Here is a 115343-nt window from a genome sequence, read left to right on the forward strand (position 1 = left end):
CTACCCGATCATTCCCCGGTGCGCGCCATCCTGCCGCTCTGTCTGGCCCTGTTGTTCATGGCGGTGGCCAGCAGTCCTGCTTCCCAGATTTTTCGTTACCGGGAACAGACCGGGGGCGACAGCTTCACTTTTACCTGGCGCGCGGACCGGGAGCAGGACAACGCGACGGTGACCGTGACCCAGAATCAAGGGAGCGAGATCTTCAGCAGTGACAACACCGCCGAGGGAACGACCCTGTCCTGGCATTACGTGAAACAGCCGGACACCGATATCCGGGCTGAACGGGTCGGCGACCACATCCGCTTCAGCGGCCGGTTCGATGGCAAACCCATCGACAAGAAGGAGGCCATCGATTCCCGGCCCTGGTGCCAGCCTTTGTCGTTTTCGCTGCAGCGGATGGTGGCCCGCGATCAGCAGGTGGCCAGCTTCTGGACCATTCGCCCCGATACCCTGGAGGTGTTGGCCATGCAGGCCGAAAAGACGGGCAGTGAGCAAATCTCCGCAGACAACGGTGGCGTTCAGGCGGCAGACAAGGTGGTTATTCGCCTCGACGGGTTGATGTCGGCTCTCTGGAGGGCCGAGTACTGGTTCCGGCAGGGTGACCATCTTTTTCTCCAGTACCGGGGTACGCATGGACCTCCTGGTACGGCCGAGACCCTGATCTGCCTGATCACCTCCTGACCGGCATCAGATGCGGTTCTGCCGGACCTCAAAGGAAAGGGTGGCCCCGGTGACCATGCTGTGGCCGAAGTGGAGAAACAGAGCAAACCAGATGGCCTTCAGGCCGAGCAGCAGGAAAGGGTCGAGCAGCAGGACCAGCCCTGAGGCGATGTCGGGAAGTGGCAGGGTGGGTTGGGGAAATAGCAGGCAGAGTACGCCACCGTAGACAATGGCAGCCAGGCCCATTTTCTGATAGGCGGAGATGGCGGTGAAACCCCGGAAATCGGCACGGAGCATCTCAGAGATCACCCGCCAGACCTGTGATACCAGCAGACTGAGGAGAAAAGCGCTGCGGTAGCGGCCCTGAAAAAACAGGTGGCAGGCAACCAGGGCGGTGGCGGTGTAGAGCAGGCAGGTCAGTCCTTGAATTGGCACCAATTTGACCCCGGCTAGGCCCCCTTCGTAGACCGCCTTCTTGGTGGCTCCGGTAAAGACAAAGGCCACCCGATCAAAGAGGAAGGTGGCGAAACGGCCGCACTGGTGCAGGGGTTTGCCGTAGCAGCAGCCGAAACTGAGGCAGGCCAGCCTGCCCAGCCCCTCGCCGAGGATATAACCGATGCCGAGCGCCGCCATCACCACCTGGGTGTGCAGGAGGGGGACGTCCAGCAGCAGGCAACCGCCGTTGATCAGGAGGATGATCGGCGGCGTGGCGGCCAGACCGCAGAAAAAGGCGCCGCCGATGGTGAAGGTGTGGTGCTTTTTTTCCACCAGCCGGGCCACCCAGTGGGCTGCCGGCACACAGAGGCCGACAATCAGGAGCAGCAGGGTGAGCATCGGAGTCAGCGCCTGACCAGCAGCCCTGGTGAGGATGAGCACAAAAATAATGCCGATGACGGCGGCGGTGGCCAGTAACAGGCCGTACCAGGTGAAATTGACCCCGTGCCAATGGGTGTCGTCACGCCGCCGGACCGGGACCGTGGCCAGCATCTGAAAACGGTCGCCGGGGAGAAAGCGCCAGCCGAGAACGATCAAGAGGCTGAACAGGAGGGCGGCGGAGAGGAGGAAAAGCCATTCGTTCATAGGGATTCCGCAGAGGATGGCAGGGTGCAAAGGGGTGGAAAAGCAAAGGTGCCGATACCCTCCTGATGCCGTTTGACGGCAACGGTGGAACGCACCCCGACATCGGTTTCAACCAGGGGTTGACCCAGGCTGGCGGAAAACCGGCTGCGCACGTCGGTGCGCACCAGATTGCGCCGCAGGTCGCCGGAGAAGGTGACCGCCTCCTTTTGGAACAGGAGGATATCAGTGGAACTGCCGGGCCGGTAGAGGCTTTTGGGACAGCCCTTGACCAGGCGCATCCCTTTGGTCACTGGACGCGGGTTGTCATAGGCGATCTCGGAGTAACACTGGACGATGTCGCCGATCATCAAGGCCACCACCTCGATCATGGCCACCAGACCAACGCCGCTGCCGCCCGGTACATCGGTGTCGATAATGGTAACCACCCGCCGGTTTTTGGCGTGGAGTGAGGCCAGGGCAATTTGTGCCCGTGGATTGCAGGAATGGTAGCTGCCGTCGATCTCGTAAAAATCGATCACCTCGCCGCTGACCGGCACATGGTTGAAGTGGTACTTGTCCGGGGTCAGGCGGAAGACGGCGAAATCACCCCCGGCAAAGAATGGGTGCCAGCACAGGTCTTCGCCCAGGAGTTCCGAAACGGAGAAGAACTTTTCCTTGATAAATAACTCCGGGGTGTCTGTAAGGGTGCCGATCAGGACCTTGGCATCGGCCGGCGAGGCCACGGCCTCAGGGTTCGGGTCCATGGGCCGAAAATCCCAGTACCGGATCTTGCGTTCAAAGACATGCCGGGGGGTGGTGAAACTGTGATGCGAGGCGACGCATTCGCGCCAATCCACCCCCATCCGCTCCAGCAGCCGCAGGCCCCGCTGATTCTCCATCGGCAGGTTGCAATCAAAATGGAGGAACCCGAGAACACTCGACATGCGTTCCGAGGTCAGGGCCCGGAACAGGCTCGGGGCATGCTCGCGGACCCGGTTGTAGAGGAGGCCGATGGTCCGGTCGGCGATGAGGTACTCGCTGATGATTTCGCCGGTTTCACGAACAATATATTGATGTTCCATAGCGCGTCTCGATTCAGTTGCCGCTGGGATCGCCAAGTTCCCGGTGGATGATCAGCAGGGTGAGGAGGATGAGGACATGGATTTCCCGGTCCGTGGCTTCGCCGGCCAACAGCCGGCTGCCGGCTTCGCGGATGAACAGGGCTGCCGGAGCGCTGCCGGTCAACTGTTCCTTGAGGGCGCCGATGCCGGCATCGGTGCAGGCATCAAGTTTCCTGCCGTCGTCGATCAGGGTATCCAGACCGTTGGTCAGATGGAGGCGGCAGAGATCGGTGCGGTAATAGGTTTCCGCCGCCCGGTTGAAGTCGCCGGCCTTGATCCGCATCGGATCCGAACCCCGGCCGTGCTTGTCGAGAATGGCGCCGGTCAGTTGCGCTGCTGCCGTGGGCTTCGTCCCTCTGAGCATGGCCTCAAGGCTGGCAAAGATCTCCCTTGCCCCCTCGTTGCCGCAGGTCGCCGTCCAGCATTCCCCCTGCAGCACCTCCAGGCAGGCCAGTTGATAGGCCGCCACTTCGACCCGCAAAAAGCCCCTGTAGCGGCGGCTGGGCCGCTGCCGTTCGACCTGCGCGATGATCCGGCGCAGGAGCTTGTTTTTGGTGTCTGCCCGGAGAAAGACGGTGGGGACGCCGATGGCCGAGGCGAAAAAGATTTGCCGCCGCTCGCTTTCCGTACAGGGGTCGTCGGGGATATCGGCATGGGTGACCGTGCCCTCGATCACCCAGCGGTAGGCCATCTGCGTGATCAGGGTCTGCAGGTCCACGGACCGGGCAAAGGTTTCGCTGAGATCGGGGAAGAGCGAGTAATGGCGGCCCTCGAAGCCGGAAAACCCATACGCCGCAAGGGCCCGCATCCGGTAGGGCAGGTAGATGGCCATGCGGCTGTCGAAGACCCCCATCTCGGTCAGATCCTGCTTGAGCTGCTCCTGGTTCCCCAGCATGCCGTTCAAGGCCGGACTCTGCTCGACGCTCTGCAGGGCCACAAGATAGTCGATCAGACGGACATCGGGCAGATAGTCGCCTCGCAGCCGCAAGAGGCCGCTGGTCAGGCGGTCGAGCCAGAGCGGCCCCAGCGGGGTGAAGCTGTGGCCGCAGAATCGCAGATCCGCCTTTTTCTTCCACCGCCGCCAGAGCATGCGCAGATGGGTGTAGTCGAGTTCGTGCGGCAGGTAGCCCAGCACCTTTTCCGGGTGGAAATCGCTAAAGCTGAGGCGATGCGGCGCCGCCGAGCAGGTGGTGACAAAAAGCGGCAGGAAGTGCTCGACGATCTTGATCGCCAGGTCGCCGAAGTATTTTTCAAAACGGGCCCCTTGGGGTTCCCGGTAGCAACGGCTGAGCATCCTGCTCCCCAGGGTGATGTGGGTGCCGTTGTTGGCCAGGGAGGTGGAACTGGTGTTGGGCAGCACCACCAGGTTGTTGACAATGATGCCCGCCTCCTTCAGTTTGCCGATGGTGTTCAGCTGGCTCCGCGACAGGGTGCGATGGCAGAGCCCCATGTACTCCTTTTTGGACTCGCCCTGTTGCCAGCCCGAAAGGCAGGGGTTGAGAAATAATTCGCGGTAGAATTGATCGGAGATCAGATCATTGAGCTGTTTTTGCCGGGCCGGCGGATTGGGGGCCAGATACATCCGGCAGGTCTGACCGTATTTTTCCAGACGGAATTCGCGGTTGGCATACTGGATGAGCAGTTGCAGGAGGAAAAAGCGGCGGCTGGTCTCGTTGGCGGTGCTGCGTCCGGGCAACTCGTTGTTCCCGCCGCTGCACAGGGTGAAGCTGGTGATTTCCGGTGAGCAGTTGTCGCTGATCAGATGCTCCATCAACTGCTCGCCGGTCCTGAGGAGAATCGGATCGGCAAGGCCTGTTTGACCATTTTGACTGAGAGCATCGGCCAGGGAGAGTTTGAGCAGATAGCTGACCGGTACCCGCAGCCAAGGCTCACCCTCGCGGGCGAAGAGAAAACCGGCGCTGTCCCGCCGTGCCGGCCCGGCCGGGTTGCTCTTGTCGGCCAGGAGGTCGCGGTTCAGAACCGAGGTGGCGTATTCGCCCAGGAGGCGACGGGGAAAGCGGACCCAGGAATTCTCCCAGATCTGGCCTTTCTGGTCACCCAGAAAAGCATCCAGATCGGTGAGCAGATGGGGGCTGAGATCGCCGCGCCGGGCCCGCAGGGTCAGGTTTTTGTAATAGTTCGATTCGACAATGGCAATCGCCAGGTCCACCGCCGACCGGTTGCCCTCCACCGCTACCTGGAATTCGTTCTCCACGCCGACGGTGGTGTCGGCCCCGGAAAACGGGTGTTTGCCGCCGGCGTCGAGAATCTGCTGCCGGAAATGTTCTGCCTGCCGGGCGAGTTCGCTCCTGTCGAGGGGAGCAAGAAGGGAGGGAAGGGGCACGGTCATCGTTTGCTGTCCGTTGAAGGAATCCAAAATGATGCTTCTGGATTCCCACGATACAGAACGATTATTAGATTCCGGCTATGAACCGGTCAATATTACGTCAATAGGTCGTTTCATCCTTTCCTTCGGGGCCGGACATTCTGACCGCCCTCTCTTGTCCGCGTTTGCTGCAACAAAGGCTGCCCCACCCTCGGCCATCTTATTCATTTTGTGGCGTCTAAGCGATTGGCTCGACGGAGAGGAACATTTTCAACCCCTTTTGCTTATACGCCGCGATGAAGGCCTCAATCTGCAGTTTGATCCGTTTTATGGGCGGATGGGGATTTTCCGGCAAGGGCAAAGTGCGGTTCGCTGGCCAATTCATGAATGTATAGCGTGCTGCCCGGCATGGCCTTGGCATGATGTTTGGCTATCGACGCCTCTTCCGAGAGATCGATGTGGCAATGCCACTCCGTCGGTCTGACCACGACCGCGCCAACGGACAGGGTCATTTGCCGGTATTGCCGTTCCACACCTTCCCGGTCGGTGGTTTTGATCACACAACCAATGTGACCGTTGTACAGACCGCCAATACTGTCATCGAACTGCTGCAGGATTCGTTCGACAGTTGCCTGCCAATGAATGCTGTGAAAAATCGCCACAAAATCATCACCGCCGATATGACCGATAAAATCCTCTTGATCGTCGATGTTGGCAACCAGCAGTTCGGAAACAAAGCGCAGGACCTTGTCGCCTCGGCTAAATCCGAAAAAATCATTGAACGGTTTGAAGTTGTCGAGATCGAAATAGCAGACGGTAAAAGCGATATTCTGGCGAAACAGCTTTTGCAACTGTTGTTGAATCGGCACATTGCCCGGGAGCAGGGTCAGGGGGTTGGCATGGCGGGCCCGGTTGACCTGCAGCTTGGTGATTTCGTGCAGCAGGTCGATGAGGCGGCCCTTGCCGGTCTCCACTCCTTCGGTGATCACCCTGCAGCCCAGGGCGGTGGCCGTCTTGAGAATGGCACTGACAAACTGCTGTTTGGTGCGATCCTGATCGACCCCTTGGATGAAATGGCGATCGATCTTGACAATATCCGGGCGGATCTCGGACCATAGTTTCAGGCCGGAATAGCTGGCACCGAGGTCGTCCAGGGCCACCCGGAATCCCATCTGCCGGTAATGAACCATGGCCTGCTGCATCAGCTGGACATCCTCCACCGGGTGGGTTTCGGTCAGCTCGATGATAACCTGACTGGGGTTGACTCCCGCCTGTTCAATAAATTCGAGGGTTTGGCCCTCGCGGGAGTGCTCGTGGACCAAGCTGAACGGGTCGACATTGATGAACAGCCGGCCGGGCAATCTCAGTTGAGCGAACCGTTTGATCACCAATTGCCGGCAGAGGAGGTCGAGTTCCGCCAGTCGCCCCGCTCGCGTCGCAGCTTCAAAAAGCCGGGTGGGTGAATGAAGCACGGTGTTGACCGGGCCCCGAATCAGTCCTTCGTAGCCGTAGATCTGCCGGGTCTGGATGTGGACGATCGGCTGAAAATGCACCTTGAGATTCTGTCCTTGAATGACCGCATGCAGCAAAGACTCTATATTTTGGTCCATGACACCGATTTTGCTCTTTCTGAGGGTGCTTGCCTGGAAAGCCTTGCAGTGCAACGATTTCTTTATCGAGCACCGGTTCCTGAAAGAGTGTTGTATCGGTCTTCTGTTACAGTTTGATCAGTCTTTCATTTTTTTAAGGTTTGAAGCAGGGCTGCGGCTGAGCGCACCGGCAACACCATGTCCGAAACATGGTTGCTGGATAAAAAAGAAGGGGAGAGAGGGGCATGATCGATCAGCCAATACGGTCGGGCGAATGAACTCTGTCGAGTTTTTTCCAGGAGGCAGCTAATACCATGCCGACCACCAGGGGTGCCAGCCAGACCAGTCGGCTCTGGTAGCGGTCGTGGGGATTGGACAGGGCGCCGCAGATAAAGGCGTTGCCAAGGAGAGCAAAGAAGACGAACAGGGCCAGCGCGGCGAGATCGCGGCGATCGTTTCGCCAACTCCAGAGAACAATTGGCAGCAGGCCCAGCACCGAGATCAGGGCAACGGGGATATGAATCAGGTTGAGCCGGTCGAACAGCTCCTGGGTAACCTGGCCGTGCTGTTGCCGGGCTTCGAAGAAGGGCGGGGCGATACCGGGCAGGAATTTATGAATAATGCCACGGGTGTCGCTGTGGCTTTCATAGAGGGCGTCACCGGTCGCCACCTTCACCATTTGCTGGGCGGTGGAGCGCAGCGTGGTCCAGAGGGTCATGCCTGGATAAGCGGTCACGGCAGCCCTGGTCAGGTGTTTGAGTTCCGGTTCGGAACTGCCTCTCCAGCCGCCGAGATCCTGAAAGGGCGACCCCCCGTTCCAGAGAAAGTCATCGGCCGTTGCGGGCAGCCGGTGGCGCAGTTCGCAGAGTTTGATATCGGGTGCGGGACAGTGTTCGGCCAGCCACCGCTGGGCAATGCCGTCCTGGACCAGTCGCCCAAAAAGAAAGGTCGGGCCGCCAGGGGTATAGCCCCCCTGACCGGTCAAGGCGAGATGGAGCAGGGGCATGAGCAGCAGGCTGGCCAGGACCACAGCCAGCGGCGGCATGATACACACCGCCGGTGTCCAGCGACGGCCCAGTATCCTTGCTGCCAGGATGACCGCGATCAATCCCAGGGCCAAGGCCAGGCAGGACATATGCGAGAGCAGGCCCAGCAAGGCGATCGCCGCCAACCCTGTGCGCTCCATCCAGCCAATCCTGGGCCAATGCATTGCCAGGAGCCAGAGGGACAGGACCATCAGGGGAACCAGGATATCGGGCATCAATTGGCTGGTGTACCAGGAAACACCTGTCAGGCAAGCTAGGCCGGCGGAAAAGCAAGCCAGCGCTTGGGCGCCGGAGGGCAGGCCATGGCAGCGGAGCAGAAGGCGGATCAGCCAGAGGGTGCAGAGCGACTGCACGAGCACCGGCCCCCAGAAGGACTGCCAGCCCAGCGAGCCCAGCCAGAGAAAAAGGCCGTAAAACAGAGAACGCCCAGGAACAAGCTCCATTCTCAGGACGGCATCGACATAGCCGCCGGTATCGTAAAAGGTAAGGGCATAGCCGTTCCACAGAGCCGGGGTCAGCAAGGCGGCGAGGCTGAAGGTCAGATAAACAGGCCAGCTCAAAGTGGCTCGTCCTTTTGCGATGCGATTGGTTACCAGGGCGAGAGAGGAAAGACTGGGCACGGTTTTCGGCTGGAACATGGTGTCGCTTCCATTCAATGCAGCAGTTTTTGATGACAGAATAAAAGCATCTTGTAGCAGCTAAGAATGAGAAACCGGTTAGGGGACGATCAGGAAACGGTAAGGGGATGAATCAGTGATGATCAGTGGCACTTCTTCTTTCCCGCTTTATGCCGGTTCATGCTTGGAAGATTAAACATGATGTAACGCAAATTTAATCCAATCCAAACCTGAGTTTTATATCTTCATATTGACTAAAAGAAAATGTTGCCCCGGCAATTCCGCCGGGTTCGGCAACCGGTTGAAGGCAGTGCCCCGCAGGCGTCAAAGCAACATCAAGCGCCCCTTGAGCCAAACTATATGATCCCGAGAAGTTGATCAAAACTCCCATGAACGCACGACTCAACACCGCTGTACTCATTCCCTGCTACAACGAAGAGGCCGCCGTGGGCGAGGTGATCCGCGATTTTCGCGGTGTCCTGCCCCATGCCCGGATTTACGTCTATGACAACAATTCGCGGGACAACACCATCGAGGTAGCGCGAGCCGCCGGCGCCACTGTCCGGACGGAGTCGCTGCAAGGCAAGGGCAATGTCGTGCGGCGGATGTTTGCCGACATTGAGGCCGATGTCTATGTGCTGGTGGACGGCGATGCCACCTATGATGCGGCCACAGCGCCGGAGATGATCCGGTGTTTGCTCGACAATCAACTGGATATGGTCAACGGAGCGCGGGTGACCGCCATCAGTGAAGCCTACCGTCCGGGACACCGCTTCGGCAACTGGCTGCTCACCGGTATTGTCCGCTGGATTTTTGGCGATCGTTTTAGGGATATGTTGTCGGGGTACCGGGTCTTTTCCCGGCGATACGTCAAGAGCTTTCCTTCGCTGGCCAACGGTTTTGAGATTGAAACCGAGTTGACGGTGCACGCCCTGCATCTGCGCATGCCGACCGCGGAGATTGCAACGCCGTACAAAGACCGGCCGGAGGGTTCAACCAGTAAACTCTCCACCTTCAAGGACGGATTTCGCATTCTGTGGATGATTCTGAAGCTGATCAAGAATGAAAAACCGATCTCGTTTTTTTTGGTGATTGCCGGCTTCTTTGCCGTTTCCTCGGTCATCCTGATGGTGCCCATTCTCTCCGAATTTTTCGCCACCGGCCTCGTGCCACGCCTGCCGACGGCGGTGCTCTCCATGAGCATGATGATCCTTGGTTTTTTGAGTCTGGCCTGCGGTCTCATTCTCGACACGGTGACCCGGGGCCGCTGCGAAATCAAACGGATGCGTTATCTCAACATTCCGGTGATTGAAGGGTGAAAGGAAAGGGAATGGGGAGCTTTTGTGAGCGTTCCGGCATGGCCTTGCGATGCAGGCACACCCAGTGAAAAACACAAGCAAAGAGACCGCGTTGATGATTCTGAGGAGAGAGAGGGCGCTGCTGCCTCAATTCTGGCGTTTTTGCCTGGTGGGTGTGGCCGCTTTTGTGGTCAATGCCGGGCTCGTGGAGATGCTGGTGCACTTTCTCGGGCCGGTGCGTTCGCAAATGATTGCCTTTCCAGTAGCCGCGACCGCCGCCTGGTGGCTGAACCGGCAGTACACTTTTGGGGCCAGCGGGTTGGCGGCGCACCGTGAGTGGCTGCAGTATGTCCTCGCCAATGCAGCCGGCTGGTTGATCAACAATGGCATCTACCTGGTGCTGGTTGTCCATTGCTCCCTTGCCTACGCCCACCCTTTTATTGCTGTGGCGGTCGGTTCGATATCCGGTCTGGCGGCAAATTTTTTTCTGTCCCGCCGGATGGTGTTCAAGAGGAAGGTTCCTCACATGAAACGGTGCATGAGCGGTATGGCCGGTAAGTTGCCCATACAGTGGTAGAGGTTGCAGATAAAGAGGTCAGCTGTTCTGAACCCATAGGCCTTGTGGCTGACGACTTTGGCTTTATTGTTGAGCCCTTCGACAGTGCCGTTGCTGATGGGCATGTGGAACCAGGTCAGGATGTTTTCTTCATGGCGTCGGACCATCCAGGCAAACTCGCGTAAGGGTTCCAGGCGAGAATGCGTTGCCCACCAAAACCACTGCTTCAAGTGCTTCCTGGCCCAGGTTTTTGTCTTATAGGACCATAAATCTCGAAAGCGCTCTTTGAGGAGATAGGCCCTGTTGATCTTCAGATTCATATGCTCAAGGCTGCTGAGTCTGATCCTTTGCTTCGGCGTAAGGTTCCAAGGATTCTTAAGCCAGATATACCGGCTGTCCTTCATGAGCTCCTTGTGTTCCTTTCCTTTTTCTCGGATCTCATCTCGCCGGACTTGATCAACCGCTTCCATCAGGTGGCGAACGATATGAAATTTATCAAAAACAAGAGTTGCCTGCGGAGCACATTCCTTGATCACCTCGACATAGGGCTTCCACATATCGCAACAGATGCCCTGGAGTTTGTTTGTCCGCTCTGGCCCGAGGTAGTTGAAAAAGCTGCGCAAGGTATCTTTGGTTCTTTCAACCCCGCTCCAGATCAAGGTTTTTGAGCGGAGATCGTACACATTGGTGAGGTAGACATGACCTTTTTTCCGCGAAATCTCATCAATACCAATATGCGTAATGCCGCTGAGATCGCGATGCTCCATGCCATATTTCACTACGCTTTTGACTGCTGTGGCAACCGTACCCCAGGCACAACTGAACAGTTTGGCGACAGAGTACCAGGGCAGCATCTCGGCCCATTTGGCCAGGTAGCAACTGTAGGCAAGAGTAAAGCGTTGCTTGCCCGTCACCCAGGGAAGTTTCTCCGTGCGGACGCCTCCACATCGAGAACAAGACACCCGACGAGGTACATATTTGACCCAGACAGGTATATTCCACAGAGGCACGTGGCGAAAGAATCGCACCTCTCGCCGATCCCGGTAGACGGCAGGATGTCCGCATGACCCGCATCGCACCCTGTGGCGGGCATCAGGACGAATTTCAGCGATTATTCCATCGGAGTCTTTGGTGACCGTATGTACTCGAAAACCTTGCAAATCAACCGTCTGTTTGATTATCTGTTCAACAAGCATGAGTTCCTCTGTAGATAGATTATTGGCTGGCCGGCCTTTATCTACCTAAAAGAACTCATGCTTTTAAATTTGTTAAGCTGTTTTACGCACCGTTTCGTGCGGGGAACCAAGAGGAAAAGCGCCTGAAGCGGGGCGAAGAATGAACAGCCGGGCTCTCCATCAGAACGACGGTGGCCGGCCGTCGAGGAATTCGGCCCCGGCGCGGTTGTTGCTGATGCTCTTAATGCGGATTTTTCGCAGCACCGAGGAGCCGGTCATGGAGCGGTACTTGATACGGAGCTCCTGGCCGTTGGCAATGGTGCGGCTGTATTGGGTGGGGACGTTGAAACCGACACCGCCGAGCGAGATGTCGCAGAGATAAATGGGGCATTCCCGGCCATTGAGGAGGATGACAAAGGCCTTGCCGCTGGTTGATTCCCTTACCGAGGCCCGGTGGTTAAGGGTGCAGAGGGCAGACTGGCCGCAGGTGCAGCGCACTGTCTTTTTTCGCACTCCTTGCGGAATGGCCACATAACGCTTTTTGGCGCATCGGGAGCAAAGAACCCGAATTCTGCCGTCCTTGACTGTATAGGTCTGTGATCTTCCGTGCATGGGCAATGTCCGCTCATCATCTGGCCGGGAAAGTATATATTCGAGTACATACCACCCGCTTGAATTTGTCAATGGCGGGGTTGTCTCGCCCCCCTTTTTTGGGGCAGGGAAAAGATTTTCTGTCGGTCGCTCGTCTCCCCTCCCTCGCACAATCCCACGTCTTTTTTCAGATTCCTGTTGTTCTTCCAGCGAAATTCCTTATTCTTTTGTTTCTGATCAAACAGGCAACAACCGAACAAGGATCGAGCAAGTCAGGCGGCTTGAGTACCGCCTCCGGAGACGAACATGGAAACCATCAACACCATCCTCGGCCAGCTGACCTATGACGATCTTGACCAATGGGCGGGGGAGAAGATCCTCGCCAGGGGGAAGTCGTACATCAAACAGGTGGATGGACTCCACCGAACCCCGGAGGATGATCTGGTCGCCTGGGTCTCGGGGACCGAGGAATACGCCACTCTGGTTCGCCTCGACCAAGCCGGCCAGCACGGATGGTTCTGCACCTGCCCCTATGACGACGGCCCCTGCAAGCATGCGGTGGCGGTGATTTTGGCGGCGGCGCAGCAGGTTAAGCAAAAACAGGCAATTCCTGTGCTTGCCGAGGATGACGACCTCCATCTGATGCTCTTCGGTGAGCAGGACGATGAGGACGGTGCGGTGGATTGGGAGGACGAAGAAACGGAAATCGAGCCTGACCCCGGTCCGGAAAAGACAAAAAAAGCCGGCACTTCGAAGATCCGCAAACTCCTGGCGGGGAAAAGCCGGGAAGAATTGCTCGACCTGATGGTTGCCCTGGCCAAGGAGCATCCCGAGATCGAACGCCGTTTGCTGGAGGCCGAGCAACTGCGGAGTGGCCAGATCGACCCTCTGGTTCGTTCACTGCGTAAGGAAATTAAAAAATTGACCGACGAGCAGGCTTGGTACAGTCATTGGAACAATGAGGGCAGTGTCCCCGATTATTCGCATGTGCTGCAGCAGTTCAAGGCCCTGCTCGACAAGGGGCACGTCGACGAGTTGCTCGAATTGGGCGATGAACTGTGGCGGCTGGGGACCGGACAGGTCGAGCAGTCCGATGACGAGGGCCTCACCCAGGGCGCCCTCAGCGAATGCCTGGAGATTGTATTGCAGGCGGTGCCGAAATCGTCGCTGACCCGGTCGGGCCAATTGCTCTGGGTGATCGAACGGTTGCTGGCGGATGAATTTTCCCTGCTCGAATTTGGGGGGGAGATCCTCCGCGCTCCGATGTATGTGGCGGCCGATTGGCGGGAAGTAGCGTCTGCGCTCGATCTTCGGTTGGGTTTGATGGAGAAGCCGCGCGGGGCCAATTTTTCCGACACCTACAAACGCACAGAGTTGATCAACCGGCTGGTTGAGGCTTACCGGTTGGGCGGCGAACCGGAGAAGATTCTACCGCTCCTGGAAAAGGAGGCCGATGTGTGCCGGAATTACGAGCACCTGGTGGCACAGCTGCTTGCGGCAGGCAGCAAGGAGCAGGCCCGGCAGTGGTGCATCCGGGGGTTTGGCTGCACCCAGAAAGAGTCACCTGGCATCGCCTCTAAGCTGCAAAAGCAGCTGCGGGAAATGGCGGCGGCAGACAAACGCGACGACTTGGTCGCCGCTTACCGGGCCCAGGATTATTTTTGCCACGCCTCACTTGAAACCTATCGGGAATTGCGCAAAGCGGCAGAAAAAATAGGGGTTTGGCCAAAATTGAGGGAGTCGGCGCTCAACTATCTGGAAACTGGCCAGCGTCCCGATCTGCCCAATAAAAAGGGTACGGCTGCAGCCTGGCCCCTTCCCGAACCGGAGGTTGTCTTTCCGCAGGAAAAGGAGTCCGGCTTGAAGCGGTACCCGGATCGTCAGACTCTGATCGACATCGCGATCAGTGAAAAACGGTTCGACGATGTGGTGAGTTTGTATCAGGCGGTGAAGAAGAGCGCTCGCACCAGTTGGCATGGCAGTGAGAAAGTGGCCAAGGCCGTGGCCAAAACGCATCCCGAGGTGGCGCTCGAGATCTGGCGGGGAATAGTCGACCGGTTGATTGCCGAGGTCAAGCCGAAGTCCTATCTCGAGGCCGGCGGGTTTCTCCGCCTGATGCGCAAGGTCTATGAAGCCGGCGATCGCCCGGGTGAATGGCAGGCTCTGCTGGCTGAGTTGAGGCAGACTCACAAAGCCAAGCGGCGGCTGCTGGAGGTGCTGGATTCTCTGAGCGGCGCCAGTAAAAAAATCGTGGGATAAAGTGACCAGGGCGCTCTCAATCGCTCTTGAGCCGGCACCACAGCGAGGGGAGAACGTTTTCTTTGGGCGTGAAAAATTGATTTGACGGACCGGTTTCGGTTCTTGTAATAATTAACACGTAATTTCTGAAGGTTGTGCTTTTGGGCCCCGCCGATGATCCGGTCGTTGCTGTAGTCGCTGCGGCGGTAAGTGCTCAACGGCTTTTGGCGTACTCACACTGACAAACAACCGGAAGATCCGTCGGCCGCAGAAAGACCGGCAGGGAGATCCGGCCACCCCCACAGGAGGGACAGATGGTTCCAGCACCCAATATTCAAACCATTCTCTATGCCACCGATCTGGGCGAAAACACCCGGCCTGTTTTTCGTCTGGCCGTCAGCCAGGCCCGCCGCTACAACGCCCGTCTGTTGATGCTGCATGTGGTTGAACCGCTCGGCAGCACCGGCACGGCGATCATCGCCAACTATCTTTCCGGCGAAGCAGCAGACAAGATCAACAAGGACGGCGCTCGCGACATCCTTGAGGTCATGAGAAAGAGACTCGACACCTTTTGCAAGGAAGAGCTGACAGCCTTCGGTCTCGACCGCAATCCCGTGACCGAGATCATGGTCGCCACCGGCAAGCCCTGTGAAGAGATTCTCAAGGTGGCGAAGAAGTATCAGGCCGACATGATCGTCATGGGCACCTCCACCACCTCCTTTTTTGGTAGCGCCCTCATGGGCACCACCGCCCGCCGGGTTGCCCGGCACAGCGAAATACCGGTGCTGCTGGTGCCTAACACCCCCAAATAAACAGCGCCTCGCTTCTCCTTTTTCTTCCCGATTCCGTTGACTCCGGTCAGGCCGGAATCGGGTTTTTTTGTTCAACTCTCACTGCTCTGTTCCTGCAGGACAGTGGCCCAGAATGCCCCAATCACCGGGTGCGTCAAATATTTTTCCAGGGTGCAGGCTCCGATGGTGAATGGGGTCAGGTCCGGCTCGACCACGAAGACGCGCACCCTGTCCTTGAGCGGACTTTTTTCCAGCACCAGTTGCGGCACCACGCCGACGCCTAAGCCCAAACTGACCATGGCCAGCAGGGCCTCGTTGCCCGCCACCTCGGCGTAGATATTGGGCTGGATCTCCTTTTCCTTGAACCAGCGATCGATACGCACCCTGCTCAATCCCCGCTCAGCGAGGATCACCGGGATGCGGCGCCAGTCGATTCCGGATTCACCACCAGGCATGGATTTGATGCTATCAGCCGGTTCGATGAACACCAGGGGCGTTTGCGCCAACTCGACGAACACCACCGAGGGGGGTAACTGCTCCGGCAGGGCGGCAATGGTCACCTCTGCCTCCCGGTTTTTGAGCTTGTCGAGGGCCTCGGCGGCATCGCCGGTCTGCAGCTTGATCTGGACGCTGGGATGGGCCTGGCGGAAGGCTCCGAGAATGCGGGGGAGGATGGAGGTGGCGGCGGTGACCGAGCAGTAGAGGGAGATCTCACCGCGCAGCGTCTCGTCGTCGGCCAGTTCTCGCTGCAGGGTCTGCCAGCGCTGCTCGGTCTCTTCAGCATACTGTTTGAAGATTTCGCCGGCTGGAGTCAGGGTAACGGAGCGGTTGCCGCGGCGGAAAAGCGGCGTGCCCAGTTCCTCCTCGATCCGTTGGATAGTGCGGGTCAGGGCCGAGGGCGTGAGATTGCAGGCCCGGCTGGAGCGGCCGAAATGGAGCGAATGGGCTAGGTGATTAAAGATTTTAATGGCGCGGATATCCATAAAAAAGCGGAAAAAAGAGAGGGTTCTATGGTATGAAGCGGTTCAGCGGCTATTGTGCGCCTGCGTTGCATTTTATGCAACAGTGAATTGCAAACAAATCACTTTTCGCAACAAAAATATCGGGTATGGTGGACCATCTCCCCGTTACCAACCAACACTCAGAGAGGAAAATGACTATGGGACAGAACTATTTCAATACCTTGCCGCTGCGCTTGCAACTGGAAGAACTGGGCAAATGCCGCTTCATGGATGGAACCGAATTCGCCGATGGCGTTGCCAAACTCAAAGGCAAGAAGATCGTTATCGTCGGCTGCGGCGCCCAGGGGTTGCACCAAGGGTTGAATCTTCGCGACTCCGGCCTTGATGTCTCCTATGCCCTGCGCGATTCCGCCATCGCCGAGAAACGTCAATCCTGGAAGAACGCCACCACCAACGGTTTCACCGTCGGCAACTACGACCAACTGATCGCGACCGCCGACCTGGTGATCAACCTCACCCCGGACAAGCAGCATTCCAAGGTGGTGACTGCGGTCATGCCGCTGATGAAGGAAGGCGCCTGCCTCTCCTACTCGCACGGTTTCAACATCGTGGAAGAAGGGATGCAGATCCGCAAGGACCTGACCGTCATTATGGTGGCGCCTAAATCTCCTGGAACCGAGGTGCGCGAGGAGTACAAGCGCGGTTTCGGTGTGCCGACCCTGATCGCCGTCCATCGGGAGAACGATCCCAAGGGCGAGGGCTGGGATATTGCCAAGGCCTATGCCTGCGGCACCGGCGCTCATCGGGCCGGCGTGCTGCAGTCGTCCTTTGTCGCCGAGGTCAAGAGCGATCTGATGGGCGAGCAGACCATCCTCTGCGGCATGCTCCAGGCCGGCTCACTGCTCTGCTTCGACAAGATGATTGCCGAGGGCATCGATGCCAGCTATGCCTCCAAGCTGATCCAGTACGGCTGGGAGACGGTCACCGAGGCCCTCAAGCACGGCGGCATTACCAACATGATGGACCGGTTGTCCAACCCGGCCAAGGTCCGCGCCTACTATCTGGCCGAGGAGATCAAAGAGACCCTGACGCCGCTGTTCGAGAAGCACATGGACGACATCATGTCCGGCGAATTCTCCCGCACCATGATGGTCGACTGGGCCAACGACGACAAAAACCTGCTGACCTGGCGGGCGCAGACCGCCCAGACCGGTTTTGAGAAAGCCGTGTCCACCGCGGCTGAGATCAGCGAGCAGGAGTATTTCGACCACGGCATCCTGATGATCGCCATGGTTAAGGCAGGGGTTGAGCTGGCCTTTGACACCATGGTCTCCGCCGGCATCAAGGAGGAATCGGCCTACTACGAGAGCCTGCACGAGGTGCCGCTGATTGCCAACACCATCGCCCGCAAGAAGCTCTACGAAATGAACGTGGTCATCTCCGATACCGCCGAGTACGGCTGCTATCTCTTCGCCCACCAGGCGGTGCCGCTGTTAGCCGATTTCATGAAGGACGTCAGCAGCGACGTCATTGGTAAGGGGCTGAAACTGAAAGACAACTCGGTGGACAACATCGAGCTGATCGGTATCAATGCCGCCATCCGCTACACCGTGGTCGAGCAGGTCGGCGAGGAACTCCGTTCGCACATGAGCGCCATGAAGCCGATCATCTGATCAGTCCCGGCTGCTTTAGCGGCCTTTGTACCGATCTCAGAAATCTCCCTGTGCCCACCTCGCGGCACAGGGGGATTTTTTTTGCACCGCTTACCTAGCGGCCGGTCTTTGGTAAGGTGTCGAGGTTTTCGGTGATGCGCAGGCCCTCCTGCTTGAAGGCGGTGCTATAGCGCGCTATCCGCTCCTTGGCGACGCTCAGATCGTGGTTGTTCAGATTGATATTCAGTAGATCGATATACCAGGGCAATTTGTCCGGATCGAGCACATAGGCTTCGACAATGGCTCGCGCAATCGGCAGGGTCGTTTTCTTCGAGCCCTCGTAGACATCGCGATTGTCGGCCGATAAAAGCTTGGCGTATTCCTCTTCGAGCAGCCGGTTGAAGACTGCGGCGCTGAACACATCACCGGTCTTGAGCCCGCTTTCGGGATCGTCTTCGGTCAGAACCGCCCCTTTGTGCAGCCATTCCCACAGAATGGAGAGGCGAATTTCGCCGGTGGCCATATCCTCCATCAGATAGAGAATGTCATCGTTGCCGAAGAAGTCCGCCGGTTTCAGGGCGGCAGCCTGCAGCCCCTGGCCAAAGGCGTTGCCGTACTGCAAGGCCACGCTCAGGAGGTTGCGGGCGCCGCGCACGGTCCGGGGGGCCGGTTCCAGCAGGGTCAGTCCCGCCGCATCCTCCGCAGTATAGCCCAGCAGCGGGAACGGCCGGCCCAGCTGGTTGTCGTCACCAACCTCCTCCCAGACCGGGCGAATGATGTGCACCATCTTCCAGTGGGCAACCCATTTGCCGCTCGCCCCTGCCTGTTGTTCGCGGACAGCACCCTCCCGGGCTTTTTCCATGCTGCTGGCCACACCCTCTGGCGAGCCGACTGGAATGTTCGGCTCCATCCCCCCTTGCCAGAGAGAACAATGGCCCAGGGCATCCGGCGTGTTCACGGCCCGGCGTACCCGGTCTTCATACTTGCGCATGTAGCCGTAGGTCATGGTGATTGATTCGATGTTGGGATTGATAAAGCCGGTCTCGCCGCAGCAGGCATCGGACACGCTGTTGATATAGTCCCAGCGGCCGGTGTTGAACCCGACGAAGTGCAGGCCCAGCGCCGCCCGGATTTCCATCAGCTGGAAGGTTGCCTCCAGTTGCTCAACCAGCACGTAGGCCTTTATGGTCCCTGCCGCCAGGCCGAGGTGGCCTTCCAGCGCCCCGAGCAGGATCTTCCAGAAACCGGCCTCTTCGGCGGTCTGAATTTTGGGCAGGTAGAGCACGATGGAGGCCCCGGCGTCCCGTAGCGGCTGGTAATTATTGACCACATAGAGGGTGAGGTCGACGATCGAGGCCGACAGCGACCGGCCATCAACGCGGATATGGCGGTCGTCGAGATGGAGGCCCCGGGCGCGGAAGATGGTGGTGGTGAAGTCGAGCTGGCCGCGCCAGTCGGCGATGATCTCCCGGCCCAAAAAATTGCGGGCCCAGGTGTTCATCTCTCCGGCCACCTGCCGGGCCACTTCAAGAAAGAGCGGATCGCGGGCGATGGCCAGCTTGAGGCTACGCTGGTTGTCCAGGGACATGGTGGTGATCTGACCGAGGGCGTCCTCGCCGTCAAACATCCAGCCGTCGGCACCCGAGAGCAAGGCATAGGCGGCATTGCGCAGGTTTGCGGCCACCGGGGCATTGGGTCTGGCGGCGGGTCCGGTGCCCTGGATCCATTGGCGCTGCAGATCATGGGGAATCGCGGGCCCTACAAAGTTGCCCTCACGGGCATCCTGTACCCGAATGGAGGTTCCCTTGATGGTGGAGGCGGGATCAAGAAAGGCAACAGGCTGACGATCCCTGATCCGCGCTGCCCGGCGCTGCAAACGTTCGGCCATGAGGTGTTTCTGGGCCTCGTTGAACTGCGCCATGAAGGTCAGGGCTGCCAGCGCTTCCGCGGTGTAAATATCCGAATATTCTTCCGCTAACGTCTCTCTGATCTGCAACTGCATGTTTTCGTTGGTCGTTGCTGGTCTTGGCATCTTCTTTCCTCCCCTTCTGTGTTTTTTACCCCTCGCTCTGTCTGTAATCGCCGGCAGAGAGACGCGGGGCGAGAGCGGTTGTTAGTGTTGGTCGACAAAAATCAAGGCGCTGGTATCAAAACCCAGGGACGCTGCTTGGGCCATCAGATGATTTTTCACCTCAGCCGATATGGCCGGGGTTCTGGCTAACAGCCACAGATACGATGTATCCGGTCCACACACCAGGGCATATTGATACTGTGCATGGTCAAGTTCGATGATGATGTACGAGCCATAAAAGGGACCGAAGAAGGAGACTTTTAAGTGCCCTTGATCTGTTCTGCCGACAAAGGAGGCCTTGCCTTCAGCCTCCTGCCATTTTTTCTTTTGTTCAGAGTAACCGCGATTGAGCACCCTGACGCTACCGTCCTCGCGCAGACTGTACGTTGCCGAGACGTGGGTGAGACCTCGTTCAAAGGAATGATCCAGACGGGCGATCTCGAACCATTTCCCTAAATATTTTTCCAGGTTGAAATGCTCAACCGGCCTGACATTTTCCGGAATGGCAGTACATCCCGTCAGTAACAGCAATAAGGCAGCGAATATTTTTTTCATTTGTGCGGTGACGGATTGAGGTTGATAGGGTCGGTACCCTTGGCCTGAAATTCCTGAAAAATGATCGAGCCGATGATGAGCGCGAGGCCAAGGAAGGTGGCCGGGTGGATCTGCTCGCCAATCACCAGGCGGAGAAAAAGAAGGGAGAGGAAAGGGGTGACGTAGATCAGATTGCCGATGCGGGCCGCAGTGGTGGAGAGTTGCAGAGCGGTCAGCCAGAGAACGAAGGTGATGCCCATCTCAAAGAGGCCGATGTAGATCAGCGCCGGCCAGGCTGCGGCCGGGGGCCAGCCGATGCCGCCCAACAAGGGGCTGAACAGCAGGGAGCACACCAGCCCTGAGCAGAAGCCGAGAAAGAGTTTGAGCACCGGATCGACGCCGTCCCGGGCATTCATCAGCCAGAACGAGGCCCAGATCAGGGTGGAACCGGCGGCCAGCAACAGGCCCAGGTGGCTGACATCGCCGAAGTGGGTGAACTGCCCCTTGGTGGCGATCGTGATTGCCCCGAAAAAGCTGATCCCCACCGCCGCCACCTGACTCCGGCTGAGCGATTGCCCCAGAATCGGTGCTGACATCAGGGTGAGCACCAGGGGCCAGCCGTAATTGAGCGGCATGGCGATCTGGCCGGGGAGCAGCGCGTAGGCCTTAAACAGGATCACATAGTAGAGAAAGGGATTGAGGATGCCGAGCAGTAAGGCCTTGGAAAGTACCGGTGTCGGGGTGTTCTTGAGGGTGCCGAGCTTGCCTTGCAGGGCAAGAATGATCAACAGGGCCAGGGTCGAAATCGCCACCGAGTAAAACAGCAGGGTAAAGGGGCCGACATACCGCAGGCCGATTTTGAAGGCTGAAGCAGCGCCACCCCAGAAAAGGATGGTCAGCAGGGTCAACAGGGTGGCCTTGGTTTGTCGGTGCATGGAAAGCCAAGAATACCCCTCCGCGACAAGGGGGCAAAGTCTCTATTTTCGGGGGCAGCCAGTGGAGCGGATCAGTCCAGGGACCGATCGCCCAAGTTGCCGTAGCAGTGGTCATTGTGGCAGATCGACTGCTGCCGGAGGTACTGCAGCAGCTCGATTCGTCCCTCCATGTATACCGGAGTCCGGGCGATATAGGCACCGGTTTTTTGCGGCAGCAGTGAAGATTTCGGCCGGCACCCGGCCTGGAGAAGATGGAGGGTCAGTGATCTCTTCAAGCCGGGTGGCGAATTGCTTTCTTGCCGTGAAAGGGCCCGTCTAGAGATAATTCCTGCCGAAAATCGGCGATTTCACAGCTATATTGATGCAGAAGAGAACCAGTAGGCTGCCCCCACGGAGTCGGGTCTTTTCAATGCCGCTGAGAAAAACCGGACACCCATCCCAGGTTACGTCCGAGATGGATGTCTTTCCATAGTCACTCCGATTCCACTAAGTCCACCAATTATAGGGGTGGGTGGGTGTGATATGGGTGGCTTTGCTCGCCTGGAGATGGTTGGATTCAAGGCCCGATGTCAGAAAGATCCACAAGGAGGTAACGCATGAATCTGTTTCAAGTATTCAGCAGTTCAGGTGAATTGGCCGGCAATAATAAGCGTCTGAATTATTGCCCCAAGTGTGGAGCAGATTTCCCTGGAAAGGAGCTTGGGAAATTTGAACGACAGAGCTGTGATAAATGTGGTTTTGTCCATTATCTGAATCCAAGCCCTGGAATCACTATTATAATGAGATCGCCCGACGGTAAAGTATTAATAGGAAAAAGATCAGAAAATGCACGGTATGGAAATAAATGGTGCTTGCCGGGTGGTTATATCGAGTATGAGGAATCCTTTATTGAAACCGCACATCGTGAGGTTTTAGAAGAGACGGGACTTAAAATACGCATCGAAGGAATTGTTAATGTAGTTTCGAATCATCTTGATGATTTGCATCACACGATAGTCATAGTTTTAATAGGGGATGTGTTGGGAGGTCACCAGGAGCCAAGGGATGACTTAACAGAGCTCAAGTGGATAGATAGTAATTTGCACTTTGGGACAATCTATGCTTTCGAAGCTGACAAAAAAATAATTGATTGCTATTTTGCAGGAAATATGAAAATATTGCCCATAGACGATAGAATCGAAAAGATATGATTCGCATGATATACGCTTCAACCGCCCACGAAGGTTAAGCGTATGTTGCTTTAATGGCCAAGGTATTTCCTGTATTCAAAAAGGAAGAATATGAAAAATTCAGTCAGTGAGTAAACAGATGAGCAAAACACTCGTACAAATGACAGCTGAAATTATCCAATCCCAGATAACCAGCAAACAGATGAGCACCGAAGAAATCAAAGCTGCTCTGAACGAAACCTTCCAGGCTCTTAAATCCCTTCAAGATGCCGAAGCAGGGGGGATGCTTGAGACAGAAACAGAAGCAACAGCCACAGTGATGGACCCTAAGAAATCCATCCAGAAAAACAAGATTGTCTGCCTTGAATGCGGCCAGGAATTCAAGATGCTGTCTCCGAAGCACCTGAAGTCTCATGGCCTCACTGCAAAAGAATATCGCAAGAAGCATGGACTGTCAGCTCGCCAGCCACTGTGCGCCAAAGCGCTCTCAGAAAGACGCTCTCAGTCTGGTAAAGAGAGAGGCCTCCCGGACAACCTCCGCAAGGCTATCGTTGCCCGCACGAAGAAAAAAGTCTCCCCTGAATGAAATGAGAGGTACGCCCTCTTCTGGATTCATTTCCGGGAGAGGGCGTACCGTTTTGTCAGTATCCCTGCCCTACCAGCCAGTCAATTCCACCAAGCCCACCCAATTATAGCGGAAGTAGGCCTTTGTGAATCAGAGTCTGTACTCTTTTCCTGCTTCCTGCTTCCTGCTTCCTGTTTGTGTTGAGTTTCTGTTTATCCTTCTCTTTGGAAACAATTCTGGTTATCTATTATCTGTTTGATTTAATATAATTAAATAATTCAAAGTTATCACAATCTCCGAGGCGCCTTATGAACAAATCAGAATTGATAGAAGCACTCGCTCAAGATCAGGACCTGACAACCAAAACAGCCGCATCCATTGTCAATACGATTCTGGATACAATGATCGAGACGCTGGTGAGAGGCGACAATATCGAGCTGCGCGGTTTCGGAAGCTTCACAGTGAGGGAATATGAGACGTATACCGGAAGAAATCCCAAGACTGGAGCTCAGATATCGGTAAAGCCTAAAAAATTGCCTTTTTTTAAAGTCGGCAAGGAACTTCGAGAATCGATAGATGAAAATCGAGGGAAATGACTCTTTACTGACTGACGAACAACAATCTGTCGGAGTAGATTGGCTATTGGAATGTGTCGGTGTCGGCCAGTAGCCGAGTGCGACCTCAGGTATTCAAAGAAAACCCTCGACCCCTCAAATCTATGAGAAAAATAGCTTTCGGATACTCAACCCGCTGCAATATGAGATGCGCCCATTGCGTGGCCGCCGGGGCTGTGCCTGATTATAAAAAAATGGAGCTTTCCCAGGCGAAAGAAATCATCCGAGACATGGCCGCTGTCGACGTTACCGGCATCAGTTTTACTGCAGGTGAACCTTTTCTCTATTTTTCTGATCTCCTCGAATTGATCGCTCTCTGCCGGGAACTCAATATTTACACCCGGATCGTTACCAACAGTTATTGGGCAGATACACCCGAAACGGCGCAACACATGCTCAGCATACTCAAGCAAAGCGGGCTTTCCCAACTCCGTATTAGCTCAAGCAGATGGCACCAAGAGCATGTCCCACCCCGCAATGTGTTGAATGCGGCTCAGGGCTGCATGCAAACAGGAATTGATTACTTCATTTCTTTTGTGACTGATTTTGCAAAAGAAGATGATGCGCATGAGCAATTCTTACGAGACCATGGGCTCAAATTTTTCCCAGAGCCGATCATCTATGCCGGGCGGGCCGATTCCTTGAGTCGGAAGGAACTCTTCACGGATTACCAGGAGAACCGCTGTGCGATGAATCCATATTTGGCTCCGGATTTGAACATGTATGCTTGTTGTGACGCAGGCAGTCACTTTGACACGACCAATGTTTTTTTGCTCGGTAACCTCCAAGACCATTCCATCGAGCAACTGTTTATTAGGAGCGAAGCCAATCCTCTCTACAACTGCATCCGATCTTTGGGCATCAGCGCTATAGCCTCCTTCTCTGGAATCAAAGCCAGCAAAATAATCACTTATCGCAAATGCGAGTTGTGTAAAATGTTGTTCGATACGCCGGAGACGTTGATAAACCTTCAAGAAGCCGCTGGTATAGATCTGCAGAGATGGGTCAGATGATGCCCGAATCCTTTTAAGGCTTTTTTCAAGTTAAAGAAGTCAAGATATAGTTGAAAAGTGTTGACTACCGGAAAGACGCCAAAAAGGACATGGCCGGATGACACCTGCCTAATCGGGGGTGATTTGAGCAGGTTGCGTCATCCCGTCCAGACTGCTTGAACATTCGAGATCCACAATTTCTTCCTGCTAACGGATTTCTCCATGCATATCCATCAATTGTCCGTACCAGAAGCCATTGCGCGCCTGAGAAGCAACATCTCGGGGCTGTCCCACGAAGAAGCCAAACGCCGTCTGCAGGAATACGGCGCCAATAGCTTGGCGCAAGTCACACGTGAGCCTCTATGGGCACGCTTCCTCAAAGAGTTTACCCATCTCTTTTCCCTTATTCTTTGGGTGGCGGCGGGAACGGCTTTTGTCGCTGAGCGGTTCGCGCCCGGCCAGGGAATGGCCAGGCTCGGTTGTGCCGTTGTTATCGTGATTCTTGTCAGCGGCATTTTTTCTTTTTGGCAGGAGCACCGAGTCGAGCAGACCCTGGCCGCACTGCGCAAACTCCTCCCGCAGCAGGTTGATGTTCTCCGTGAAGGCAAGGTGAGCCGACTTCCCAGGGTAGACTTGGTGCCGGGTGACATTATTCTCCTTGCGCAGGGGGACCATGTTCCTGCTGACTGCCGGCTTATTGAGGGGTTCAGCGTTAAGGTCAACAATGCGGCCATTACGGGCGAATCGTTGACTATGGCGCGGGAAGCAATCCCTTGCGAGGAGGGAAGCCTGGCCTATGGCAAGAATATCCTGCTGGCCGGCTCTTCGATGGTCGCGGGGCAGGCCAAAGCGCTGGTTTTCGCGACCGGCCCTCGCACCGAATTCGGCAAAATTGCCCATCTAACCCAGTCCAGCGGCGAGGTCATGTCACCGCTGCGCAGAGAGATTGCTCACCTTAGCCGCCTGATCGGCATCTTTGCCGTACTCATTGGCTTGGCATTCTTCGCGATCGGCCGCCTTTTCGGAATACCTCTGTGGGATGATTATATTTTCGCCATTGGCATCATTGTCGCCATGGTCCCCGAGGGCCTGCTCCCTACCCTGACGCTGTCCTTGGTCCTAGCCACCCAGCGTATGGCAAAACGGAACGTGCTCATCCGTCATCTGCCCTCGGTTGAAACACTCGGGGCGACGACGGTCATCTGCACGGATAAGACCGGGACCCTCACTCAAAATCGTATGTCCGTGAAACAAATCCTTTTGGGTGGAACACCTTATGCTGCTGGCGATGCCGGCAAATTAGCATCTCTGGCAAAGGATTACCGGCCATTTTTTGTGGCAGCCCGCCTGTGCCACGACCTGCGGCCAGGGGAAGAGAACGGCAGATGTGTGTTCTTGGGAGATCCCATGGAAATCGCCTTGGTTGAAATGGCAACACAGGCCATTCCTTCTCCGATGGAATATCAAAGATTGGACGAAATTCCTTTTGATGCGGATCGCATGCGGCAGAGTACGGTGCACGAAACGCCAGAAGGCGCACTGCTCCTCTGCAAGGGGGCGCCGGAAGTTGTCGCCTCCATCTGCACCCGGATGCTGAAGGGCGGCGAAGTAGAACCTTTTTCCGAAAAGTTGCGGAACGAAATCGGGGCGGCACAGGAGTCCATGGCCGAGCAGGGTATGCGCGTACTGGCCTTAGCTTATCGTCTTCTGCCAGCCAATTGGCAGCATGCCGGGCTGGAGGAAGAACTCATCTTCGCAGGCCTGGCAGGGCTGGAGGACCCACCTCGCCCTGAAGTTCCGGAAGCGATCCGCAAATGTCATCAGGCCGGAATCAGAGTCATCATGGTGACGGGAGACCATCCCAGCACGGCTCAGGCCATTGCCCGGGAAATCGGATTGGTCCAATCAGACAAGCCACTGGTGGTCACCGGGGAAAAACTGGGCGGTTTCACCGGAACACAACTGCGGCTCGCGCTGGATGAGCCGGAAATCATTTTTGCCCGGGTCAGCGCCGATCAAAAAATGCGCATTGTCGACGCGCTCAAGCAAAAACAGCATATCGTGGCGGTCACCGGCGACGGAGTGAATGACGCTCCGGCCTTGAAAAGCGCTCATATCGGTATCGCCATGGGTATCACAGGGACGGACGTAGCCAAAGAGGCAGCTGACATGGTGCTGCTGGACGACAACTTCGCCAGCATCGTCAACGCAGTTGAAGAAGGCCGAGCCGTTTTTGAAAACATCCGCCGGTTTCTCACCTATATTTTGGCCCACAATGTACCGGAGCTGATTCCTTATCTCGCCTTTATGCTCTTCAAGATTCCCCTGCCGTTGACCCCTATTCAGATCCTGTCGGTGGACATGGGAACCGACTCGCTGACGGCCCTCGGTCTGGGTGTCGAAAGACCAGATCCAAAAGTTATGGAACAGCCTCCCCGTTCACGCAATGAAAGGCTCTTCAACTGGCCCCTGGTGCTGCGCGCCTATTTTTTTCTCGGGGCCATTGAAGCGATCGCGGCCATGGCCAGTTTCTTTTTTATTCTGCATCGTGGCGGGTGGTTGTACGGTCAACAATTAGCACAGAATGATCCCCTCTATTTACAAGCGACCACAGCCTGCCTGACGAGTATCATTGTGATGCAGATCGTGAATGTGTTCCTCTGCCGCAGTCGCTACCAGTCGATATTTTCTCAAGGTATACTTGGCAATCCGCTCGTTTTGTGGGGCGTGCTGCTGGAAATCGTCCTCATTTTGTTCATTGACTATACGCCTCTGGGCAATGCCATTTTTGGCACAGCACCGATTGACGGCAAGGTTTGGCTCTTTATTGTCCCGTTCGCGCTTTTTCTTCTTGTGTTGGAAGAGTCGCGAAAGTGGCTGGCGAGAACCTTGGCCAATTCCTTTACGCGTCAAAAGGCCACAATGCCATCCTGATCGGCATCGGTGGCAGAACCCATACCAATTTGCTGAAGCGGATCGCCAACCTGCTGTTTCTCCCCAATTTGGTTGTTCATAATGAATGAAAAGGACTGAAACAAATGCCCACCATGAAGACTCTTCAGAAAACGTGTGCGATCTGCGGCAAATCTTATTCTCTGCAAAACATTGTCCCTGGCGAAATCATTAGAGAGGAAATAGCCGCTGAAATTCTAAAATCATATCCGGACTGGTCATCTGAAAAACTGATTTGTAAAGTTGACCTTGCCGAATTTCGAGGGAAATACGTTCATAACTTGCTGGAATCTGAAAAAGGCGAGTTGTCTTCCCTCGAGCAGGAGGTCGTGCGCAGCCTACGCGAACATGAAATTCTCTCGTTGGACACTGAATCCGAATTGGAGCAGCAGTGGTCCTTTGGGGAACGCATGGCCGATAAGATCGCCACATTTGGCGGGAGTTGGACATTTCTTATCTGCTTTGCTGTTTTCCTCGTCCTTTGGATCGGAATGAATTCGCTTGTTCTGGTATTGCGTCCATTTGATCCATATCCCTTTATATTCCTTAATCTGATGCTTTCCTGCCTTGCCGCCATCCAGGCGCCAATCATTATGATGAGTCAGAATCGCCAGGAAGCAAAAGACCGAATTCGATCACAACATGACTATCAGGTAAACCTCAAAGCGGAGCTTGAGATCCGGCATCTTCATGAAAAGGTTGATCATCTTCTTTCACACCAATGGAGTCGTCTGGTGCAAATACAAGAGCTTCAGCTCGAACTTTTGTCGGAACTTGGCGCCAAAAAGTAACCCCTGGAAAATCTCTGTACTTGCACGCAGAAAATAGCGTTCGGTTGGCAACGAGTTGCCAAGTCACGATATCTCCGACTCCGTTGCTGTTCAGACTCTTTCTCTGTTGAAATCCGAATAGTTACCCATTCGCATAAGACAAAAGTTGCGCTTGTTATTGACCGCGTACACCATTCTTGGTTCAGCTGGGGTAATGTAGAGTCAGAATACAAAACTGATGTGAAAGGCGAGCCGAAGTATGTGCGCCGAAAGGGGGCGTGAAAAATCTAGGTCGAAAAACTCTATTCGAATAAGGAATCTCGAGCGCGGACCGGAGGGTGACCGTGTTCCGCCTCAGTTGGAAATGGACATTCAAGCTGTTTGCATTAAGGGGTTATGGGGAGCCGTATTATCTCCCCTTGGGGTGATTGGCCCGTAGGCACGAAGTCGTTTTTTCTTTCTCAGTTCCCGGGCTTTTTCCAGTTTTTTGTCTCGCTCTTTGAATATTTCCTGTTCTCTGCCGTTCAATTTGTCCATCGGCGCGATATATCCGATGGCGCTGTGCAACCTGACGTTGTTGTAGTGATGGATAAACCCTTCAACCATTCTTCGGGCATCGTCAAGGGAAAGCGGGACACCGGGACGAATACATTCCCCCTTGATGGTTGCGTGGAACCGTTCCAATTTGCCGTTGGACTGCGGATAATACGGCGATGTCCGCACATGCGTCATTCCCGAGATACGGATGAATTCTTTGAAATCCTTGGCAATAAATTGTGGCCCGTTATCTGAAATGATCCTTGGCCGGGCTTCGGGAAAGTGCTCCTTGGCGCGTTGCAGGATGATCTCCACATCCATTTCCGTCATCTGTTCCCTGATCTCCCAGTGGACAATGAAACGACTGCATCCATCGAGAATGCTGCACAAATAATAAAATGTGCCGCAGATGTTGATATAAGAAATGTCCACATGCCAATGGTCATGGGGCCTGAGCGGTTGCACAAAGCCGGTGCCCTTGAGGCTTTTCTTTGAAGAGGTGCCGATTATTGAGACAGGTGTATAAGCAATGAACCAACCTATTTTGCAAGGAGAAGTTCAATGTCAAACCCACCTCATCGTCCACGTCACAGCGCAGAATTTAAGGCCACAGTAGCCCTGGCCGCACTGTCGGAGTCCAAGACTCTGGCTGAACTGGCTACTGAGTACCGGGTTCACCCGACCCAGATCACCCGCTGGAAGCAGGATCTGACCAAGAACGCTTCTGAGCTTTTTGGCAAGGGCAAGAAGAAAGAAGTCAACCATGAGGCCGAAGTGGCCGAGCTCCACCGTCAGATCGGCAAGCTCAAGGTTGAGAACGATTTTTTAGCCAATCTGCCCGGTCTGAACTTGGCCGGGCGCAGAAACAACAGGTGATCGCTATGGGACATCCTGAAGTTTCTGTTCAGCGTTGCTGCCAGCTTTTCGGACTGCCTCGTTCCAACTATTACCGCGGCCTTGGCTTCGGTCTACGTGTTGGTGATTTGGAACTGATGGCCCGGATAGACAAACTCTATATTGAGCACCCCTGGATGGGGAGCCGTTCCTTTGCTGATCACCTCACAACTCCCGAACTCGTGGTGGGAAGAGGTCGTGTCCGTCGCTTAATGCGGGTCATGGGCATCGAGTCTTTAGCTCCCAAGCCGGGCACCAGCAGGCGACAGCCGAAGCATCCGGTCTATCCCTATCTGCTCCGGGGAGTGACCATTGACAGGCCCGATCAGGTGTGGGCGACTGACATCACCTACATCCCTATGGCTCGGGGTTTCATGTACCTGATCGCGATCATGGATTGGGCCACCAGAAAGGTTCTCGCCTGGCGACTATCCAACACTCTGGACACCAGATTTTGCGTTGAGGCTTTGAAAGAGGCTCTCTTTAAATATGGCGCTCCTGAGATATTCAATACTGATCAGGGGTGCCAATTCACCAGCGAAGCGTTCACCTCAGTCCTCAAGGCCTGGAACGTCAAAATCAGCATGGACGGCAAAGGACGATTCAAGGACAATATCTTTATCGAGCGACTTTGGCGCACCCTGAAATACGAAAGGATCTACCTGAAGTCATACGAAACGGGAACTGAGCTTGTCAAGGATCTGACTTCCTGGTTCGGCTGGTATAATGAGAAAAGAAAACATTCGTCACTTGACAAGCAGACTCCAAATGAGGCTTATTCAAAACGAATCGAACAATTGAGCAAGGCAGCCTGAGGCCTGTAACTGTATAATAAAAGCAACATTGCTTATTTCACACCTCAGGATGTCTCACAAACCCCGACCACCTCACTTCCGGTTCCATTTCTGCAGCAACCCTGCCTGGCCTAGAACTCGCCAGGTGCTGCTGGGGCTGACGGCAACGATGTCCTGATCCAGTAGCATAAACGTCAACCGCCGATACCCCTCAAGGGAATTGTTGACAGCAAAATTGACGATCGCTGCCCGTTCCCAAGGTTCAAGCCAGAAATCCCGGGGGATCAGCCCATTATGTTCGTTGGCCTTGCCGTACCGCTTGATCCATGCATAAAACTTGCTCCTGGAAACGGCCAGCCAAGCGATGATCTCTTGCAGGGCCACTTCAGCTTTCTTGCTCCAATGCTTGCTGAAATCAACAACGGTATCACGTGTATCATGAGGAACCCAGCTACCATTCAGAGCTCCCCAAGTTCTTTTTTTAACTGGATATGCTCCTCCAGTAACTCGGAAAGAACCTCGTGTTTCCGACGTAATTTATCTTCAAGCTGATGGATTCGTTGTTCTTGTACCTTCTTGGAGTCTTTGTTTTCTAGGGCAAAAGCAGCAGCTCCCTTTTCGAAAAACTGCTTTTGCCAACCGTAGAATGTATTCGGCTGCAGTTGGTATTCATCGCAGAGATCCGATACCGTTTCCCGGCCAACCAGGTGGCGCTTGAGGATGATTACCTTCTCTTCAGGGCTGTAGTTGTGACGTTTCTTTCGCATGGACTTTCCTCCGTTCATAATGGTTTATCATGAACAGCTCAAAAGTCCTATTCCCGTTGAACCAAGACAACCGGAGTGAACAAAAAAAGGGTTTAGAGAAATTTTCTAAACCCTTGACTACTTGGTACGCCCGGAGGGATTCGAACCCCCGACACCCGGATTCGAAGCCTAGTGAACAAACCCTCATTCATGCCTGTAACTGTATAATATTATGATTAAAAAATAATTAAGCGTGGCTGTCTAGGTCAAGAAAAAAGCGGTGGTGCTTGCTTTCAGGTTCCGATAAGAAAACAATATGTTCCGGTAAAGTTAACGGTATAAACTTTGTCTAAGGACTGGGATCAATCTAGTAGAGCATTCTTCCCCCGCCAAAAAGACAGGAGAAAGACCGAAAAAAAACCGATCATTTTTCACCTGAAAGCTTGTCAGAATTCATGGGACCGTCGGCGTTGGCGGTAGCATCAAGCCCCTCCGTAAATGCCTGTTGAGAACAGGGCGAAGATAACCATGAGGATGAGTCCCTTTATTTTGCATTGACCACATATAGGTTACTTTTAAGGCTTGTGGATAAAAGAAGGCACATACTTTTAGACTTGTCAAATTTAGACAACCACAACTAATCTGCTTAATTTTCTAACAGGCTACCTATTCACCATTTATGAGACCATGCCCCACTGAGAAGATTTTGTTTTAAGTAGGCACTAACGCAGTTAGGCAAGAAGAGGATTACCATGAGCTGAGATAGTTTCGACTTGCCCTGACACCTCACTTGAAAAGATGAGGGTTACCAGTTTTGATAATGGAGCGAACCAACCATCAAAACAAATAGAGGCAACCCTCATGCTCAATGGTAACGAACGCATCGTAAAACACAAGATTGGATTACTCAATCTGGCGGAAGAACTCTCCAATGTCTCAAGGGCCTGTAAGATCATGGGGCTTTCCAGAGACACCTTCTATCGCTACAGAGCGGCTGTCGGTAACGGTGGAATCGATGCGCTGATCGATAAGAGCCATCGCAAGCCCAACATCAAAAACCGCGTCGAAGAGATGACGGAAGCGGCTGTGATTGCCTATGCAGTCGAGCAGCCGGCTTATGGCCAGGTGCGGGCCAGCAATGAACTGCGCAAGCAGGGGATATTCATCTCTCCAAGCGGGGTGCGCTGTGTCTGGCTGCGTCATCAGTTGGGGCGGTTCAAGGATCGCTTGCGAGCACTGGAGAACAAGGTGGCGAAGGAGGGTTTGATCCTTACCGAGGCACAGGTTCAGGCGCTTGAGAAGAAAAAGGATGATGATCTTGCCTCTGGCGAAATTGAGACCGCACATCCCGGCTACCTGGGCTCTCAGGACACCTTTTATGTCGGCACACTCAAAGGTGTGGGCCGAATTTACCAGCAGACTTTCGTGGACACCTATTCCAAGGTGGCGTTCGCCAAGCTCTATACCACTAAAACACCGATCACCTCCGCTGATCTGCTCAACGACAGGGTGCTGCCGTTCTTTGAAGAGCATCAGTTACCAATGCTGCGGATCTTGACTGATCGAGGGACGGAATATTGCGGCAAGGTGGAGACGCACGATTATCAGCTCTATCTGGCCGTGAACGATATCGAGCACACAAAAACCAAGGCCCGGTCACCGCAAACCAACGGAATCTGCGAGCGGTTCCATAAAACCATCCTCAATGAATTCTACCAGGTGACTTTTCGCAAGAAACTCTATGCTACCATAGAGGAACTTCAAAAAGACCTCGATGAATGGCTGGTCCGCTACAACACCCAAAGAACCCATCAGGGGAAAATGTGCTGTGGGCGAACTCCAATGGAAACACTTGAGGATGGAATGAAATTTTGGCAGGATAAAAACTTGAGTCAAATCTGACCTGACAGGCACCAGTAAAAAACTGGCAACTGTCAGGTCAAGTTGTAACTACTACAGATTATTCGGGGTATATTTTTTACGGAATTACGAACTTTTGTTTCAGAAAATAGAGAAGATGCGTGTCGCACCAACGCCTCCAGCCTTTTCTGGAAATTCCGCAAATCCGATATTTGATCCTGATTTAAGAAAATAATCTGGCTCTGGTTTCCATAAAACACTTCTCTTTGATATTTTGACAGAAAATTAAAGCGTAAGCGCTTTGCCTGTTCAATGTATCAGCAATGTGTGTAATTCTAGCAAGCTCCTGATCATGGAAGTGCCACCTGGTGGCACCATGACTTGCCCCCCCGCAACATCCTGATATTTCGACAATAATGGTGCGTTAGTTGCTTGCACATACAGCTAAATATCACATATATCGAAATGCTCGGCGAGTTTTATCTCTGTCAACCAACGAATATTTGTTAAGGAGCAAAATTATGAGGATATGTTATCGGATTGTGTTCCGCCTCAGTTGGAAATGGACATTCAAGCTGTTTGCATTAAGGGGTTATGGGGAGCCGTATTATCTCCCCTTGGGGTGATTGGCCCGTAGGCACGAAGTCGTTTTTTCTTTCTCAGTTCCCGGGCTTTTTCCAGTTTTTTGTCTCGCTCTTTGAATATTTCCTGTTCTCTGCCGTTCAATTTGTCCATCGGCGCGATATATCCGATGGCGCTGTGCAACCTGACGTTGTTGTAGTGATGGATAAACCCTTCAACCATTCTTCGGGCATCGTCAAGGGAAAGCGGGACACCGGGACGAATACATTCCCCCTTGATGGTTGCGTGGAACCGTTCCAATTTGCCGTTGGACTGCGGATAATATGGCGATGTCCGCACATGCGTCATTCCCGAGATACGGATGAATTCTTTGAAATCCTTGGCAATAAATTGTGGCCCGTTATCTGAAATGATCCTTGGCCGGGCTTCGGGAAAGTGCTCCTTGGCGCGTTGCAGGATGATCTCCACATCCATTTCCGTCATCTGTTCCCTGATCTCCCAGTGGACAATGAAACGACTGCATCCATCGAGAATGCTGCACAAATAATAAAATGTGCCGCAGATGTTGATATAAGAAATGTCCACATGCCAATGGTCATGGGGCCTGAGCGGTTGCACAAAGCCGGTGCCCTTGAGGCTTTTCTTCCGGTTCCATTTCTGCAGCAACCCTGCCTGGCCTAGAACTCGCCAGGTGCTGCTGGGGCTGACGGCAACGATGTCCTGATCCAGTAGCATAAACGTCAACCGCCGATACCCCTCAAGGGAATTGTTGACAGCAAAATTGACGATCGCTGCCCGTTCCCAAGGTTCAAGCCAGAAATCCCGGGGGATCAGCCCATTATGTTCGTTGGCCTTGCCGTACCGCTTGATCCATGCATAAAACTTGCTCCTGGAAACGGCCAGCCAAGCGATGATCTCTTGCAGGGCCACTTCAGCTTTCTTGCTCCAATGCTTGCTGAAATCAACAACGGTATCACGTGTATCATGAGGAACCCAGCTACCATTCAGAGCTCCCCAAGTTCTTTTTTTAACTGGATATGCTCCTCCAGTAACTCGGAAAGAACCTCGTGTTTCCGACGTAATTTATCTTCAAGCTGATGGATTCGTTGTTCTTGTACCTTCTTGGAGTCTTTGTTTTCTAGGGCAAAAGCAGCAGCTCCCTTTTCGAAAAACTGCTTTTGCCAACCGTAGAATGTATTCGGCTGCAGTTGGTATTCATCGCAGAGATCCGATACCGTTTCCCGGCCAACCAGGTGGCGCTTGAGGATGATTACCTTCTCTTCAGGGCTGTAGTTGTGACGTTTCTTTCGCATGGACTTTCCTCCGTTCATAATGGTTTATCATGAACAGCTCAAAAGTCCTATTCCCGTTGAACCAAGACAATTGTGAATGCTATTCGATTTGCCTTGGTCATAGGCACCGTTACCGCGACATTGACTACAACCAATGCGGCTGCATATTGCCCTCAGAATGTTGGCTCTGGTGAAACGGTTTCCGTTTTTGTTGGTGACACGATGACGAATGGTGGAGACTGCACCATTGAGCAAGGTGGCCAACTCCTCAATTCTGGGGTTGTGGAAAATACAGGTAACCTGTGGGACTATGGGATGCTGAACAACAATGCTGGCGGGGTGTTGAACAACAGCGGCGTGCTTAGTAACTATGGTTTGCTGGATAACGTAGGCACGTATAACAACAATGTCGACGATACAAAGATGTACAACACCGGCACGCTCGAAAACTTCGGGACGCTGAACAACTCGCCATTCGCCGAGCTGTATAACTCCGGCACGCTGAATAACTACGGTACGTTGAATCACGCCGACATGGGCGCCGTTCTGGACAACTCTGGCACGCTGAATAACTACAGCACGCTGAACAACTTCGGCCGGATGCACAACACCGGCACGCTCGAAAACTTCGGCGCGCTGAACAGTAGCTCTTGGAACAGCTGGCTAGACAACTCCGGCACGCTGAACAACAATTTCTTCGGCAGGCTGATCAACCACTTCGACATCCCTTCGTTTAACTCTGGCACGCTGAATAACTCCGGCACGCTGGACAACGACGGCGGGCTGCGCAACACCGGCACGTTGAATAACATTGCTCTTTCAAGGCAAAGGGCCTGATTTTATGGCATAATTGCAGGCAGCAAATCATGCTGAACAGTTACTAGAAATTTTAAAAAGAAGGGGAAAGGATGAACTTGCTATTAAGATGTATTTACACTTCTTTATTATTCATATCAATTTTCTCAATCCATCAACCGACACCGGCAAGTGCGCTTACTTACACCTATACTGGACCATCCTATAATTATTATTCGTATATGTATCAAGGTAATTACGGAAATGAGATTGAATCTGGAGGTAACATTGAATCGTTAGGTTCCTATCTATCAGCCACAGTGATCTTCGCCAATACAGTAACAGAAGGATATACTGGTGTAATACAATGGAACTCGATGTTGAATGGTTATCCAGGACTGATCACATCATGGTCGTTACAATCTGGATCAAATTTTTTATCATCAACGGTGGGCGGCAATGGTGGGGATATAGAGATAACGATGCACGAAGGTGCTATAACGTCGTGGAGTATACGAACGTATGACCGAGATATGGCCTCCTATTTCGGTTACGGGTTAACAACAACCACTACGGAGGACGGAATAGGCAAATGGGTCGGGAATGAACTCACACCTCTAGGGCAACCAATATTCATGGCGGCCAGATCATATAAAGACGATATACCGGGGTACTTGCCTGAACATCAATGGGTGTTACAGCAAACATCTACCAACCCTGTCCCTGAACCCACAACCATGCTCCTCTTTGGCACTGGTTTAGCTGGACTTGCAGCAGCAGGCAGGAGAAGGCGAAATTAATTTTTCCGAAAAATAGAAATTGAGAGGCAGGGCTTCACGGCTCTGCCTTTCTTATTTCTTGCATGGAAGTTTGTTTTTTTGAGGTGGTATTAAATAGCCAGCTGTTTTTATCGAGGACCTTAAGCTTCATTTTGTAAATTTGCACTTCTGCCTGATATAATGAAAATCTTAAATCAAACAGGAAATGTACAAAATGCTTGTGTTGTTGACATGCTTGGCCAATGTACTGCTTGCCATGTATCTCCTCATTAAATTCCAGGCCGGTTATTTGTAGCGAAAATTGGCCTAACACTACTGTTGGACCGACAGAGGTTATCGAGATGCAAAAGATATTTTTTATAGGATACCTCATCTCCCTACACCTCTTATTGATTCTCATGCTGGTAAAGTCTGACTTTATCACTCGCGTTGGATACCGATTTGGATTTATTAGGCATAATGATCCAGAGATAACACAACATTATGAACAAACAATAAAATTTTATGAGCGAATTGACGCAAATGTCCCGAACGGAACTGCCATCTTTTTGGGAGATAGTAGCATCCAAGGTCTTTGCGTTTCCGCAGTTGTTAACCCATCAGTTAATTTTGGGATCGGCACCGATACAACAATTGGTTTGCTTAAGAGATTGCCAAAATATCAATCCCTTAAACGGGCAAGCATGTGTGTTATTGCGATAGGGGGAAATGACATTAAACGTAGAGACAATGAGGAAATCCTTAAGAACTATTCCGCAATTCTTCAGGCAGTTCCACCACATCTTCCCGTTGTGTTCAGCGCAGTAGTATCTATTGATGAGCACGTTCGCGATGACCTTATAGGCAAAAACAGACGAATCTTGGAATTGAATAACGGTCTGGAAACCATTTGCAAAGCTCAGGGTCCGAAATGTACATTTGTTGACCCAAACCAAAAACTCGTAGACGCTTCCGGCAATCTCAGAAAAGAATACCATGAAGGTGACGGAGTACATCTAAATGGGGTAGGTAACTCCATATGGATACAAGAGCTTAAAGAAATTATCCTGAAAGTCCACTTTCGAATATAGTGGTTAGTCAAAGCTTGAGTTAGGTGATCATAATGTTGGATAGCGAAATGGTACTGGTGCGAGAAGGTGTTTTCGAAATGGGTTCTGATGATAGCAGCACTGATGATCGGGAGAAGCCTCGCCACAAAGTGTGGGTCAATGATTTTTATATTGATAAACACATGGTAACAAATAAAAAGTTTTGCAAGTTCTGTGAGGAGACGAATTTTCTGACGACAGCAGAAATTGATGACGAAGGTGATACTCTAGTGAATGGTGAATTTCAATTGGTCAAAGGGGCTAATTGGCGTCATCCATTTGGACCACATTCTTCAAATGAACAAAAAGGTGACCATCCGGTTGTCTTAGTGACAGTAAGAGATGCTTTAGCATACTGCTCCTGGCGTTCTAAGAAGGAGAAAAGGTATTTTCGTCTGCCAACTGAGGCTGAGTGGGAAAAAGCAGCTAGAGGTACAGATGGTCGTCAGTACCCATGGGGAAACGAGCCTCCCTCTGACCTGGGAGTTGTTCGTGCTAGATATTATGATGGTTCTTTGAAGGGGACCACCCCTGTAGGCTCTTTTCCGCAAGGAGCCTCATTTTACGGTGTTATGGATATGGCTGGCAACGCCTGGGATTGGTGTGTTGATGCCAGTGACAAGCATTATTATGAAAAGGCCCCAAATTGTGATGTGGGGGGTCCAATATCAATGTCGAGTGATTCTGTTTTTCGTGGAGGATCATATATCTTTCCTGTAGAGGCATTAAGGGCATCTTGCCGACATTCAAATTGTTTAGGGCGGGCGAGCGTCGGTATTGGTTTCAGAACTGTTGCTCCTTCAAGGAAATGGGATTCAGTGAGGATTCGGGTTCTAAATCGGATGGTTGTTTATTTTGCATTGCGGATGAAGATAAACATCAACCGCCGTCTAAATAGATAGATATTCGAATTTTACCAAAAAAACAATCTGCCCTGTGTCAAAGATGACTGCATCCACCTCGCGGCCTTCTCGACCACCCTTGGTGCTGCGCTGGTACCAGCAACACCAATGTTTATGGCAATTAAAACAGGATACTCATATCAATTCTTCCCAGCTCAAAGTACTTTCGCTTGATCTCTTCCGGAACCCTATGTAACGAATTGTAAATAGGTAAATTTTTATGAGCATCCTTGCTTGGCGCACTAGTACCAGCAATACTCAACCCTCAATTTTGATTCCCCTCCAAACATAGAACAATCCCGGTTGCTCTTTCGTAATTTCTGATATACTGAATTCCACCATCTATGTTGTAGAAAGAGAACAAGGAGCTTCCATGGCCGGTTACATCGACATCCACACCCATGCCTTTCCCGATCCCGTCGCCAAGGTTGCCATCCCCTCCTTGGAAAAAGAGGGTGGAATCAAGGCCTATCTCGACGGAACAGTGGCTGGTTTGCTTGCCTCCATGGATCGGGCCGGTATCGAGCAATCAGTGCTCTGTTCGATCGCCACTCGTCCGGAGCAGTTCGCCCCCATCCTCGAATGGTCCAAGGAAATCCGCTCGGAGCGGATCGTACCCTTTCCCTCGCTTCATCCCAACGATCCCCTCCTGCTTGAGCATCTGCAGACGGTCCACGACGAAGGTTTCAAGGGGATCAAGATGCACTCCTACTACCAGGATTATTTTCTCGATGATCCGCAGCTGAACGAATTGTACGAAAAAATGAGCCAGCTGGGAACGATCCTGGTGATCCACGCCGGGTACGACATCGCCTTTCCCCGCATCCGCAAGGCCGATCCACAGCGGATTCTCGAGGCCTGCCGGCAGTTCCCCAAGCTCAAACTGATCGCGACCCATCTGGGCGGATGGGATGAATGGGCGGATGTGCGCACGCTGCTCACCGGTGAGCCCATCTACATGGAACTCTCCTTTGCCCTCGATTTCCTAGATCAAAAAAGAATCCGGGATATCCTGCTCTCCCACCCTTCGGAGTATCTGCTGTTCGGAACCGATTCCCCCTGGACCGATCAGGCCACCACCCTCAAGATGCTGGCCAAACTCGGTCTACCGGAGCCCCTCTTCGAGCAGATCGTCGGCGGCAATGCCCGCAGACTGCTGGGTTCTGCGGGCTCCTGAGCTGGACGCCTTGGTGTGCCCAGGAAACAATCAACGACACAAAGATCAGAGAGGTGTTGGATGAAAAAGGGACGGATTCTCGTGCAAAGAACCATCATTGCCTTAGGAGTATTGGCCCTGCTGGCCCCCTTGACCTTGGTCGGGTGCGCCCAGCAACGGCAATGGGCCAAGAGGGGATTGAATCAAGCCGAGTTCGATCAGGATACCGCCCGATGCAAACGGGAAGCTGCCAAGGCAACGTACCAGGATCCCTATGCCTATGAGGCAGGACAAGGTTTGGAACGAACAATTACGCAGGAAAAAGTCTTCGAACAATGCATGTTCTCCAAAGGATATCGCCTGGAAAGCAGCGCATCCGGGCGGTAAAGGCGAGTTTCGCTCAAACCCTCCAACCTTTTCCCTGCCCTTGCGGTCACCCGGGAAACCGTTCCCAAACGACGAATTCTCTCCTCGCAAACAGAGGACCGACGGGAATGATGGCATCGACGGGCTCTCTCAAACTACCTTTCATGGGCAGCACCCCGTTGAATCTTTCGCGATTCCCCCCTTCAAATCCAGCCGTTTTTACCGTCCATATTTTTCCGTTTGTTCTCACCGCTTGAAACAGATACAATTTTACTCATTGAGAGCAACAACGGGTAGTACTTACAACTGCAACGGGAGGATTCTGTGATATGATCACCTATCAAAACGATTCGTTACAGGGCCGGGAAACTGGCCGGGGCCGCCATCAAAAAATATTCATGATGCTTGTTGCGGGATTCGCCTTGCTGGCGACCTGCGCCGTGGTTGATGCCCGAACCGTCACCTGTGAATCGGGTGGAGGAACCCAATTCTGTCCGGCAGACACCAGAGGCGGGGTTCGACTCACCAGACAGCTCAGTAAAGCCGGCTGCTACGAGGGAAAGAGCTGGGGATATGATCGGAATGGCATCTGGGTGACGAGAGGATGTCGGGCACGATTTGAGACGGAAGACTTTCGCCCTGAGTATTATGGCGGCGGGTACGGTGATCGTGAGTACGGGCCTCGTGAAGACTATCGCAGGGGGGGGCCGCCTCGGACAATCACCTGTGAATCGCATGACCCTCATGACAATTACTGTCGGGCCCCTTTGCGCCATGCCCAGGTGAATATTGTGCGTCAGCTCTCCAAAAAGCCCTGTAATTTTGGCGAGACGTGGGGTTGGGATGGTGGCGGCATCTGGGTCACGAGAGGCTGTAGAGCGGTTTTCTCGATTGATTGATCGGACTCGTACCAGCCATTGCGACTGCCGGGGCCCTTTCCCACTGAGCAATGACCCCGGATTCCGCTGCGCTGTATCCAGGCTACTTCGAGAAGATTTCTTGTTGCCCCGCCGGTTTCGGACTAGGATGAACGGGGTCATCTCAGCGGTTGGGCCACCTTTTCGCAGCGGTGTGGCGCAGGCGCACACGGCGGGTTCTTTTTTTGGGCACACAAGGAAAAAAATGGGAAACCCGCAGGGATTGCCTGGAATTATTTCATCTGTTCCAAGAAACAACGAAAGATGTTTCAAACAGAAACTCTTTCCCTTCCGGCACAATTGATAATCAAATTCGAAGTAAGTTCAGCTAGTTTTTTCTAAGTAATAGGTATTATGTCTCCAAAACTCCAGACACTTGTGTACAACGGTGACCGAGATTTTCCAGATTTCAGAACGCGGTGAGTTCTGGTCCGGTTTATTAGCTTCTTGGGTTGAGCCATTTTATGAAAAACCCGGTCTTGGCATGATTGCTCCATACAACCAAGACCGGTAAAAGTAGATTACAGCAGAGCAACTGCGGATAAAAGAAAAGCTATGCTCCTCAATATTGCAGCAACATCTATTGTAATCTCAATTTTCGAGAGTTTGATTGTGAGCATGATAGCACCATTAAATCAAACCTCGGGCCGGCCCAAGGAATTAACTTGGGTTAGTTTATCGTCCCGTGCCAGGGACTAGCTCTCGGATTACCGCGAATATCCTTGAACGGCAGCAAGGCTTGTCTATTGGGTAGCGTTGGAATGATTTACTCACCTGATTACGCACGGTGGCTGCGTAACCATTCCAACTCCATCCTCAAGGGCCTCACCTTTAGCGGCTTACCAGGCCGCAATGGGGAAGCGGTAACTTCCCCAAAATAGTTTCCTGCGTACTCGATTCTGCGCAGGAGGAAACCCAACGACCCGCGATGAGCGGAAGAACATTCAGTGCTCGTTCGGCTTCTTAACCCAACGCCTCCCGAATCCGCGCCATCGCCTTGACCACATTCGCCTCGGAGTTAAACGCCGAAAGGCGAATATACCCCTGGCCGCATTTGCCGAATCCCGCCCCCGGCGTGCAGACCACCCCGGCCTTGTTCAAGAGCAGATCGAAGAACTCCCAGGAATCCCGCTGTCCCTCAATCCAGATGTAGGGGGCATTGTCGCCGCCGACATAACTGTACCCCAATTCGGCTATCGCCTTGCCGATGATCTTGGCATTGGCTAAGTACCCGTCGATCAGGGCCGTGCACTGGGCCTTGCCCTCGGGCGAGTAAACCGCCTCGGCGGCGCGCTGCACCGGATAGGAAACGCCGTTAAATTTGGTGCAGTGCCGCCGGTTCCACAGCGGGTGGATGGCCTGCTTGCCGCCCTTGCTGTCGTAGGCCATGCACTCCTTGGGCACCACTGTATAGGCGCAGCGGGTGCCGGTGAAGCCAGCACTCTTGGAATAGCTGCGGAACTCGATCGCCACCTCGCGGGCGCCTTCGATCTCATAGATGGAGTGCGGCAACTCCGGGTCGCGGATAAAGGCCTCGTAGGCGGCGTCAAAGAGGATCAGCGCCTTGGAATCGCGGGCAAAATCGACCCAGACCTTGAGCTGCTGCTTGGTGATGGTCGATCCGGTGGGGTTGTTGGGGAAGCAGAGATAGATCAGGTCCACCGGCTCCTTGGGCAGGTCGGGGACATAGTTGTTGGCCTTGGTCGATTCGAGATAGACAAGCCCCTCGTAGCGCCCGTCCTTGAACTGGCCGGTGCGCCCTGCCATGACATTGGTATCGAGATAAACCGGGTAGACGGGGTCGGGGAGGGCGATTTTAGCATCGGTGGCGAACAGTTCCTGGATGTTGCCGGTGTCGCATTTGGCTCCGTCGGAGACAAAGACCTCGTCGGCTTGGATCTCCGCGCCGCGCGCCTGAAAATCATTCTTGGCAATCGCCTCCCGGAGAAAATCATACCCCTGTTCCGGGCCATAGCCGCGAAAACTGCTGGTAGTGGCCATCTCGTCCACCGCCTTATGCATGGCCTTGATGCAGGCGTCAGGCAACGGATTGGTGACATCGCCAATGCCCAGCTTGATCACCTCACGCTCCGGATTGGTGGCCTGGAAGGCTGTCACCCGTTTGGCGATATCGGAAAAAAGGTAAGAGGCCTGCAATTTCAGATAATGCTCATTCACTTTCAACATGACTCGTTCCTTCAATGGGGAAACCCGCCGGATTCCTGCGGGAGTTAGAGGTTGACCTTGACCCGGTTGCTGAAATCGTAGCCTTCGGTGGAAAAATCATAGTCCATGCGACCGGCGTTCAGCTTCATCTTGGGAGACTGGATCGTAACCTTGCCCGGACTGACCAGCATCTTGTCGGCGTCGTCGTACTCGAGCCGCTCGGAGAGCAGCACCTGCTGCTTCATCGGCTTGCTCACTTTGACATGGTCGGTGAGCACCAGGTGCCGCTTGTCGATGAGATAGGTCCCTTTACGGCTTTCGATATTGATCGGCTCCTTCTCTGTGCCGATGTACATGGCGCTGACCTCTTCCATCTCGATCTCATGTTCGCGGTCGCCGGTGTACGCCCGCTCGGCATCGATCTGCCACTCCTCCATGCCGTTCGAGGTCATGGTGATGGCCACCGACTCCATGAGGAAATTCTGCAGAGGCGTCTCCTCCTGCAGCTGCGCCAGTTTCGGATTATAGCCGCCTCGAGGGGCGAGGAAGGCGCTCACCGGCCCCTGCCACAGGGGACTGGTGGCAAAAAGCAGCAAAGGAACCATCCAGAGGAGATTGCGGGGATTGTTGATCATCGGTCGAACTTGGCTCGCATCCGTTCCAGATTGCCCTGGGCCTCGAGAATCAGATCGCAAATCTCGCGAACTGCTCCCCGGCCGCCACCGCGTTCGGTGGTGTAATGGATCCGCTGTCGTACCTCGGCCACGGCGTTGGCCGGAGCAACGGCAAAACCGACCCGGTTGAGGATCGGCAGATCCATCAGGTCGTCGCCCATGTAGGCGGTCTGAGGTGGTCGCAGGCCGGTTTCCTTGAGAATGGATTCGTACACGGTCAGTTTGTCCTGCTTGCCTTGAAAGACATAGGCAAATTTGAGATCTTGGGCACGGCGCTCCACGGCCTCGGAGCTGCGGGCGGTGATGATGCCGACCGCCACGCCGCTTTCCTGCAGCAGTTTAATCCCCAGGCCATCCTGGGTGTTGAAACTCTTGGCCTCGCCTCCGCCGGAGAGATAGGTGATGCTGCCGTCGGTAAGGACGCCGTCGACATCAAGCAGCAGCAGTTTGACATGCCGTGCCCGGGGCAGGGCGATCGTCCAGGCCTCACTGCGTACCAGTGGCTGGTTGCGGACCATGGCCCTATTGCGCAGGGCCTCGGTCAGTTCGCAATCGGTGGGATACGCGCCCCCCGGTAGGCCGCAGTTCTGGTCAGACATCGATGACCCCGGCGACCGCCTGCCGCACAGCCAGCAATTGCTTGAGCAGCGGTTCCACCTCGGCGAGCGGCAGGGAGTTGGGCCCATCGCAGAGGGCCTTGCTCGGGTCCGGATGGACCTCGATGAACAGACCATCGATCCCCACCGCCATCGCAGCCCGGGACAGGGCCGGAATGAACTCACGCTGGCCGCCGGAGCTGCCGCCGGCGCCGCCGGGCAGTTGCACCGAATGGGTGGCATCATAGATCACCGGATAGCCGAAGGACCGCATTACCGGCAGGGATCGCATATCGACTACCAGGTTGTTGTAGCCAAAACTGGAACCGCGCTCGGTCAGCAGGATACGCTCGCTGCCGGCGCCGCGCAACTTGTTGACCGCATATTCCATGTCCCAGGGTGAGACAAACTGTCCCTTCTTGACGTTGACCACCTTGCCGGTGCGGGCGGCGGCAACCAAGAGATCGGTCTGGCGGCAGAGAAAGGCAGGGATCTGCAGGATATCGAGGTAATCGGCGGCCATCTCGGCCTGGGCCGGTTCATGAATATCGGAAACAACCGGCACGCCGACCTCTTCGCGCAGGCGGCCGAGAATGCGCAGCCCCTTTTCAGCCCCCGGCCCGCGAAAGGAGTTGAGCGAGGTGCGGTTGGCCTTGTCAAAGGAGGCCTTGAACACGTAAGAGATGCCCAAGCGGGCGGTTATCGCCTTCATCTCCCGGGCAATTTCCCAGGCGAGATCGCCGCTCTCCAGCACACACGGACCTGCCATGAGCAGCAGCGGCGCACCGGGCCCGATGGTGATTGGGCCACAGGGGGTGGGGTTCAGTTCGACGGTTTTAATCATTTCAGGCCTTGCTTCTTTTTTTATGGGCGATGGCCGCTTTGATGAAGTCGCGGAACAGAGGATGCGGCTTCATCGGCTTGGACTGGAATTCCGGGTGGAATTGGCAGCCGAGGAACCAGGGATGATCGGCCAACTCAATGATCTCCACCAGGGTGCCATCGGGCGAGGCGCCGCTGACGATCAGGCCCGCCTCTTCCAACTGTTGACGATAGGTGTTGTTGAACTCGTAGCGGTGGCGGTGCCGCTCGCTGATCTCCTCTTGACCGTAGGCGGTGGCGGCAAAGGTACCCGGCTTAAGGACGCAGGGATAGGCCCCGAGCCGCAGGGTGCCGCCCATGTCGGAATGCTGGTCGCGCTTCTCGATCTTACCGGTGCGGAAATCAAACCATTCGGTCATCAGGTAGATCACAGGATGGGGTGTAACCGGATTGAACTCCACCGAATGGGCCCCCTCGATCCCGGCGATGTTGCGGGCGAACTCGACCACCGCCAACTGCATGCCCAGACAGATACCGAAGAAGGGGATTTTGCGCTCGCGGGCATAGGTCACAGCCCGAATCTTGCCCTCCATGCCACGGCTGCCGAAACCGCCGGGAACCAGGATGGCGTCGCAGTTGTCGAGCTTCTCCAGGTCGGTTCCGTCTTCAAGACCGTCAGCGCTGATGTACTGTAAGTTAACTTTGGTCTCGTTGGCAAAGCCGCCGTGGATCAGGGCCTCGTGCAGACTCTTGTACGATTCGGTCAGATCGACATACTTGCCGGTAATACCGATGGTCACCGTCCCCTTGGGGTTCTTGATTCGGCGCACCAGCTGTTCCCAGGGTTCGACGTTCGGCGACCCGGTCCAGATCCCCAATTTTTCGAGGATGCGGTCATCAACTCCCTCCTGCCGGAGCCTGAGCGGCAGCTCGTAGATACTCTCGACATCCACGGCCGAGATGACCGCATTGGCTTCTACGTTGCAGAAGAGGGCGATTTTTTTCTTCAGTTCGTCAGTGAGCGGCGCTTCGGTCCGGCACATGAGGATGTCGGGCTGGATGCCCGAGGCCCGCAGCTCCTTGACCGAATGCTGGGTTGGCTTGGTCTTGACCTCGCCGGCGGTCTTGATGTAGGGCACCAGGGTCAGGTGAATGAACAGTGTGTATTCCCGGCCCAGATCGATGCGAAGCTGGCGGATGGCCTCGATAAAGGGCAGTCCCTCTATGTCGCCCACCGTGCCGCCGATCTCGATGATCGCGACATCGGCGCTGCCGTCCAACTGGACCACCGCCTCTTTAATCTCGTCGGTGATGTGGGGAATGACCTGGACCGTGCCGCCCAGATATTCGCCACGCCGCTCCTTCATGATCACCGAGTAATAGATCCGGCCGGAAGTGTAATTGTTCTGCTTGCCCATGACCGCGTTGGTGAACCGCTCATAATGGCCCATGTCCAGGTCGGTTTCGGCCCCGTCGTTGGTGACGTAGACCTCACCGTGCTGAAAGGGGTTCATGGTGCCGGGATCGACATTGATGTAGGGGTCAAGCTTCTGGAAGGTGACGGTCAGGCCCCGGGATTCAAGCAAGGTGCCGATGGAGGCGGCGGAAAGCCCCTTGCCCAGTGAGGAAAGGACGCCGCCGGTAATAAAAATGAACTTGGTTTTTTTGCTCAGGGAAGCCTTCATATACCGTTACCTTTGTGGCGAGGGGGAAAAAGAGGGAGGCAGCAGCACTGCCTTTGATGTGGTCGGGTAAAAAATATACCCGATCGGCCCCGGCTTGACAAGTCCGGCCGCTGCAAAAGATCCGCACATAATCTTTTGATTTTTATACAAAAGAGAAAATTTTAGCGAAGAATGTCAGGGATTTTTTGGCCAACTCCACAACGACTTAGTCTGGTTGATCAGGTCCAGGTGCTGCTTCGGGGTCAAGGGGATGAAGGGCGAATTGTCGTAGGTGGTGTCGCAGTTTTCCACCACCAGAACCTTGGCATCCGGACTGAGGGTGTGAGTGTGCCAGACCGCCTGCTTGACGTTATACACCCGGCCAGTTTGGAGCTCCTCGGCATGAAACCGGGTGACCGTTTCGTCCCCTTCGCCGACAAAAAGAATGCAACGCCCCTGGAGCAGGACAAAAACCTCGTCGGTCTCATTGTGGCGCTGCATCCGGGTGAGGTGTTCCGGCCGCAGGTCGGGGCTGTAGTTGAGAATGGCCACTCGCCACTTTTCGAAATCCACCAAAGGCTTATAGCCCTCGCTGCCGTGCTCATGCGTTTCCAGCAGGGAAGTGACCATGTCTATCGGATTGTTGGTGATATCCATCATCGTGTGGCGGGAGCGAGTATTTGTTTAAGGAAGAGTTGACTGCGGGGGTTTTGCGGACTGGTAAAAAACTCACGGGGCGGAGCGACTTCAACGATAGCCCCTGCATCCATAAAGACCACCTTGTCGGCCACCTCGCGGGCAAAACCCATCTCATGGGTGACCACCACCATGGTCATACCCTCCCGCGCCAGGGTGATCATAACCTCCAGCACTTCGTTGATCATCTCCGGATCCAGGGCCGAGGTTGGCTCGTCGAAGAGCATGATCTTCGGTTCCATAGCCAAAGCGCGGGCAATGGCCACCCGCTGCTGCTGACCGCCGGAGAGCTGAATTGGGTAGTGGCTGGCCCGGTCGCGCATCCCCACCTTGTCGAGCAGGGCCAGAGCCAGGATTTCCGCTTGGCCACGACCCATTTTTTTTAACTTGATCGGCGCCAGGGTGAGGTTTTCCAGCACCGATTTATGGCGAAAGAGGTTGAAGCTCTGGAAGACCATGCCCACCTCCATGCGAATCCGATTGATGTCCTCGCCCTCGCTGTAAAGGTTGTGGCCGTCGACGACAATGGTCCCGGAATCAATGGATTCCAGCCGGTTGATGGTGCGCAGCAGGGTGGATTTTCCCGAGCCGGAGGGTCCCAAAACCACCACTTTTTCGCCGGCCCTGATGTCGAGGCTGACATCGGAAAGCGCCTTGAAGGAGCCGAAGAACTTGTTAATGCGGTGCAGACGGATGATCGGATCAGCGGCGTTCATAATGGCTCAACCTGTGTTCCATGATGCTGATGAGTTTGGACAAAATGAGGGTGATCAGAAGATAGATCAGGGCGATCATGGTGTAGGTTTCGAAATAGTTGAAACTTTCCGAGGCGTATTCCCGGCCGCGCCGCAGGATATCGGCCACCGCCAGGATTGAGACCAAGGAGGTATCCTTGAGCAGGGCGATGAACTCGTTGCCCACCGGCGGCAAAATGGTCCGCCAGGCCTGGGGGAGGATGACATAGGCCATGGTCTGGCGATGGTTAAAACCGAGCGAAAGCGCGGCTTCCGTCTGACCATGATCGATGGACTTGATACCGGCGCGAAACACCTCGCCCATGTAGGCCCCGTAACAAAAGGACATGGCAATCACCGCCGCCAACAGATCCGGCACCCGGACAAAACGCCCCAGGGCGTAATAGATGTAAAAGAGCTGCACCAGGAGCGGAATGCCGCGAACCACCTCCACATAGAGGGAGGCAGTCAGGTTGATGAACCGGTTGCTGGAAATCCGTCCCAAGCCGGTCAAGAGCCCGATGACAATCGCCAATGAAATCGATAAAACCGTGACCTCGAAGGTGATGACGATTCCATCGGGAATAAAACGAAGGATGTTGAGGTAGGGATCGGGCTTGAACCATGGCAGGAAGATGAGCAGGCCGATGGCCCCGATCAGGGCGATCCACCAGGCGGAAACCAGTCCTTTATCATCCGGGTTCGGGATGGCCGCGCCGTCGCCGACATCGATTTTGGTGATTCCAGATTCAGACATGGGCATCCCGTCCTGAGGATTGGATAAAAAAAGCCGGACCCAAAGGCCCGGCAATCGGAGGATCGGAACCGGCGCTTATTGGCCGATCCATTGTACCTTGAGGTCCTTATCCAGCCCCTTGGCCTTGACCGCGGCAATACCCTTGTTGATCAGGGCCAGGGTCGCGGCGTTGCCCTTGTTGACGGCCACGCCATAATTCTCAGCCTCGCCGGATTCGATAATCGCAGCAATTTTCAGTTTATCCTTGTACTTATCCAGGGCATAGTTAGCGGCAACCGGATCGTCGCACACCACGGCGGTAATCCGGCCGACATGCAAGTCCTCCATGGCCAGGCCAACCTCATCATAGGATTTGGCCTCCACTCCAGCTGCTGCCTTGATGGCAAAATAACCGGTGGTGCCGATCTGCCCCCCCACCTTCTGCCCCTTCAGGTCAGCAAGGCTTTTCGCGGTCGAGGTCTTGTCAACAATCAAGGCCTGGCGAACGGTAAAATACGGCTCGCTGAAATCCATTTTCTTTTTCCGCTCGTCGGTGATGGAAACGGAGCTGACAATGGCATCATATTTCTTCGCTTCCAGCCCGGCAAAAATCCCGTCCCAGGCGGTGTTTTTAAAAACCGGAGTAAATCCTGCTTCCTTGCCCGCCGCAGTCATGAAAGCAATGGAATAGCCAACCACCTGTTTTTGATCGTTGACGAACTCCATGGGAGGCCAGGTGGCATCAGTGGCGAAAACGATGGTTGTTTCGGCGGCAACCGGTCCACACAGAGCAACCAGCAGCACCCAAGCGGCAACTATTTTATGCAGCATACATTTCTCCGTAAATTAGAGTGATGGTAGAATTTTCTCCATCTACCATCCCAAGACACAGCTAGCAAGAAAAAGGTGGGAGGGGAAAGCTCTCCCTCTGTTGGCGAGCCTTCCGGGGAAACAGGACAAATTTAGGTTTTTCTTGACGTTATCGCCCGGTTACAGGTATACATCGACAGTATTTTCTTCAATGCCCTTCACCCTTCACGCGAGGCTGACTCATGAACACATTTACCCGTCTTTTCCTTGCTACAACGCTGACCTGCACTGTTTTATTTTTGGGAGGATGCGGTCCCAAACCGGTTTCCCCCTATGCTGGCGGCGGAACCGGCTCCTCCGACAGCAATGCGGATGCCAACCGTATGGGCAACATCACCGAGGAGACCAGTCCGGGAACAGAGGGACTCAACTCCACGGGGCGAGGAGGAAGCGGCAGCCTCTCTGGAGACGCTGACCAGCAAAGCGACGCCTACAAACGCGAGCACGGCCGTTCCTCACTTGAGTTTAAACCGATCTATTTTGATTATGATCAGTCCAAAATCAAAGGTGATCAGATTCCGAGCATGGAGCACAATGGCGGCTACCTGAAGAATAATGGTTCAGCCCGGGTGCTGATCGAGGGCAACACCGACATGCGCGGCACCAATGAATATAACCTGGCCTTGGGCGAACGCCGCGCGATGAGCGCCAAGTCCTACCTCAAGGAGTTCGGCATAGAAGAAGGCCGCATTCGCACTGTCAGTTACGGCGAGGAACGTCCATTGTTCAACGGCCAAAACGAAGACGACTTCGCCCAAAACCGGCGCGACGACTTCATCCTCGAATAACCCCCCTGTTGGCAACAACGGGTCAACCGGAAGAGGGTTGACCCGTTGTTCTTCGACCCGTTTGCTTCACTTCCCTCCTCCCTCTCCTAGATAGTTTACACCTCCCTCTCTCTTATCCAATAAGCCCCCTCTCGTGCGTAACTCCTGTACTTTTCCTTGACATGCGAATGATTCTCAAATACTTTTAGGAAAATTTTTCACAAGGGTGACCATGAACAAATACCTGCGCATGACCCATCAACGCGAGATCATCATTAGCGAGTTGAACCGGAGCAAGACGCATCCGACAGCGGACGAGTTATACGAACGGATCAAAAAAAAATTCCCGCGAATCAGTTTAGCAACGGTGTACCGGAATCTGGAAATCCTTTCCGAGGCAGGGTTCATCAAAAAACTGGAGATCAGCGGTCGGCAAAAACGGTTCGATTGGGACCCAGGTGAGCATGACCACGTCTTTTGCACCAAGTGCCAGCGGGTTGACAATATTTCGCCTCCAGGCGACACAGCCCCGCATCTCGAACCGACACAGGAAAAAGGATACCGGATTACCGGACGCAGGATTGAGTTTTTTGGTCTTTGTCCGAAATGTCAGCAACAACTCGAAGTCCCTACAAAAACAGGAGAACGCACAATGGCTTGTACATCATGTGGAACCACCGCTCTTAGTGATACCCAGCGACAAGTGCTCGAGGCCTTGGCGCAAAGTCCCGATGCCTGTGGCAGCAAAGAGCTGGCTGCCACCACCGGCCTGGAGGCTAAGCAAATCAGTTGCCAGATCACCGCACTCAAGAATAAGGGCTATGTCAGTAGTCCTGCCCGGTGCAAATACGAAATCACCGCGCAAGGCAAAGACATGCTTGGATGAAAGAATGGAAAATTTGAACCCAACAACGCTAACTCCCTCTAAGGAGGCAATTCAATGAGTTTTTTAGTGACTAAACAGGCGCCGGATTTCACGGCAACGGCTGTCATGCCGGACAATTCCATGAAACCGGATTTCAAACTGTCCGATTACCGGGGCAAATACGTCATCCTCTTTTTCTACCCCCTGGATTTCACCTTTGTCTGCCCCTCCGAAATTCTGGCCTTTGACAAGGCCCTGGCTGCCTTCAAGGCTAAGAACTGCGAAATCATCGGCGTCTCCATCGATTCGCAATTCTCCCACTGGGCCTGGAAGAATACCCCGGTCAAACAGGGCGGCATCGGCGAGATTCAGTATCCGCTGGTGGCCGATCTCGACAAAAGCATTAGCCGCCAATACGGTGTCCTCCTTGATGCAGGCATCGCCCTGCGCGGCAGCTTTCTCATCGATCGCGAAGGAACTGTACGCCACGCGGTGGTCAATGACCTGCCCTTGGGACGCAATATTGACGAGGCCTTGCGCATGGTTGACGCCCTGCAGTTCCATGAACAACACGGCGACGTCTGTCCGGCCAACTGGACAGAAGGCAAAGAGGCGATGACGCCGACCGCCGCCGGTGTTGCCGAATATCTCACCAAACACAACAATTGATCCGACACGAACTTCCGGACAAAACAGGGAAAAAGGACAATTTGGCCCTTTCCGAGCCGAACAAGATGGTTTATTGTTTGGCCTAGTTTATGCCGGTCACAGGGCGGGAATCCAAACGAGATTCTCGCTCCCCCAAAGATTCAATCAATCTACGAGGAGAATAGACTATGACTAAGAAAAACGAAGTGTACAAATGCGCGCTCTGCGGCAATATTGTCGAAGTCCTTCATGCCGGCGCCGGAGAACTGGTCTGTTGCGGCCAAGGAATGGCCCTGATGACCGAAAACACCGTCGATGCCGCGAAGGAAAAACATGTGCCGGTGATCACCAAGGTGGCTGAGGGGTATAAGGTTGCTGTCGGTGCGGTGGCCCATCCCATGGAAGAAAAACACTGGATCGAATTTATTGAACTGATTGCTGACGGCAAGGTTTATCGCCAGAATCTCAATCCCGGCGAGGCCCCCGAAGCAACCTTCTGCATCAAGGCGGACCAAGTTTCCGCCCGTGAGTATTGCAACCTTCACGGCTTGTGGAAAGCCTGATTCAATCGAATCAAGAGAGGAAACAAGATGAAAAAATACACCTGTGTTGTCTGTGCCTATGAATATGATCCCGCTGCAGGCGATCCTGACAATGGGGTAGCACCCGGTACCGCTTTTGAAGATATCCCCGATGATTGGACCTGTCCGGTCTGCGGAGCTGGCAAAGATCAGTTTGAGGAGTCCTAAATAAAACATCCTCCACTCCGGACACTTCGGGGTGGAGGATGTTTGTCGCGTGCGACTGTAATTTGACGGCCCTTCCCGGGTCGCCGGGATCGAAACCCGCTGACGACAGCACACGGTCGTCCCGTTCAACCACCCAACGCCTTCCCCAATCCCGCTGCTACACTCGCAATGGATACTCCAGCAGACCGATCCTCTTCACGACCGCTTTCGTTCACGCCTAACATCCGAGGTCAACTTGATGAATAAAATCATTTTTTTTGCTTTTCGCGATAATCCCCTCTGTTTTGTCCATGTGCTGCTTAATAGCCTTGATATGGCCAAGAAAGGCATGGAAGGCAAAATCGTTCTTGAAGGCGAAGCGGTCACCCTGGTTCCGCTTATGGCCGATCCCGCTCATTTTCTTCACCCCCTTTACAGCAAGGCGAAAGAGCAGGGACTCATTCTCGGGGCCTGCCGCGCTTGTTCCAATAAACTGCATGTAACCGACACCTTAGCGCAGGAGGGCCTCCCGCTGATCGGCGAGATGGCCGGTCACCCTGCCATGTCGGATTTTATAGAGAAAGGCTACACTCTACTCACCTTTTAAACTGCACTGTATGCAGGAGGATTGTTGTATGAAAACAATTGAACTGGCGGAAAACGTCTACTGGGTAGGCGCCGTCGACTGGATTACCCGTGATTTTCACGGCTACTCGATCAACGGCACCACCTACAATGCCTACCTCATTATCGACGAAAAAATCACTCTGATCGATACAGTGAAAAAACCGTACAAGAGCGAGTTGATGCACCGGATCCACAACATCATCGATCCGAAAAAGATCGATTACCTGGTGGTCAACCATGTCGAAATGGACCACTCCGGTGCCTTGCCTGAGATGATCGAAGCCATCAATCCGGAAAAGGTGATCTGTTCGAAAATGGGGCACAAGGCGCTGTTACAGCATTTTCACCGTCCGGACTGGCCCTATCATGTGGTCACTCCCGGCGAAGAACTGAGCCTGGGCAAGCGCACCCTGAATTTTCTTGAGACCCGAATGCTACACTGGCCGGATTCGATGTTCACCTATCTCAAGGAAGACCAGATCCTGTTCACCAGCGATGCCTTCGGCGAACATTTGGCCACCAGCGAACGGTTCGACGACGAGGTCAATCAGGATGTGCTGATGCACGAGGCTGCCAAATATTACGCTAACATCCTCACCCTCTACTCGCCGCTGGTGAAAAAGCTGCTGGCTCAGGTACAGGAGATGCAATTGCCGATCAAGATGCTAGCCCCTGATCACGGCGTGATCTGGCGCAGCAATCCCGGCAAGATCATCGAGGCCTACTCCCGTTGGTGTGTCCATCAAGGCAACGGTAAAGCGCTGGTTATCTATGACACCATGTGGGATTCGACCAAGATGATGGCCAAGGCTATTGCCGAAGGGTTGCACGAGCAGGGGGTCGAGTACAAGTTGCTCGACCTGCAGGTCAACCATCGCAGCGACGTCATGACCGATGTGTTGGAGTCCAGCGCCATTGTGCTCGGATCATCGACCCTCAACAACGGCATGCTGCCCAGGATGGCTGATTTTCTGATGTATATGCGCGGGTTGCGGCCCACCAACAAGGTCGGCGCGTCCTTTGGCTCCTACGGATGGTCTGGCGAGGCGGTCAAGATGATGAATGAGGTCCTGAAGGATATGAACATTATCCTCTGTCACAAAGGCCTGAAGGTGCAGTATGTGCCCGAGCATGCCCAATTAGGCGAGTGCGTGGAACTGGGACGGACAGTGGGCAAAGCGATGCAGGCCTTGCTGGCCGGAGAGAAGATCGAATCGGTGGTCTGATGCGTTGGTGATTGTATTGACTGGCCCGGCATCCCAAGGTGGAATGCCGGTTTTTTTTTTATTCCTCCCGGCAGCAGGAGGAGAGCAAAATTTTCTCGTACATCAAACGCACCACCTCTTCGACCTGAAGGCCGGTAGAATCGATGGTCAGGGCATCGGATGCGGCCTTGAGCGGGGCGATGGTCCGTTCCCGGTCGTCCTTGTCCCGCTGAATGATCTGAGCCAGTAGTTGCTGCTCGTCCACCATCTCGCCCTTACTCCGCAATTGCTCCGCCCGGCGATGGGCCCGGACCTGCGAGCTGGCATCAAGGAAAAATTTCCAGGCGGCATCGGGAAAGACCACGGTGCCGGTATCGCGTCCTTCGGCCACAATCTGGCCGCTTGCGCCGATCTGCTGCTGCAACCGGGTCAGACTGGCTCTCACCAGAGGGAGGACCGAGACCTTTGAAGCCAACATGCCCATCTCCGGGGTGCGCAAATTCCTCCCCACATCCTGGCCATCGACCAGCACCCGGACATCGTCCTCACCCGCTTCCGGCGGCAACAGTTCGATACGAATTGCGGCCAGCAAGGCCTCCAGTTGGCCACTCTCACCGAGATCTATGTCTTTTTCCCGGCATTGATAGGCCACAGCGCGATACATCGCCCCAGTGTCAAGGTAGGTGAAGTGAAGTTGAGCTGCCAACATCCGTGAAACCGTGGACTTACCCCCTCCGGAGGGACCGTCGATGGTGACGATCCGTTTACACACGCTCATAGCCCAAATCCCGCAGACATTCGCTCAAGGCGGCAACGAACCGCTGGTTTTCCTCGACCGTGCCCACTGTGATCCGTATGAAATCCGGATAGCCGTAGGCCTTCATCGAACGGACGATGACCCCCTTGTAGAGCATAGCCTCGTACAATCTGGTGGCGTCGCCCTGGACATCGATCAGGAAAAAATTGGTGTGGGAAGGATAGGGGATGCAGCCGAGCCCTGTCACCGCTTCACTCAGCCAAACCCTGCCCTCAGCGGTGGCCTGCAAGGTGTGGTCATAATGCGCCGTATCGTCCAAGGCTGCAAGCGCACCAGCTTGAGCCGGCAGGTTAATATTAAACGGCTGCCGGACCCTGTGGAGCAGGGCGGCCACATCCCGATGCATGACCCCAAAACCAATTCTTAATCCCGCCAGACCGAAGGCCTTGGAAAAAGTGCGCAGACTCACCACCGCCGGGATCTGCTCCGGTTGGCGGATATAGCCTAGGATATCGATACGCTCGGCCGGATCGACAAAATCGACATAGGCTTCGTCGACAACGACGATCACCGACTGCGGCAGGTCGGCCAAGAAGCTATCAAAAGTTGCCTTGCCAATGAGGGTACCGGTGGGATTGTTCGGGTTATCGATGAAAATCAGCCGGGTCCGCTCGGTCACAGCCGCACTGATCGCCGCAAGATCATGGTGCATCGCCTTGAGAGGGATGATCACATTTTCGCCCCCGCGCACCTGGACAAACTTCTGGTACATCAGAAAGGAGGGGTGACTGGTGATGACCGCATCACCGGTGCCGACAAAGGCCTTGACCAGAAACTCAATCACCTCGTTGGAGCCGTTACCGAGCACAATTTCCTCCGGCGCCGAGCCGATCCAGCGTGCCACAGCCTCGGTGAGGTAATAGCTGGAGCCGTCGGGATAGCGGTGGAGGGTGTGCAGCATAGTGCCGATGGCGGCAACCGCCTTGGGTGAAGGACCCCAAGGATTTTCATTCGAGGCCAGTTTAATGGCATTGGTGATTCCGTATTCCCGCTCCAGCTCATCCATGGGTTTGCCGGGGGGATAGGGGACTATGGCTTTGATGTGTTGGGGGACGGGGAGTTGCATATTTAGACAAGGTCCGGTTTTTTTCCGGCTATGCCGGCACGTTGTTCAAGGTTATAGGCAGCGCGCAACAGGATCTCCTCGTTGAAATGGGCGGCCTGCAGCTGCATACCGATCGGCAGGCCCTGACTGCTGAAGCCACAGGGGACCGACATGCCGGGGATGCCGGCAAGATTGGCTGATAGGGTCAGAATATCGGAGAGATAGAGGGCGAGCGGATCGTCGGCTTTGTCGCCAATCTTCCAGGCAGGGGTCGGGGTCACCGGTGAGACCATCAGGTCGCAGGTGGCAAAGGCCCGGGCAAAATCCTCCTTGATCAGGGTGCGCACCTGGGAGGCCTTTTTGTAAAAGGCGTCATAATAGCCGGAAGAAAGAGCGTAGGTGCCGATCAGGATACGTCGTTTGACTTCGTCGCCAAACCCGTGGGAACGCGAGCGGTTATACATTTCGATCAACGACCCGGCCGTGCGGTCGCGGTAACCGTAGCGAACCCCGTCAAAGCGGGCCAGGTTGGAGCTGGCCTCGGCCGGGGCGATCAGATAGTAGACGGCTACACAATAATCGGTATGCGGCAGGGTGACCTCGACAATTTCGGCCCCTGCCTCTTTGAGCATGCTGATGCCGTTGCGCACCGCTCTATCAACTTCGGGATCCAATCCCTGGCCGAAATACTCTTTGGGGATACCGATTCTCACACCTTGCAGTCCATCCTGGAGGGCTGTGGCAAAATCGGGAACGAGCAGGTTGATCGAAGTCGAATCGAGAGGATCATGCCCGCAGATCGCCTTCATCATTAAGGCGCAATCGCGCACATCCTTGGTCAAGGGACCGACCTGATCCAGCGATGAGGCAAAGGCCACCAGGCCGTAACGCGAAACCCGGCCGTAGGTCGGTTTCATGCCCACGGTGCCGCAGAGCGATGCCGGCTGCCGGATCGAACCGCCAGTGTCGGAGCCAAGCGAGGCAAAACATTGGTCGGCTGCGACGGCGGCGGCGGAACCACCACTGGAACCACCGGCCACATAGCCCTTTTTCCAGGGGTTGTGGGGCACTTTGAAGGCGCAGTTCTCGCTGGTCGAGCCCATGGCAAACTCATCCATGGCCAATTTTCCCAAAAGCACCGATCCGGCGCGGGCCAGCTTGGTGACGACCGTGGCGTCGTAAGGGGCGACAAAATGCTCGAGCATCCGTGAGCCGCAGGTGGTAGGCATCGAAGTGGTGCAGAGGACGTCCTTAATGGCCAAGGGAATGCCGCAGAGTGGGCCAGCGGCATGACCACCAGTTTTTCTTCTGATGTCGGCCTGTTCCGCCTGCCGGAGTGCTCCTTCGCGATCCAGGGCCAAATAGGCCTGCACCTTGGGTTCGACGGCATCGATCCGGGCCAGCACCGATTCAGTGAGCGCAACCGAACTCACCTCGCCGGCACCCAGTAACCGCGATGCCTCATGTAGGGTCAATGAGTAGTGTTCCATACTTTGATTCTGCTGAAAGGAAAAAGGGGCGGATCAGCCGACGACCTTCGGAACCACGAAGGATTCGCCGTTCTGCTCGGGTCCATTGGCTAAGGCCTGTTCCCGCGACAGAGAGGGCCGGACCTCGTCCTCGCGAAAGGCATTGACCACCTGTTGCGTGTGGGTGGTGACGGCCACGCCGGTGGTGTCCAATTCGTCGAGCTTGGCCACATAAGAAAGGATGGCGTCGAGTTGTCCGGTCATCCGGTCCACCTCGGCAACGGTCAAATCAAGACGGGCCAGTTTGGCCACGTGCTGCACTTCTTCTCGGGTAATTTTCATGGCTGTGTGCAAGGAAAAACGAAGGTGACAGGCTGTTGTCGGTAAAAAACAGCTACTGTTTATACAGCGAATGGGCAGAAAGAACAACCCCCGCAAAAATTTCGACCAAATCGGGGTCGAACTGCGAGCCGGCGCAGCGACGAAGCTCACCCACAGCCTCGGGGGTGGTGAGGTTACGGCGGTAGTTGCGGCGCGAGGTCATGGCGTCGTAACTGTCGGCAATGGTGATGATACGAGTCAGGACATCCAGCTCATGGCCGCCGATACCGTCCGGATAGCCGGAGCCATCCAGTTTTTCATGGTGATGACGAATAATGTCGCGCTCCCGCTCCATGAAAGTGAGCGGTTCAATGATACTCGCCCCCACTTCCGGATGTTTTTTTATCAGTTCCCATTCTTCCGGGGTCAGGTCACCGGGTTTTTGGATGCAGGAAAGATCGATAACCAGCTTACCTATATCGTGAAACTGGGAGGCCCGACGGAGAACAAGCATATCCTCGTGACTGATCAGAGCGGCTTCACCCAGAAAAACCGCATATTCCGTCACTCTTTTCGTGTGCCCGGCGGTATATCCGTCCTTTTCCTCCATGGCCGCCTGCAGGCTCGACATGATCTGAACCGTCGCGTTCTCCAGGTGGTTGCTGTATTGCTCAAGCAGAATATTTTTCTCGGCCAGTTCTTGAGTTTTTGCCTGGACCTCTCTCTCGAGATTTTTTTTATAGGCCTTTTCTTGTCGAAGAAAATGCTTTTTTTCCGCAGCCTGCTTGACCTTGACATGAAAGAGCTCAATGTCGGCAATGGGTTTGGTAAGAAAATCGTAGGCCCCAAGGTTAATAGCTTTCACTGCATAATCCATAGAACCGGCGCCGGTAAGAAAGAGGACTGGGATATCGACCCGTTGCTGGTTCAACCGCTCAAGGGTCTCAAATCCATCCATGTCTGGCATGTTGATGTCGAGGATAATGACATCAACATCTTCCGACACTTGTTCCAGTACCTGTCGGCCGGACTCAACGGCAACGACGTCATGATGGAACATCTTGAGGATTTTCTGGATCGCTACCCGAACCAGAGTGTCATCATCTGCTAAAAGAATTTTCGAACTCATAAGCCTTCAGAAGTCGGAACAAGCAATAACCCCATTGAACGCTACGCACTCTGCGCCCCCCACACATCCTTCCCGAAGTGTAGTTTCTCATAAATAAAAAGCGAAAAGAAGTACTATTCCGTGCGTCGATTCACTTGGTCAAAAAGACCTCATTTTTTTTACCCATTGCACAGCCTGATCAATACAGGCGGACTCAGCCCTGCTGGCGCGAAGCCTTAAGAGATCCTCAGGAAAGAGCCAGGGGATGATCGGTGGCCAGAGGGGTGCCACGCAGCTCACTCAAGACAGCCCAAAAACCATTACGCACATTTTCCCAATCGTACCGCCTTCCAGGGCAAACAATATCTTACCCTGGCAGAACTCTTCCGCCAATTCCAACAGAACCTTGGCCATATAAGCTATCCCAGTGGCTGTGACCCGCTGAGATCCGACCGGATCGCCGGTCATGCAATCAAAACCGCAGGAAACAAGGATGAGCTGGGGATGATAGGTTGGCAAGGGGAATAAAGATATCGTTGAATATTCGAGCAAACTCCAGATCACCGTGACCAGTGCTCAACGGGATGTTGACAGTATCCCCCCACCCGCGCCCTTTGCCGGATTCAGCCAAGGCGCCGGTACCCGGATAAAAAGGAAACTGATGGTACGAGCAGTACAACACTTTTTCGTTGCGATAGAAACTTTTCTGGGTGCCATTGCCGTGATGCAGATCCCAATCGACGATCATGATTCGATGAAGCCCCAGGTGACGGATCGCCCATTTGGTTGCTACCGCAAGAGTGTTGAATAGACAAAAGCCCATGGCCCTGTTGGACTCGGCGTGATGCCCTGGAGGGCGAACTAGGCAGAAACCGTTATCGATCTCACCGCGCTCCAGCCGTTTGATGCCGTCGATGGCAGCACCGGCAGCCATCAAGGCCGCCTCGTAGGAATCGGAGGAGGTTCTGGTGTCGGCGTCAAGAAAGGTGGCCACTCGGGACGCCGTGGCAGCTACCGTCCGAACCAGTTCCGGGTTATGGTTGAGTTGGATCGAGGAGACACTGGCCTTGGGGAAGGAGGGATACACCAGCTGAGCCGCCACTTCAATCCGTTCCAACTCCTGGTAAAGTCCACGGGGTCGATCGGCCGGTTCGAGGTGATCCCTTCCAGTGTCATGGGCCAGAAAAAGGGGAGTTTATAAACGGCTGTTCGTCGCACAAGGAACCTTCGACCAGATCAGTATCTCCTGCTCAGTGATGACCAGATCCATGGGTACATCGTGGGGGAGGGAGGGTAGCTGATCCACCACCTGGCAGGAAAAAGCGAGGCCAATCCGGGTGGCCTGGGGCGCCTCCTGGGCGAGAAAGCGGTCATAAAATCCCCCCCCGTAACCGAGCCGATGACCGCAACGATCAAAAACCGCTCCGGGTATTATCGCTACGTCGATGGAAGTCGGCAACATAATCCGATCCTGCTCCCAAGGCGGCAAGGGTTCGGGTATCCCTTTGTATCCGGGAGCAAGATCATGGCGCTTTTCGGTGAGGATGATAGCCAGCATCTGGGAGTGTTCCGGCTGGCTCAGCGGTACACTGACTGTTTTCCCGTGAGCCCAACAGTTATTCAATAAAATAGTCGTTTCGACCTCACTGCGAAAATGGCAGTAAATGAAAAAAAACTGCTTTTCCTGAAAAATAGGAAGGGAAACTAAGGATTGGATAATCCGCTCACTCCCAACAGCCCGCTCTGCCAGGGGTATTGCGTCGCGTTGCGCCAGGAACTGCCAGCGTATCCGGTCGCGGTCATCAACCAGGTTATGAATCATCGAGTAAGCCGTCTGATTGTCACGGGGAAAAGAAAAAGGGCGGCTTCTTTCGAATACCGCCCCATACAACGATCTTACATCTAAGAAAAAATCACATTGGCAATAACAGTTTATTGGAATCCTCGTTCCAGGTCACCACCAAATACCAGAGGGTGCAAAAACCGACGATCAGGGCCATGGTGTACCCATACCCCATTACATCAGGGATGTAGACATATTTGCCAAGATACCCATTTTCCTCGAATTTATAGGCAGAAAACCAGGCCACCATCAACGAGTTGGAAAGCGAGAAAAAGGGAACCGCCACCCACAGCTTGATCTGCCCTTCGCCGACCCGCCAAAGGGCACCAGAACCGCAGCCGCCGGCTAGCATGGCGCCAAGCCCGAAGATGAAGCCGCCGACAACACCGCCCCAGCCGAAGGTGCCGCGCACATAGTTCATCGGATCAAGAACCGGCTCACCACCTAACCGGGTTCCCACGCCATACTTGAGGACTGCGGCACCGACAGCAACAATCACAATCGACAGTGCCACGGATTTAGCCATCTTACAGTCACCGGTCATGTGCGGTTCGCGGAAGCCTTGAATCATGCACCAACGGCCGCGCTGCATCGTGTATCCGAGACCAACAGCGATGAGCAGGATACCGGAAAGCGAGGTGATATATTCAACATAGTCGTCGCCATTAAAATTGGCATAATAATTCGCGCACCAGATAACGCCGACCAGACCAGCAACACCGAAAACCCACTGAACCGGATAGGGGATATTCAGGGTCCAGGAACCGCCGCCGCCCCAACTAATATGCTCCATCTCCTTGTAGAGAAGCCAGAGACCCAGTAGAACGCCGGGAATCAGGCCTATCCACATCGCAAAACCGTTGGCAGCCAGATTGCCGATGGCGTTGTACATACCACCAACATTGCAACCACCAGCCAAAGCGGAACCTATACCCATTAAAATACCAGCAATAATTGCCTTAATGTATTCACGGATCGGGGGAAAACGGAAAGCGAACTGTCCACCAAGACAGGCGGAAATGAATGCGCCGCCGATAAACCCTAAACCAATGACCGAACCAGTGTTGAAGAGTATCGATTTGGTCAATATTTTATCGCCGTCTTCATTGACAAAACCAACCAATTCAGCAAGATCTCCATTGAACACTCCAGCCTGCCAGAGCATCCAGTCACCCCAGTTACGGATTGCGCCGACCGCACCCCAAGGCCGCCACCAAGCCATAATAAGCACACTGAGCAGGGCGACAATGATACCGGTCATGATCGGGTTCCATTCGTCCTGGCAGAGAACTTTGTATAAATGTTTAATCTTTTGCCACAAAATCTTGAAGTCTTCCATCTTCTTCAACAGCCTCCTTTTCCCTTTAAATGATAATGGCTTCCAAATCGAACATCGTAAAAATAGGTTAAATTCTCTTCAAATCGGCATAAATACCGTTGCTCTGAGAATTTGTCAATAAAAGCAACCTGATCAGCAAAGGAGTTTTTTCTTCCTGCTGTTTTCCGTTTGAGAGATTACTTTTTTCCGTTCGGTAGCGGTGTTGAGGTATTTGTTTCTACCTTGACAACCACAGTATTTATCTATAAACTAAATCGTCTTTTTTTCATGTATAAAATGGTCTTTTTAAAAAAGTATTTTCTTAAGGAGAACACAAATGAGTGACGTAAAAGTAGCACCTGAAGGTCTGGCTATCGCTTCGGTTCTGGATGCAAGAGGTTTGAGCTGCCCCATGCCGCTTCTCCGCACCAAAAAAGAAATTGGAAAAATCAATGCCGGTCAAATCCTGCACATTCAGGGTACCGATCCGGGTTCCAGAAACGATATTCCGGGTTGGTGCGAGCGAGCAGGCCACGAATATCTTGGCGAGAAAGAAGAGTCTGGTTACATTAGCTTTTTTATCAAAAAAGGATGATCAAACCAACTTTACAATCCTTTTGAGGAGGAAAAAAGCCAATGTCTGCTGATCCAAACAAACTAGGTATTTTCGTTACATCACCCCAACACATGCGCCACATCCTCGGTATAGCCAAGGCTGCGGTGCGTGCCGGCAAAAAGGTGATGGTATTTTTTACCTTTAAATCAATTCACCTGACCAAGAATCCCCTCTTTTATGAATTGACCCAACTGTGCGCCGTGGAAGATATTGCTATCTGCGCAGACAGTTACATCTGTGAGGGATTTGACAACGTCAACGATGTTCCACGCGGCCTGATCGACAAGCAGATGCGGACCCAGGCTTTCCATGGTGCCATTCTTGATGAATGCGCCAAGTACATAGTCATGTAAGGAGACACGGAAATGGAATCATTGAAAGTGTACATACTGATCGCCAACCGTGTCTACAATGACGGTATACGTTCGGGTTTAGGTCTTGCTGTTGAAAACCACTACGCCTTTCCCGTTATTATGAACGGTGAATTTCCCCGCATGTCCAATTACATGGCGGAGAACATCGCCTGGATTTCCGACATGGAAGGTCAGGTTTATAGTTGTGGTGCTGATGCTCCCACCGATTTACCGGAGGGAACCGAGATAGCCAATATTTCTTTGGAAGAGCTTGGTGAACAAATGAGAGAAGCCGATTTCATTATTCCTTACGGTCTTCCCAAGCAATCCCACGAGCCTCCAGGTGCTTGCAGCGAATAACAAGAGAATACGAGGAATGGTGATAAAATGAAAATATTGCAGGTATACAGATCAGAACCCACCGAGGATGTCAAAAAGTTGGTTGAAATTCTCAATCGTGATAGGACCGCCGATGAATTCAAGCTTTATATCGGTGAGCCGAATTACGACACCTTAGTGCAGAAACTTTTTGCAAACGATAAAACAGTTTGCTGGTGGTAACATTGAAATAAACCGTTAGTTCGGTCGTTTTTCACCCTGTCATTCTTGGAATGACAGGGTTTTTTTATGGTTTTAAGTCTGAACCTATCCGCCTTATCCACATATTTTCTCCATGAGAAAGTCGTGAAAAAAAGGCCGAAATTCCCTTATTTTTATATTCTCCCGAGACGGGTGCACCCTGTTGGTTAGGAGAACCACAATAACTTTCTGCTCAGGATCTATCCAAAACGAGGTTCCAGTAAAACCTAGGTGCCCCACACTCTTCGGTGAAAAATAACGGCCGCTGCTTGATAGCCCAGATGATGGCGTATCAAAACCAAGTCGCCAGCAGCTTTCTCCCGGTTGCTTCCAAGTGAGCGCATAGCTGAGTAGATTATTGGAAAAGGCCGGATGACTAGCCCGTTGTTGCCAACAATCGAGCAAACATTCGCATAAGTTCAGTACGCCGCCAGCAGTCCCAAATAAACCCGCATGGCCTGCAACCCCACCCATGAGCCAGCAATGCTCATCATGTACCTCTCCTTGTATAATTTTCTTCCGCCAAGGACAATCTTCGGTTGCCGCCATCTCGGTTTTTTCTGTTTGTACCGAACTGTTTGACGGCATAAAAAAAATTTCTTCCGCCAAATGAAGAGGTTCTATTATATTTTTTTTGTAAAGTTGATCGAGCGGAATTTGTGCCGATTTTTCGAGAAGCAATCCTAAGAGGATGAAACCTAAATCACTGTAAAGACAATTTTTTCCCCGAGAATATTGCAAAGGCTCTTTCACTATTTTTTTTAGAAGGGGGTGCATATTGTCCCTGGAAGATTGGGCATCAAACTCTCGAAAATAGGGTTTATATGCTGGTAATCCTGAAGAATGGGTAAGAATATCCCTAATCATAATACCCTGTTTATCTTGAGCGAGAGTAGGATACAGTAAAGAAAGAGCAGCATCGTCCCAATGCATTTTTCCTGAAGCTATGAGATGAAGTGTACACAAGGTTGTACACAGGGGTTTGGTCAAGGAAGCTAAATCAAAAGGAGTTGATACTTGCACGGGTGCACCTGATTGATCGGATCGAGTCAAACCGCCACTGAACCATCCCCTATAACGGACCTTATTTTTTATGACACTGACAGCTGCCGATACACCTGAATACACCCCTTCCGCCAGCCCTCTTTCACAGGCTTCTTTGAGTAGAATATTTATTTGATTTTTCATTGTTTTATTGGGTGTCTCACAAAAAAAATATTTGATATTTCAACTGTTTTCGAGTAGTTTTTCCCTTCATTCTTTTTGTTAATAAAGTTGTTAAAAATATGTAAAAGAAGCTGTTCATAACTAAAAGAGGTATAAACACCTTCTTTTATCAAAAAATACCAAGTCACCGGTAAACATTTTTATAAACATAAATTTTATTTTAAATACAAAATGTTATCCCATTAATCAACATACTCACACTATTAATACCAATAACAATATTCTCTATAAAAAAGGAAAGTTATTATGGCCTTCCAGTTTAACATAAGCAGAGACGATCTTCTCCGTGCTATCAGCGCTCAACAAAACATAACCAGTAAAAAAGGGACTCTGGCTATTTTATCGAATGTATTGATGGAAGTAAAACCGGAGCATGTTGTTTTAACCGGGACTGATTTGGAAATAGGTCTCAAGCAGACCATACCAGCAGAGGTTATTGAAACCGGAATCCTAACCTTACCAGCTAAAAAGTTATTTGAATTGGCCAGGGAATCAGGGTCCACCACTATTTCTTTTAAAGAACTCGATAATAATTGGGTTGAAATAACAGCTGGGTCAAGTCTCTATCGTTTGGCTGGAATGGTGGCAGACGAGTTCCCACAGTTTCCTTATTATGATGAACAAAAAATGATTCAGATTGAGAGTGCCGTCATGGCAGACTTAGTCGATAAAACGGTGTTCTCCATTGCCTTGGATAAGGAGAACATGTTCACCTTGACAGCGGCTATGCTGCAAAAAGTAAAAACCGATGATAAACTGTACCTGAAGATGATCTCTTCGGATGGTCATCGTTTGACCATTATGAGCAGGGAAGTGGATGCCAGTCTGGATGGATTGCAGATGAATTCGGCAACTTTAATTCCAAGAAGGGGTGTGCAAGAAATAAGAAAATTTTGCGAAAATAAAAATGTTTTTTCTTTTGGCATTGAAGAAAAGCAGGCTGTTTTAAAAAATGAAGATTCTTTGCTTGTTATTCGTTTAATGGAAGGAGATTTTCCTGATTTTCAAGGACTTCTTAATGTTTTATCAAAAGATAATTCTCTTCACATAAATAGACTCCGTTTTTTAGAAGGATTGAAAAGAATAAATCTTTTCACAGAAGATCTTTTTCATGCCATAAAAATTGACATTGAAGAAAATAAAATGGTTTTGACTTCTCAAAATGCAGATTTTGGTTCAGCAAAAGATGAATTTACTATAGATTATAATGGACAACCACTATCTCTCGGTTTCAATTGTCGATATTTCATTGAAAGTCTTCAAGTTATGGAAGGTACTATAATAACAGCAAGCATTAATAGTCAAGAAAGTCCCTGTATGATAACCTCTGATGAGGATACAGGTTTTTTAAGTATTATTATGCCAATGAAAATTTAAAAAATCTTTTATTATCATAAACATATATTATGATTTAATGATTTATTAATCATATATTTTCTTAAATATTCAAGTAAAAAGGAAAAAAGTGAGTGACCAAATTGATACATCGTATGGTGCAGAACAGATTAAGGTTCTTGATGGACTGGAAGCTGTCCGTAAAAGACCCTCTATGTACATCGGCAATACAGCATCGGAAGGTCTGCATCATCTCATTTATGAAGTGGTCGATAACTCCATAGATGAAGCTTTAGCTGGTTATTGCAATACTATAAATATAATTATTCATGAAGATAACTCGGTAACTGTAGAGGATAACGGACGCGGTATCCCGGTGGATAAGCATCCCACTGAGCAGATGTCTGCGCTGGAATTGGTCATGACCACCTTGCATGCGGGAGGTAAGTTTGATCATTCCACCTATAAGGTGTCCGGTGGTTTGCACGGTGTCGGCGTTTCAGTGGTGAATGCCTTAAGCGTTCGCACCGTGGCCGAGGTAAGGCGAAACGGCAAGGCGTACAGACAAATTTATGAATATGGCACTCGCGTCAGCGATCTCGAGGTGATAGGAGTCAGCGAGCAGACAGGAACCACCATATTTTTCAAGCCTGATCCGGATATTTTCACAGAAACGCTGGAATTTCAGTATGAAATTGTGAAAACGAGGATGAGGGAGTTAGCTTTTCTGAACAAAAATATCTGCATAAATCTCAAAGACGAACGGGATGGAGCTGAAGACACTTTTCATTTCAGCGGCGGCATTGTCTCCTATATCGAATACCTCAATCGCAACCGAACTTGTGTGCATCCTCATCCCATTCTCATTTCCGGCGAGCGGGATAATGTGCAAGTGGATATCTGTTTCCAGTATTTTGATGGCTATTCGGAACGATTATTCTCTTTTGTTAATAATATCAACACAAGAGAAGGTGGAACTCATGTCGCCGGATTCAGGTCGTCCTTGACCAAATGCATCAACCGGTACGCCAGCGACGACCTAGTTCCCAAGCATCTTAAGGAAAAAATGGGGGGTGATGATGTCCGCGAAGGCCTGACCTGCGTTATCTCTGTTCGGGTGCCCAATCCTCAGTTTGGAGGGCAAACGAAAAACAATTTAGGCAACTCGGAAGTTAAATCAATCGTTGAATCCCTCTGTAATGAAAAGTTGGCGGCCTATTTAGAGCAGAATCCGGCGGTCGCCCGAAGCATCTTAAGTAAAGCGGTCGAAGCGGCGCGCGCCCGAGACGCTGCCAGGAAAGCCCGTGATTTATCGAGAAAAAAAGGCAATCTTTCTGTGATGATGGCGGGTAAACTCGCCGAATGTCAAAGTAAGGATCCAGCGCAAAGGGAACTGTTTATTGTTGAGGGCGATTCTGCCGGTGGTTCGGCCAAGCAGGGCCGGGACCGGTCCATTCAGGCTATTTTGCCTCTGCGCGGCAAGATCATGAATGTGGAAAAGGCCCGTTTTGACAAGATCCTGGGTTCCGAAGAGATCAAGCAACTGGTGGCGTCCTTGGGAACAGGGATAGGCAGTGAGGAGTTTGATCTGGGTAGGCTTCGTTACCATAAAGTCATCATTATGACCGATGCCGATGTCGATGGCGCCCACATCCGAACCCTGTTGCTTACGTTTTTTTATCGGCAAATGTTACCGCTCATCGAAAATGGTCATGTTTACATAGGTCAACCACCGCTCTATCGATTGGGAAAAGGCAAAAAAGAACAGTATTTCCTCAACGATGAAGCCCTCAACACCTATCTCTATTCCCAAGCCAGCCAATTAATGCGCATCCAAACAGACCTGGATGTGGTCATTGCCGAAGCGGATATGGTGAGCGTGTTACGTAAACTTTCAGCCTTTGAGCGAGTTCTCGCCTTCTTGGAACGATTGAACATCTCTGAGCCACTGGCCCTCTTTTTACTCGAAAACGATGTTCACTCCGCGCGGCAGTTCGAAGACAGTGCCTTTGTCGACACCCTTGTCGAACAATTAACAACTCTGGGAGCAAAAATAGGGGCCGTTCGCTCCTGTTCCTGGCGCCCAGCCTGTTTGGAATGTGAGATCATCTTTCAGGGGCAAGGGCATATGGCAACCATTCTGGGGCCCAATATACCCCTGATCAACGAGTATCGTCATGCCCTTGAACTCTACAAAACCATTAAGCCCTACCTGGCGGTTACTTTCAGTGTCACACGGACGTCGACCAGTGGACAGGAAGTGGTGTTGTCAGCGGAAAGTTGGCACAGATTGATTGAACTGGTCCGTGAAGAAACCTTCAAAGGCAGCCATTTGCAGCGGTATAAGGGTTTAGGCGAGATGAATCCCGAACAATTGTGGGACACCACCATGAACCCAGCCAACCGCATGTTGGTTCAGGTCAAGATCGATGATGTTGAAATGACAGATGATATATTCACGACGCTCATGGGAGACAAGGTCGAACCCCGGCGGGAATTTATTCAGAATCACGCCCTTGAGGTTGCGGATCTCGATATCTAAAACCTACATGCCTTTATCTCCCTCTAAGCCAGAGTCTATCAGGAATTTATAATGACGGAACAATCAGTAGAAAGTGGTCAACAACCCACCATAGCCATCTCCAAGGAGTTGCGAAAATCGTATCTTGACTACGCTATGTCGGTCATCATCGGCAGGGCGCTACCCGATGTTCGCGATGGCTTGAAGCCGGTGCATCGTCGTACTCTTTTTGCCATGCGCGAGCTTGGCAATACCTATAACCGTCCGTACATCAAATCGGCGCGCATCGTCGGTGACGTTATTGGTAAGTTTCATCCGCACGGGGACACCGCCGCCTACGACACTCTGGTTCGCATGGCCCAGGATTTTTCCATGCGCTATCCTCTGGTGGATGGCCAGGGCAACTTTGGTTCCATGGACGGCGATTCGGCCGCAGCCATGCGGTACACCGAGGCACGGATGACCAAGCTTGACCAGGAGCTGGTCGCGGACCTGGAGAAGGAAACGGTCGATTTCGTCCCTAACTACGATAACTCTTTGCAAGAACCCTCTGTTCTTCCATCGAAGATCCCCAATATCCTCATCAATGGTTCGGAGGGTATTGCGGTGGGCATGGCCACCAAGATACCACCTCACAATCTGACCGAGGTCATTAATGGTCTGCTTGCTCTGGTAGATAACCCCGAGATAACAGTTCACCAGTTGATGGAGATCATCACAGGACCGGATTTTCCAACCGGTGGCTTTATTTGCGGCCGGGCCGGGATTCGCGAGGCTTATGAAACCGGTCGCGGGGTGATCATCATGCGCTCCAAGACCCATATTGAGCAGCGCGGAACGCACGGAGAATCGATCATTATCACGGAGGTGCCTTTTCAGCAGAACAAAGCCTCCCTGGTAGAAAAAATAGCCCTGCTGGTGAAAGAGAAGCGGATCACCTCAATAGCTGAAATTCGAGATGAATCAGACCGGCACGGTGTGCGCGTGGTTCTGGATTTGCGCAAGGATGAAATCCCGGAAATAGTTATAAATCAGCTGTACAAGATGACCCCTCTGCAGAAGAGTTTTGGCATAATTCTTCTTTGCATCGTCAACAACAAACCGGAAGTTCTCAATATTAAGCAGATTTTACAGCACTTTCTTGTTCATCGAAAGACGGTGGTGTATCGGCGGACTGCTTTTGAACTGCGTAAGGCTGAAGAAAGGGCCCATATTCTTGAAGGGTTGAAGATTGCGATCACCAACTTGGACGAGGTTGTCGAACTGATCAGGGGCTCGGCTAATCCGGCTGAGGCAAAAGAGGGATTGATACAGCGGTTTGAGCTCTCCGAGATTCAGGCGCAAACCATTCTTGATATGCGCCTCCAACGCCTCACAGGCTTGGAGCGCGATAAAATAGTCAGTGATTACAACGAAATTATAGAAAAAATTAACTGGTTAAAACAGGTGCTCGGCGATGATCAACTGGTGATGCAGATCATTCGTGAGGAATTTAACAAAATTCTCGAGGAATACGGTGACGGCCGTCGCACCGAAATCATCGACGCGCCGGATGAGATCTTGCCCGAGGATATGATTACGCCCGAGGAGATGGTGGTGACCGTTTCCCATTCCGGCTACATCAAACGCAATCCGATTAACCTGTATCGGGCGCAACGAAGGGGAGGCAAGGGGATTAAGGGCATGGTGACTCTGGATGACGATTTTGTCGTCAACCTCTATACCGCCTCCTCGCTCGACACCTTCCTTTTCTTCACCAACAAGGGGCGCGTTTTCTGGCGCAAGGTTTACGAGTTGCCTTTGGCGGGCCGAACTGCGCGAGGAAAAGCGATTGTCAACCTGTTGGAATTGGGGGACGGTGAGAAGGTGGCGGCTATCTTGCCCGTGGCCGATCTCGCCAACATGGACAACAGTGTTTCAGTACTCACGGTTACCAAGCTGGGCCGGGTGAAGAAAACATTTATATCCGAGTACAAACGGCCCCTGCGCAAAGGCAAGTTCGGCTTGACCATCCGTGATGACGATGAAATTCTTTCCGCGGCCATCACTTCTGGTGAAGATGAGATCATCCTGGTCACTAAAAAGGGGCTGTCTATACATTTTCACGAAAACGATGTACGCGCCATGGGTCGGTTGGCCGCTGGAGTGAAAGGGATCAATTTAGGTGAGGACGACGAAGTGGTCGGAGTTGCTGTCTTGCAGAGCAACGATTCGATCCTCACCGTCACGGAAAATGGATACGGTAAGCGCACTGCTGTATCTGAATATCCGCTGCAAAACCGGGGTGGCAAAGGTGTGTTCGCGATCAAGACCAGTGAACGCAACGGCTATGTCGTCGGGGTGCAGCCGGTAGTCGATGAGGATCAGGTGATGCTTATCGCCAACTCCGGGAAAATCATCCGTATGCCGATGGATACGGTCCGCATCATCGGTCGCAACACCCAAGGTGTCTGCCTGATCAACCTGGAAGAAGGAGAGTTTGTGGTCGACATGTCCATGCTTGCCAGGGAAGAGGGCGTCGACGACGAGGATGACGGATTCGAGGAGATTTATGAAGATTAACAAAATCGCTATGATAGGGGCGGGGAGCTGGGGAACGGCACTGGCCCTGCTGTTAGCGCGCAAAGGATGTCCCGTTGCTCTCTGGGACAGAGACACCGCTCATATCGAGCAACTGAAACAAGAACGGGAAAATAAAAGATACCAGCCTGGGCACAGCTTTCCCGATGTCCTGGAGGTTACCGGTAACCTGGCCGATGCGGTCAAGGGTGCGGAGTGCGTGGTCATGGTTGTGCCCTCCCATGGATACCGCGAGGTCTACCGACAGATTATCCCCTTTCTGCAGGAGGAGGTTTTGGTTGTCTCCGCGGTCAAAGGTATAGAGATCGACAGCGGTATGACTATGACCGGGATCATGCAGGCGGAGAACCTCGACCAGAAGGCCATCCACCTCGGCGTGTTAAGTGGGCCAAGTTTTGCAGCGGAGGTAGCCGACAGTCAACCAACCGCGGTGACTGTCGCTTTTGCCGATCCACAGGCTGCAGAAACGGTCCAGCACCTTTTTTCCACCGACAATTTCCGCGTCTACTCCTCAAGCGATGTTATCGGCCTCGAGATTAGTGCCGCCATGAAAAACGTGATCGCCATTGCGGCTGGCATTTGCGATGGTCTCAATTATGGCCTTAATACCCGTGCGGCTTTGATAACAAGAGGGCTGGCGGAAATAACCCGCATGGGCGTCGCCTTGGGCGGTGATCCTCAGACTTTTGCCGGCCTCGGCGGCCTGGGCGACCTGGTTCTGACCTGTACCGGTAATTTGAGTAGAAATCGCACCGTCGGGTTGAAATTGGGATCCGGGTTGACCCTGGAACAGGCTTTGAGTGAGATGAAAATGGTGGCAGAGGGCGTTAAGACTACACAATCTTGCCGCAAACTTGCGGCCGAGCTCAAGGTTGAAATGCCGATTCTCGAACAGGTGTACCAGGTCCTGTACCAAAACAAACGGTGCGAGGATGCTGTGTCTGAATTGTTCCAACGAGATTTGAGGCAGGAAGTCGAAGTGTTAGCCGGTTAACCCATATGGAAACGATGCGAGAAGTCAACTAACCATCAGTGAAGGATAGGTTTCTCGTTCGTCGAAAGGGGTACCTTCGGATACTTGTTTTTCTGGTCACCATCGAATCGCCTACATTATATTCTTTACGGAGGTCAGTCATGAAGAAGTGGGAATGCACGGTCTGCGGTTATATTCATGAAGGAGAGGAACCACCCGATGAGTGTCCGGTCTGCTCGGCCGACAAAAGCATGTTTGTCGAGGTCGTTGAGGAAGCAGCGCCGGGTGAGTCAACCACCGGACAGACCGCAGAATCTAAACCAGCACCGATGGTGCAGCCATCCTTTTTGCTCAAGGCTTATACGTTAGCTTCGGAACAGATTGTCAAACACCACCTGCATCCGATTATGGTCCACACGCCGAACGGCATCTTGCCAATGGCGCTCGTCTTTTTGCTGATCACAGCTTTTTTCGGTTTGCCGCTTTTTGAAACCGCCGCTTTTTACAGTTTAGTCTTTGTTCTCATATCTATGCCGTTGGTTCTCTTCACCGGATACGAGGTCTGGCAGAAGCGTTATCGTGGTACGATGACATCGATCTTCAAGGTTAAAATCGCCGCTTCGATTGTGACTGTCATTCTTCTTTTCACCCTTATTATCTGGCGAGTTGTGCAACCAGATATCACGACAACCGCCTCCAATGGGCGATGGGTTTTTCTCTTTCTCTCCTTTGTCTTGGTGGGAGCGGTCGGAGGAGCTGGTCATATGGGGGGGAAACTGGTCTTTGGCAATCGGAAAAACTAAAAGATTTTTGGTAGAAAGTGCTAAATGGTTTTTATTCCTATCTACACTTGTCTCTCATCAACGTTTAGGGTATCTTGGTTGCGTTGATTTGGGGAAAATCTAAAAATTGAAAGAAAATCAAAAACGGAGGAAAGCGATGCCAACTACAAAAGACAATTTAAAAGATGCGTTTGCCGGTGAGAGCCAAGCTAATCAAAAATATCGCGCTTTTGCCAAAAAAGCTGAGAAAGACGGTTTTGTCAACATTGCAAAACTGTTCAAAACTACCGCCGAAGCTGAGCGTATTCATGCCGAAGGACACCTTAAAGCGCTGGATATGATCGCATCAACGGCAGAAAATCTTCAGGCTGCCATTGACGGTGAAACCTATGAGTTTACCGAAATGTATCCACCCATGGTTGAACTGGCGGTAGCCGATGGTCACAAAGCGAAAACCATGTTCAAGTTTGCCGTCGACGCGGAAGCTGTTCACGCAAAAATCTACACCAAAGCCCTCGAAGCGGTAAAAAAAGGTGTGGATCTCGACGTGAGTGAGTTTTACCTTTGCCCTGTTTGTGGCTATATCGAATTGGGATCGGCTCCGGAGAAATGTCCTGTTTGTGGAGCCAAACAATCGATTTTCGAGCTGGTTGCGTAAAGAAGAGAAGACGAAGGAAGCACCCGCCTGCTACACAGCAGGTACCTGTCCATACGGTTTTTGAACAGTCGCCCGCAAGAGAGTTCTTGTGGAAGGTTTGAGAGCAAGGGAATGTCGAAAGAGCTCTGTACACTGCAGGGCTCTTTTGTGTTTTGCGTAGCGCCGGGTCTCGTGGTCCGGCACTACCCATGCACCACCTAGACAGGTACAACCTATTCCGACAACCGAACGGAGCCACTGCTCCCCGCTTGTGCATCCTTTCGGCTAAAGACTTTTTCCATCACTCGCAAGAAGTTATTGACTGGACCCCTGGTTTTTTATAGGAATTGAACGTGTGATTCTGACAGCAGGGGGAATGAAGAAGTGTATTCCTACTCCCTTGAGTCGACGAGGTGACCTTGGCGGGAACGAAACCTGACCGAAACGCCCTTCCCGCTTCCTCCTTTTCTCCTCATCACCTGCCAGCCTGAAAAGCGATTTCCTCTAGCCGTAGGTCCTTTGGCTTATCGAGATAATCCAGGGTGATTATTTATGTACGACGTCTTCAGCCTGCCGCCAATCCGCTTCCCTAAAGGCTTTTTATGGGGCAGCGCCACCGCTGGGCATCAGATCGAGGGCGATAATATCCACTCCCAGGCCTGGCACAAGGAGCAGTTGCCGGATTTCCACCAGGAGGACCCGGAGCACACAGTCCGCGCCCCCTCCGGCAAGGCCTGCGACCACTACCGGCTCTATCGGGAGGATGTGGAGCTGATTGCCTCCCTTGGCCACCGGGCCTACCGCATGTCGATCGAGTGGAGCCGGATCGAACCCCAGGAAGGGCAGTGGAATCACGATGCCCTGGCGCATTACCTCGATCTTTTGGATCGCCTCGTCCAGAAGGGTATTCAAATCTTCGTTACCCTGCATCACTTCACCCATCCCCTCTGGTTCGACCAGCTGGGAGGGTTCAGCAAGGCCGACAACCGCCGCTACTTCGAGCGCTATCTCAACTTTCTCGTACCCAAAATCAGCGCGTTCGTCAGCGGCTGGAACGTAATCAACGAGTTCAATCAGTGGGGTGGGCTCACGGCGGGTCCCGCGATTGCACCTCTCAAGTTCAATATGCTGCGGGTGCATGCCATGGGCTACCACCTGATCAAGCTCCACTCGACCGCCCCGGTGAGCAGCGCCCACGCCTTTATCCACTGGTTTCCGCGCCGATTTCACGACGATTTGGACCAGCGCATGACCGGGTTTGCCGACTTCACCACCAATGAATTTTTTTTCCACGCCCTGCGTACCGGGGAGCTGGTCTATCCGGGCGTCGATGCCGAGTTTGATCCCGACGTCAAGGGGGCGCTCGATTTCTGGTCGGTCAACTACTACACCCGCCACATGGTCGATGCCCGCTTGGCCAACCTGGATGGCCCCCGATTCCGCCACAAAGAACTGAGAATGGTCCCGATGCAGTTCTATTTGGAGGAGATGTACCCCGAGGGGTTGATCGCCAACCTGGAGCGGCTGCGCGACTATCCGGTCACCATCACCGAGAATGGCTGCGCCGCCATTGATGACCGTTTTCGCATCGTCTACCTGGCGCTGCACCTCTCGGCCCTGCATGAGGCGATGGAGCGCGGCATGGATGTGCGCGGCTACTTTTACTGGTCGCTCATGGATAATTACGAGTGGACCTCCTTCATCCCCCGTTTCGGCCTGGTGGCGGTGGATTTCCAGACCTTCCAGCGCACCCCGAAACCCAGCGCCTTTTTTTACCAGGAGGTCATCCGGGAAAATGGATTCAGCGGGGAGGCGGTGCGACGGTATTTGGATGCCTTACCCACCTTGCCGCAACCAACAAGATGACTCACGGCACTCGTCCATGTCCCATTGATTGCCTTTTCCTGACCGTGCCGATGCAACCCATCAACCACAACGCGCCGACGAAGGATCAATCCCTCTGATTGGCGTCACTCCACTCCTTGCACCCTGACTCCTTATGCCTCAATCCCGCAATTTTTTGATTGAATTTCTCCGGCTGACCAAACAGTTTTGGCGTTCGAATCGTAAGTTGAAGATTCGCGGCACCGCCCTCCTCCTGGCTGTCTTGACCCTGATGCAAATGGCCATGGCAGTGTTAATGACGCAGTGGAGCGCAGGCCTGTTCAACGCCCTGGAGCAGCACTCCATGAGCGGCCTCATGACCCAGGTGGGCCTGCTGGCGATCCTCCTGGTCGCCGATATGGTTCTGACTGGATCGCATCTGGTCACCAAGCGCAATTTGCAGATCTACTGGCGCGACTGGATGACGGAGCATGTCTTTACCTGCTGGATGAAGGCTGGCCGTCACTATTTGATCTCCCATCTGCCGGGTGAACACGACAACCCGGATGGCCGCATCGCCGAGGATTGCCGTGTCGCCACCGAGTCGGCGGTGGTCTTGGGCCACTCGCTGTTTTACTCCATTTTGCTGCTGATCGGTTTCACGCAGGTACTCTGGTCGCGCTCGGGGGTGGTGACGCTTGATCTCGGATTTTCGCACATTCCCATCTACGGGCACCTGGTCTGGATCGCGATCATCTACTCGGCCCTGGCCTCCTGGCTTGGCTGGCTGGTGAGCCGGCCCTTGACCGGCGCCACCAATGCCCGGCAGTCGGCGGAGGCAAAGTTCCGCGCTAGCCTGCTGGAGGCGCAGGAAAACAGCCAGGCGATCGCGCTGATCCATGCCGAGAGCTGTGAACGGCATCAATTTCGAGAGTTATTCCGCAAACTCCAGGTGGTCTGGAATGCACAAACCGCGGCCTGGCGAAATATCACGATGTTCGGAACCGGCTATGCCACCCTTTCCATGGCCTTTCCGATCCTGATTTCCGCTCCCCGTTATATCCTGGGGAAAATCACCCTGGGCACCCTGATGCAATCCGCCCAGGCCTTCCAGCACATGACCGGCGCCCTCTCCTGGCCGGTCACCAGCGCAGGCGCGATCGCCGAGTGGCGAGCCTCGGTGGAACGTATTTTAAGTCTCCTGCGGGCGTTGGATAATGTGGACGAGGAGCTGGCCAAACCGGACCATTTGATCCAGGTGAAGAGTTTTGATCGACCGGTTTTGGCCTTCCGCGATCTCAGCATCGTCAAATACGACGGGCAGGTTTTGGCCCAGGACATCAACATGGAGATCGGCAAGGGGGAACGTGTCCTGATCACCGGCAACCCCTTCACCGGGGCCAAGCTGTTCCGTGCCATTGCCGGGATACGCCCCTGGGGCAGCGGCGTCATTGAACTCCCCAGCCAAGGCCGCCTCTTCTTCATGCCGCCCCGGCCGTATCTGCCCACCGGCACCCTGCGCGACGCCATCTGCTACCCATCCTCCTCCCGCCGGGTTTTTACCCAGGAACAAATCGAACAGGCGCTCCGTTTGGCGGGCCTTGAAAACCAGATCAATCAGCTCGATGAGAGCGGTAATTGGGTCAATATCCTGGCACCGGCGGAGCAGCAGCGATTGGGCATGGTGCGTCTGCTGCTCAACCGCCCCCAGTGGATATTCCTGCAGGAGGCCTTTGACTCCCTGGACTCTCAGGACGAGGAGCAGATGCTGCGCCTGATCTGTGATCAGCTTCCCGAGGCCACCTTGCTGACGATTTCCCATATGGCCAACGGCGACTCCTTCTACTCGCGCCGCTTGGCCTTATAAAACAACTCTTCAGGAGACCCATCATGGCTACCCCTACGGTTGACGAAAGCGGCGGAAAATCACACGGCAGCAAACTGCGCGGAGTCAATCTTGGCGGCTGGCTGGTGCTGGAGAAGTGGATCACTCCCAGTCTGTTTGATGGGTTGCAGGCCTCCGACGAGACTTCCTACTGCGTCGAATTGGGAGAGACCGAGGCCACCCGGCGACTGCACCACCACTGGAACACCTTTATCACCCGCGACGACTTTGCCTGGCTGGCCCGCGCCGGTATCAACGCGGTGCGACTGCCCGTCGGCCACTGGCTGTTCGGCAAGGACTATCCCTATCATCGCAGCTACGGCGTGGCGCACTATCCCTTTGTGGTCGGGGGCATCGAAATCGTCGACAAGGTCTTTCAGTGGGCCTCGGAGTTCGGCCTGCGGGTGCTTCTTGATCTCCACGCCGCGCCGGGCTGCCAGAACGGCTTTGACAACGGCGGCATCCTAGGTGTGTGCGAGTGGCACACCAAGGAGGAGTACATTCAACACTCCCTGGACGTGCTGGAGTGGTTGGCACAGCGCTACAAAGATCACCCGGCGCTGCACGGCATTCAGGCGCTCAACGAGCCGAGCTGGGACATCCCCACTGACCTGCTCAAGCGCTTCACTCTGGAGGCCTATCACCGCATCCGCCGCCATTGTCCGCCCGAGCGGGCGACGGTGGTGTTCCACGACGGCTTCCGCAGCTTCCGGGAATATGCAGGGTTTCTCCAGGAACCGGAGTTCCGCAACGTGGCCATCGACATCCACCGCTATCAATGCTTTGCCCGCGACGACATCGACATGGACATTTTCGGTCATATCCGCAAAAGCGCCGTGGACCTGCGCAATGAGGCGGACGAGATCATCGGCGATTCGGGCTATCAGGTCTATTGCGGCGAATGGAGTTTGGGGCTGGATCTGAAGGTGGTGTCGCTGTGGGCGGAGGGGCCCTTCAACCATGCCCTGGACGCCATGGACGAATTCCAGATGTCGGCGGCTTTTCGCGGCTATGCCTCAGCTCAGGTGTTGACGTTTGAGAAATACGCCGGCTGGTTCTTCTGGACCTACCGCACCGAGACCACCCCGGAGTGGAGCTATCGAAACTGCGTTGACCAGGACTTTTTCCCCGACCTCGGCCGTTCTGAGCAGATGGCGGGAATACGCAAAATGCTGGATAGAGCCAAAAAATAGGCTGCATGGCCGCAGGAGAACCCAGCCATGATCAAGGTGATGAGCTTCAACATCCGTTATGGCCTGGCCGACGACGGGGAAAATCACTGGAACCATCGCAAATGCCTGGCCCTGGCGAGAATCCAGGCCTTCGGGCCCGATCTGCTCGGCCTCCAGGAATGCCGCGACGACACCCAAGCCGATTTTATCCGCGCCAACCTGCCGGACTACCATTTCTTTGGCACTCATCGGGAAGGCCCTTGGGATACAGCCCTGGAGATGGCGCCCCTGCTGTTTCGCCGCGCGGCCTTCACGTTGCTTGATTCCGGATGCTTCTGGCTGAGCGAAACCCCGGAGATCCCCGGCAGCATCAGTTGGGGCAGCGCTTATCCGCGAACGGCAAGTTGGGCCAAACTCGCCTACCGGGATACGGGCGCTAAGTTGACCTACGTCAACACCCATTTCGACTATGAACCGGCGGCCATCGATGGCGACGCCCAGTGCCTGCGCCACTGGCTCGATCAGCAGGGCTCACACTCCCCGGTGATCGTCACCGGCGACTTCAATACCGGCAAGGATTCCAAAGCCTACCGCCTCCTGACCGGCGAGGGCGCGCTGATCGACACCTTCCGCCAAGTCCATCCTCCCGAGGAGAATGAAGCCACCTTTCACGCCTTTGGCAGGCCTGAGGAGATGGCGCCCATCGACTGGATCCTGGTCTCCGACCATTTCCGCGTTCTGAATGCGCAGATCGACCGTTCGCACGTTGGGAACCTTTTTCCCTCGGACCATTACCCCGTCATGGCCGTACTCGAATGGAAAGCGTAAACAAGCGTTGTTTGTAATTCTCTGATGGTTTTTTGTGGTAGGACGCTACTCTATTGGGATGACGTTGGAGAAGCTTATCAGGAGAGCCTTTTGCAAAAAGACGAGAACTATCGGTAGCCGAGAGGGGCGACTGCCGCACAATTTTCAGTTTAACAATCTGAAATAATTGAGCTTAATGGCATTTCACGGTAAAGTTTTGTATCCAGCAAAACAGAACCGAGGAGAATGCCATGAAGCTCACGGAAAAGATATCATGGTTGATGGGGCGTGTCCAAAGAAGTCTGTTCCCCCATCTGAACGAATGTTTGCCAGCGCCGCTTACCGAGCAGGAGAAGCGGTTGGTGTCGATCCTGGAAATCGTCCAGATAGAACGACATGTGCCCAGGATCGTCACCCGGTATCGGTATCCCGGCCGTAAGCCTCTTGACCGGCAGGCTTTGGCCCGAGCGTTCGTAGCCAAGGCGCTCTATCGTCATCCGACGACCAGCGACCTGCACCGCGCCCTGCAATCGGCAACCAACCTGCGAAGGATATGTGGATTCGGGGCTTCAGGTACTCTGCCGTCAGAGGCCACCTTTTCACGTGTCTTTGCTGCATTTGCTGCTGGCAGTCTGGGCAATGTGGTGCATGATGCGTTGGTGGTGGAATACCTGTCGCGTGAGCTTGTGGGCCACATAAGTCGGGATTCCACGGCGATTGTTGGCCGCGAGAAACCGGTGAAGAAGGTTGCCAAAGAGCCGAAGCCGCGCCGCAAAAGAGGCCGTCCCGCCAAGGGCGAACAACGTGAAGCGGACACTTTAATAAAGCGGATGGATCGCCAGGTGGACCAGACCGCAGAGGAGGCCATTGACGAACTACCGATTGTCTGTGACCGCGGGGCCAAGCAGAATGCCAAGGGGTACAAAACAGCATGGAACGGCTACAAGCTGCATCTGGATACCAATGATATCGGTCTTCCGATCAGCGCCCTTGTTACCTCTGCCTCTCTGCATGACAGCCAGGTAGCTATTCCGCTGATCAAACTGACCAGCCAAAAGGTAACCTACCTCTACGACCTGATGGATGCCGCTTACCACGCCCAGCGGATTGAAGAGACCAGCCGGGAGTTTGGGCATGTCCCGATTGTCGATAGAAATGGACGGGGCAAGGAGGTTGTACCCATGGCCCCTCACGAGGCAGAGCGCTACAAGATTCGATCGTGTGCGGAACGGGCGAACAGTCGGTTGAAAGAAGACTTCGGAGCCAGCAATGTCATGGTCAAAGGGCACAGCAAGGTAAAACTCCACCTGATGCTTGGTGTTGTCGTCCTGTTTGCCGATCAGTTGCTTCGACTGGCCGGATAGAATATCAAAGATCAGAAAATGAGGTTTGTACCCAACGGGGCAAATAGTTCATTTTGCAAGAGGCTCAGGAAAGAAACTTTGTCGGCAGAGAGGAAAAGCTCTCCGTTATCAATGGCTTGGAGTGAATGCATCGGGATAAATGCAGGGCTGGACAGTTACCCGTTTGTCGGTGAGGTCGTAGCGGGACGAGTGAGGGTGAAGCCGGAAGATGTTTGAAGGAACAGGTGGGGCTCGTCGGCCCCACCTCAGGGTATCCCGCCGCCAGGGGCGTTTACAGCTGTTTGTCTTCCGGGTAATTGGAATTGAAGGTGTAGGAGGCGACCGTACCATTCCCGTCGAAACGGACCACCAGATCACGGCTCAGGGTGTCGCTGACGCCGTATTTATAGGTGCCGTAACTCCAGGTCTGCTTGCCGTCCTCAACCCCGGTCCGCCAGGGCGGGCCGAACATCTGTTCGATCTGGGCCCGGGTAGTCTGGTGCAACTGAATCTTTGGCACCATGTGAACATTGAAGTCCTTGCCGGCGCTAACGCAACCGAACAGCATCAGGCCGCAGAGGAAGAAAACGAGGAGACGCAGAGATTTGAGTACGGGTTTCATGGGATTTTTTCCAGGGGGGTGAAAGGTTGGTACCAGGGGGGCACTGCCGAAATTGTCTGCCGGTTGTTACGAAGCGTCGTCTTCTTGGTTGATTAGGGCTTTTTGAGCGGCGAGTTCGATCTTTTCGATCAACTCCCGGACATCGATCGGTTTGAGGCAGTAATCAAAGGCTCCGCTTTCCATGCCTTCGATTCCCGATTTTACCGAGGCGTGGCCGGTGAGGATGATCACCTCAATCAGGGGCCAGCGTTCCTTGACTTTTTTCAGGCACTGGATGCCGTCCATCCCCGGCATGTTCATATCCATGATCACCACATCGATGGCATGGGCTTCCAAGGTTCCCAGGGCATCAAGGCAGCATTCGGACAGGCTGAGCCGAATACCCATCCGCGACAGGTGTTTCTGCATGACCTCCTTGAACTCAGGTTCATCGTCAACCAGCAGCAGATGGATTTTGAGCGCTGCTTCGAGCTTGAAGGCTTGTTCACTCATGGTTCAGCATTTCCCCAATCTCTTGAATGAATTTGTCACGGAAGAACTGCCGTGAGCCGGCATCCGCCATGACCATGTCCAACTGCCGGGTATGAAGGGTGAGATATCCGAGGATCTTAAGCCGATCAGCGACAAACCGCTCGGTTTCCCTCTCCACTCGGGCCATCAGGGCATCGCCGATCCTTTCGACCCGATAGTCAAATTGTTCCAGGACTTCGGCCAGCAATTCGATCCGCTGCACCCGCTGGTCTTCCACGGCGGCCCCGCCTTTAAAACGGAAGGTGATGTAGCGGTCGACCGGCCGATTGCCCAGCATGGCCTCGATCATGGCGTAGTGGTACCCAAGGCGAACGCTGAGATTACAATAATTTTTCGAAATAAGAAAATAATTCTTCTCTCTCAGGGCAGAAGAGTGGGATGGATCGAGGCCGTTATGCACGGCGGATTGAAATAAAAAGGAGACCATGGTTCGCAATCGGGCGGCCGGTGGCCCCTCCCAGGCCACGGCATGCATCCCCTCCCATATGGCCTGCATCGGAGGACAGGTGATGTCGGTAATGGCGATGTCCGTGCGCCGGACATCATAACCGGGCTGAAACCCTTCGCCGAGGTCAATCACCCACCATTCAATCGGCAAGGTGTTGTGCAGCCGTTTGGCTGTCCCCTTGTCGAAATGGTACCGTTTGCCGAAATCGAACATCTCGCTCACCGATTTTTCATGGCAGAATCGGGTGATGTCGTGCAGGGTCCGGCAGCGGCAGGCGTGAAAATCCGGCGAGGCCGGGTCGGTCAGGTTGAGGGGCGAGATCAGTTTGAGCACCGAAATCAGGGTTTGCTGCACCGGGCTGCCATCCATGAGGTTGGAGTGTTTGCCGTTGTCGTGCAACAATTCCTCGATACGTCCCCGGTAGATGGCCCGATTGGCAGCATCGACGGTGACCGTCTCGCCGTTGGTCAGGATTTCGGTGGCCCTGTCCAGGGCCAACAGGGAGGGCAGACCGAATTCCCGGGAGAGGGTGGCCAGATGGCCGGCCTCACTGCCGGTTTCGGCCACCAGGGCGGCGGCCCGCTTCAACAGCGGCGCCCATTCTGGCAAGGGATGGCGGACGACCAATACGGCCCGATTCGGGAAGTGGAGCATGTCCTCCGGCGAGCGGACGATGAACACCGGACCGCAGCCGGTTCCGGCGCAACCGGTCACCCCGCCATAGAGCACCGCCCGTTCGTCAGCCGGGACAGACTGATCCGCTGCCGGTGCCTTGATGGCGGCTGCCGAGATCGGCCGGCTCTGGAGAATAAAAAGTGTTCCGGCTGGGTCGATTGACCATTCAATATCCTGCGGCGCCCCAAAATGATATTCCAGCTGCATGCCGATTTCGGCCAGACTGACCGCCTGGGTATCGGTTAGCCATGCCCCAAGCGCATCCTCTGCCTCCAGGCGCTGAACGATGCGGTGCGGTGCGGTTCTCTCCATGAGCAGGTGAATGGTTGAGCGGGTGCCGTCGACGATCCCTTTGGCACTGCCGGGGGCAAAAAACAAGTCCAGGGTGTCACCCCGGCCACCAATGGAGCGCGAGTAGCAGATGCCGCTGGTGGCCGCCCCGATCATGGCCAGAAAGCCGACGCACATCTCGGTTTGCTCGTGACGAAATCCTTTGGCCAGCCGGTAAGAGATGGCCCGGGGGGTGTATTTCGAGGCCAGAACCGATTTGTAAGCGGAGACCAGCGTGTCGCGCCCCACGTCTAGCTCCGTGTGATATAACCCGGCAAAGGAGGCCTGACCGAGGTCTTCGCCCAAGGCGCTGGAACGGACCGCCACCTTGAGATTCGGTATGGAGGCGGCCAGCCGGTCAAAATGGGTAAAAATGAGCGATTCCAGCTCCGGCGGCAGCGGGCTATTCCGGATTATCTCCTGGATCGCTGTGCTCTTGCGGTGGAGATCGTCCAGGTCGGTGATATCCAGCTGCTGGATGATGTGATTGATCTTCGGGTACAACTGGTTGCGTTGGAAAAAAAGCCGGGTGGCAACTGCGGTCAGGGCGAATCCGGGAGGAATCCGGATGCCGGCAAGGGAGCCGGCCTCGCCCAGATTGGCCATTTTTTCCCCGGTCAGGTCGGCTTGGGCACGGCCGATCCGTTCCAGGTCCAGGACGGGCTCTCCCTCGGGGCGTCCCTGGTCCCCTGCCAGGAGTGTTTCGATGGACTGCTGCAGGCGAGAGAAAATCCGCTCAAGTTCGCTGTAGCGGCCGTCGGAAATCTTGTTGAGATTACGGATTATTTTATAGACATTAACCGTCACCAGGGTGCAGCGGGCCCGGATGAAGGTCATCGACAGGGTACGGCCGTCGCGAAGGGCCTTCTCCAATTCAGCCATGGCTTCCAGGGTGTTGGTGTTGGCGGCCAGGAGTTCGCGGAAGCTGCGGTACCGGGCGGTGAACAGCCGCTGCAGCTCTTCAGGACTGAGGAGGGGCGGGGCGGGCGATGGCCGCAGGGAACGCCGAAAGGTGGTGAGGAACCGGTCAATAATCGTCATGGCAATAAAAAAAGGCTGCGGTGGGATCAGAAGTCCTGCCGCAGCCCGGTTGTCATGGTGTGATCAAGGGATCAGTGATCAAGTTTGATGCCCAATCCTTCGAATAGGTACAGTAGGCCGAAACCGTACCACATGGTGTAGATGACATAAAAGGCGAGGGAGGCAATCAACAGGACGATCTCCTCCTTGACCGGTTTTGCCTCAACCTTGTAATAGTTGTAAGCTGGTTCGATCGCCTTGGACATGCAGTTCTTGACGAACTTGGCCTGTTCAAACTGTCCCGCTTTGGTCATGTCCTTTTCCATGGCCGCCAGGGACTGAAACCAGGAATAGACGGTCTGGCGTTCATCGACGCCGTATTTCGCGGTCAGTGCCTGGCCATCGTTTTTATACATGGCGTCGGCATCCTTGAGCATGATGGTGATCATGGTGCCGAAATCGCCGCTGACCTTGACCTTGTCGCCTTCGGCGGCAGCGGTGATCTTGTTGGTGGTGAACAGTTTGGCGGTGACCGCCGCCTCCTCAGGAGTTTTCATTTTCAGGGAGGTGGTGAATTGCTGGCCATTGTACTTCTCGGCCTTCTTCATCTGCTCGGGAATGTAATAGGCCGAGCTTTTGGACAGTTGATTGAAAAAATTATCGAGATAGTCGAGCCCGTTGATCTTTTCGCCGTGGGTTCCAGGGAACAGCGGCATGAAGATGGCAAACAGGATGGCGAAGAAGGATGCCAGCAGGAGCAATCCTTTGGTTTTGAGTTGAGCTGAACTTGCCATGATCAATGCACCTCCCCTTTCAGGACCTTGAGATTAGAAAAAAAGCACCAGAAGACCCACACCGCGAAGGTGGTGATGATGATGAAGAAACCAACGTTGCCGATAAGATCGACCACCGTGATAAAACCCTTAGTGAGCTCAATATAGCCCATCTTCATCAGTTTTTCCGGCAGGGCGCAGACCCGGTTGAGAAAACCGGCGGTTACGGTGACAGCGTAGAAACCGCGGATGGTGGTGCCGGGAACAACCTTGGTGACGATCGAGCCGACCTGAATACCGATCAGGGAGCCGAGCAGCATGCCCATGGCCAGGGTGTAGAAAATGAAGCCGTAGATGGCATACTGGCTGATGGCGGCATAACCGGCGGTGAACACGATCTGGAAGATGTCGGTGCCGACCGTGGTCATGGAGGAAACACCTAGACCGTAGACAAACATCGGGAAGGTGAGGAAACCGCCGCCGACGCCCATGATGGAAGCAGCCATACCGACGATGAAGCCGCTGATCACCAGGAAGATGGAAGAGATCCGGCGACCGCCGGGGGTGATGTTCTCGTCGAAGGTCAGCATCGGCGGGATGTTGATGGACTGGATGCGTTTACCCATGGCCGGGATTTCTTCGGCGATCTTGGTGGCGCCTTCTTCGATCACCACTTTTTTGGAGCGTGACTTAAGGAAGTCATTCATCGCATAAAAAGCAAGGAATCCGAGGATAACGACATAGATGGCGGTGATGAACATGTCGCTCAGCACCGGGTTGGCGTCATAGATCTTGCGGTTGACATAGCCGCCCAAGGTCGAACCGGCGATGGCGCCGATCAGGAAGGTAACGGCCAGGGAAACCGAGATGTTACCCATCTTGCGGTGGAGAACCGATCCCATGATCGCCTTGGCAAAGATGTGGAAGAGATCGGTACCGACGGCGAGGATACCCTTGACGCCAGCACTCATCAAGGCCGGGGCGATAATGAAGCCGCCGCCAGCGCCGATGCAGCCGGTGATCAGACCGGCGCAGACGCCGACCAGGACGGAGGCGCCGAAGATGAGGTTGGTGTAGTGCGAGGGTCCGTAGGCTGTTTTACCGCCGATGAAGCCGGGTAGAGCCTGGCCAACGGCGTCGGCAAAGGCGATGCCGCCCAGGAAAACGGGGATGAGCAACAACCCCAGGACCAGAAGCCGCGTACGGCTCCGCAGAATGTTGTTGGACATTTCCAATTCCCACCGGGCGTGGGCATGAGCCCCGGCCACCATGAATTGGTTCAGATCACGAAAAAACTTCATTTTTTTCTCCTTTTGGTTGTCGATAAAAACGGGTTTTTGGGTTTACAAGAAGGCTGTGCCGGTCAACCCGGCCGAACCATATCTTTTTTGATCTGAGCCATCTCGATCTTGTTCTGCTGTTCCCGTTTCCGCTCGAAGGCGGCGCTGAGTTTTTCGAACAGCGTATCGAGTTCCATGGGCTTCATCAGGTAGTCAAAGGCTCCATATTTAATGCCGTTGATACCGGACTCCACCGAAGCATGGCCGGTGAGCATCACCACCTCGGTCATGGGTGCCATTCTCTTGATTTCGCGCAAGATTTCGATACCGTCTCTTCCCGGCATCTTAACGTCAAGGAGAACGACATCATAGTTCTTTTTCGCGATCATTTCCAGGGCAGTCTCCCCCTCCGGTGCGCTTTCGCATTCGAGATCGCGTTTGCTCAGTCTTTTGACGGTCATTTCCCGGAATTCCTCTTCATCGTCGACGATCAGAACGGAAAACAGTGACATGGTATTTCTCCTCTTGGATTATTTAGGTGAAAGTGGGGAATATGGTCGCTTTCCCGCTTCTTTCTTTCCGTGCGTACCGGCCATGAGCACAGAATCAATGAGCTCGTTCGCTCTGTGCGCACGGGGCCGGATGGGTGGGTAATGGTATGGTCTTCTCTGCTGTTCCGCATCGGCAATTGGGAGGAAAACGAGAGGACAGGTGATGCGCCGCGCAATTGTGCGGGAAGGCCGAACCTGATGGCGCCGTGGTGGGGGAGACCACGGCAACCATCGCCAGGTTCGACGCTCCAGCCGGCGCAGCGCACCGGCATATGAAAAAGCGGGAACAGATCGGGGCCGCATTCAGCAAACAGAGCCGTCGTTTGTTCCAGCCCGGTATGTCTTTTGGTTCTTTGCTGAATCATGGCCTTTCTCTGTTACTCGCTGAGAAATTGGTCGAGTTCGATAGTCCGATCGGCAGCAAAAGTGTAGATCGGGGTGGAGCCGTTGACCATTTTTCTGATCTGCCGTTCTGGTTCACGGTTGCCGGCATCCTCTTGCAGCAGGACAATGACATCCGGGTGAAAGGTGATGATCTTCAACTCGATGTTGGGATCCAAGCGGACAAAATCAAAAATATAGGAGGTCCGTTTTCGCAGCTTGTACAGGGCCCAGATGACCTCGGTGGTGACCGCGTGGGGAACGGATTCGTCGGTGAGGACAAACAGAATTTTTTTACTGTTGCCCTGGAGCAATCTGTCGGGAATAGGGATGTTGTGACGGACGAGGTGTTGGATCAGGTCATGGGAATGGATCAGTTTCCTGCCGTTGACTTCGACGACCGGGACGAGTCCCTTGCCAATCCACTTGCCGAATCGTTCGTCTGAAACAGAGCAGATGACCGCTGCCTGTTCCAGGTCGAGGTATTCAAGATCGTTGGGTGTGAATGGTTTTTGTCCGTTCGTCATGGCTTCTCCCTGTCGCCTTCGGAAAGGTGAACACGCTTGCTGCCTGTAATATTGCAGGACAGGGGCCAGTTGTCGGCAGGGAATAAATAAATTTAATTTACTTTAAATATCAGTTTGTTAGATGGTGAGGGCGGTCTGGGGCCGAAGGACCTTTCGACGATGGCCGGGGAGAGGGGTGTAGATAGTGTGACGGCGAGGTGGTGCTCGGTATTTATACGCTTGATATTAAATGGTATTTTTGTATGTGTAAAATGGGTGACAACTGGGGCGGATATGAGCGGGAGTGTGTAAAAAGGGTGCCGGCAGGGCGGGGTGCGGAACGCGCGTCTCCGCCTGCCGGAAATGTGATCATAAGCCGACCCGGGGTGGGATCAACTCCGCAAAGGCAGTTTCAGCGTAAAAAGAGCACCGCTCTGCGGCCTGTTTTCCACGGTGATGGTACCGCCCAGTTTATGGGCAATGTCGCTGCAGATGGAGAGCCCTAAGCCGGTCCCCTTTCCCGCCTCCTTGGTGGTAAAGAACGGTTCCCAAATTCTTTCCAGGAGCTCGGGCGTGATCCCTGGGCCACTGTCAGCGATCTGCACATAAACCTCCTTGGCGCTTCGGGAGGTGGTGATGTCGACCTGTCCTTCTGACCCCACAGCATCCAGGGAATTTTCGATCAGGTTCATGAGGATCTGCTGCACCTGCGCCCCGTCGGTTTTGATCATCGGCAGACTCTCTTCGAAATGCAGGTTGAGAACAATATTGTTGCTGTTGGCCTCGCTTTCGAGGAAAGAGATGGTTTCCCTGATCAATTCATTGAGCTGGACATCGTATTCAGCGCTGATCTTCCGCGAAAAACCGAGCAGACGGTGGGTGATGGTGCCGGCGCGGTGGACATGCTGCTTGATCTTGCCCACTGATTTCCGGTACTCCTCCAGATTCTCGATATTTTTGGGGTTTTCTTCCTGGAGGAGTTCGTCGATCCACCCGGCCTGCATCTGAATCAGTTGCAGGGGGTTGTTGATTTCATGGGCAATGCCGGCAGCCAAACGGCCGATGTTCGCCATTTTCTCGATATGCGCCATCTGCTGATCAAGGGTTGTCTGCTCCCGGTCGGCCCGTTGGATCCGATCGACGATGAACCGGCTGATGCCAGCGGAAATCAACAGAAAAAGGGCGGCGGTGATGATGACCATAAAGATAATGCGGTTGCGGTATTTGTAGTATCCTTCCAGGGAATCGGTGATCCTGGTTTTAACCACCAAAAGCCACATGTTGCCGTTGAGCCACTTGCTGGCATAGAGGTATTCGTCATCGGTGAAGAGTTCCGTACCGGAATGGTGTTTCAGCATCCTGATTTCCATCTCGCTCAACTTTGGGGCCTTTTGCAGGCTGGGCGTTTGAAATTCGCCGTTGGAGTTGAGGATGAAGGCGTCGCCGTTGGCGCCAATCTGGGCGCTGTATAAGAGTGAGTTGAAGATCCCGGAGTTGATAGTCGCCCGGAGGACAAAGGTTTTCATTGGATCGGTCAGGGCAATGACGAAGTGGGGATAGTTGCGAAAACCACTGAACACATCGCTGACATAGGCACCGCGTACCAGAACTTCGCTGAACCAGGGTGATTCCTTGTAGTTCTTGCCTTCGACTTTATCCTGGTACGGCCCGACATAGGCCAGTTGCTTGCCGTTGGTGTCGATCAGTTGCAGGTCGACGATTTCTCCTTTCGATCCTTCCCGGTTGACGGCGAGAAACAACTTGTTGAAATTGTCCTGGTCCTTCAAAAAGTCGAGCTGGTAAAGGTGCATCAAGGTCGAGAGGAAATTGACCTGGCCCTGGAGAAAGGTGTTAATCACATCATTGCGGTTTTCCACCACCTGCCTAGCCGTTACTTCGATGTCATTGATCGACAATTGTTTGAAGTTATAAATCGAGCCCGAGGCGATAATGAGGATGGGGATGATGCCACTGATAAAAAAGCCTGTGGAGAGGAGCCGTTTCAAACGGAGGTAGTTTTTCAATTTTTCGCGCATGGCATTTTATCGTTGAGGTACGGGCACAAATGGCAACCCTGGGGGCTGGGCAGTCATCTCTTCTTTCGGAGAGGAATGGCGGTTCCTCCATCACTGGCGACCTCGAGGCCGCTTTGTTGGCTCGGCGGCTATTTCCGTTTGTTCTTCATTCGGATACCGATGGCCAGGCCGATGATGATGGAGCCGATGATAATAATCAGGAGTATGAGGTTTTGCATGGTTTTCTTCCTCAGTTGAGGTTTTCTGGGGTCAGATGAAACGGCATGGTGTCTCTCAGGCGGCCGTTGGCTGGGCTACAAGCTTATAATTGCCGGCGACGAAATTCTCTGCAACCCATTCCACGCTTTGTTCCGTGGTCATGAGCATGTCGAGCTGGCGGGTGAAGATCAGCAGGCGGCCAAGGATATCCATTCGGCTTTCGATATAGGATTTGGGATATTTCTGCAGCCGCGCATCGACCTTGTCACCTTTGACGTTGACCTTGAACCCTTCCCGGTCAAGAATCAGGGAGATGGCCCTGACCCGCCTGTTTTTACGGACGTCGTCGGCCGCTCCGCCCTTGAAGGTGAAGGTGATGTAATTTTTATTGATCGTCTCGCCGCAATAGGCATCGACCACGGAGTAATGATACCCCACCCTTGAGCTGAAATTGAGATACTTGTCGGCGATGATCGCATAGCTGCGGTCACCGAACCGCTCGCCGACATGGCCGGGGGCCAGGGTCTGTTCCTTCATCACCGACAGCAGGCCGGAAAAGTTGACCGGCCGGGGTTCAAGCCCATGCACATCCTTGTTGAGCATGCCCTGCAGCAGGGCCAGGAAGGGGACGGAGACGATCTCGTCAATCTTGACCGCGTTCCATTTGACGGTGGCTTCCTCTTTGAGCCCGTTGCCCAGGTCAATCAGATGGATATCCATGGGCAGGGGGGCGTCGAGTTTGAGCGACCAGCCGTGAAATTTGGAGGCCAGATCGCTGATCTGAAACATCTCCTTGTAGGAAAATTCATGGCAGTAGCGGGCGAGATCGTGCAGGGTCGCACATCCGGCCGGGGTGAATTCAGGGGCATCGGGATTGACAAGATTCAGGGGAATGACATACCGGGCGATCCGCTGCAACTGTTCATAAACCGGTGTCCCTTTCATGTGGGCTTCGTCCTTCTTGACCGCGGCCAGCAGTTCGGAAACTGTGCCTTCGTAGACCCTCCCCGTATAGGCGTCCACCGTCACCTCCATACCCGGTGGTATCCGGTCCATCACCGGCTGGGAGGTGATGATGGTCGGCACATTGAATTCGCGGGCTAGCGCCGCCATGTGGCCGCTGACGCTTCCCGCCTCAACGATGATGGCGCCGCAGGTGCGCATGATCAACACATATTCCGGTGATGAATGCCGGGAAATCAGCACCCCGCCCGGCGGGAAATTGGCCAGATCCTCCATCGCCCGGACATAAAAAACCGGTCCGTTGCCCACACCCTGGGAGGCGATTTCGCTGCTGTCGATAAGGAGCCTGTACCCCTCAAGGGGCGCAGCCTTGAGCAGACAGAAATCTTTAGGGCTCTGAATTTTCAGCGGCCGGGACTGGAGAATCAGTAGGTTGCCGTCCGGGGCCAGTGCCCACTCGACATCCTGTGGACATTTGTAGTGTTTTTCCAGGACTGCGCCGTAGCCGGCCAGGGTCCGGATCTGCTCGTCTTCGAGGCAGGGTGCACCCTGCTGCTCAGGAGCAACGGGCCTTTCTTCAACCCCGCCCTTCGTATTGAGGACCAGTTGCACCGGTTTGACCGCCACATTTTTTTCCAGCAGGGCTAGGTGTTCATCCTTGGACACGGTGTAGGCATCCGGTGTAACCACCCCATCGACGGCGTAGGGACCCAACCCCCAGACAGCGTTGATCAGAATGTTTTCATTGGTTATGTCGTAGGGGTGGCGTGTGTAGAGCACGCCGCTGGCCTGGGAGTCGACCATCTTGAGGCAGGCCACGGCCATGGCCAGATCCTCGTCGTAGACGCCCTTGGAACTGCGATAAGAAAGGGACCGGGCCGAGTAGAGGCTGGCGATAATCGACTTGTAGGCCTCGCAGATTTCGGATCGGGTCACGCCCAGCAGGGTCAGATACTGCCCGGCATAGGAGATGTCGCCGTCCTCGCCCACGGCGCTGCTCCGCATGGCCACCAGGACAGTGGGATCATCGCCCCAGATTTTTTCACAGGCCAAGAGAATTTCCTGCTCCAACTCGGGTGGCAGGGGCTTTGCCTTGACCAGATCCAGGGTTTCGGCGCTCAGGCTGTTCAACAGATCGAACTCGTTGACGTAGATCAGGTTTTTTTGCTTGATGATCTCTTCCTTGAGATCATTGTACTCGAAAAAATCGTGAAATCCCTTGGTGGTGATGGCAAAGCCCTCGGGAACCGGAATATTGAGACAGTTTTTAATTTCACCGAGATTAGCGTTTTTGCCGCCGGCCCAGTCGGCGTCCTTGAGCAAGATCTGTCCGTAGGGCATGATCGCATGCGGCGCCTGTTCGGCCTTTCTTTCTTCGATGATCGTCTTGATCTGACCGTTGATCCGTTCAAGCGAGGCATACAGGTCGCGATGCTTGCTGCCGGACATGACGTTGAGGCTTTTGACCATCTGAAAAGCGTGTTTGAGGGACTTGTTGAGCTGATTGTTGATATAGGTCAGACCAAAAACCTGTTCGCCTTTGAGTTTTTCGTCCATGTCGGACAGAGCGGTGAGCAGTTCGGAGTTGGCAGCCAGCAGTTCCTTGAACAGAGCATACCGGAACCGGAACAGCGTATTCATCTCCGATGGATTGCCGGGCTGGCCCGAGCCGTTCCTGTTCCGTATATCCGTGAACAATTTTCTGAGATTCTCGAGAATGGTGGGCATGGCATCTTCCTGCGACTAAGGTTCGTTCTGCGTGATGGCCGGTGGTGCGGCATCGATCGGGACCGTGAAGAAATTCATATTCCTCTGTATTTCGATACCTTGTACTTCCGTTGCTGCTTTGTGTTCGATGGGTGCGGGCTGCTCTGCCCCCGTTCAGCCCTCCCTTCGCGGCACTTACCTGGGCGATTTTTTTCCGGATTTGTTTGGGTCGACTCCTTCAGTTTCCGCTACCGACGGTCAGGTTGCTCTTGGTCCTACGCACGTAGGTTTCTTTCTGCGCTCCCTTCCAAAAATAGCTCACCCATATCCCCTCCGTAGTCGCCTGCAGTAGCGCCGAATACACAGGGGCGGCCTTTTCCTGGAGATATTCGCCGGTAAGATTGGGATGGACAATCAGCTTGCCGCTGGGTTCCATGACAAAGGCATAGGGCGTGTAGGTATCGGCGGCGTAACTCGTGGCAACTTTTCCATTGTCGATGGCCACGACCATGTCATCGACGTTTATCTTGATGGCGGCTTTGTCCGCGGACGAGGCCTCTGTCGTCAGCAAGAGGTATGCCACCATGCACAATGTGCCTAAGATTTGTTTCATTGTTCCCCCGTTGATTGAACCGCCATCCTTTATGATGCGCCTTCCTGCATGCATCGGTAAGAGGTAGTCCGGAACTTCCGGCGCGGCTGTTTTGGCCCTTCAATTCATTTTGTACGCAGTCCATGGACTGCTTGCTCACCCTACCGTTCCCGGTAAGCTCGGTCACTTGAGCAGCGAATCGATATCCTTGGTCAGTTTGTTCATGTAATAAGTGACCAGCGCGCTGTTGCCCATAATCATGTCGAGTTGTCGGGTATGGAGCGTCAGGTAGCCAAGAATTTTGAGGCGGCTGATCATGTATTCCATGTCGTGGCCCTCGGTGCGGGCGTCGACATTGTCGGCATTCACCGTGGCGCGGAAGCCGTACCGCTCCAGGATCTCCTTGATGAAATTCACTCGGCCCAGGCAGCGTTCAAAGTCGGCGGCCCCACCCTTGAATTTGAAGCCCAGATAGTTTTCGCCGGATCGCTCGCTGACCATGGCCTCCATGGTGGAAAAGTGATACCCCAGGCGGGAACTCAAGGTACAGTAATTCTTCGAGACCATGAAATAGTTGCGATCCGCGTATTTGGATTTGATGCCCGGCACTAGGGCGGTATTCATGGTCGAGCGGAACATGATCGAGGTCATGCCTTTGCCGTCCATTGCCGGCGGGCCGTCCCAGGGAATGGCGGCAAACCCCTCCCAGAAGGCCAGCATCGGGATGGAGGCAATATCCTCCAGCTTAGCGTATTTGCCGTGAATTTCGTGGGTGAAGCCGTCATCGAGGTTGAGGATCCACCAGTTCATCGGCACCCGGTAATGGAGCTGTTTGCTCGAGCGTTCGGAAAAACTGTGATCCCTGCCAAAACTAAACATCTCCATAACCGATTTTTCATGGATAAAGCGGGTGATGTCGTGGAAGGTCTGGCAATTCTGGGGGACAAAATCCCGCGATTCGGGATCAAGGAGATGCAGGGGAATGATCTGCCGGCTGACTTCCTTGAGAGATTCGTATACTGGACTCCCGAGCATCAGCTTAGGCTCCGGACGGGTCCATTCGAGCAGGGGGGCAATGTTGCCCAGATAGACCCGCCCGAGGTCAGCGGCCACCGTGACCGCATCACCGTTATGCATCCGGTCCATGGCCCCGCTGACCCCGAAAATAGCGGGGATGCCGAATTCCCTGGCGACATTGGCCAGATGCCCAGCAAACCCTCCCTGCTCTGAAACAACCGCAGCGGCGCGGGCGACCAGCGGCGCCCAGGTGGGCAGGGCCTGTTCCACCACCAGGATCGATCCTTCGGAAAATTGAAGGATATCGACCTTCTTTCGCACCTTGTAGACTTTGCCGCAAGCGACACCGGGGCTGGCGTTGATGCCGCCCTCGACCAGCAGCGACGGCTCAAACCGCTTAAGATCCAGTTCCGCTCCGGGCAGGATCGCTTCCATCTGCTGCAGAGGGCGGGTTTGCAGGATAAAGATCTTGCCTTCGGTGTCTATGGCCCACTCGATATCCTGGGGCATTTCGTAGTACTGCTCGATGCGAATCGCATGGTCGGCCAGTTCATGTACCTGTGCATCGGTGAGGGAAGGGGTGCTGGCGAGATCGCTTTCGGTTTCGGTACGGATGCACCCCTCGCTTTCGAAACAGACGATCTTGTACCCCTTCTCCCGCACCTCCCGGCGCAGGATGGTCAGGGCGTCGTCGCGGGACACCACGAACAGGTCGCAGAGGTCGTTACCGTCGACCACTGCCTTGGGCAGACCCCAGGTCGAGTTGATGTAAAGAGCATCATCCTTGGAATTCAGCGGGTTGCAGGTATAGATGACGCCGCCGGCAACAGCATCGACCATGGCCAGGCAGCCGACGCACATGGAGATATCCTCGTCCCGGAAACCGCGGCTGATTTTGTAGGTAATGGCCTGGACGCTGTACTTGGAGGCCATCACCTGCTTGTAGTAGTAGAAAAACTGGGAAAAACCGACGTTGAGTTCGCTGCGGTACTGACCTGCAAAGGAGGTATTCTCGGAATCCTCACCGAAGGCGCTGCTGCGGACCGCCATTCGGATTTCCTGGCCGTTGTTGGCCGCCTTCATTCGAGTGTAGGCATCGACCACGGCAAGGTAGATGGGTTCCGGCACCTCGGCCGACATGATCAGTTGGCGAATCTGGGAACTGACCAGGTCAAGATTACGGTCCTCGTCGGAACCCGCTACCTGGAAGAGCCGGTCGATTTCCCGCTGCAGACCGTCGGCTTGCATGAACATGTCGTGGGCCGCAGCGGTGATCGCAAAACCTTCGGGCACGTTCATGTGGATTCTGTTCTTCACGTCGCCGAGATTGGCCATCTTGCCACCGACCAGGCCGGTCATTGTGCTGGCCAGCGCCTCCAGGGGGATGACCAGCCGCTTATCGGGATTCTGTTTTTTGGCACCGAGCAGGGCGTCGATCCGTTTTTGAATGGCGACAAAACTGTCCTTGAGGGCGGTGTATTTTCCGGGGGAAATATTCTCCATGGCATTGATCATCCGGAACACATTGACCGAGATCGAGGTGCAGTGCGTCTGGACGAACGACATGCTAAACGACTCGTTGCCCTGCAACGCCCGCTCGATGTCGGCCATGCCGTCCAGAATCCTGTTGTTGGCGGCCAGCAGCTGCTTGAAGCTGTGGTAACGGGATTTAAAAGTCAGCCGCAGGGCTTCAATCTCTTCGGATTCCAGAGCGGGATCATTCTCCTCCTGGTTGAGGAAGAAGAATTTTTTTGAAAACGCGGCCAGTTTTTTCAGCATGGATCGCCTTTATCGGCAACAATGGCAGGGAGCACGGTAAAGCCCGGATCGGCTTTTACTGGTTCGGTTCCCGTTGCTGCTTTTCGTTGAGTTTCTTCCGGGTGTAGGCATCTTCGATTTTGTAGAGCAACTCGTCAATGTTGATCGGCTTCATCAGATAATCGAAGGTGCCCAACTGCATCAATTCGATCGCGTTGTCAACGCTGGTATTGCCGGTGAGCATGATCACCTCGATCAGCGGCTCGATCTTTTTGATTTCGATGAAGGTTTCCGAGCCGTGCATTCCGGGCATCTGTTGATCAAGGACCACCACCTCGGGAGGATCGTTTTTCACCTGCTCGATGGCCTCCTCGCCGCTACCAGCCGAGTGTACGATAAAGCCCCGGACCGTCAGTTGGCGTGCCGTGGCCTCGCGGAAAATATCTTCGTCATCAACCAGCAATACTTTGAAGTTTCTTTCATTCTTGTCCATGCGTCGCTTATTTGTCGTGTTGTCTGATGGCTTTTTTTGCCTGTTCATTGATTGGGAGCAGGACGGTAAACGAACTGCCCGCTCCCCGGATACTGTTCACCTTGATGGTTCCGCCGAGATATTTGACGATACTGGCGGCGATGCTCAGGCCCAGTCCTGTCCCTCTGCCGCCGCCTTTGGTGGTGAAAAAGGGGTTGAAGATGCGCGGCAGATTTTCAGCGGGGATGCCCTTGCCGGTGTCGGCGATGGTCACCCAGATCATCCCCTCCTTTGATTCGGTGGAGAGAGTGATCGTGCCCTTGTCGAGTATGGCGTCGCCAGCATTGATGAGGATGTTGGAGAATACTTGGCGCAGTGGTTCCGGTTCAGCGAGGATGTGGGGCAGGTCGGCATTGAGATTGCTGACCACCTCGATGTGTTTGGGCTTGAATTCCACCTTCTTCAGCCGGTTGACCACTTCATCGACCAGGGCGTTGACATCACACTCCACGACGGCAGGGGTGCGGCTCTTGCCCATATCCTGCAGCTTGCGGGTGATGCCCTTAGCGCGGTCGGCCGCGGTGTCGATCACTGAGAGTTCCTTGCAGATGGCCTCCGGACTGTGATCAAGTTCAAATTCCGGGTTGAGCATGTCCCGGATGACGCCGCTAGTGGCCATGATAATCGCGAGCGGATTGTTGATTTCGTGGGCAACCCCCGCTGCCAGTTCGCCAATGGAGGCCAGTTTGGAGGCATGGGCAAGCATTTCCTGCAGTTGCTGACCTTTTTCGGCCATGCGCCGTGCCCGGCTGACCAGTTTTTTAATGGTGAAGAAGATCATGGCCGAGATCAGCAAGCTGATGGCAATCAGGCTGATGGTCAGCACCAGGCGCGCCTTGATCATGCCGGCCTGGGCCACGGCCACCGGCTGTATGGCCAGCAGCGCCCAAGGGGTTTCCTTGAGCCAGGAATGGGCAATCAGCATGGTTTGATCATCATACTGGACCTCTTCCACTCCCGCCGCCTCGGACACCGGCGGAATATAAGCTCTTCTTCCGGGGATATGACTGCGGCCCGGGTCCACCACCTGATATTGTCCCTGCTGGTTGATGAGGGTGGATTCCACTTCCTTGCCCTGGCTGATGGCCCGCAGGAAGATATAGAGTTTGTCCGGATCCAGGGTGGCGCGCATCACATAGGTGCGACCGTCGAACACCTGTTTGGTGGCAATAGTGAAATGGGGAACGTTGCGGAATCCGAGGTAGATATCGCTGATCAGGTAGCTCTTGTTCTCTTTCAGCAGGGTCTGGTACCAACTTTCCTTGCTGTAGTCCTTGCCCAGCAGCGAGGGATAAGGGCCGGCGTAGCCTATCTGAATCCCTTTGGTGTCGAAGAAGCCGACATCGACAAAGCCGTCGTTGTACTGTTTCAAGCTGCTCAGTGAGTTCTCCATGTGCTCCGGGGTAGGTTTGAGGGAGAATTCCTTGCTGTGAAACAGGTTGTAGAGATTGACCACTCGTTCCTGGAGGTAGAGATCAATGGTGTTTTTCTGGCTTTCCGCGACCGCCTCCAGATTGAGTTTGGCGCTTTTTTTCAGGGTATGGGTGAACTGGAAATGAAAATAGGTGGAAAGCAGAGCGTTGGGCAGGAGAAAACCCAGAACCAGGCCAAGGATCAACCTGGTCTGGAGTTGTTTGAAATGCTGCCGGATACGGCCCAGGTTGGCTTGGCTGTCGGCAGGGTCATAGACATGTTCGGTGGCATCGCTTTTACTTACGGGTATGTCATCGAGCAGGTGGCTGGTATCCCAGACTCTCATAAGATTGTTCTCCGCCTCCCCGTCACGGTGTTCCGCCGTCCGCACCCCGTGCCAGGTTTCTGTTCTACCCGGTGGCGGCCGGATGAAGGCAGGGCTGTCAAGATGAAGCTGTGGGCGAAAGTTAGTGCAGCAGGCCGCGTTTTTTGTTGTAGGCCTGGCCGATAGTGTCGAGCAGTTCATTGAGCGGCGCCGGTTTCATCACATAGTCAAAGGCCCCCAACTGCATACCCTTGAGGCCGAATTCCACCGAGGCGTGGCCGGTGAGCATAATGACCTCAATCTCCGGTTTCATTTTTTTGATGTGCCGCAAGGTCTCGATGCCGTCCATGTCCGGCATCTTGACATCCAGAACGATGACGTCGAAATCCTTGCCTTTCAGCACCTCCAGGGCCTTGACGCCGCTGGCCGCCCCTTCCGACTGGATTTTCCGCGCATTCAGCCGTTTGACAATGGTTTCCCTGAAATCATCTTCGTCATCAACAATCAACACCCGCAATGTTGTATCCATCATATCCCTTTAATGTTTCGGCAGCAGGAGGGTGAAGACCGTCCCTGTGCCTACCTTGCTCTGTACCTTAAGTTTACCGCCCAATTTTTCGATGATGCTGTATGAAATTGAAAGTCCGAGGCCTGTGCCCTTGCCGACTTCCTTAGTCGTAAAGAACGGATCGAAAATTTTATTCAAGTCGCCTTCCGGAATTCCCTTACCGGTATCGGCAACATTGATCTCCACCTCATCTGTTTTTTCATTATATCGGGTGGATACGGTCACTGTGCCGTCGTGACCGATGGCGTCGATTGCATTGTTGAGCAGGTTGAGTACCACCTGTTGGATCTGGGAGAGATCGCTGGTGATGACCGGTACATTCTCCGCATACTGTTTTTCGATGTGGATATTGACGTACCGGGCCTCGTTTTCCAGAAAGCCGGTGGTTTCGTCGAGCAGGTTGTTAACGTTGATTTTTTCCTTGGCCGGTTCCATCCGGCGGGCGAATCCGAGCAGGTTGTGGATGATTTTGCGGGCTCTGTCCACATGCTGTTCGATTTTGTCGACCGATTCATTGAACTCGGTAAAATTCTTACTGCCGGCAATGTCTTCCTCGGCCAGCAGATCCTTCATCCATCCTGCCTTTTCGGCGATCGCGGCCAAGGGGTTGTTGACCTCATGGGCGATGCCCGCAGCCATTTTGCTGAGCGCAATCATCTTGTTAGCCTGGAGGAGCATGTCGGAGTTGGTCGCATTCTCCAGGTCGGTTTTTTTGATACGGTTGATCAGGGTGTTGGTGAACAGGGCCGCACCGGTGGCAATGATCGCCAGGCCGAGCGCGGTGAGCAACGCCATCCAGTATCTACCTTTGACCAGTGGTGACAGAATTTCGTCAGGACTTTCCTTGATCACCAGAATCCATTTGGTGTTGTGGATGGGAACAGCGGCGAAAAAGCCGTCGATGCCATTATGCGCAAGCCGCTCCACCTTGGTGGCCACGGTTGCGGAGTAGTCAGGATAGGCGTGGGGCTTCATCGAATCCGAGGCAAATTCGGGGAAGGCAGGGGTTTCGAGGAAATTGCCGCCGAATCGCGGCCGGGTCTGCAGAGCGTTCTTGCTGTTGACGATAAAGGCATCGCTCAGTTTGCCGATCCAGGCCTTATGGACGATGTCGTCAATATTTTTCAAGTTGATTGTCACCCGGAGAATCCAGGAGGTGCTTTTCTCCCGAACCATGACCGCAATGATGAAATGCGGCACCTTGCGGTAGCCCATGAAGATGTCGCTGATATAAATGCCGTTGGCCTTGACCGCGCTGAACCAGGGTTCGTTCTTGTAGTTGACCTGCTTGAGCAGATCGTAATACGGACCGACATAGGAGAGGTGGCGGCCGTCGTTGTCGATGATACCGATGTCCATATAGGAATTGGACTTGGTATGCATGACCTCGAACACCTTGTTGAGATAGGTCTCGTCGGTGAGTTCCTGGAAGGTATTGGTGTTGGCGACGGTGAACAGTTGGGCAATGCGTTCATTGAAGAACAGATCGATGGCGTCCCTTCGGTTTTCTGATGTACTCCGCAGGGTTTCCGTGACTTTTTCAGTGTAGATCCGGTCGAAAAGGGTGTAGAGGGAAATATTGATAAAGACCAGGGGAATAACGGAAAAGCAAATGATGGCCAGGCAGTGCTGCCACCAGAGCTTTCGATAATTTCTTTCCATTGTCATATCCTTACTTCAGCGCGATCAGATCGCCATCGGCAGTCCGATCGGGAGAGGGTGGAAGCGTGGAGTCAGAAAAAAATGTAACAAAGTGCCCTTTACTCAGATGCTTCCCGCTGTCGTGCTCCTGGGCAAGCGCTTTTGGCTGGTCCAGCGCACCCCTGTTTGTTATCCGCTTGTAATCACTACAAAGCACGGCATTGCTTGTCAATTACTTTTCAAAAAGGGCAACGGCTTCAGGATGACGAGATTTCTGGTGTTGCCAGAAAGACACAGGCGACATCGCCGAGACGGACGAGTTCGGGTTGGCTGACCTGCATGACGACTTCGCCCTTGTCGCAGCTTGCCACCCTGGCCGAGCAGAGGAGTTCGCCCGACGGCCGGTAAATGGTGGCTGCCATGCCGGGCCGCATGGCTTCACTGCAGCGGAATTCGCAGGTGATTTCCGTACCGAGAGCCGTTTGTCGCCGCTTATAAATCTCGCCGCAGTTGTGCGTGGCAAGATGCCGGGCCCAAAGTCGTCCGAGCAAGAAGTTTATCCCGCCCGCGATTAAACCGCAGAGTGCCAGGATGGCAGCGAAATGGTAGGGGTTACGGCCGGTGGTACGGGTCAGAAAGGAGCTGGAATGGGCGTTGCGGGTGGCCAGATCGGGCCAGACCCTGACTTTGAACACCAGGGCTGGATTCTGTTTTTCTCCGTATGCGTCCTTCACCGAAAGAACATGGCTCCCTTCCCGTGCCCAAGGATCGATGACAATGGCACCGCGCCACATGGCGCCGCCGAACCAGTAGCCCGAATAGATGGCCTCAGGGACCAGGCGGACCGAACCGTCCGCCGGTTGACCGTCAATGACGAAATCCTTGATGGCTTCGGTCCGAGGCGGCATCGGACCACTGACCAGATAGTGGTTATCCGGAACGAGTTCAATGGTTCCCTGGCTGCCTTTAAGGCCGCCGACCAGGGCGTCAGCCAGGCTCAGCAGCGCGGCCGCCAGAAGAATCATGGCCACTATGCCGGCCCGCTTCTGCCAGAGGACGAATCGGGCGCCAGCGATCATGCCAGGGTGGGACGGCGCTTGCCGAGAAAGCGTTTACCGACGAAACCGAACAGAAAGGTGGGGATGAGCAGGGAGAACAGGGTTTTGAAAAAGATGGGGTTAAAATTGTCCGGGTCGAGCGAGGCCTGGTACATGGCAATGAACAGGGCCACGAGCACGAGGCAGTTTAACCCGACCACCAGGAGTTTTTGGAAGAGAAAGAATTTGTATTCCGACATGGTCAACCTCTCATTGGAACAGCGGGCGGGGCCGAGGCCCCGCCCGTGGATCGGTTATTACTTCTTGAAGATATCGGTTTTGGAGACGTTCATAAACCGTAGGGACTGACCGGCGGTTTTGTAGGTCAGCCGCACTTCGTCGCCTGCATCCCAGGTGCTTTCAGGATAGCCAAAGTACTGATCCGGGACGGAGAAGGTGCACAGCATTTTCTGACGGCCGGAGTAGATAGTGATGGTCTTCTTTTCCTTATCGATTGCCGGGAATTTTTTGGCTTTCTTCTCGGCCTTGTCATAGACCAGCGGGTGCTCCTTGTCAATGGGTGTCTGCAGGTCGACAATGGTGATCGGGATATCGACCAGTTTCTGGGTCTTGGTGTCGAAGATCACGATGATTTTCTTGTCGGTATCGAGCTTCATCCGCTGACCGGCCTTGGGGTCTGGTCCGGTTTCCATCGGGTCGGTCGGCATTTTGAAGACCGAGGGCGGCAGGACATCGTAGACCGGTTTCAAGGTATCCATAGCGCTGTCATGGATCAGGGTGACCTCTCTGGTGTCTTTGTTGAAGGCAATGGTTCTGCCCTGTTCCACCTTGCTGAAATCGTCCTTGCATCCCACGAGGGTCATGGCCAGGGAGGTCGCGGCCACCGCGAAAAGTATGTGTTTGATGTTCATCATATTCTCCTTATGCATTCTCCTGGTTAGATTTTCTGCTGCTTCTGACGCAATTCCTCTTTGACCCCGGCAATCATCCTGACAAAGATATAAATGGACATTGCACTGACCAAGCCAAGGACAAGAACTGTGGAAGAGGTGTCAAGCAGGGCCTTGTACTCGGGCACCCAGGGTTGGACCAACTTCATCAGAATGGAGAGCGCGCAGCCGATAACCGCCAGGCCGAAGGCGATGCGGATACCGTAGCCCTTGATGTATTTGGTGGCGACTGCACCGACTTGAGCACCCATGGCGGCGCCGACCAGCATGACCATGGCGGCGACCAATTCGGTACGACCCTTGAAGGTGTAGGTCGCAGCACCATACAGACCGGAGATAGCCACTTCAAAGAGGTCGGTGCCGACAGCTACGTGAGTCGGGCAGCCGATCATGTAGATCAGGGCCGGCATACGGATGAGTCCACCGCCGATGCCGAGGATGCCAGCGAGCCAACCAGTGAGGAAGCTGACGAAGATCGGCAGCCAGGCGCTGCAGTAGATACCAGCCACTTCCAGGTGGACCATCGGCGGGATCTTGATTTTATGCAGGGTTTTATGCCATTCAACACCAGTTGCGGTGACGTCAAGTTTTTCACCCCGCGCGGCCGCAGCTCGCTCTTTTTGGGCGCGTTTTGCCACATCATGGAAGACCATCCAGGCGATGAAGGCCAAGAGGCCGATATAGATCCAGCGGACAACTTTCTCGACCGAACCGAGCCGCTCGAGCCACATGACCATCTGGGCGCCGCACTCAAAGCCGACAACCGTGCCCACCAGCATGATGATGCCGAGTTTATAGTCAACGTTGCCGAATTTACCGTGACGCATGGTAGAGATCAGCGATTTGCCAGCCATGTGGGCAATATCCGTGCCGATGGCGAAGGCCATGGGGAAGCCGAGGATGTTGAGGCCGGGGGTGACCATCCAGGCGCCGCCCATGCCGAAGAAGCCCCCGATGATGCCGACGCCGATACCGAGAATGATCAGGCCGGGCCAAAAAATTTTAACGCCCGCTATGGGCATGAGAATATAGAGCCATTCCATAACTTTCTCCTTGAAATTTCGAATTAATGTTCAGCCAGTTCTCGGGATTTCAGGTCGATGCCGATCCATCCCATGATAATGTCCGCCAGGACACCGAAAACCACACCGGTGGTCGGGATAATGATGACAGTCAGGATCATGAAGTACAGGTGGCTTTCATTATAGAGATTAGCCCACCAGGCCATAATACCGTCAAGTTTGCGGGTGTCCGCAACGATGACGACCTGAGCCAGTTTACCGCCGCCGGCGGCCAGGGCCATGCTGGGGGCCAACAGGACCAGGGTCAGGAGTGCCCACCATAACCGCTGAATTCGTTTCTTCATTGTGTTCTCCTCGTTTGTTTGATTGCTTTTGGCTTCACTATCCCGGTGCAGTCTTGTCCCGGGTTGTTCATGAGATAAGATCTGAGCGCAGCAGAGGGGGAGTCTGGGCGCTCAGACCGGCTGGATTTTTCTACAACGGGGGAGTGCGGTACCCGGTTAGAAAAAGGAGCTGCCTGGTGGTAAACAAATAGCATGCCACAATTAACGCAATTATATTTTTATCTTTAAATCAAGGTGATTAGTTTCTTTGAGATTGCGTTCTTGCGTGATTTGTGATAGCGAAAGAGGGTATTTTCGTGACGTGAAGAGATAATGCCGCAAGGAGAACTGAGAATGCGCTATTCCCATCCCCCGCTGCTTAATCCGGTGATTCGGGCCGACAGTTCGATCTATGCCTGGAGTATCAGTAAGTTTCTGGTCCTTTTCGGTACGTTCTTGATGGGGGGTATTCTTGTTGCAACGGTGGTCACGATCTATCAGATCGCGGCAACGTATCTTGACCAGGCCTATTCGAGAAATGCCCAAATTCGTGCCCTCGCCCAGGCCCATGAAATCAATCAGTTGCTGGTGGCGGCCCGCTATGAGCTGGATTTTCTCGCTCGCATTCCACTGACGCCTGAATCGATGACCCATCATCTTGCATCGAAATCTTCCGAGGAACGCACCCGGTATCGGGAAATAGCCTTTCAAGGAAAGACCGCCGAGGAACGTTTTGTCCTCGTCAATACCGGATCAGCCGTGGTTTCTGTTCCCCTCGACCAGACTTTGGGCGCGAAATTTGGCATCTTTTCCGGCCGCGATCAGTTGGCTGGCAAACCAGCGGGACATATTCAAATCAGTGAGCCCACGGAGGTGGTCTATCCTTCCGTGCACGTCCAAGGTGCTCTGAGTGCTCTCAGCATGCATGTTATTCGTCTCTCCACCGCCGTTTATGACGACAATGCAACTTATAAAGGGCAGTTGACTCTATCGGTCGATCTGCCAAGTTTGCGCGACATTCTCTCTCTGCACAACTCCAAGCAGTCGCCTCTCTTTCTTTTTCCTCAGGAGAGCGAACACAAAAAAAGTTTTTTCTTTGACGCCTCAGGCTGGCTTCTTTTTCAATCGGAATCACCCGATCAGAAAAAAAGCGATTTGTCGGTTGATTTGTTGCGCATGGGCTTGCAGGGAGATGTCGGCCGGCCGGGGTTCGCTACGGCTTTTCGACCAGGGGCTGCCCACGATCTTTACTGGGTGATGATCTCGGATATTCAGGCGGGCAGGAATGGCCAGATGTTGGTGACGCGGCCATTTTTGGCGCCCTCCGGAAGCGACCGGTCCCTGTATCTGAGTTATGTACCCATTGTGTTTGCGGAAAATTCTACTTCGCAGCGGATAGTGGGCGGAATCGGATGTGTTGACACCAGTTTCGTTTTCATGGCTTCGACCTACAGAATCGCGGCAACGCTTGCCATCTGTTTGGCGGTCAGCATCCTGCTGGTGTTTATCGCTATGTATTTTGTCAGTCGCCGCATCTGCAGGCCACTGGAGCTGTTGCTCGAGGCGGTTGAGGTCCGGGCCGGCGGCGATGACCCGACTCCCCTGGCTATTGGACCGCTTTTTGCCGAAATCAATCAGTTCCAACGGTCCATCAATATTCTCCTCATGCAACTGCAGATCGCGCGCAGTGACTCACTTTTGCGTGAAGGTCTGGTTGAGGACGATCGGATGCGGCAGCGTGTTGATCTGGGAAAAGAAATCAGGAGGAATCCGCTCCTCGACGAGCGTTTGCTGGCCATGCCCTTGTACGGCATTGTCGGTGGCAGCCAGACTGTTGGCGGGCTCCGCCAACAGATACACAAGGCCTCGCGTGTGCTCGCCGATGTTTTGATTGTCGGCGAGACCGGAACGGGAAAAGAATTGACTGCCGAGGCTATTCACTCGGTCAGTCATCGGGCCAAGGGGCCGTTCATCTCCATCAATTGCGGTGCCTTGGACGAAAATCTGCTCATGGACGCCCTGTTTGGACATGTCAAAGGCGCCTTTTCCGATGCGCAGTCTGATCGTAAGGGTGCCTTTATAGCTGCCTCGGGCGGCACCCTCCACCTGGATGAAATCGGTAATGCTTCGCCTAAGGTGCAACAGGCACTTCTGCGGGCCCTTTCGGTCAGGCGTATCCGCCCGCTCGGCTCGGATCAAGACGTCGCTTTTGATGCCCGGATCATCGCTGCGACCAATGTCGATTTATTGCAGCTGGCTTTTACGGGTGAGTTTCGGGAGGATCTCTATTACCGCTTGGCCGTGATCACCATCAACACCCCTTCCCTGCGTGAGCGGAAAATGGATATCCCTGTGCTTATCAATTACTTTTTGGAAGAAAACATGGCCCGGTCTGGGGTTGGCCCCATTGGCATCAGCCGGGGCGCTCTGGAAAAGATGTTGAGCCATGAATGGCCTGGCAATATCCGCGAATTGCGCAACTGCATCACTCGCTCCCTTGCCTTTGCCGAGGGTGACCTCCTTCTAGCTGAGCATGTTCTTTTCGATGAAAGAGGTGGTAATGTTTCAAATGATACGGCCAAGGCGATCGAGTTGCTGTCAGCGGCCACTCCCAGGCCCTTGCCGCCGCCAGCTGAAAAGCAGTTAATTTTTCCGGATCATGAGCAGGAGAGCCCTGTAAAGGATCAGAAAATGAGACAGGACATGAATCCCAGACAGCGCAAGGCATGGCCTATCATTGCTCGAAACGGGGGGGTCAGCCGGAGCGAATACCAGGTGGCCGTTGACGATTCTATTTCCGTGCGCACCGCTCAGTACGATTTGCACGATCTCGTTGCCAAGGGGTTGCTGAAAAAATCAGGCCGTGGCCCTTCTTCCCGCTATATGGTGACGCAGTCCTATGTGGTCTGAATAAGCGTTGGTGTGTCTGATCGTGCAAGTTTCTGTCTTGGGAATCAATGCGCAATAAACGGTTTTACGAATTTTTTTGCGCAATGACGGGCATCCTGCGCTAAAGGAAGTGAGCTTCTTGGAAGGAATAGACGCAAGAATATGGCGTTTTTTCTTTCTGTCCGGAACAGGTTTTTTGTGCAGCTGTCTAGCGTTGCAGTGGTTCGGGGATTTGTATTGGGAGGGGTACGAGGAAGGAACTGATTTTTTCCCGCGTTGGCGGCCGGTTTCGCTGAGGTTCGAATTATTTACTCCGCGACGGAAACCTATACACAGAGTTTCTCTTTATGAATCCTTCTTCTTTATTGGCCCAGCCTGCAGGCTCAATTCGCCGAGGTAGCGGTCTACCGGGGCGTATTCGTCGGTGAAGGGAGCAATGCTGTCGCGAGGTGCAGGTAGCCGGTGAGAAAGCATCCGCTGCAGGGTCGGATCCTTGGGCATGTCGACAGGCGGTTTGTTGCTGGCGGCAAGCAACATATTCTGCCACAGTTGGCGGTCAACGGGATCAATCACCGCAAAGGCTTCAACCGAGGCAAAGGCCGTGTTGAAGGTTGCGCGCAGAGCCTTGTAAAAACGGCTTGAAACGCCCTCGGGCGCGGCGAGAAGATTCACCAGGACCACGCCTTCCGGTTTGAGGGCGGCGCGCATCAGCTGGATGGCCTCAACCGTGACCAGATGGAAAGGGATGGAATAGTGCGAGTTGAATACGTCGCAGAGGATGACGTCGTACCGGTTGGGGACCTTTTTCAAAAAAGTGCGGGCATCCTCTTCGATAATGGTGAGTCGGGGGTGATCGGTAAGACCGAAGTGGCTCCTGGCCAGGTCGGTGATGCCGGGGTCGAGTTCCACCACGTCGATCTGCAGCTCGGGATACTGAGCCAGGGCGTATTTGGGGAAAGAGTAGCCGCCGCCGCCGAGCACCAGCATGCGGCGTGCGCCAGGACGGTAATATTCCACCAATCGATAAAAACGGGTGTAGGGCAGGACCAATTCGGTGATGTCATCGAGGTACATGGCAGATTGCCGGCCTTGGGGTCCAGTGACCATCTCCCGGGTCATGCGGTCGCTGCCAGCCTCCTTGCCGGTATAGACGAGGACACGGTTATATGGGGTGTCACGGTCGATAAAACCTTGCTGCGCCAGCCAGTGATCCTGCTGGCGGCAGAAGAACACGGCCAGCACGAAAAAGACCATGGATGCACCCTTCAGGGGACGGTTCGAAGAATCGGCCAGCCAGGAAGCCAGCGCCAGGAAGGCGGCAGTGATGAAGAGAATGGCAGTGCTGCCAACCCAGGCGATCAAGACAAAACCGGCGAGAAAGGTGCCGACAATGGAGCCGACGGTGGAAATCGCATAGAGGCTGCCCGCCGTCCGTCCCCCATGGTCTCGATCTTCCAGGCAAAGGCGTACGGCAAAAGGGGGAACCATGCCAAGCAGGATGGCCGCCGGTGCAAACAGAGCCACAGTGGCGGCGATGGCGACGGTGTGCAGACTACCCGCGCCCAGAAGAAATTCGAGCACCCAGGTTTTCGACAAGCCGATGGCGGCGGTTGCCCAGGCGGAGAGGAGGACGATCCTCCCGAGGAGCCGGGGTTGAGGATGGCGGTCCGCGAGGATTCCGCCCCACCAGGCGCCAAGACTGAGACTGGCGAGGATGATGCCGATCAGACTGGTCCAAACAACCAGCGAGGTGCCGAGGAAAGGGGCAAGAATGCGGGAGCCGGTCAGTTCGATGATCATCAGGGCGGCGCCGCAGAGAAAAATGCAGCAATGGAGCATGGTCGATCCTCACATGGGGGAGACATCCGTCATCAGACCGTTTGCCATTTCCTGAAAAACGGGCCACTGAGGGCAGAGGTACCGGAGAACGGCCAATTTATCCAGGAAAAAAGAGCCGTCCATCGCGTGGAGCAGGGGCAAACAGCGCTGATATAATCCTCCAAACCTGTGTAAATTGGGTGACGAAAGGGAAGGGCCAAGGGTATTATCCGGCTGCAACTTACAACAGCCGGGAGGACGGGAATGCATGATCAGGCAATAAAGATACTCGAGAAACAGCGGCAGGATCTGGTTGTCCGCGTCTTGAAAAAGCACGAGGAAATGGAAGCCAGCCGGTCGTTTACTGAACGCATCCTTGCCGGCATTTCCGAGTTGTTTCTGCTCATGGATCAGGATTTCCGGGTGATCCAAACCAACCGGGAGTTTCTCCAGCGTACCGGATTCACTTTGGATGACGACCGGCAACTGACCCTTGAGGATCTCGTGGGGCCGGACAAGGCCGAGGCAATCCGCCAGGCCTTTGCCAAGGGGGAATTCACCGAGTTCGAGGCCCATCTCAAAACCGGCAAGGGCGCCGGCCTGCCGGTGAAGATGCGCGGCTCCACCCATGTCAATCCGAATGGTCTGGTGCTGCACATGTTGATCTGTTCTGATTGCAGTGAATTTTACGACCTGATGGAGCAGATGCAGGAGGGGCAGAAGCAGCTGATCCATTCCAGCCGGCTCGCCAGTTTGGGCGAAATGGCCGCGGGTGTCGGCCATGAGCTGACCCAGCCGCTGAACGCCATCTTGCTTTTTGCCCGCAACTGTCTCAAGGCCTTGGATGCGCCGGGCGATCACACCGAGATGCTGCGGGAAAACCTGCAGATCATCATCGACCGGGTGAACAAAGCCTCCTCAATCATCAGTACCATGCGCAGTTTCGGCCGCAAGGTCGAGGAAGAACAGGCACCGGTTGAGTTGAACGGGATCATCCGCAAGATCCTGAGTTTCCTGGAATCGCATTTGCGCTTGAGCGAGATTTTTCTTGATTTGCGGTTGACCGAGCAGCCTTGTGAGGTCTTGGGGGTGGAGGTCCGGCTGGAGCAGGTCTTTCTCAATCTGGTGCAGAACGCCATCCAGGCCATGGGGCGAGTGGTTGTGCCCCGGTTGACCATCACCAGCCGCGTCACCAATTGTCTCAACCTGACCACCATGCAGACGGAACCCTATATCCAGGTGACTGTTGCTGATAACGGCGAGGGCGTCCCCGAAGTGCTGCAGAAAAAGATTTTTGATCCCTTTTTCACCACCCGCGAGGTCGGCACCGGCATGGGACTGGGGTTATCGATTGTTGACCGGATTGTTCGCGGCTTTTCCGGCTACATCGAGTTGGAAAGCACGCCCGGCAAGGGGGCCTGTTTTTCCGTCTACATTCCCCAGTATCGGCAGGAAGCGACCCTGGGGCAGCAGCAGGGGGGGAAGGCATGAAGGTGCAGCAACAGCCGCCTCCGTCTGTGCCGGAAATCCTCGTCGTTGACGATGACCTTTACTTGCTGGCGGCCATCAAGCAGACCCTGGTGCTCAACGGTTACGCGGCGCAAACCTTCGGGAATCCGCTTGAGGCTCTGGCCAGTATCGATGCGCATACCTTTTCCGCAGTGCTGGCCGACATCCGCATGCCGGAGATGAACGGCATGGTTCTGCTGGAGCGGATTTTGGAGAAAGATGCCGATCTGCCGGTGATTCTGATCACCGGACATGGCGACATCAGCTTGGCGGTGGAGGCGGTCAAGAAAGGGGCCTACAATTTTCTCCAGAAGCCGGCGGACGAGGACATCATCCTGGCCACCCTGTCGCGGGCCATTGAGCGGCGGCTATTGGTGCTGGAAAACAGGCGCCTGGAACAGCAGTTGACCGCCACCCGTGAGGGCCGCACCCGCTTTTACGGCCTGGTCGGCAGCCATCCTTCCATGCTCGGCCTCTATGCCCTGATCGAGACCATTGCCCATGAGTCCGATCCGGTGCTGATCATCGGCGAGACCGGCACAGGTAAGGAGTTGGTGGCCCGGGCCCTTCATTCCATCAGTCGTCAGGATAAAGCGCCTTATGTGGCGGTCAATATGGGGGCGCTGCCCTCGGAAATGATCGAATCCGAACTCTTCGGTCATGAAAAGGGGGCCTTCACCGGCGCGATCCAGCGCAAAGTGGGCAAATTTGAATACGCCGGCGAGGGTACGCTCTTCCTCGACGAGATCTGTTCGATGCCACCCCAGTTGCAGGCCAAACTGTTGCGCGTCCTGGAAGAACGTTCCTTTTCGCGGCTGGGGGGCAATGCTGCTATTCCCCTCAAGGCGCGGATCGTCGCCGCCACCAACCGTGACCTGCGGGCGGAGATCAACAAGGGTACCTTTCGCCAGGATCTCTATTTTCGCCTCAACGTCCTGCCGGTGCATCTGCCGCCGCTACGGGAGCGGCGGGAGGATATTCCTCTGCTGGTCGATTATTTCTGGAAGGAATACTGTGATGGCCAGCACAGCGAGATCCGCCCCTGTTCCCCGGAATTGATCCGTCAGTTGATGCAGCAGGACTGGCCGGGCAATATCCGCGAGCTGCGCAATTTTGTTCGCCGCTACTGTGTCTTGGGTGCGCCGGGACTGGTGGGGGAAACGGCGGCGGTACCGATGATGAGTCCAGAGATGTCCTGCCTGCCCTGGAAGGAGTACATGGAACAGCAGGAGCAACTGTATGTGGAGGAGGTGCTCCGCCGGGTCGGCGGACAGGTGAGTGCGGCCCATCAGATGATGGGTATCTCCCGCAAGAGTCTGTATGATAAGATCAACAAGTACGGGATTGCACTGCACCAATACCGGGAAAAGGTGGAGACTGGGACCTGATTGGATTGAACGGCTGTGAGCTCAGGGGTGGTCGTTCTTTTTGAGTAACGTATGAATCGATTGAAACAATCTTGAGACGATGCTTTGTTGATCTGTAGGTGAGGATAATCCAGAATGACCTTTTGACTTGAATACTTTTTCGGTGGAAGTTGTTCTGATCTTTTCCACCAACTCTCGTATATTCACCGGCTTCTCAAGGACGTCAACTGCGCCCAATTTCATTGCCTGCACCCCCCTTGCCACAGTGGCATGACCCGTCAATAAGATGATTTGGAGGTTGGGGTTTATCGCTGTAAGTTGCTCTAGAGCCTGCAAGCCATCCATTTCAGGCATTTGCAAATCGAGAATGATCACGTCAAAAAAAGTGTTCTTCACGAGATCAAGACCTGTCTTGGCAGATGCAGCCGTTTTCACCTCCATATCCCGTATGGTCAGGCGTTCTGACAGAATATCAAGAAACTCTTGGTCATCGTCAATCAGCAACACTTTTACAGCCATAGCATCCTCATTGAATTTATAATATCGATTGAACTTTAACTTCTCATTCCATAAATTTCTTAGGCATTTTCAGGCGAAGTTGGGAGCTTTGAATGTCAGCATTGATCTGCATCCGGAGAAAGAAAATCAGCGGTTGTGCCTCGGCGGCAACCATTGTCTCGATTTGCGCCACTGGTATTTCAGCGCTAAATTTTAGGAATATGACAATTTCTGAGCCTTCACTCTGAGCCCCTAGTTCAACGTTTTGATTTCCAGTGGTCACTAGAAACAAATTTTTCAAACAGATCCACAGCAGGTTTTCGACGACAAAGGGGAGTGTTTGCACCTCTATTACCTCCCCAGGCGTTACCGAAAAGGTCACCCCCTTCATGGTGGCTAAGCGTTCAGCCAAAGCAATCGTGAATTCAAAAATCTCTCGGATATCTGTTGTGATAACAGGCTGATTAGCGCTATGGGCGAAGCGGTTTAGTTTGCGCACGATGTCGTCGGCGCTTTGTACCCGGCGACGAATGTTGACCGAGATCGTTTTCAAACGTTCCGGATCAAGTGGACGTCCTTTTTCTGCCAGCCCGACCAGATCACCAAGCAATCCTGCATTCTCATTGATGACCGCCAAAGCATTCTTAATCTCGTGGGAGATGGACGCAGTCATGCTGCCGAAAAAGCTCAGGCCCAGGGTGTCAACTTTGCCGTGATAACTGCTCATTATTGGTCTCCTTGCTCTTGAAAGATTTCGTTGAGTTTGGCCATGAGCACTTCGATCTGCACTGGTTTGATCAGGTAGTATTCCCTGCCGCTCTCCGCCGAGCAGGCCTTGAAATCCTCTTCCGAACCATGGCCGGTAAGAAAGATAAACTTCATTCCCGGCTGTCGGGCCTCAATCAGCCTTTTTAAATCAAGCCCATTCATCTCCGGCAGCCGGACATCGAGCAGACCGATATCAAACGCCTCTTTTTCAACGGCCTCAAGCGCCGCCCGGTAATCGGACACCCAGGTGGCGGTGATCCCCCGCATTTCGAGTCGTTCCGCCAGGGTTGAAACCAATTCAACTTCGTCGTCAACCAGTAACACGCGCATGAGCTTCTCCTTTCTCCGCATGGTATTCGAGCGGCAGGGTGATGATAAAGGTCGTCCCCTTGCCGACGATGCTTTCAATATCAATCAATCCGCCGATTTCTTTGACCAGACCATAGGTGATGGACAATCCCAGGCCGGTGCCGCCGCTGCCGCTTTTGGTGGTGAAAAAGGGTTCGAAAATTTTCTTGATGTTTTCCGGCGGAATGCCGCAGCCGGTATCGTTGACCGTGGTGACAATCCGTTTGCCGGTGTCGTCCGGACGGCTGATGATGTCGAGCTTGCCCCCGTCCTTCATCGCGGCAAAGGCATTGTTCACCAGATTGATGAACACCTGCTGCAACTTGCCCCGGTCAGTGAAAAATTCGGGGATCTCGTCGGGAATGTCGACGTTGATCGTGATGCTGCGGTAGCCCGCTTCCTTGGTCTGGAATTCGAGGACATCGTTGACGACCTGCTTGAGGCTGACCTTCTGCACGCTGACCTGAATATTGCGGGCAAAATTGAGCATCTGTCGGGTAATGGTTGCACACCGCTCCACCGAGCTGATAATTGAATCCACCAGGCCAATAAGACGATGATCGCTGGCGTATTCCTGGCGGAAGGTGAAGAGGTCCTTGATCAACCCGGCCTTTTCGTTGATGATCGCCAGCGGATTGTTGATTTCATGGGCCACGCCCGCCGACAATCGGCCAATCGAGGCCATTTTGTTAGCGTATTCCACCTGATGCAGGGAGGCAAGCCGTTTCTGATCAGCCTGATAGATGCTGTTGACTAGGTAGGTACAGATGCCAACCACCACCGCCACGATGGCCAGGACCGAACCGGCAAGAAAGATGAGCAGTTTGGCGCCGGCGGCCTCCCAGGACTGCATGAGATTTTCTTTTTGCTTGATCACCATGAGGATGAAAGGCGTGCCAGTAATGTAGGCATAACCGGTAAGGATGTCACGGCCCAGGTGATCCTGGCCCTCCACAACCTGGGTCCGGTCTGCCATGGGGGGAACGGCAAGGGGAAACTTCTTCATGACGTCACCGTAATGTCGCGACGGTGTCTGGATTATTCCTTCCTGATTGATCAGGAAGGCATCGCCATTGCCGCTGACCTCCATCTGGGAGAGGATGTTGTTGAGGCGATCAATGTCTAGGCTGGCCCGCAGGACATAGTGCAACCAGTCCAAGCCGAATGGGTTGCTGTGGAGCACGGAAATGACCATGTGGGGAGTGTTTCTGAATCCGAGAAAAACATCACTGATATTAGAACGCATCGAGATGGTCTCATGATACGAATCCGTGTCGGTGTAGTTAAGTTTCCGGTACCATTCCTGCTGACTGTAGTCCATACCCTGCAACGGATAGGGGCCAGCGTAATTTCGCTGGACACCGGTGTGGTCAATGACTCCCAAATCGGACCATTCCCCTAGGCCGCTTTTCAAATTTTCAAGGAGTTGCTTAAGTCGTTGCTCATTCAACAATTGGTCGTAGGTGTTGTCGAGAATAACAAAGTTAAGGGCGAATTTCCGTTCATCGAAATAGGAGGTCAGGGTCCGCCTGGTGTTGGAGACCAGGCGGGTGGTCCGGAGCAGCATTTCGGATTCCAAGGC

At 53.9% G+C, this 115343-nt stretch carries 105 protein-coding genes and 1 pseudogene (2 of these 106 only partly in view); 45 read left to right on the forward strand and 61 right to left on the reverse strand.

What is annotated here, in order from left to right; translation table 11 throughout:
- Nucleotides 1-681, forward strand: the 3' portion of a protein-coding gene (locus ACHZCX_RS10930) for a hypothetical protein (RefSeq protein WP_319587263.1). It extends 21 nt beyond the left edge of the window; 681 of the gene's 702 nt are visible here — the last part of the coding sequence; the start codon falls outside the window, past its left edge; its stop codon occupies nt 679-681.
- 6 nt (nt 682-687) lie between these two features.
- Here ACHZCX_RS10930 and ACHZCX_RS10935 read toward each other — a convergent pair whose 3' ends face one another.
- The 6 genes from ACHZCX_RS10935 to ACHZCX_RS10960 all read right to left on the reverse strand — a co-directional run bounded on the left by ACHZCX_RS10935 (nt 688) and on the right by ACHZCX_RS10960 (nt 8809).
- Nucleotides 688-1740 carry a prolipoprotein diacylglyceryl transferase family protein gene (locus ACHZCX_RS10935; protein ID WP_319587264.1) on the reverse strand — a complete coding sequence of 351 codons (1053 nt, stop codon included), beginning with the start codon at nt 1738-1740 and terminating at the stop codon, nt 688-690.
- A complete protein-coding gene (locus ACHZCX_RS10940; RefSeq protein ID WP_319587265.1) occupies nt 1737-2801 on the reverse strand; it encodes a phosphatidylserine decarboxylase in 1065 nt (354 codons plus the stop codon). The genes ACHZCX_RS10935 and ACHZCX_RS10940 overlap by 4 nt, the downstream gene beginning before the upstream one ends.
- A gap of 13 nt (nt 2802-2814) precedes the next feature.
- The gene (locus tag ACHZCX_RS10945) at nt 2815-5190 is read right to left on the reverse strand and encodes a hypothetical protein (protein ID WP_319587266.1); all 2376 of its coding nucleotides are present in this window, start codon (nt 5188-5190) and stop codon (nt 2815-2817) included.
- 281 nt (nt 5191-5471) lie between these two features.
- A complete protein-coding gene (locus ACHZCX_RS10950; protein WP_319587267.1) occupies nt 5472-6776 on the reverse strand; it encodes a GGDEF domain-containing protein in 1305 nt (434 codons plus the stop codon).
- A 232-nt stretch (nt 6777-7008) separates the two neighbouring features.
- The gene (locus ACHZCX_RS10955; RefSeq protein ID WP_319587268.1) at nt 7009-8439 is read right to left on the reverse strand and encodes a hypothetical protein; all 1431 of its coding nucleotides are present in this window, start codon (nt 8437-8439) and stop codon (nt 7009-7011) included.
- A gap of 193 nt (nt 8440-8632) precedes the next feature.
- Nucleotides 8633-8809 carry a hypothetical protein gene (locus ACHZCX_RS10960; RefSeq protein WP_319587269.1) on the reverse strand — a complete coding sequence of 59 codons (177 nt, stop codon included), beginning with the start codon at nt 8807-8809 and terminating at the stop codon, nt 8633-8635.
- On the opposite strand from ACHZCX_RS10960, the gene ACHZCX_RS10965 reads away from it, so the two are divergent.
- Both ACHZCX_RS10965 and ACHZCX_RS10970 read left to right on the forward strand, forming a co-directional pair.
- Complete coding sequence (locus ACHZCX_RS10965; protein WP_319587270.1) at nt 8808-9737, forward strand: glycosyltransferase family 2 protein; 930 nt, start codon at nt 8808-8810, stop codon at nt 9735-9737. The two genes, ACHZCX_RS10960 and ACHZCX_RS10965, sit on opposite strands and share 2 nt — an antisense overlap.
- Nucleotides 9738-9831: 94 nt before the next feature.
- Nucleotides 9832-10293, forward strand: a complete 462-nt coding sequence (locus ACHZCX_RS10970; protein ID WP_319587271.1) for a GtrA family protein — start codon at nt 9832-9834, stop codon at nt 10291-10293.
- Here the strand turns inward: ACHZCX_RS10970 and ACHZCX_RS10975 are convergent.
- Nucleotides 10239-11468: an ISL3 family transposase gene (locus tag ACHZCX_RS10975; RefSeq protein ID WP_319585207.1), complete on the reverse strand. Its 1230-nt coding sequence runs from the start codon at nt 11466-11468 to the stop codon at nt 10239-10241. The two genes, ACHZCX_RS10970 and ACHZCX_RS10975, sit on opposite strands and share 55 nt — an antisense overlap.
- Nucleotides 11469-11627: 159 nt before the next feature.
- Nucleotides 11628-12059, reverse strand: coding sequence for a PilZ domain-containing protein (locus ACHZCX_RS10980; protein ID WP_319587272.1), 432 nt, complete (start codon nt 12057-12059; stop codon nt 11628-11630).
- Nucleotides 12060-12344: 285 nt separating this feature from the next.
- Here ACHZCX_RS10980 and ACHZCX_RS10985 point away from each other — a divergent pair, with 285 nt between their 5' ends.
- Complete coding sequence (locus tag ACHZCX_RS10985; RefSeq protein ID WP_319587273.1) at nt 12345-14297, forward strand: SWIM zinc finger family protein; 1953 nt, start codon at nt 12345-12347, stop codon at nt 14295-14297.
- Between the two features lie 293 nt (nt 14298-14590).
- The gene (locus ACHZCX_RS10990; RefSeq protein ID WP_319587274.1) at nt 14591-15088 is read left to right on the forward strand and encodes a universal stress protein; all 498 of its coding nucleotides are present in this window, start codon (nt 14591-14593) and stop codon (nt 15086-15088) included.
- Between the two features lie 71 nt (nt 15089-15159).
- Here ACHZCX_RS10990 and ilvY read toward each other — a convergent pair whose 3' ends face one another.
- On the reverse strand, nt 15160-16050 hold the full coding sequence (gene ilvY, locus ACHZCX_RS10995) for an HTH-type transcriptional activator IlvY (protein ID WP_319587275.1): 891 nt from the start codon (nt 16048-16050) through the stop codon (nt 15160-15162).
- A 176-nt stretch (nt 16051-16226) separates the two neighbouring features.
- Here ilvY and ilvC point away from each other — a divergent pair, with 176 nt between their 5' ends.
- Complete coding sequence (gene ilvC / locus ACHZCX_RS11000) at nt 16227-17702, forward strand: ketol-acid reductoisomerase (RefSeq protein ID WP_319587276.1); 1476 nt, start codon at nt 16227-16229, stop codon at nt 17700-17702.
- Nucleotides 17703-17796: 94 nt separating this feature from the next.
- Here the strand turns inward: ilvC and ACHZCX_RS11005 are convergent, their stop codons facing one another.
- The 4 genes from ACHZCX_RS11005 to ACHZCX_RS11020 form a co-directional block, all read right to left on the reverse strand.
- A complete protein-coding gene (locus tag ACHZCX_RS11005; protein WP_319587277.1) occupies nt 17797-19713 on the reverse strand; it encodes a malate synthase in 1917 nt (638 codons plus the stop codon).
- Nucleotides 19714-19794: 81 nt separating this feature from the next.
- A complete protein-coding gene (locus tag ACHZCX_RS11010; RefSeq protein WP_319587278.1) occupies nt 19795-20307 on the reverse strand; it encodes a lipocalin family protein in 513 nt (170 codons plus the stop codon).
- Nucleotides 20304-21221 carry a DMT family transporter gene (locus ACHZCX_RS11015; RefSeq protein WP_319587279.1) on the reverse strand — a complete coding sequence of 306 codons (918 nt, stop codon included), beginning with the start codon at nt 21219-21221 and terminating at the stop codon, nt 20304-20306. Before ACHZCX_RS11015 ends, ACHZCX_RS11010 begins: the two co-directional genes overlap by 4 nt.
- A gap of 71 nt (nt 21222-21292) precedes the next feature.
- Nucleotides 21293-21496, reverse strand: a complete 204-nt coding sequence (locus ACHZCX_RS11020) for a hypothetical protein (RefSeq protein ID WP_319587280.1) — start codon at nt 21494-21496, stop codon at nt 21293-21295.
- Nucleotides 21497-21817: 321 nt separating this feature from the next.
- Between ACHZCX_RS11020 and ACHZCX_RS11025 the strand changes: the two genes are divergently transcribed.
- From ACHZCX_RS11025 to ACHZCX_RS11050, 6 genes are all read left to right on the forward strand, one after another.
- Nucleotides 21818-22411 carry an NUDIX hydrolase gene (locus ACHZCX_RS11025; protein ID WP_319587281.1) on the forward strand — a complete coding sequence of 198 codons (594 nt, stop codon included), beginning with the start codon at nt 21818-21820 and terminating at the stop codon, nt 22409-22411.
- Between the two features lie 118 nt (nt 22412-22529).
- A complete protein-coding gene (locus ACHZCX_RS11030) occupies nt 22530-22976 on the forward strand; it encodes a MucR family transcriptional regulator (RefSeq protein WP_319587282.1) in 447 nt (148 codons plus the stop codon).
- 287 nt (nt 22977-23263) lie between these two features.
- Nucleotides 23264-23551 carry an HU family DNA-binding protein gene (locus ACHZCX_RS11035; protein ID WP_319587283.1) on the forward strand — a complete coding sequence of 96 codons (288 nt, stop codon included), beginning with the start codon at nt 23264-23266 and terminating at the stop codon, nt 23549-23551.
- A gap of 122 nt (nt 23552-23673) precedes the next feature.
- Nucleotides 23674-24582, forward strand: coding sequence for a radical SAM protein (locus tag ACHZCX_RS11040; protein ID WP_319587284.1), 909 nt, complete (start codon nt 23674-23676; stop codon nt 24580-24582).
- Between the two features lie 201 nt (nt 24583-24783).
- Complete coding sequence (locus tag ACHZCX_RS11045; RefSeq protein WP_319587285.1) at nt 24784-27495, forward strand: cation-transporting P-type ATPase; 2712 nt, start codon at nt 24784-24786, stop codon at nt 27493-27495.
- A 113-nt stretch (nt 27496-27608) separates the two neighbouring features.
- On the forward strand, nt 27609-28304 hold the full coding sequence (locus tag ACHZCX_RS11050; protein ID WP_394708827.1) for a DUF1003 domain-containing protein: 696 nt from the start codon (nt 27609-27611) through the stop codon (nt 28302-28304).
- Between the two features lie 351 nt (nt 28305-28655).
- Here the strand turns inward: ACHZCX_RS11050 and ACHZCX_RS11055 are convergent, their stop codons facing one another.
- The gene (locus ACHZCX_RS11055) at nt 28656-29285 is read right to left on the reverse strand and encodes a DDE-type integrase/transposase/recombinase (protein ID WP_319587287.1); all 630 of its coding nucleotides are present in this window, start codon (nt 29283-29285) and stop codon (nt 28656-28658) included.
- 96 nt (nt 29286-29381) lie between these two features.
- On the opposite strand from ACHZCX_RS11055, the gene ACHZCX_RS11060 reads away from it, so the two are divergent.
- A protein-coding gene (locus tag ACHZCX_RS11060; protein ID WP_319585211.1) for an IS3 family transposase occupies nt 29382-30529 on the forward strand; the annotation gives its coding sequence in 2 pieces (ribosomal slippage) (nt 29382-29640 and nt 29640-30529; 1149 coding nt in all).
- A 72-nt stretch (nt 30530-30601) separates the two neighbouring features.
- Here the strand turns inward: ACHZCX_RS11060 and ACHZCX_RS11065 are convergent.
- Nucleotides 30602-30892, reverse strand: a complete 291-nt coding sequence (locus ACHZCX_RS11065) for a hypothetical protein (protein ID WP_319587288.1) — start codon at nt 30890-30892, stop codon at nt 30602-30604.
- Nucleotides 30893-30966: 74 nt separating this feature from the next.
- A complete protein-coding gene (locus ACHZCX_RS11070; RefSeq protein WP_319585208.1) occupies nt 30967-31293 on the reverse strand; it encodes a transposase in 327 nt (108 codons plus the stop codon).
- An 822-nt stretch (nt 31294-32115) separates the two neighbouring features.
- Between ACHZCX_RS11070 and ACHZCX_RS11075 the strand changes: the two genes are divergently transcribed.
- Nucleotides 32116-33156 (forward strand): IS481 family transposase, encoded by a 1041-nt coding sequence (locus ACHZCX_RS11075; RefSeq protein WP_319587289.1) that lies wholly within the window; start codon nt 32116-32118, stop codon nt 33154-33156.
- A 528-nt stretch (nt 33157-33684) separates the two neighbouring features.
- Here the strand turns inward: ACHZCX_RS11075 and ACHZCX_RS11080 are convergent.
- Nucleotides 33685-34626, reverse strand: coding sequence for an IS3 family transposase (locus tag ACHZCX_RS11080; protein WP_319585209.1), 942 nt, complete (start codon nt 34624-34626; stop codon nt 33685-33687).
- Between the two features lie 74 nt (nt 34627-34700).
- Nucleotides 34701-35027, reverse strand: coding sequence for a transposase (locus ACHZCX_RS11085; protein WP_319585208.1), 327 nt, complete (start codon nt 35025-35027; stop codon nt 34701-34703).
- A 54-nt stretch (nt 35028-35081) separates the two neighbouring features.
- Here ACHZCX_RS11085 and ACHZCX_RS11090 point away from each other — a divergent pair, with 54 nt between their 5' ends.
- The 7 genes from ACHZCX_RS11090 to ACHZCX_RS11120 all read left to right on the forward strand — a co-directional run bounded on the left by ACHZCX_RS11090 (nt 35082) and on the right by ACHZCX_RS11120 (nt 40973).
- Entirely contained in the window at nt 35082-35825 is a 744-nt protein-coding gene (locus tag ACHZCX_RS11090; RefSeq protein WP_319587290.1) for a hypothetical protein, read from the forward strand.
- A gap of 71 nt (nt 35826-35896) precedes the next feature.
- Entirely contained in the window at nt 35897-36583 is a 687-nt protein-coding gene (locus tag ACHZCX_RS11095; protein ID WP_319587291.1) for a PEP-CTERM sorting domain-containing protein, read from the forward strand.
- A 320-nt stretch (nt 36584-36903) separates the two neighbouring features.
- Nucleotides 36904-37632 carry a GDSL-type esterase/lipase family protein gene (locus ACHZCX_RS11100; RefSeq protein ID WP_319587292.1) on the forward strand — a complete coding sequence of 243 codons (729 nt, stop codon included), beginning with the start codon at nt 36904-36906 and terminating at the stop codon, nt 37630-37632.
- A gap of 32 nt (nt 37633-37664) precedes the next feature.
- On the forward strand, nt 37665-38552 hold the full coding sequence (locus ACHZCX_RS11105; protein ID WP_319587293.1) for a formylglycine-generating enzyme family protein: 888 nt from the start codon (nt 37665-37667) through the stop codon (nt 38550-38552).
- A 373-nt stretch (nt 38553-38925) separates the two neighbouring features.
- On the forward strand, nt 38926-39729 hold the full coding sequence (locus ACHZCX_RS11110) for an amidohydrolase family protein (RefSeq protein ID WP_319587294.1): 804 nt from the start codon (nt 38926-38928) through the stop codon (nt 39727-39729).
- A gap of 60 nt (nt 39730-39789) precedes the next feature.
- Complete coding sequence (locus ACHZCX_RS11115; RefSeq protein ID WP_319587295.1) at nt 39790-40095, forward strand: hypothetical protein; 306 nt, start codon at nt 39790-39792, stop codon at nt 40093-40095.
- Between the two features lie 308 nt (nt 40096-40403).
- Nucleotides 40404-40973: a DUF3011 domain-containing protein gene (locus ACHZCX_RS11120; RefSeq protein ID WP_319587296.1), complete on the forward strand. Its 570-nt coding sequence runs from the start codon at nt 40404-40406 to the stop codon at nt 40971-40973.
- A gap of 981 nt (nt 40974-41954) precedes the next feature.
- Here the strand turns inward: ACHZCX_RS11120 and ACHZCX_RS11125 are convergent.
- The 9 genes from ACHZCX_RS11125 to ACHZCX_RS11165 all read right to left on the reverse strand — a co-directional run bounded on the left by ACHZCX_RS11125 (nt 41955) and on the right by ACHZCX_RS11165 (nt 49910).
- Entirely contained in the window at nt 41955-43178 is a 1224-nt protein-coding gene (locus tag ACHZCX_RS11125) for an LL-diaminopimelate aminotransferase (protein WP_319587297.1), read from the reverse strand.
- Nucleotides 43179-43222: 44 nt separating this feature from the next.
- Nucleotides 43223-43792, reverse strand: coding sequence for an LPS export ABC transporter periplasmic protein LptC (gene lptC, locus ACHZCX_RS11130; RefSeq protein ID WP_319587298.1), 570 nt, complete (start codon nt 43790-43792; stop codon nt 43223-43225).
- Complete coding sequence (locus ACHZCX_RS11135; protein WP_319587299.1) at nt 43789-44430, reverse strand: HAD-IIIA family hydrolase; 642 nt, start codon at nt 44428-44430, stop codon at nt 43789-43791. The genes lptC and ACHZCX_RS11135 overlap by 4 nt, the downstream gene beginning before the upstream one ends.
- Nucleotides 44423-45271, reverse strand: a complete 849-nt coding sequence (gene kdsA / locus ACHZCX_RS11140; protein ID WP_319587300.1) for a 3-deoxy-8-phosphooctulonate synthase — start codon at nt 45269-45271, stop codon at nt 44423-44425. The genes ACHZCX_RS11135 and kdsA overlap by 8 nt, the downstream gene beginning before the upstream one ends.
- A 1-nt stretch (nt 45272) precedes the next feature.
- On the reverse strand, nt 45273-46934 hold the full coding sequence (locus tag ACHZCX_RS11145) for a CTP synthase (RefSeq protein ID WP_319587301.1): 1662 nt from the start codon (nt 46932-46934) through the stop codon (nt 45273-45275).
- Between the two features lie 174 nt (nt 46935-47108).
- Entirely contained in the window at nt 47109-47573 is a 465-nt protein-coding gene (locus tag ACHZCX_RS11150) for a hypothetical protein (RefSeq protein ID WP_319587302.1), read from the reverse strand.
- A complete protein-coding gene (locus tag ACHZCX_RS11155) occupies nt 47570-48325 on the reverse strand; it encodes an amino acid ABC transporter ATP-binding protein (RefSeq protein WP_319587303.1) in 756 nt (251 codons plus the stop codon). Before ACHZCX_RS11155 ends, ACHZCX_RS11150 begins: the two co-directional genes overlap by 4 nt.
- Nucleotides 48312-49100 (reverse strand): amino acid ABC transporter permease, encoded by a 789-nt coding sequence (locus ACHZCX_RS11160; protein ID WP_319587304.1) that lies wholly within the window; start codon nt 49098-49100, stop codon nt 48312-48314. The genes ACHZCX_RS11155 and ACHZCX_RS11160 overlap by 14 nt, the downstream gene beginning before the upstream one ends.
- A gap of 75 nt (nt 49101-49175) precedes the next feature.
- Nucleotides 49176-49910, reverse strand: coding sequence for a basic amino acid ABC transporter substrate-binding protein (locus tag ACHZCX_RS11165; RefSeq protein ID WP_319587305.1), 735 nt, complete (start codon nt 49908-49910; stop codon nt 49176-49178).
- 221 nt (nt 49911-50131) lie between these two features.
- On the opposite strand from ACHZCX_RS11165, the gene ACHZCX_RS11170 reads away from it, so the two are divergent.
- The 7 genes from ACHZCX_RS11170 to ACHZCX_RS11200 all read left to right on the forward strand — a co-directional run bounded on the left by ACHZCX_RS11170 (nt 50132) and on the right by ACHZCX_RS11200 (nt 54810).
- Nucleotides 50132-50737: an OmpA family protein gene (locus ACHZCX_RS11170; RefSeq protein WP_319587306.1), complete on the forward strand. Its 606-nt coding sequence runs from the start codon at nt 50132-50134 to the stop codon at nt 50735-50737.
- Between the two features lie 211 nt (nt 50738-50948).
- Nucleotides 50949-51602 (forward strand): transcriptional repressor, encoded by a 654-nt coding sequence (locus tag ACHZCX_RS11175; RefSeq protein ID WP_319587307.1) that lies wholly within the window; start codon nt 50949-50951, stop codon nt 51600-51602.
- Nucleotides 51603-51656: 54 nt separating this feature from the next.
- A complete protein-coding gene (locus tag ACHZCX_RS11180; RefSeq protein WP_319587308.1) occupies nt 51657-52250 on the forward strand; it encodes a peroxiredoxin in 594 nt (197 codons plus the stop codon).
- A gap of 167 nt (nt 52251-52417) precedes the next feature.
- Nucleotides 52418-52792, forward strand: a complete 375-nt coding sequence (locus ACHZCX_RS11185) for a desulfoferrodoxin (RefSeq protein ID WP_319587309.1) — start codon at nt 52418-52420, stop codon at nt 52790-52792.
- Between the two features lie 27 nt (nt 52793-52819).
- Nucleotides 52820-52978, forward strand: coding sequence for a rubredoxin (gene rd, locus ACHZCX_RS11190; protein ID WP_319587310.1), 159 nt, complete (start codon nt 52820-52822; stop codon nt 52976-52978).
- Nucleotides 52979-53216: 238 nt separating this feature from the next.
- On the forward strand, nt 53217-53564 hold the full coding sequence (locus tag ACHZCX_RS11195; protein ID WP_319587311.1) for a cytoplasmic protein: 348 nt from the start codon (nt 53217-53219) through the stop codon (nt 53562-53564).
- Nucleotides 53565-53592: 28 nt separating this feature from the next.
- Nucleotides 53593-54810 (forward strand): flavodoxin domain-containing protein, encoded by a 1218-nt coding sequence (locus ACHZCX_RS11200; protein ID WP_319587312.1) that lies wholly within the window; start codon nt 53593-53595, stop codon nt 54808-54810.
- A 58-nt stretch (nt 54811-54868) separates the two neighbouring features.
- On the opposite strand, the gene cmk is transcribed toward ACHZCX_RS11200, so the two are convergent.
- The 8 genes and pseudogenes from cmk to ACHZCX_RS11240 form a co-directional block, all read right to left on the reverse strand.
- The gene (gene cmk, locus ACHZCX_RS11205; protein WP_319587313.1) at nt 54869-55567 is read right to left on the reverse strand and encodes a (d)CMP kinase; all 699 of its coding nucleotides are present in this window, start codon (nt 55565-55567) and stop codon (nt 54869-54871) included.
- Nucleotides 55554-56672 (reverse strand): histidinol-phosphate transaminase, encoded by a 1119-nt coding sequence (hisC, locus tag ACHZCX_RS11210; protein WP_319587314.1) that lies wholly within the window; start codon nt 56670-56672, stop codon nt 55554-55556. Before hisC ends, cmk begins: the two co-directional genes overlap by 14 nt.
- Before the next feature lie 2 nt (nt 56673-56674).
- Complete coding sequence (gene gatA / locus ACHZCX_RS11215) at nt 56675-58141, reverse strand: Asp-tRNA(Asn)/Glu-tRNA(Gln) amidotransferase subunit GatA (RefSeq protein ID WP_319587315.1); 1467 nt, start codon at nt 58139-58141, stop codon at nt 56675-56677.
- A 33-nt stretch (nt 58142-58174) separates the two neighbouring features.
- Nucleotides 58175-58462, reverse strand: coding sequence for an Asp-tRNA(Asn)/Glu-tRNA(Gln) amidotransferase subunit GatC (gene gatC / locus ACHZCX_RS11220; RefSeq protein WP_319587316.1), 288 nt, complete (start codon nt 58460-58462; stop codon nt 58175-58177).
- Nucleotides 58463-58514: 52 nt separating this feature from the next.
- A complete protein-coding gene (locus tag ACHZCX_RS11225; RefSeq protein ID WP_319587317.1) occupies nt 58515-59570 on the reverse strand; it encodes an HD domain-containing phosphohydrolase in 1056 nt (351 codons plus the stop codon).
- Between the two features lie 279 nt (nt 59571-59849).
- Nucleotides 59850-60651, reverse strand: a pseudogene (locus tag ACHZCX_RS11230) (histone deacetylase).
- A gap of 93 nt (nt 60652-60744) precedes the next feature.
- Nucleotides 60745-61371, reverse strand: coding sequence for a 5-formyltetrahydrofolate cyclo-ligase (locus tag ACHZCX_RS11235; RefSeq protein ID WP_319587320.1), 627 nt, complete (start codon nt 61369-61371; stop codon nt 60745-60747).
- Nucleotides 61372-61462: 91 nt separating this feature from the next.
- Nucleotides 61463-62731 (reverse strand): YeeE/YedE thiosulfate transporter family protein, encoded by a 1269-nt coding sequence (locus tag ACHZCX_RS11240; protein WP_319587321.1) that lies wholly within the window; start codon nt 62729-62731, stop codon nt 61463-61465.
- A 316-nt stretch (nt 62732-63047) separates the two neighbouring features.
- Between ACHZCX_RS11240 and ACHZCX_RS11245 the strand changes: the two genes are divergently transcribed.
- Genes ACHZCX_RS11245 through ACHZCX_RS11255 form a run of 3 tightly spaced genes read left to right on the forward strand, consistent with a single transcriptional unit; the run spans nt 63048 to nt 64039 of the window.
- Nucleotides 63048-63305, forward strand: a complete 258-nt coding sequence (locus tag ACHZCX_RS11245; RefSeq protein ID WP_319587322.1) for a sulfurtransferase TusA family protein — start codon at nt 63048-63050, stop codon at nt 63303-63305.
- Between the two features lie 41 nt (nt 63306-63346).
- The gene (locus ACHZCX_RS11250) at nt 63347-63679 is read left to right on the forward strand and encodes a hypothetical protein (protein WP_319587323.1); all 333 of its coding nucleotides are present in this window, start codon (nt 63347-63349) and stop codon (nt 63677-63679) included.
- A 12-nt stretch (nt 63680-63691) separates the two neighbouring features.
- A complete protein-coding gene (locus ACHZCX_RS11255; protein WP_319587324.1) occupies nt 63692-64039 on the forward strand; it encodes a hypothetical protein in 348 nt (115 codons plus the stop codon).
- A gap of 294 nt (nt 64040-64333) precedes the next feature.
- Here the strand turns inward: ACHZCX_RS11255 and ACHZCX_RS11260 are convergent, their stop codons facing one another.
- The gene (locus tag ACHZCX_RS11260) at nt 64334-65446 is read right to left on the reverse strand and encodes a serine hydrolase domain-containing protein (RefSeq protein ID WP_319587325.1); all 1113 of its coding nucleotides are present in this window, start codon (nt 65444-65446) and stop codon (nt 64334-64336) included.
- A gap of 285 nt (nt 65447-65731) precedes the next feature.
- Here ACHZCX_RS11260 and dnaN point away from each other — a divergent pair, with 285 nt between their 5' ends.
- From dnaN to ACHZCX_RS11315, 11 genes are all read left to right on the forward strand, one after another.
- Nucleotides 65732-66862: a DNA polymerase III subunit beta gene (gene dnaN / locus ACHZCX_RS11265; protein ID WP_319587326.1), complete on the forward strand. Its 1131-nt coding sequence runs from the start codon at nt 65732-65734 to the stop codon at nt 66860-66862.
- A gap of 88 nt (nt 66863-66950) precedes the next feature.
- Nucleotides 66951-69362, forward strand: a complete 2412-nt coding sequence (gene gyrB, locus ACHZCX_RS11270) for a DNA topoisomerase (ATP-hydrolyzing) subunit B (RefSeq protein ID WP_319587327.1) — start codon at nt 66951-66953, stop codon at nt 69360-69362.
- Nucleotides 69363-69413: 51 nt separating this feature from the next.
- Nucleotides 69414-71903 carry a DNA gyrase subunit A gene (gyrA, locus tag ACHZCX_RS11275; RefSeq protein WP_319587328.1) on the forward strand — a complete coding sequence of 830 codons (2490 nt, stop codon included), beginning with the start codon at nt 69414-69416 and terminating at the stop codon, nt 71901-71903.
- Nucleotides 71893-72915 (forward strand): NAD(P)H-dependent glycerol-3-phosphate dehydrogenase, encoded by a 1023-nt coding sequence (locus ACHZCX_RS11280; protein ID WP_319587329.1) that lies wholly within the window; start codon nt 71893-71895, stop codon nt 72913-72915. The genes gyrA and ACHZCX_RS11280 overlap by 11 nt, the downstream gene beginning before the upstream one ends.
- A gap of 140 nt (nt 72916-73055) precedes the next feature.
- A complete protein-coding gene (locus tag ACHZCX_RS11285) occupies nt 73056-73697 on the forward strand; it encodes a rubredoxin-like domain-containing protein (protein WP_319587330.1) in 642 nt (213 codons plus the stop codon).
- Nucleotides 73698-73833: 136 nt separating this feature from the next.
- A complete protein-coding gene (locus ACHZCX_RS11290) occupies nt 73834-74334 on the forward strand; it encodes a rubrerythrin family protein (RefSeq protein ID WP_319587331.1) in 501 nt (166 codons plus the stop codon).
- Between the two features lie 531 nt (nt 74335-74865).
- Nucleotides 74866-76179 (forward strand): family 1 glycosylhydrolase, encoded by a 1314-nt coding sequence (locus ACHZCX_RS11295; protein ID WP_319587332.1) that lies wholly within the window; start codon nt 74866-74868, stop codon nt 76177-76179.
- A gap of 133 nt (nt 76180-76312) precedes the next feature.
- Entirely contained in the window at nt 76313-78004 is a 1692-nt protein-coding gene (locus ACHZCX_RS11300) for an ABC transporter ATP-binding protein/permease (RefSeq protein WP_394708787.1), read from the forward strand.
- Nucleotides 78005-78027: 23 nt separating this feature from the next.
- A complete protein-coding gene (locus ACHZCX_RS11305) occupies nt 78028-79215 on the forward strand; it encodes a glycoside hydrolase family 5 protein (protein ID WP_319587334.1) in 1188 nt (395 codons plus the stop codon).
- A gap of 27 nt (nt 79216-79242) precedes the next feature.
- On the forward strand, nt 79243-80022 hold the full coding sequence (locus ACHZCX_RS11310; protein WP_319587335.1) for an endonuclease/exonuclease/phosphatase family protein: 780 nt from the start codon (nt 79243-79245) through the stop codon (nt 80020-80022).
- Nucleotides 80023-80282: 260 nt separating this feature from the next.
- Complete coding sequence (locus tag ACHZCX_RS11315) at nt 80283-81365, forward strand: transposase (protein ID WP_394708828.1); 1083 nt, start codon at nt 80283-80285, stop codon at nt 81363-81365.
- Nucleotides 81366-81636: 271 nt separating this feature from the next.
- Here ACHZCX_RS11315 and ACHZCX_RS11320 read toward each other — a convergent pair whose 3' ends face one another.
- The 20 genes from ACHZCX_RS11320 to ACHZCX_RS11415 all read right to left on the reverse strand — a co-directional run bounded on the left by ACHZCX_RS11320 (nt 81637) and on the right by ACHZCX_RS11415 (nt 104585).
- A complete protein-coding gene (locus ACHZCX_RS11320) occupies nt 81637-81966 on the reverse strand; it encodes a hypothetical protein (RefSeq protein WP_319587337.1) in 330 nt (109 codons plus the stop codon).
- 66 nt (nt 81967-82032) lie between these two features.
- Nucleotides 82033-82458, reverse strand: a complete 426-nt coding sequence (locus ACHZCX_RS11325; protein WP_319587338.1) for a response regulator — start codon at nt 82456-82458, stop codon at nt 82033-82035.
- Nucleotides 82451-84991: a PEP/pyruvate-binding domain-containing protein gene (locus ACHZCX_RS11330; RefSeq protein WP_319587339.1), complete on the reverse strand. Its 2541-nt coding sequence runs from the start codon at nt 84989-84991 to the stop codon at nt 82451-82453. Before ACHZCX_RS11330 ends, ACHZCX_RS11325 begins: the two co-directional genes overlap by 8 nt.
- A 71-nt stretch (nt 84992-85062) precedes the next feature.
- Nucleotides 85063-85764, reverse strand: a complete 702-nt coding sequence (locus tag ACHZCX_RS11335) for a hypothetical protein (protein WP_319587340.1) — start codon at nt 85762-85764, stop codon at nt 85063-85065.
- A gap of 2 nt (nt 85765-85766) precedes the next feature.
- Entirely contained in the window at nt 85767-87044 is a 1278-nt protein-coding gene (locus ACHZCX_RS11340; RefSeq protein ID WP_319587341.1) for a sulfite exporter TauE/SafE family protein, read from the reverse strand.
- Between the two features lie 62 nt (nt 87045-87106).
- Entirely contained in the window at nt 87107-87535 is a 429-nt protein-coding gene (locus ACHZCX_RS11345; protein ID WP_319587342.1) for a response regulator, read from the reverse strand.
- A 416-nt stretch (nt 87536-87951) separates the two neighbouring features.
- On the reverse strand, nt 87952-88482 hold the full coding sequence (locus ACHZCX_RS11350) for a hypothetical protein (RefSeq protein ID WP_319587343.1): 531 nt from the start codon (nt 88480-88482) through the stop codon (nt 87952-87954).
- A gap of 371 nt (nt 88483-88853) precedes the next feature.
- Nucleotides 88854-90497 carry an ATP-binding protein gene (locus ACHZCX_RS11355; RefSeq protein WP_319587344.1) on the reverse strand — a complete coding sequence of 548 codons (1644 nt, stop codon included), beginning with the start codon at nt 90495-90497 and terminating at the stop codon, nt 88854-88856.
- Between the two features lie 273 nt (nt 90498-90770).
- Complete coding sequence (locus tag ACHZCX_RS11360) at nt 90771-93386, reverse strand: PEP/pyruvate-binding domain-containing protein (protein WP_319587345.1); 2616 nt, start codon at nt 93384-93386, stop codon at nt 90771-90773.
- 217 nt (nt 93387-93603) lie between these two features.
- Nucleotides 93604-93978 (reverse strand): hypothetical protein, encoded by a 375-nt coding sequence (locus ACHZCX_RS11365; RefSeq protein ID WP_319587346.1) that lies wholly within the window; start codon nt 93976-93978, stop codon nt 93604-93606.
- A 162-nt stretch (nt 93979-94140) separates the two neighbouring features.
- Complete coding sequence (locus ACHZCX_RS11370) at nt 94141-96753, reverse strand: PEP/pyruvate-binding domain-containing protein (protein WP_319587347.1); 2613 nt, start codon at nt 96751-96753, stop codon at nt 94141-94143.
- A gap of 55 nt (nt 96754-96808) precedes the next feature.
- On the reverse strand, nt 96809-97225 hold the full coding sequence (locus tag ACHZCX_RS11375; protein WP_319587348.1) for a response regulator: 417 nt from the start codon (nt 97223-97225) through the stop codon (nt 96809-96811).
- A 7-nt stretch (nt 97226-97232) separates the two neighbouring features.
- Nucleotides 97233-99023 carry an ATP-binding protein gene (locus tag ACHZCX_RS11380; protein ID WP_319587349.1) on the reverse strand — a complete coding sequence of 597 codons (1791 nt, stop codon included), beginning with the start codon at nt 99021-99023 and terminating at the stop codon, nt 97233-97235.
- A 121-nt stretch (nt 99024-99144) separates the two neighbouring features.
- A complete protein-coding gene (locus ACHZCX_RS11385; RefSeq protein ID WP_394708829.1) occupies nt 99145-99531 on the reverse strand; it encodes a response regulator in 387 nt (128 codons plus the stop codon).
- 9 nt (nt 99532-99540) lie between these two features.
- Nucleotides 99541-101232 carry an ATP-binding protein gene (locus tag ACHZCX_RS11390; RefSeq protein WP_319587351.1) on the reverse strand — a complete coding sequence of 564 codons (1692 nt, stop codon included), beginning with the start codon at nt 101230-101232 and terminating at the stop codon, nt 99541-99543.
- 236 nt (nt 101233-101468) lie between these two features.
- Nucleotides 101469-102290 carry a hypothetical protein gene (locus ACHZCX_RS11395; protein ID WP_319587352.1) on the reverse strand — a complete coding sequence of 274 codons (822 nt, stop codon included), beginning with the start codon at nt 102288-102290 and terminating at the stop codon, nt 101469-101471.
- Nucleotides 102287-102508 carry a hypothetical protein gene (locus ACHZCX_RS11400; protein WP_319587353.1) on the reverse strand — a complete coding sequence of 74 codons (222 nt, stop codon included), beginning with the start codon at nt 102506-102508 and terminating at the stop codon, nt 102287-102289. The genes ACHZCX_RS11395 and ACHZCX_RS11400 overlap by 4 nt, the downstream gene beginning before the upstream one ends.
- Before the next feature lie 57 nt (nt 102509-102565).
- On the reverse strand, nt 102566-103183 hold the full coding sequence (locus tag ACHZCX_RS11405; protein ID WP_319587354.1) for a DUF4881 domain-containing protein: 618 nt from the start codon (nt 103181-103183) through the stop codon (nt 102566-102568).
- Between the two features lie 23 nt (nt 103184-103206).
- A complete protein-coding gene (locus tag ACHZCX_RS11410) occupies nt 103207-104262 on the reverse strand; it encodes a sulfite exporter TauE/SafE family protein (protein ID WP_319587355.1) in 1056 nt (351 codons plus the stop codon).
- Nucleotides 104263-104285: 23 nt separating this feature from the next.
- Complete coding sequence (locus tag ACHZCX_RS11415) at nt 104286-104585, reverse strand: DVU0150 family protein (RefSeq protein ID WP_319587356.1); 300 nt, start codon at nt 104583-104585, stop codon at nt 104286-104288.
- 333 nt (nt 104586-104918) lie between these two features.
- Between ACHZCX_RS11415 and ACHZCX_RS11420 the strand changes: the two genes are divergently transcribed.
- Complete coding sequence (locus ACHZCX_RS11420) at nt 104919-107474, forward strand: sigma 54-interacting transcriptional regulator (RefSeq protein ID WP_319587357.1); 2556 nt, start codon at nt 104919-104921, stop codon at nt 107472-107474.
- Between the two features lie 324 nt (nt 107475-107798).
- On the opposite strand, the gene ACHZCX_RS11425 is transcribed toward ACHZCX_RS11420, so the two are convergent.
- On the reverse strand, nt 107799-109292 hold the full coding sequence (locus ACHZCX_RS11425) for a fused MFS/spermidine synthase (protein ID WP_319587358.1): 1494 nt from the start codon (nt 109290-109292) through the stop codon (nt 107799-107801).
- 243 nt (nt 109293-109535) lie between these two features.
- On the opposite strand from ACHZCX_RS11425, the gene ACHZCX_RS11430 reads away from it, so the two are divergent.
- Both ACHZCX_RS11430 and ACHZCX_RS11435 read left to right on the forward strand, forming a co-directional pair.
- Nucleotides 109536-110762 (forward strand): ATP-binding protein, encoded by a 1227-nt coding sequence (locus ACHZCX_RS11430; protein ID WP_319587359.1) that lies wholly within the window; start codon nt 109536-109538, stop codon nt 110760-110762.
- Entirely contained in the window at nt 110759-112168 is a 1410-nt protein-coding gene (locus ACHZCX_RS11435) for a sigma-54 dependent transcriptional regulator (protein ID WP_319587360.1), read from the forward strand. Before ACHZCX_RS11430 ends, ACHZCX_RS11435 begins: the two co-directional genes overlap by 4 nt.
- A 21-nt stretch (nt 112169-112189) precedes the next feature.
- On the opposite strand, the gene ACHZCX_RS11440 is transcribed toward ACHZCX_RS11435, so the two are convergent.
- The 4 genes in view from ACHZCX_RS11440 to ACHZCX_RS11455 are tightly spaced (at most 43 nt apart) and all read right to left on the reverse strand, a layout consistent with a single transcriptional unit that may run on beyond the window.
- A complete protein-coding gene (locus ACHZCX_RS11440; RefSeq protein WP_319587361.1) occupies nt 112190-112666 on the reverse strand; it encodes a response regulator in 477 nt (158 codons plus the stop codon).
- 43 nt (nt 112667-112709) lie between these two features.
- The gene (locus ACHZCX_RS11445; protein WP_319587362.1) at nt 112710-113372 is read right to left on the reverse strand and encodes a histidine kinase dimerization/phospho-acceptor domain-containing protein; all 663 of its coding nucleotides are present in this window, start codon (nt 113370-113372) and stop codon (nt 112710-112712) included.
- Nucleotides 113372-113743 carry a response regulator gene (locus tag ACHZCX_RS11450; RefSeq protein ID WP_319587363.1) on the reverse strand — a complete coding sequence of 124 codons (372 nt, stop codon included), beginning with the start codon at nt 113741-113743 and terminating at the stop codon, nt 113372-113374. Before ACHZCX_RS11450 ends, ACHZCX_RS11445 begins: the two co-directional genes overlap by 1 nt.
- On the reverse strand, nt 113724-115343 hold the 3' portion of the coding sequence (locus ACHZCX_RS11455) for an ATP-binding protein (protein ID WP_319587364.1). It continues 183 nt past the right edge of the window; 1620 of the gene's 1803 nt are visible here — the last part of the coding sequence; the start codon falls outside the window, past its right edge; the stop codon is at nt 113724-113726. The genes ACHZCX_RS11450 and ACHZCX_RS11455 overlap by 20 nt, the downstream gene beginning before the upstream one ends.

The organism is uncultured Desulfobulbus sp., assembly GCF_963662935.2.
In the GTDB taxonomy this organism is placed as follows: Bacteria; Desulfobacterota; Desulfobulbia; order Desulfobulbales; family Desulfobulbaceae; genus Desulfobulbus.

Coding starts and splice junctions, on each gene's coding strand:
- ACHZCX_RS10935 (WP_319587264.1), bottom strand. CDS start 1,740: ATGAACGAATGGCTTTTCCTCCTCTCCGCCGCCCTCCTGTTCAGCCTC.
- ACHZCX_RS10940 (WP_319587265.1), bottom strand. CDS start 2,801: ATGGAACATCAATATATTGTTCGTGAAACCGGCGAAATCATCAGCGAG.
- ACHZCX_RS10945 (WP_319587266.1), bottom strand. CDS start 5,190: ATGACCGTGCCCCTTCCCTCCCTTCTTGCTCCCCTCGACAGGAGCGAA.
- ACHZCX_RS10950 (WP_319587267.1), bottom strand. CDS start 6,776: ATGGACCAAAATATAGAGTCTTTGCTGCATGCGGTCATTCAAGGACAG.
- ACHZCX_RS10955 (WP_319587268.1), bottom strand. CDS start 8,439: ATGTTCCAGCCGAAAACCGTGCCCAGTCTTTCCTCTCTCGCCCTGGTA.
- ACHZCX_RS10965 (WP_319587270.1), top strand. CDS start 8,808: ATGAACGCACGACTCAACACCGCTGTACTCATTCCCTGCTACAACGAA.
- ACHZCX_RS10960 (WP_319587269.1), bottom strand. CDS start 8,809: ATGGGAGTTTTGATCAACTTCTCGGGATCATATAGTTTGGCTCAAGGG.
- ACHZCX_RS10970 (WP_319587271.1), top strand. CDS start 9,832: ATGATTCTGAGGAGAGAGAGGGCGCTGCTGCCTCAATTCTGGCGTTTT.
- ACHZCX_RS10975 (WP_319585207.1), bottom strand. CDS start 11,468: ATGCTTGTTGAACAGATAATCAAACAGACGGTTGATTTGCAAGGTTTT.
- ACHZCX_RS10980 (WP_319587272.1), bottom strand. CDS start 12,059: ATGCACGGAAGATCACAGACCTATACAGTCAAGGACGGCAGAATTCGG.
- ACHZCX_RS10985 (WP_319587273.1), top strand. CDS start 12,345: ATGGAAACCATCAACACCATCCTCGGCCAGCTGACCTATGACGATCTT.
- ACHZCX_RS10990 (WP_319587274.1), top strand. CDS start 14,591: ATGGTTCCAGCACCCAATATTCAAACCATTCTCTATGCCACCGATCTG.
- ilvY (WP_319587275.1), bottom strand. CDS start 16,050: ATGGATATCCGCGCCATTAAAATCTTTAATCACCTAGCCCATTCGCTC.
- ilvC (WP_319587276.1), top strand. CDS start 16,227: ATGGGACAGAACTATTTCAATACCTTGCCGCTGCGCTTGCAACTGGAA.
- ACHZCX_RS11005 (WP_319587277.1), bottom strand. CDS start 19,713: ATGCCAAGACCAGCAACGACCAACGAAAACATGCAGTTGCAGATCAGA.
- ACHZCX_RS11010 (WP_319587278.1), bottom strand. CDS start 20,307: ATGAAAAAAATATTCGCTGCCTTATTGCTGTTACTGACGGGATGTACT.
- ACHZCX_RS11015 (WP_319587279.1), bottom strand. CDS start 21,221: ATGCACCGACAAACCAAGGCCACCCTGTTGACCCTGCTGACCATCCTT.
- ACHZCX_RS11025 (WP_319587281.1), top strand. CDS start 21,818: ATGAATCTGTTTCAAGTATTCAGCAGTTCAGGTGAATTGGCCGGCAAT.
- ACHZCX_RS11030 (WP_319587282.1), top strand. CDS start 22,530: ATGAGCAAAACACTCGTACAAATGACAGCTGAAATTATCCAATCCCAG.
- ACHZCX_RS11035 (WP_319587283.1), top strand. CDS start 23,264: ATGAACAAATCAGAATTGATAGAAGCACTCGCTCAAGATCAGGACCTG.
- ACHZCX_RS11040 (WP_319587284.1), top strand. CDS start 23,674: ATGAGAAAAATAGCTTTCGGATACTCAACCCGCTGCAATATGAGATGC.
- ACHZCX_RS11045 (WP_319587285.1), top strand. CDS start 24,784: ATGCATATCCATCAATTGTCCGTACCAGAAGCCATTGCGCGCCTGAGA.
- ACHZCX_RS11050 (WP_394708827.1), top strand. CDS start 27,609: ATGAAGACTCTTCAGAAAACGTGTGCGATCTGCGGCAAATCTTATTCT.
- ACHZCX_RS11070 (WP_319585208.1), bottom strand. CDS start 31,293: ATGAACGGAGGAAAGTCCATGCGAAAGAAACGTCACAACTACAGCCCT.
- ACHZCX_RS11075 (WP_319587289.1), top strand. CDS start 32,116: ATGCTCAATGGTAACGAACGCATCGTAAAACACAAGATTGGATTACTC.
- ACHZCX_RS11085 (WP_319585208.1), bottom strand. CDS start 35,027: ATGAACGGAGGAAAGTCCATGCGAAAGAAACGTCACAACTACAGCCCT.
- ACHZCX_RS11095 (WP_319587291.1), top strand. CDS start 35,897: ATGAACTTGCTATTAAGATGTATTTACACTTCTTTATTATTCATATCA.
- ACHZCX_RS11100 (WP_319587292.1), top strand. CDS start 36,904: ATGCAAAAGATATTTTTTATAGGATACCTCATCTCCCTACACCTCTTA.
- ACHZCX_RS11105 (WP_319587293.1), top strand. CDS start 37,665: ATGTTGGATAGCGAAATGGTACTGGTGCGAGAAGGTGTTTTCGAAATG.
- ACHZCX_RS11110 (WP_319587294.1), top strand. CDS start 38,926: ATGGCCGGTTACATCGACATCCACACCCATGCCTTTCCCGATCCCGTC.
- ACHZCX_RS11115 (WP_319587295.1), top strand. CDS start 39,790: ATGAAAAAGGGACGGATTCTCGTGCAAAGAACCATCATTGCCTTAGGA.
- ACHZCX_RS11120 (WP_319587296.1), top strand. CDS start 40,404: ATGATCACCTATCAAAACGATTCGTTACAGGGCCGGGAAACTGGCCGG.
- ACHZCX_RS11125 (WP_319587297.1), bottom strand. CDS start 43,178: ATGTTGAAAGTGAATGAGCATTATCTGAAATTGCAGGCCTCTTACCTT.
- lptC (WP_319587298.1), bottom strand. CDS start 43,792: ATGATCAACAATCCCCGCAATCTCCTCTGGATGGTTCCTTTGCTGCTT.
- ACHZCX_RS11135 (WP_319587299.1), bottom strand. CDS start 44,430: ATGTCTGACCAGAACTGCGGCCTACCGGGGGGCGCGTATCCCACCGAT.
- kdsA (WP_319587300.1), bottom strand. CDS start 45,271: ATGATTAAAACCGTCGAACTGAACCCCACCCCCTGTGGCCCAATCACC.
- ACHZCX_RS11145 (WP_319587301.1), bottom strand. CDS start 46,934: ATGAAGGCTTCCCTGAGCAAAAAAACCAAGTTCATTTTTATTACCGGC.
- ACHZCX_RS11150 (WP_319587302.1), bottom strand. CDS start 47,573: ATGATGGATATCACCAACAATCCGATAGACATGGTCACTTCCCTGCTG.
- ACHZCX_RS11155 (WP_319587303.1), bottom strand. CDS start 48,325: ATGAACGCCGCTGATCCGATCATCCGTCTGCACCGCATTAACAAGTTC.
- ACHZCX_RS11160 (WP_319587304.1), bottom strand. CDS start 49,100: ATGTCTGAATCTGGAATCACCAAAATCGATGTCGGCGACGGCGCGGCC.
- ACHZCX_RS11165 (WP_319587305.1), bottom strand. CDS start 49,910: ATGCTGCATAAAATAGTTGCCGCTTGGGTGCTGCTGGTTGCTCTGTGT.
- ACHZCX_RS11170 (WP_319587306.1), top strand. CDS start 50,132: ATGAACACATTTACCCGTCTTTTCCTTGCTACAACGCTGACCTGCACT.
- ACHZCX_RS11175 (WP_319587307.1), top strand. CDS start 50,949: ATGAACAAATACCTGCGCATGACCCATCAACGCGAGATCATCATTAGC.
- ACHZCX_RS11180 (WP_319587308.1), top strand. CDS start 51,657: ATGAGTTTTTTAGTGACTAAACAGGCGCCGGATTTCACGGCAACGGCT.
- ACHZCX_RS11185 (WP_319587309.1), top strand. CDS start 52,418: ATGACTAAGAAAAACGAAGTGTACAAATGCGCGCTCTGCGGCAATATT.
- rd (WP_319587310.1), top strand. CDS start 52,820: ATGAAAAAATACACCTGTGTTGTCTGTGCCTATGAATATGATCCCGCT.
- ACHZCX_RS11195 (WP_319587311.1), top strand. CDS start 53,217: ATGAATAAAATCATTTTTTTTGCTTTTCGCGATAATCCCCTCTGTTTT.
- ACHZCX_RS11200 (WP_319587312.1), top strand. CDS start 53,593: ATGAAAACAATTGAACTGGCGGAAAACGTCTACTGGGTAGGCGCCGTC.
- cmk (WP_319587313.1), bottom strand. CDS start 55,567: ATGAGCGTGTGTAAACGGATCGTCACCATCGACGGTCCCTCCGGAGGG.
- hisC (WP_319587314.1), bottom strand. CDS start 56,672: ATGCAACTCCCCGTCCCCCAACACATCAAAGCCATAGTCCCCTATCCC.
- gatA (WP_319587315.1), bottom strand. CDS start 58,141: ATGGAACACTACTCATTGACCCTACATGAGGCATCGCGGTTACTGGGT.
- gatC (WP_319587316.1), bottom strand. CDS start 58,462: ATGAAAATTACCCGAGAAGAAGTGCAGCACGTGGCCAAACTGGCCCGT.
- ACHZCX_RS11225 (WP_319587317.1), bottom strand. CDS start 59,570: ATGAGTTCGAAAATTCTTTTAGCAGATGATGACACTCTGGTTCGGGTA.
- ACHZCX_RS11235 (WP_319587320.1), bottom strand. CDS start 61,371: ATGATTCATAACCTGGTTGATGACCGCGACCGGATACGCTGGCAGTTC.
- ACHZCX_RS11240 (WP_319587321.1), bottom strand. CDS start 62,731: ATGGAAGACTTCAAGATTTTGTGGCAAAAGATTAAACATTTATACAAA.
- ACHZCX_RS11245 (WP_319587322.1), top strand. CDS start 63,048: ATGAGTGACGTAAAAGTAGCACCTGAAGGTCTGGCTATCGCTTCGGTT.
- ACHZCX_RS11250 (WP_319587323.1), top strand. CDS start 63,347: ATGTCTGCTGATCCAAACAAACTAGGTATTTTCGTTACATCACCCCAA.
- ACHZCX_RS11255 (WP_319587324.1), top strand. CDS start 63,692: ATGGAATCATTGAAAGTGTACATACTGATCGCCAACCGTGTCTACAAT.
- ACHZCX_RS11260 (WP_319587325.1), bottom strand. CDS start 65,446: ATGAAAAATCAAATAAATATTCTACTCAAAGAAGCCTGTGAAAGAGGG.
- dnaN (WP_319587326.1), top strand. CDS start 65,732: ATGGCCTTCCAGTTTAACATAAGCAGAGACGATCTTCTCCGTGCTATC.
- gyrA (WP_319587328.1), top strand. CDS start 69,414: ATGACGGAACAATCAGTAGAAAGTGGTCAACAACCCACCATAGCCATC.
- ACHZCX_RS11280 (WP_319587329.1), top strand. CDS start 71,893: ATGAAGATTAACAAAATCGCTATGATAGGGGCGGGGAGCTGGGGAACG.
- ACHZCX_RS11285 (WP_319587330.1), top strand. CDS start 73,056: ATGAAGAAGTGGGAATGCACGGTCTGCGGTTATATTCATGAAGGAGAG.
- ACHZCX_RS11290 (WP_319587331.1), top strand. CDS start 73,834: ATGCCAACTACAAAAGACAATTTAAAAGATGCGTTTGCCGGTGAGAGC.
- ACHZCX_RS11295 (WP_319587332.1), top strand. CDS start 74,866: ATGTACGACGTCTTCAGCCTGCCGCCAATCCGCTTCCCTAAAGGCTTT.
- ACHZCX_RS11300 (WP_394708787.1), top strand. CDS start 76,313: ATGCCTCAATCCCGCAATTTTTTGATTGAATTTCTCCGGCTGACCAAA.
- ACHZCX_RS11305 (WP_319587334.1), top strand. CDS start 78,028: ATGGCTACCCCTACGGTTGACGAAAGCGGCGGAAAATCACACGGCAGC.
- ACHZCX_RS11310 (WP_319587335.1), top strand. CDS start 79,243: ATGATCAAGGTGATGAGCTTCAACATCCGTTATGGCCTGGCCGACGAC.
- ACHZCX_RS11315 (WP_394708828.1), top strand. CDS start 80,283: ATGGGGCGTGTCCAAAGAAGTCTGTTCCCCCATCTGAACGAATGTTTG.
- ACHZCX_RS11320 (WP_319587337.1), bottom strand. CDS start 81,966: ATGAAACCCGTACTCAAATCTCTGCGTCTCCTCGTTTTCTTCCTCTGC.
- ACHZCX_RS11325 (WP_319587338.1), bottom strand. CDS start 82,458: ATGAGTGAACAAGCCTTCAAGCTCGAAGCAGCGCTCAAAATCCATCTG.
- ACHZCX_RS11330 (WP_319587339.1), bottom strand. CDS start 84,991: ATGACGATTATTGACCGGTTCCTCACCACCTTTCGGCGTTCCCTGCGG.
- ACHZCX_RS11335 (WP_319587340.1), bottom strand. CDS start 85,764: ATGGCAAGTTCAGCTCAACTCAAAACCAAAGGATTGCTCCTGCTGGCA.
- ACHZCX_RS11340 (WP_319587341.1), bottom strand. CDS start 87,044: ATGAAGTTTTTTCGTGATCTGAACCAATTCATGGTGGCCGGGGCTCAT.
- ACHZCX_RS11345 (WP_319587342.1), bottom strand. CDS start 87,535: ATGTCACTGTTTTCCGTTCTGATCGTCGACGATGAAGAGGAATTCCGG.
- ACHZCX_RS11350 (WP_319587343.1), bottom strand. CDS start 88,482: ATGACGAACGGACAAAAACCATTCACACCCAACGATCTTGAATACCTC.
- ACHZCX_RS11355 (WP_319587344.1), bottom strand. CDS start 90,497: ATGCGCGAAAAATTGAAAAACTACCTCCGTTTGAAACGGCTCCTCTCC.
- ACHZCX_RS11360 (WP_319587345.1), bottom strand. CDS start 93,386: ATGCCCACCATTCTCGAGAATCTCAGAAAATTGTTCACGGATATACGG.
- ACHZCX_RS11365 (WP_319587346.1), bottom strand. CDS start 93,978: ATGAAACAAATCTTAGGCACATTGTGCATGGTGGCATACCTCTTGCTG.
- ACHZCX_RS11370 (WP_319587347.1), bottom strand. CDS start 96,753: ATGCTGAAAAAACTGGCCGCGTTTTCAAAAAAATTCTTCTTCCTCAAC.
- ACHZCX_RS11375 (WP_319587348.1), bottom strand. CDS start 97,225: ATGGACAAGAATGAAAGAAACTTCAAAGTATTGCTGGTTGATGACGAA.
- ACHZCX_RS11380 (WP_319587349.1), bottom strand. CDS start 99,023: ATGAGAGTCTGGGATACCAGCCACCTGCTCGATGACATACCCGTAAGT.
- ACHZCX_RS11385 (WP_394708829.1), bottom strand. CDS start 99,531: ATGGATACAACATTGCGGGTGTTGATTGTTGATGACGAAGATGATTTC.
- ACHZCX_RS11390 (WP_319587351.1), bottom strand. CDS start 101,232: ATGGAAAGAAATTATCGAAAGCTCTGGTGGCAGCACTGCCTGGCCATC.
- ACHZCX_RS11395 (WP_319587352.1), bottom strand. CDS start 102,290: ATGATCGCTGGCGCCCGATTCGTCCTCTGGCAGAAGCGGGCCGGCATA.
- ACHZCX_RS11400 (WP_319587353.1), bottom strand. CDS start 102,508: ATGTCGGAATACAAATTCTTTCTCTTCCAAAAACTCCTGGTGGTCGGG.
- ACHZCX_RS11405 (WP_319587354.1), bottom strand. CDS start 103,183: ATGATGAACATCAAACACATACTTTTCGCGGTGGCCGCGACCTCCCTG.
- ACHZCX_RS11410 (WP_319587355.1), bottom strand. CDS start 104,262: ATGGAATGGCTCTATATTCTCATGCCCATAGCGGGCGTTAAAATTTTT.
- ACHZCX_RS11415 (WP_319587356.1), bottom strand. CDS start 104,585: ATGAAGAAACGAATTCAGCGGTTATGGTGGGCACTCCTGACCCTGGTC.
- ACHZCX_RS11420 (WP_319587357.1), top strand. CDS start 104,919: ATGCGCTATTCCCATCCCCCGCTGCTTAATCCGGTGATTCGGGCCGAC.
- ACHZCX_RS11425 (WP_319587358.1), bottom strand. CDS start 109,292: ATGCTCCATTGCTGCATTTTTCTCTGCGGCGCCGCCCTGATGATCATC.
- ACHZCX_RS11430 (WP_319587359.1), top strand. CDS start 109,536: ATGCATGATCAGGCAATAAAGATACTCGAGAAACAGCGGCAGGATCTG.
- ACHZCX_RS11435 (WP_319587360.1), top strand. CDS start 110,759: ATGAAGGTGCAGCAACAGCCGCCTCCGTCTGTGCCGGAAATCCTCGTC.
- ACHZCX_RS11440 (WP_319587361.1), bottom strand. CDS start 112,666: ATGGCTGTAAAAGTGTTGCTGATTGACGATGACCAAGAGTTTCTTGAT.
- ACHZCX_RS11445 (WP_319587362.1), bottom strand. CDS start 113,372: ATGAGCAGTTATCACGGCAAAGTTGACACCCTGGGCCTGAGCTTTTTC.
- ACHZCX_RS11450 (WP_319587363.1), bottom strand. CDS start 113,743: ATGCGCGTGTTACTGGTTGACGACGAAGTTGAATTGGTTTCAACCCTG.